We start from the raw sequence: 115,343 nt of genomic DNA on the forward strand, positions 1-115,343 counted from the left end.
TACATTTAATTTTTTAAAAAATTAATTTTTTTTCCACCCCCCTCCCCCCCTTTTGTGTTTTTTGTTGCCCCAAACACCCCCCACAACGGGGGTGCAAACAGGATGTGATGCAGAAGCGGACGCTATGGTAGGACAAGAAATCTATGAGTTCAAGAGTTGGTCGCCCGTGCATAAAGTAGATGACGGTGAAGAAGATGCCGAAAAAAAATATGACCGAACTAAATCACAATTTTGGAATTTTGAACGAGGCTATTCGGGTTATACCCAATTTCTCTGTTATCTACAAAACATAAATACCTTAGACAATCTCAACTATATTTTTGACCAAAAACTCCTTGAACACAACGGCCAAAACCTTACTTTTGTCAAACAGACTTTTCAAAATCTGTTTAGGAATAAGGCAATAGATTTGTATAAGGATGTCAATCAAGGAGGCATAGGCATAATAAGATTTCAACAGTTATTTGGAGTTCCTGATTTACCCTCATTCTTAAACAATAAAGTAAACAATTTAAATGACCCGATTTATAACTTTATCGACTGGAAATAAAATGTTTGTGAAAATAAAAGAATTTACGGAATGTAATTTTCAACTCGTATCGCCCTATGTTTTGCTCAAACAAGATAAGGCTATTCTCTTTGTGGAAAATGATTTTAAAGTTTTTCATACGATACAAGTAGATAAATATCTTTTTTCAGTGGCTAACAAATTTTTCCTTTTAATAAATCACGACTTTGAAGGTAGGATAACACTAATCAACATTCAAACCTTGTTTAAAACTTGCATTGATACGAACAAAAGTGGCAATGTCGTCCTGCATAATCAATTTTTGTTTTGGCAAACTTACAATAAAGACTTTTCAATTTATTTTATTGAGTTTTTTGATATCCTTAGTCAAAAATTTTTGTGGAAAAAGGAGTTGAAGTATGGAAATTTATTTTTTTTCTCAAACAATATTCTGCTACAAATTGGTGGAGCAATATTAAAACTTGATGAATCAACAGGCGCCACGCTTTGGCAAAAAGAATTAGGAGCAGGGACATTTCGGAGAGGATTGAAGGAGTTAGAGATAAAAATAAGCCAGTTGGTAGGAATGTGGGAAAATCAGCTATTGGTTTGGATGAACAACGAGCAACTTATCTGCCTTGATGCCAATACAGGTACTGAACTTTGGCGTGTTACTGATTTTTTTAAGCAATTTTTACCTGGTTGGCAAAGTGTATCACAGTTTAGTTTTGTCTATTGCCATATAGAAAACGGGAAGTTGTATCAGTTAGATGGCGACTCCTACTGGTCGTTAGATTTGGCAACACAACGATTTGAGTTATTGTGGCAAGATACCCAAGAAGAGTACCTAACTATTATCCATAAGACATATACAGAGGATTTTATATATTTCACAGCCTCCCGTACTTATGGACTTGTACCGTATTTGATTGGAGTGTTCAATCGCAAAACGTTGAGCATTGACTGGCTACATGATATGACTCTACCGCAAAACACTGAAAATAAATTTTGTAACAGTCTCAATCAAGCTCCGCAGGTAGATGGCGATAAACTGTATGTCTTAGACAGCGGAGGCACTTTACACATTTTTGAAAAAGAAAGCGACTAGGATACCTTTATGAAAACCCGAATTTTACTTTTAGCAGGGGCTGCCGCCGTCTATGTAGGCTACCGTCTATTCCAAAACTACCTTACCAAAGCAGGTACGCAAAGCCTAATCAAGCAGCTTAAAGATGCCCTCTTCGGCCTATTCCTTCGTCGAGCTTACGAAATTGTGCAGGAGTGATAAAGTAGCTCATTTTCAAGTCATTTACGTCTTCCGTTTTTTCTTTTTTGCCGACGGAAACAAAACGTTATTAAGAATGAGCCGATACCCAGGCGAATGCGGGTGGAGGTTGAGATCGGTCGGCATCCGATGAAAACCGCGTTGTCCTTCGGGGTCATGGCCACCGTAAAAAGTCCACTGTCCACGTCCTAATTCACCATAAATATAACGATCCGACGACTTGCTTTGTCCCATGACCAAAGCACTAGATTTTACCGTTTTTTTGTTGAAAGCCGTGGTTTGTCCAAAAAACTCGCGGATGAGGTTTTCGTGATTTTGAACCAACATGGAAGGAATTACGTCCCATTTGGCCGAAAAGTCAAACAACGAAAAATAGTTAGTGGTCTCATCGCCCCAGCCTTGTCCTGAAGAGGAATTGATGCTCGAAAACGACATGCCACCACCTCGGTAGTCGTCGTCGTTGTTGAGTTCGAGTACAAAGTTTTCAAAGGCGATTGTTTTACTAAAATCAAGCTTGGATTGGGCTTTAGGATCTACGCCGTCACCGTCAAAAATAGAAGGGACAATATCAACACCTTCGGCTGCGAGGGCGACATCCAACGACTCTGCCCCCGAACACATGGCAAACAAATAACCACCACCCGCACAAAAACCTTTGATGCTTCGGGCGACGTCGAGTTTGAGTTGGGATACTTTTTTATAACCGTATTTTTTGGCAATATTTTCTTGGGCTTGCACATCGGCAATTGTCATACGGCGTCGATTTCGGCCAAATTGCCCCGTAAAATCTTCATGGTGAAGGTGCAGCCAGTCGTATTTGGCGAGGTCGCCTTTTAAGATTTCTTCGTCATAGACAATTTCAAATGGTATTTCTGCATACTTCAGCACCAGCAAAACGGCATCGGTGTCTTCAAAGGAAGAAGTACTGACTTTCACTGGACTATAAACAACAATCTTTGCGGCTTTATGAAGTTTCACTACATCCATGTTGACATCAGGATGAGAAATTTGATTAATAATAGCGTTGGCATTGGCCGCCGAAATTACTTCATAAGACACGCCACGCAAGCGGCACTCACGTTCTAAAACATTAGAATATTTCATCATAAAACTACCACCGCGATAATTTAAAAGCCAATCCACTTCGCGGTCGGCTTTCAGTTCCCAATAAGCCACCCCGTACGCTTTGAGGTGATTGGTTTGCTTATCGTCCATGGTGATTAAGATAGAATTCGCCAGGGATGTTGTGCAACTGACAATAAAAAACAACACAATTCTGAAAAGATGCGCTTTGGTAAGAACAGCATTCATAAGTTGAAAAGTCAAAGAGTGGGTGGAATTAGTAAGTAAAACAAAATTAACAGAAAGTTTCAGATTGTCAAGGAGTTGGCCGTATTTGTTGGGGAGCTTTTTTAGCGTTTTTGTCAAAAATGCAAATTGCGCCAATATCTTGCGTAATTTTGTCGCTTACTTTTTACATGTATCTATGAAAGCTTTATTTCGTTTGGTTGGGTTCTTGGCGGTTTTTGCCTTGGTTGTAAGTTGTAACCGTGAAGATTTATCGGGAACTGAAGAACAACAAATTGAAAATTATATCAAAAACAACAACTTGGTCGTCACTGAAAAAACGGCTACGGGGCTTCGCTACATTTTAACCAAGGCCAACGCTACGGGGGCAAGCATTAAATCAGGGCAGTCGGTGACTGTAAAATACACAGGTAAGTTACTGACCGATCGTACATTTGATGCAGGCACGTTTAGCTTTTATTTGGGAGCAGGGCAGGTAATTGAAGGTTTTGATGAAGGTATTGCAAAAATGAAAGTTGGAGAAAAAGCAACGCTTATTTTCCCTTCTTCGTTGGGGTATGGCTCACAAGGAGCAGGAGCGGACATTCCTGGAAACTCCCCACTTTTGTTTGAAATTGAAGTAGTTTCTGCCAAATAAACCTAATTAGTGGAGTCAAATCTCCTTATTTATGAGGATTTGACTCCACTTTTTTTACGCGTACCAGTCCTGTAATGGCCTTGAGTCGAATCAAGAGACTGTCAAGTCGTTCGAGCTGGTCTAGTTTAATTTTGAGAAATCCTTGTGAGCGCACGCCGTCAGCTTCAAATCGGACGCTAACGATGTGACCATAGTCGGAGACAAATCGCGTCACCTCTTCTACAAAACCGACACGGTCAAACCCTAATATTTCAAGCTGAGTAAGGGCAAAGCTGGGTGTAATGGCTGGTTTCATATCATTAAAATTAATTTAGAATAATATCTATTGATTAACTATGCAAATATATGCCCTTATTTTCTTTCAAGCCAAACTTTCAGGGGATTAATTCTGGCAAAAGCCTTAAATTTTACGGATATAAGCGCCTTTTTGAAACGTAAAATACCAAGAATGAAGGCTTGAAGGTGATTTTTGGGCAAGCGATTTGAGGTAATAAGAGGAGATAGAACTGTCGAAAATGAGGGGGAATTGCTCAAAAGATTCGTTTTTCTTAATGCTTTTGATAGCCCCTTTTCGTACGATGATTGGGGAGGTAAAATGAGCGGGCAGTGTAGAAATTGGCCCTTCGGCAATAATTAATTCCTTGCCTTTCCACACAATAAGTTTCCCAAAAGGGAGGGGGCGAACGATTCCTGAATTGGTGGCTTTATCCAACGAAATGTTCGTAATTTCGCGTATCCCGTGGACGTCATAGAAGTTTTTAAGATAAAATGAAAAAGGCTGTTGATTGGACGCAAAAAACGACGAATCAGCCACGAGAATGGCACGTGTGCCTTCGATGAGGCTGACGACCGTTTGTTTGGGTACGTCGTGCACAATAAGGAGTTTTTGGGTGTTGTTTTCGTACAAATGAATGCCTTGTATCACAACAAGAACGGCACTCATTGCCAACGCTATCTTTACCAAAAATACTTCTTTTTGATACCAACAATAAGCAAGTATCCCAATAATAGCATAGATAATCACTACTTCTAATTTGCCAAAAGTAATACCAGTGAGGGTAGCGCTTGGAAGCTGTTCAATCCAAACTACAGATTGGTTGAGCAACCACGTAATTCCTGTCAAAATCCAACCGATGACGGATCCAACAAAGGGCACAGCGGAAAGCGCCAATGCCACTAATGCAACGGGAATCATGGCGGTAGATAGGGCTACAACGAGGGGATTGGCCACCAAAAAATAGGTTGGAAATTGATGAAAATAATAAACTGATAGGGGATAAGTGGCCAACTGAGCAGCAAGGGCTACCGCCGTGATTGCCCAAAGTTTGTCTAAAAACCAATCTTTGGCCGTAATCCATTGATAAATTGTTGGTTGCCAGAAAATAATCCCCGCAAGCGCAGCATAAGATAGTTGAAAACTGACCGAAAAGACCAGAAAAGGGTCGTAGGCCAGTAAAATCAAAGCAGAACCATAAAGGGCATTTTCTCCGTTTGGTTTTTTACCGAGTGGATCGGCCAATAGAAACAAACTGAACATCAACGCAGAACGAACAACAGGCGCTGAGAGTCCAGTAAGAATAGCATAAAACCAAAGTATCCCAAAAGTGAGTGCAAGGTACAGCCAACGTCCCCGTCGGTGGGTTCTGAGTTTTTGGAGTAAAAAGGCAACAATAGCCACAAATACGCCAATATGAAAACCAGATACCGAAAGCACATGAACGGCTCCTGCCGCCGAATAGGCTTGCACAAGTTCGGAGTCCATATCGTCGCGCAGACCCAAAATCATGGCTTTTGCCACGGCATATTCACGCTCAATGGGGACGAGTTTTTTCAAGGCGTTGTCGCTCCATTGACTCAACTTATAAGGTAGACGGATGTACCATTGGGCGTAATTTTTACCAGTTGTAGCAAAATCGGTAGTGCGTAAGTAATGTTGGTGATAGATCTGTTTATAGGCCAAAAATTGCCGAAAATCAAATTGATTTGGGTTTAAGGGAGGAGCTACTTTTTGTGGTTTGCCAAGCACGACTAGCTCAGAACCGTAAGCAGGGCGTGGGGCTGTCTTGTCAATATATGCCTGAACTTTTCCAGTTGCTTCTTGCCATTGCTGGTTTAATTTAATGTGGGTTATCTCCAAAATGGCGCGGTGCGTTTTTCCTCTCGTTTCGGGAAACGTGATTATTTGTCCGCGATAGGCTTGGATACTATCTAATCGAAAATTTACAAGGTGGGTAGGGGCAAGGGATTCGTTTTTGAGGGTGACTGCCAGCCCACCCAAGTAAATGAATACTCCAAAGGTGGTGATGCCAAGTAAGTAGCGGTTGGCTAACCGAGTTAAACCAATAAACCAAAGAACGACCAATAATGTCCCCAAAGCCCATATCATAGGCGTTGGCAGTGGCCACTGTTGTTGAACTAATATACCGATAACAAAGGCAATGGTGATGCGCAAAAGTGGATTCATGGTGCTTGACGTTGGGTTTTAAAACAAAAATGTCAGGTTGGGAGCAACCTGACATTTTTTTATCATCGAATTACAACAAGTCGTTGGGTAACGCTCTCATCTTTCGTTTTGACCCGTATTAAATAGGTTCCTGGTGGTATATCTACAGTAGAAATGGGGACATCCCAGCTCGGATAGTTTTCAAATGCTTTTTGGTGCAAGAGCTGACCACTTAAAGTGAACAACTCAACAGTGAAAGTACTAAATTCTTTTAATGTAACTCTAACATAGGTAACATCGACGTTTTGGGCAGGATTGGGGGCAATCTCAATGGCGAGGTTGTTGCCAAAGGGGAGCTGCGAGCACCAATATTTGACCAAACTGTTTCGTCGGGTTGATTTTTCAATCACGGCCATCATCCGTTCTGTCTGATTTTTGGTGAAAACATTCATGCAAGAATCAGGCGAATAATCCATGTAGTTTTCGGTCATATTTTGGGTACGTACGCCCGAACAAAAAGAAAACACAGGGCCACAATTGGAAGATTGGTTACCGCTTTCACAGCGAGGAGTATCGTCACAATAATCATTACCACAGTTGTCGTCCCCCCACGTATGAATCAATCCTAGCCAGTGACCTACCTCGTGGGTGGTGGTACGTCCCAAATTGTACAGACGACTGGTAACAGTTGCGCCAATGCCAAAAACGCGGTAATCAATAAACACCCCGTCGGTCCGAACTTGTAGTTCTGTACTGTTATCGAGGCCATTTACGCCCGTAACAGACGGAAATTGCGCAATTCCGAGGTAATTATTGGCAAATCGAGTGACCCAAATGTTTAAATAGCGGTCGGTCGGCCACTCTTTTTGTTGGGTGGTGATGTCGGCCAAAAGTTGGTCATCATTAAAAACGTCAAAATTTGTTTTTTGAGCATAATAATGACGCGTTATTCCGTTGGTTGATTTGCCATCGGGGTCGATATTGGCCAAATAAAATTCGATACCAGTATCCGCACCCACGGCATTAGAATTAAATCCCCGAGTGCCAGCTTTGCGTCGGTAATCTTCGTTGAGTATTCTGATTTGTTCTTTGATTTGCTCGTCCGAAATATTGCCATTTCCAGCTCCTCCAATAGCACCTGTAGCCGTTGAGTGAACAACATGCACAACGACTGGAATCCGTATGGATGAACAAATGGCTCCTAAACGGGCTGCACGCTTTGGCAATCGCAAAAAAGTCTGAACAGAATCTTCGAGCATTTGGCGTTTTAGTTTCCAATAAGGATACCGTTTGGCCAGTACTGAATCGTACTGAACTGCCGAGCAACGTTGCGCACTTGCTTCAAAAATACCTAAGCTAAACCACAGGAAGGCACAACAGGCAACCCACCGTACACTTTGAATCATAGTTGTCAATTCAAACTAGAAAACAATTATTTTTCTTTCTTTTCGTACGCATCCAAAATGTCTTTCACCAAACGGTGACGAATGACATCGCGTCCGTCCAGTTCTACAAATGCAATATCTTTAACATGACGGAGGGTTTCAAGGGCATCTCGCAAACCAGATTGCTGATTTTTAGGAAGGTCCACCTGCGTTTTATCCCCCGTAATGATGACTTTAGAGCTGGGACCCATACGCGTCAAAAACATTTTCATTTGCGAAGGAGTCGTATTTTGGGCTTCATCCAAAAGAATGAAGGCATTGTTGAGCGTACGCCCCCGCATGTAGGCTAACGGGGCAATCTCAATGATATTGTTTTCCAAATAGAACTTCAGCTTCTCGCTTTGAATCATGTCTTCCAAGGCATCATAAATAGGCCGCAAATAAGGGTCTATTTTTTCTTTGAGGTCACCTGGGAGAAACCCAAGGTTTTCTCCAGCTTCCACCGCAGGACGGGTAATGATGAGTTTTTTGACTTTTTTTTCTTTCAGCGCCTGAACAGCAAGTGCCACGGCGGTATAGGTTTTTCCTGTACCTGCTGGGCCAACGGCAAACATCAAATCGTGTTGGGCTGCTTTTTCCACCATCAGTTGCTGGTTGGCAGTTTTGGCCCGTACCACAATCCCGCGCGTTCCATACACAATCACATCTTTCTCGTCTTGGAGAACGTGGGGTGGAGCAATGGAGCCACCATTAGCAGTAAGATAATGACGTACGTTTTCGTGGGTAATTTTGCCGTACTTTTGGTAGTGCTGAATCAATGACTCAAGAATGTCACTAATGCGAAGGATTTCTGGGGGAGTACCCATTACCCTAATTTCGTTGCCGCGCGAAATGATTTTACTCATCGGAAAGGCGGCTGCTACTTCTCTAATGTGGTTGTTTTCAACGCCCAAAAAGTCTAAGAGCGACACATTTTCTAAGGAAATTACTTTTTCGACCAAATGCTTTAAAGAGTTTAAGTTTGTGGAAAAATAGCGTTATTCTTTTAAAATTACAAAAAACAAACATTAAAAGCCCGTGGGATGGTTCTCGATGAGGGAAAATAACTGATGGAAATCAATTTTTTGATGGTGGGGTTTTTTACATTTGCATTTTCTTAGGATATTTTTTAATTCAATTGTTTTTCAAATTTGAAACTTATGCTGAAAAAGAAAGTTCTTTTTGTGTTGGCAGCTGGTATTTCTTTTTGGATGGTTTCTTGCAAGCCCAAAGCCAAACCAGAAGAGTATAATGCCAAAGCAGCCGACCCAGAATTATACCACAAATCGGTGGAATTGTTGACTGAGGTAATTATTCATGACATCTTCAAACCACCCGTTGCCAGTCGAATTTATGCGTATTCAAATTTGGCAGGCTACGAGGCAATGGTGCCAGGTTTCCCTGCCTACGAATCGTTGGGTGGTAAACTAAACGGCTTTAAAACGCCCTTACAACCCGAAGTAGGCAAAGAATATTGTTTTCCATTGGCCAGCACCCGTGCTTTTTTGAAAGTAGCGAGAACACTGACTTTCTCGGCTAGTTTTTTTGATGAATACGAAAAAACATTCTATAAAAAATACGAAGAAATGGGCATTCCTTCGGACGTCATTGAGCGTTCGATGGCTTATGGCGATAGTGTGGCCGCGCACGTGATTAAGTACTCAACGGGTGATAAGTACAAACAGACCCGTGGGGTTCGTTTTACGGTGACCAATGAGCCAGGTACTTGGGTGCCAACTCCGCCAGCCTACGCCGATGCGTGTGAACCCGAATGGCACAAAATACGCTCATTGTCATTGGATTCGGCACGCCAATTTATGCCTCCTGCTCCACCAATGTGGACTAAAAATAAGAATTCTAAGTTTTGGGACGAAACGCGTGAGGTGTATGAAGTAGGCAAAAACTTGACGGAAGAACAAAAGCGAACGGCTTGGTTTTGGGACGACAATCCGTTTGTGATGAATGTAGTTGGGCACGTGATGTTTGCCAATAAAAAAATGACGCCTGGGGGGCATTGGTTGGCCATTCATTCGACGGTTAGCCGTAGCCAAAAAGCCCCATTTGATAGAAGTGTTGAAGGATACGCCCTGACGTCTATTGCATTATTAGACGGATTTATCGGTTGTTGGGAAGAAAAATACCGTAGCCGTAAAGTACGCCCAGAAACGGTTATTAATTCAGACATTGATCCAAAATGGCAACCGTTTTTGCAAACCCCGCCTTTCCCAGAATATACCAGTGGGCACAGTACAATTTCGGCCGCTTCTGCTGAAGTATTGACGTTTGTACACGGGGATAATATTGCTTTTACAGATTCAACGGAACACAAACATGGACACGGCGTGATGTCATTTAAGTCGTTTAGAGAAGCAGCACAAAGTGTGAATATCAGTCGCCTTTATGGAGGCATTCACTACCGTTCGGGTTGTGATGAAGGCAATAAAGCAGGAACCAAAATTGGCCAACACGTACTAAGTGTGGCTAAAACAAGAAAATAAGTTGTAAAGGAGGTATGCTTGAAATTACCAATCTACACAAATCTTACGGGGGGCATCTGGTACTTCAGGTGCCCTCTCTCTTTTTAGAAGAGGGAATTCACTGGTTCAAAGGGGCGAATGGTTCGGGGAAAACGACATTTTTTAGAACCTTGGCGGGCATGTTACCTTTTGAGGGTGACATAAAAATGGGCACTTGGGATATTCGTAAAAATCCCATTGACTACCGATTGCACATCAATTATGGCGAAGCAGAACCAGATTATCCCGAGTTTTTGACTGCCAATGATTTGATTCAATTTGTGGCCAAGGCCAAAAAAGCGTCGCAAAAACAAGTGGATGAGTTGATTGAACTGCTTGGTATTGAGCCATTTTTGTACCAACCATCAGGAACTTATTCAAGCGGAATGCTTAAAAAGACATCGTTGGCAGTTGCGTTTTTGGGACAACCCAAAGTGATTATTTTGGATGAACCATTGATTACTATTGATGATGCAACCGTCCAAAAGGTATATGAACTTGTGCAAAAGTATCATGCCCAGGGGGTGACTTTTTTGCTTTCTTCACACCAAGATTTTCGCTTTGAAGCCCTTCCCATCAAGCAATTGTTTGAAGTAAAAGACAAAAAAATCACGGAACTTCCGCCGCCTCGGGGCAAAAACAACAGCCACTGATGTTAGCCGTACTTCACATTCTCCGCAAAACCCTCATTACTGAATATTACCGACTCAATACTGGCTTTCTCTTCTTAGTGGCCATGTTTGCTTTCGGTATATTACGCCCCGAAGATCACATCGCTCTTGCCTCTTACGTGTTTGCATCACCATTTTTGTTGGCACTAATGGGCGCTGTTTTTGCCTTGTATCACTTTAAAACGGTCTTTTTTGTACGACAAAGGCTCTTATGGGACTCTCACAGTTTTCTCTTTAACTTATTGTTGATTGCTAAACCTTACCGTTGGGCGGCGTGGATGTATGTACAGTGGATGCTTTGGCTACCTGTGGCGCTCTACGTGATTTTTGTGGGGTATTATGGCTGGTGGACTGGGCAACGATTGTCGGTTATCGCAACGATGATTTATCTCCTATTGGTGCCTTTAACGGGGGTTGCTGCCTACGAATATCGCCTGCAACGGCCTAACCCTGATACGCGTTTGAGTACAGTTACTACTTACTTAAACCGACGATTTAATAAGCCTCAGTGGTCGTATTTTATCCTGTATTTGTTTTCAGAAAACCCCGTTTTATTGTTTCTAACGAAAGGTTTTTCCTGTTTTGTTGTAGTGGGAATTTGCAAAATTTATCCCACCGACAGCTACGATGAGCGTTTATTTTCGTTGGGTGCGCTGATGATTGGGATGGTTCATTCGGTGCTGATGTTACATCTCTACGAATTTGAGCATTTACAGTTGCCTTTGTTGCGAAATATGCCAATGAAAATGGGACAACGCCTACAGCAATACGGACAGCTTTTTGTTCTGATGATGTTGCCAGAAATTATTTTTCTCGTTCGCTACATGCCAGTTGGGTTGAATTGGGGGTATTTTTTGGAATGGTCGCTGCTAGTGATAGGGATGTTGTTTTTGCTTTTTGGGCGATTTTTGCAAAAGCATTATGTGATGGATACGTTGCTTCGCCAAGGGTTCTACGCCTTTTTTGTGGGCTTTTTCTTGATAATGTTCAAAGTTCCTACCTTGATATTGGCGTTGGGAAGTTGGGGGATTGGGCTCTGGCTATGCCACCAATTTTATTATACCTCCGAATACATCATTCATCAAGAAGGGCTTAAAATCCGACCCGAAGAGTAGAATAGTTTTTTGTATAAATTGGTAGTTTTGTAAAGTATATAAAACCTCGCGCTCACATGAAACGTACGTTTGGAAGTATTTTAACTGGAATTGGCGTTATTTTTATTCTTTTTGCTTGCATCGCCTTTATGTCAGACAAGGCGGTGATAGGTTTCACCCTCACAAAATGGGAAACCATTGTTCCTTTTTTAGTGGGAGTTCTCTTTTTATTGGTTGGGGTAAATTTATTGGGAAAAGTGGCTGATTGATTGCTGCTCAACAATAGGTGAAATTTTCTCGCAGAGAGACACAGATTAAATGCACGCAGATAAACACAGAAGTTTTTCTGCGAAAATCTGCGGGTATTCAATCTGTGTGAAAAAAGTTAATGAGAAAATACTAAATGGTAATTTTCTTCCCGCCATTCGCCACCGATTTATAGACGGCTTCAACGATGCGGATATCCCGTAGCCCTTCTTCGCCTGGCGCTATTAATGGAATACCTTTGATAAGTGCGTCGGTATCGTCGTCCAATTGCTTGGCTTGTTGACTTTGTAAAGGGAAATCAATCGGCCCTTGAGGGCTGCTTCCTTTGTTGCCAGTGTAGCTTGAAAACGGTTCCATTTTAAACCATCCCTTTTCACAATTGGCCTGCAAGTAGTTCATATTGATACCAAAACTGGTATGGCAAGCGGCCAAAGCGCCACTTGGAAACTCCAATTGGAACGTGGCTGTTTCCTCAACTTCTTTGTAAATGTCGGGGCGGGTGGTGTGAAATTGGGCCGAAACCGACGTTGGTTCTTCACCTACTGCCAAGCGTGCACCTTGAATGGCATACACACCCATGTCGCCCATTACCCCACCGCCAAGGGCTTTGTTTTGTTTCCAGTGGGTTGTACGAGCGTCAAAATACCCTGCGCCACAAGTGACCATCCGTACTTTACCAAACGTTTTTTCTTTGGCAAATTTCATGTAGGCTTGGGTATTTGGATCGTGTTGACAGCGGTATCCGATGGCGAGTTTTACTTTGTTATCGGCGCAGGCTTTGATCATCGCTTCACAATCGGCTACACTAGGTGCCATTGGTTTTTCACAAAATACCTGTTTTCCTGCCTTGGCAGCCCGAACGACAAATTCGCGGTGCATACTTGGAGGAAGTACGACATACACTACGTCAATATCAGGATTGTTGGCGATTTGGTCAAAGTTCTGATAATTGTAGATGTTTTTGTCCTTGAGGTTAAACTTCTTTTGCCAGGTTTCTGCTTTTGAAGGAGTTCCTGTGACAATGCCCATCAGCTCACAGTTTTTGGTAAGTTGAAGGGCAGGAGCGAGCAAATCGGTGCTGTAATAACCGAGCCCCACCAAGGCGATTCCTAATTTATCTTTTTTGGGACGAGTAGCCGCCAAAAGTGGGTTAATCGAAATCAAAGAAGAAGCCCCACCGATGGCAGTGCTTTTCAAAAAATCACGACGCGTGAACATGAGATGTGAAGGTTTGGGTTTTGAAGTGATACTGTTTCCTAATATATGACTTTCGGGTGACAATATACTCTAAAGTCGAAGGTAAATATAAATCATATTCCTCCAAACCTTCATTTTATTGGAAGATTACTGCTTGGCAACCAATACAATTTGTGCTTTATCAAATTTGGCAATTTTTCTCCTAAACTCTACCCACGCTGAGTATTCGCTGGGTGGGAATCTTTGTTTAGAAGCACTCATTTTGCGGAGGTAAACGATTTGATTTCCCGTTGCTTTGAACGTAGCTGTATAATTCCCAAACTTTGACGACACTTGTGCTTCCGTGGGTAAAAATTCGATGTTGTAATTTGACGGAATTTCAATCACAATGCTGTCGCTATCGGCGTAGTTCATGGCTGTTTCAAAGTCATAAATTCGCTCGGAAGTGGCAATGAAGGTATTACTACTTTTATTGAGTAAGTTGGGTGTTACAAACATTCTGCTGCCACTTTTTGTACAAAGATTTCGGACAAGAAGTGTCACTTTTTCTTCCACCTTGGGAACGGCAGCCTTCTGTTCTTTAAACTCAAAATGGCTGATTTCTGCACTTGGAAAGGATAAATTCTTTTGCAACCACCTTTTTTGATCCTCAGCTGTTAGCGAATGAACCACATACTGAGGGTATTCTTGCTGCAATCCAGTATAAGTAGTCGTGATATGTACTTCCCCTTCTGCGGTATCTTTCAGCTTGACAAAAGCGTGGCGAATAAGCTGATTTTGCTGTTGGGAGTAAGTCGGAGTTTTAATGAGCACCCCTCCCGATTCCGTGACCAAAAGGGCGTGGCGTGCTTCGGTAAAGCTTCCCAAATATCCAAAAGGGTTTGTTTGACTCGTACATTCAAGCCAAAGGGTGTCTTTTTGGTTGGGAACACACAGAAAAACGTGATTAAATTGGAAAGAGGGAAATTGAGTGAGAATGTCGGCCTCGTCGTCACCTGCTTTTACTAAAACAGGGTATGAAGTCACGCCCACTTCTTTGAGCATGGCTTTCATGTAGGTGGTAAGGGCCTTGCAATCCCCGAAACCTCTGGTGGCAACATCGGCTGCTTTCATCGATTGCCAACCTCCAATCCCCAAACTAATGTTCATGTAACGGGTGTGTGATTGAAGGTATTCGTAAACAGCCTGCACTTTTTGGGAGGTGTTAGTGATACCCTTTGCCTTTTCTTTGACAGCCTGTATTGCTTGAGGTGTGAGCTGATAACGGTCTTTATTGAGCTCGGCATAAAATTTTCCAAGGTCGTTCCAAGAAGTTAATTGGCCTTGGTAATTTTCCACTTCAAAGGCGTTTGGGGCAGTATATACCATGGGTAAATAATTGTCCAAATCAGGCGCAAAAGGCTCTTTTTCGACGGCAGGGATATTGGACACACTCCACGAATAAATATCCTTATCATCCAAATGAGAGATTGCTACTTTGGTAGGCATGTTTTTCTCCAAATACCGAAACGAGAACCCTTTGGGCGTAGCGACGATAAACTCACTTTTTTCGACGGAAGTTCGTTCTAAGTTATTCAGTATGGCAGCCCAAGTGGGGTAAAACATCATGTTTTTATTCGTATATTCATACGAAAAGGCCACCGTGTAAGGGTATGAGGTGTGTTTTAGAAGGGCTACTTTGGCATAACTGTCATCAACGGAATTGTCGCCCGTGTTGGTACTGTAATTTTCAATCTCGCTGCGTTTGAGACGTTTTACTTTTTCCCCTTTTGAATCATATAATTGGGCCTCAATGTCGTTGACCTTGGTAAACTTGTTGAAGGGAACAACAATGGAAGCCTGTAAAGCTCCCTTTTCGTTGAGAACCGTGATAGCACCGCTGACTTTGGTGGTGGCGAAGCCAATGTCTTTGATAATAAACTCCGTCCGATGGAATCGGACAACCGCGTCTGCTTTGTTTTTGAGGGTCTCGGATACACCTGTAACGGCATACTCTTGCCCCCGTAAACTAACCGCAAAGAGAATCATTATTATCGCTAATAGAGAGGAGGTGCGCGTTAAAAACATACGTTAAATAGGGTGAAAATTTCACTGCGGTTAATGAATTGATATTACGATTAATTGCCTTTTTTCAAGACGATTTGCTCGTTGTGTTTGGCAATAAGTTGGTCGAAAAATGCTTTTAACGTCCCATATTCCAATGACATAAAGCTTTTTTTGCGAATGTTCAAACGACTGATAATCGTAATTTTATTACCCGATTGTGAAACCGTATATACAAAACGCCCTCCGCCCTCGGGCAAGGCAACCGCCGCAGGTTTGGGAAGCTCGACGGCCTGAAAACCAGCGGGCAGGGTATAATTGGCTAAAAAAGTTTCTTCGATAGGAGCCTCAAAATCAACAGGATAGATTCGCTCACTTTCTTTGAAGGGGTTTTGGGTGTGGCCTTCAGAAAGCATTGGTTTTAAATAAATCATTGGCCCTGCAACATTGGCAAACTCTGTCATGCTCAGTTCATAATTAGCCTCCATGACCTGTTCAATGGCTTCTGTATTTTTAAACTCAGCTTTTGTGATTGTCCAGGCAGGTTTGCCTTTTTTTATTTCTTCCAAAAATTTGTCCTTCCCAATCTCTTTGAACGCATTTTTAGCACTTGCGCCACTGTATCCACCGTAGGATTTTGAAAATGTCCCAGTTAGCTCTCCTTCTTCACTAATTGTCAAATCGGCTTTCTCAAATTCTCGATCAGTATCATTGGGTACAATCGAGATAAAACGAGCTTGAGTAGGATGTACAAGCCAGCCGTCATCGGTCAGGCAAGAAACAGGAAGAATGTGAGGAGGCAGGTATTCATCTGTGGCATCAAGCAATACATCTTTGCCATTGTGTGACAGGTGAACCACAACATAATTGAATTTTTTCAATAGAGCATACGTAGGGTTGATACGACCATGAGCCCTTGTGCTTAGGATTAGTGGATGCGCGTCGTAACCCAACTCTCTGAGGATACATAAATACAAAAAGTTGATTTCAGAGGAGCTTCCCTCTTTCTTTTCCAGTACCTTTTTGAGATTAGAGGCATATATTCCGTTTTCCTCATTCCACTTAATGTTTTTGACTAAATAATTTTTAGCCGCCTTCCACTGCTCTAAAGTATCCTTATTTTCGGCCTGTATTTGTTTGGCAATGTCTTTGACAATAGAGGTTTTTTTATAGATTTCTCCAAAATTTTCATCGCTCAAAAGGGTTTGGGTTAAGTTGTTGTAATCTAACGAAAAGTTCTTGGTAATGACTTCTGGCCAGTTAATACTTGCGAGCTCGAAATCAATTTTTGATAAATAATCTGATGGGGTTGTGATATGCGATTCATTTCTAAAGGCAGGGGCATTTTTTACGACAAATTGGTATGAAATGGCGTTCATGCTTGAGCCCGCAAACATGGTATTGGTATTTTTAAAATCATTGACGTCGAGAGACAAGTACCCCGACATTATCATTCGATAAAATAAAACGTTGGGAATGGTAATGCGATATTCGCTCCATTTTACGGGGAGGCTACTTTGAAATGTCCAAGTTTTAGGGCTTGTATTAATTGTCATTGGCGTGGAGATTTCATGACTGTATTCGATAACAGAGCCCTCTTTAACTTTAGGTAGGCTAAACTTAAGCTGGTGGTATTCATCGGATAATTTCTCATTAAAAATCATCTCTTTAGCCAGTTTTTCTTTCACTATTTTGCCATCTTCCAGGTTGTGGGTGAAGCCTTTGACTTGGGTGATGTATTCTTCTTGGGCACCTTTACTTCCCTTGTAAAAAGGGATACTGATTGTGGCACGGTCAATCGCAGATTTTTTCAAAATCTTGATTCTTCCGTGGTATTTTAGGGTAATGTAGAACTTTTGACTTCGATAGTCAAACGACGTTTCGCCAAAATCATACAAAACAACTGCCTCCGCTGTTGAATCATTGGGATAAATTTTGGACGATATATCTTCAATGAGAACTTCACCAAAAGTGATTTTAGTGTTTTGTGCCGTTATTTTCAACGAAATGAATAATAAAATTACGGCGGCAATAAATTTTTTCATAAGAATAAATTAAAGCTAATGTTCTTTTTTCAAAACAACTTGTTCGTTTTGCTTTGCGATTACTTGTTCAAAAAATTCTTTGAGTTGACCATATTCATCTGGTAAGAAACTGCATTTTCGTATAGTTAGGCGACTACTAATTGTTATTTTATCACCAGATTTAGCAGAACTAAAGACAAATTTACCTCCTCCTTCTGGCAATGAGACAGAAATAGATTGGGGTAATTCCACTACTCTATACCCCTTTGGCAGTTGATAACTAGCCAATAGGGTATTTTCGATAGGTGCTTCAAATTCAATAGGGTAGGCTCGTTTACTTTCTTTGAAAGGATTGAGAGCGTAGCCTTCCGAAAGCATGGGCTTAAAGTAAATCATGGAGTCTGCTACAGTAGTAAAGTCATTGATTGTTAATTGATATGAAGCTTCTATAGCTCCCTCAACAACGTTTGTATTTTTGTAATCCACTTTTGAAATCACCCAAGCAGGTTTTGATTTTTTTATTTCTTGTAGAAACTTCTCTTCACCTAGTTCTTTAAACTCTTTTTTTGCGTGAGCACCACTATAACCACTGTATGATTTTATAATGTTACCTGTTAATTCACCCTCTTCGACAATGTTGAGGTCAACCTTTAAAAATTCTTTATCCGATTCAATGGGAGTCAGTGGAATAAAGCGGGCGTGAGTTGGGTGTACTAGCCATCCATTAAAACTGAGGCATTGTTTAGGGATTGTACCTACTTTTAAAAATTCGTCTGTTGCGTCAAACAAAACATTCGTACCATAATGATTAACATGAGCAATCACATAATTAAACTTTCTTAACAAAGCATAAACAGGGTTTATATTTCCATTGGATCGCGTACTTAGGATAAGTGGGCGGGCATCGTACCCTAATTCTCTTAAAAGAGCAATCAAAAGGAAGTTTATATCAACCGAGCTACCTTCTTTTTTTTCAAAAGTCTTTTTTAAATCATTGGGAAAAATACCATTTGTCTTATCCCATTTGACATTTTGAGAAATATATGTTTTAGCAGCATTCCACTGCGAGATGGTATCGTTGTAATTGGATTTTATTTTATTGGCTATTTCCTTTAAAAAAGAACCTTTTTGAAGCATTCCTCCAAATCTAGGCTCGTTCAATAAAGTATAATTAAGGCTGGGATAATCTAAACTGTAATTTTTGGTGATGACATTAGGCCAATTGATACTTGCTAATTCAAAATCAACTTTTGAAATATAATCAATAGGTGTTGTGATGTGGGATTCATTTCTAAAAGCAGGGGCATCTTTTATTACGAACCTATATAAAGTACCTCCCATGCTTTCCCCAGCAAATCGGGTACTGGTAGCCGATTCTCGGTCGTTAATGTCTAAAGGTAAATACCCTGAGAAAATCATTCGATAGTATAGCACACTTGGGATACTGATTCGGTACTCGCTCCATTTTACGGGTAAATCACTCTGAAAATACCACGTTTTTGGGTTTTGACTCACAATCATAGGAGTAGATATTTCGTATGCGTATTCTATTACGGCGCCTTCAATAACTTTGGGGTGGCTAAATTTTATTTGATGATAATTATCTGTAACTCTCTCATTAAATATCATCTCTTTGGATAATTTTTCCTTGACTATGTTGCCGTTTTCGAGGGTATAAGTAAAACCTCTTACTTGAGTTATGTACTCATCATTGAGGGCTTTATCTCCTTTGAAGTAGGGGATACTAATCGTTGCTCTATCTAAACCTGATTTTTTCAAAATCTTTATTCTACCATGATATTTGAATGTCAAATAAAAGGTTTGATTCCGAAATGAAAATGAAGTTTCTCCAAAACTATACAAAACTAGTGCTTCGGCCGTTGAGTCCTTGGGATAGGCTTTCATTTCAATATCTTCAAGCGGAACTTCACCAAAAGTAACTTCAGAATTTTGGGCGACTAAACACAATGAATAGAAAAAAAGTAATGCAGACGCAAGTAACTTGTTCATTAGTGAAAAGTGAAAAATGGTGGAAACGGAAGCTATAGTACTAAAACTTAGTTATAAACGAAAATTTAGGGTGAAAATTTTGTTTATACACTGATTATTGGGTCAAATTTGACTGCCCCCAAGCTTCCTAGCAGGAGAAATTTTAAAAATCAACATCCAAACCAAGTAGGCGTTGGAGATCGAGAAGAGATGGGTTTTTCTCAGCTAAGGTATTGAATTTTTCGAGCGGGGTGTAGGGGTTACGCTTTACTTCGTTGGGCGCAATACGGTAAGAAATTTGAATTTGCCGATTTTTAAGATGGCGACGCAAATACCCCAGCAATTCTGGTTTCACATCGTTGAGCAGAACCTCTTGGTGAAGGTTGTCTAAAATTAACTCAATCGTAGTTCCTTCAACTTTAAATTCGCGATTGAGCATAATTTGCTCGCTGACGGCACCCCCATTTTGCTCCCGAAAACGAGAAAAGGCATCCCACGTTTGTTGAAGTTCTTCGGTGGTGAAAGGCTGGTCTTTCCAATTTGTTGGCAAATCTGCCGTAATCGTTGGGTTTTCTTGGGCTTTCGCTACTGGTTTTGTCTCTTCTACTGGCTGGGGTTGCGCAGAAATATTGACTGTCGAACGGAGCTTACCCAAAGCGCCTGGCAAGCCGTTTTGAGAGTAGGAAGGAGGCGTTTCTGCCGCAACAATAGGATTTGGAAGGGAGGCAATGGGTTTAGGAGTAGCAGTCGTTGGAACTGCTACTTGGCTATTTTCGGTCAGACTAGGCTTTTTTTTTTCGTCGCCCGATAGCGTATTCAAATCCAGCACTTCAGGGATTTTTGCCAGTTTCATCAGGCATATTTCCACGTGTAGTCGCTGCTGTTTGGCCGCTTTGTAATTTATATCACACTGACTTCCAATACTTAATGCAGAAAGTAAAAACGACACTGAAGCCCGCGCTGATTGGTCTAGGTATTTGTTTTTGGCCGTTTCGGATACTTCGAGTAACTGAACTGTTGCAGGGTCTTTGGCTACCAGCAAATTACGGAAATGCTCCAGCATCCCTACCACAAACAAATGACCGTCGAAGCCTTTTTTGATGATTTCATTAAAAATCAACAATGTTTGCGAGACCTCACTTGTAAGTAGGGCATCCGTCAATCGGAAATAATAGTCGTAGTCGAGAATGTGGAGATTTTCAAGTACGTCCTTGTAACGTACAGTATCATCTGTCGAAAAAGTGACATTTAAGTCAAACATCGAAAGGGCATCTCTAAGCCCGCCATCTGCTTTTTGGGCAATGAGTTCGAGCGCTTCCCGTTCGGTCGAAATACCTTCTTTTTGGGCAATGTGCTCAAGATGGTCGGCGATGTCACGAGGTTGGATGCGGTTAAAGTCAAAAATCTGACAACGCGACAAAATCGTGGGAAGGATTTTATGCTTTTCGGTTGTTGCCAAAATAAAAATGGCGTAGCTCGGCGGTTCTTCCAACGTTTTTAGAAAAGCATTAAAAGCCGACGACGAAAGCATGTGTACCTCGTCAATGATGTATATTTTGTATTTACCCGTTTGGGGCGGGTAGCGTACTTGGTCAATCAAGTTACGGATATCGTCCACAGAGTTGTTGGAGGCAGCATCCAACTCATGAACGTTAAATGAAGCATTGTTTTGAAAAGCCACACAACTTTCGCACGCTCCGCAAGGCTCAATCTCGTCAGTAAGACTCTGACAGTTAATGGTTTTGGCCAAAATACGGGCGTTGGTTGTTTTACCTACCCCACGTGGCCCACAAAACAAGAAAGCTTGGGCGAGGTGGTTGGTACGAATGGCGTTTTTGAGGGTAGTCGTAATGTGTGACTGCCCAACAACTGAGTCAAAAGTAATGGGGCGATATTTCCGCGCCGAAACTACAAAATTGTCTGCCATGGCCGCAAGTTAGCAAGAGCGACGGTCAAATCAAACAGAAAAATGCCCGCTAATTTCTAAAATAGAGTAAATCAGGAAGTTAACAAACCCACAAAAAACATTGAAATACCATTAAAACCGAGACGGATTGATTTGTCGGTTTGGGCTTCATGCGGCAAATGCGTAATTTTGCAACTTTTTCGCAGTAACCAATTCATTATCGAATGCAAAAGCCCTACTTTAACGGAGTGTTTGGAAGTTTGAGGCGACATTGTGTAAGGTCGGTCGTTTTTATTTTAACCGCCCTGCCCGCATTTTCTCAAGTAACCGTTAGTTTTCCAACGTCTCGCATTGTTTTTCAACGCTCACAAGCCAATAAGGCATCATTTGTCGTCTCAGGGACGTACAAACAGTCCATTCCTGAAAGAGTTGAAGCTGCTTTGACACCCCTCAATGCGGGGCAGGGCACTGCTACTGGTTGGCAGGTGCTTGAAAATGCACCAGTGGGTGGTATTTTTTCAGGAGAAATATCAGCAGAAGGTGGGTGGTATAAGCTAGAAGTAAGATTGGTTAGAAACGGGCAAGTAGCCGAAACGACCGAAGTGGATCGAGTAGGCGTAGGGGAGGTGTTTGTGGTAGCAGGGCAGTCCAATGCCCGTGGGATTCTGGACTTTGGTGCCCCTGCTGCCTTAGACGATCGAGTGAGTTGTTTTAATTATGTAAATGGTAGTTATGAACCGAATGAGCTTCCCCAACCAACTTTCTCGCACTTAAATGCCGATAGTTATATTGCTCCTTATGGACATTCTGCTTGGTCTTGGGGGGTATTGGGCGATTTGTTGGTTAAGAGACTCAATGTACCTATCCTATTTTATAACGCTGCTTTGGAAGGTACTACAAGCCGTGCATGGCGCGAAAGCCTCTACGGGAATGCTAGTAATCCGTACGTGGGTGGTTTCTATGGAAACCAATTGCCTTATTCTCAACTTCGGGTGACGCTGCGTGAATTTGCGAGTTTAACGGGAATTAGGGCTATTTTATGGCACCAAGGGGAGTCTGATACGGGCTTTAACATCCCAGAAGATGAGATAGTGAGCAATTTACAACAACTCATTGGACAAAGTCGCAATGACTTTGGGCATAACCTTAGTTGGGTCGTATCACGGGTTTCTTTTAGCGAAAAAGGGAGCAATGCTTCGGTCATTAATGCGCAAAACCGAGTCATTGGGTCGGTATATAATGTATTTCCAGGGCCAGCCACTGACAATATTCAGATTCCTCGACCTGACGGTGTTCACATGCAAGGTGCTGGATTGAATTTGTTGGGAGAAGCATGGAACAATTCGCTAACCGATTCGTTTTTCCAAAGTTCACAGCCCCGAAATCCTTTTCCAGTACCTACCTTTAAAATAAGCTGTGCAGGAGAAAATCGGATAAAGTTGTCTATTCAAGCCAATAATTATCCTGAAGTAAGTTGGAACCAAGTGGGAGGAGGTTCGCGAGAAATTACGGTTGAGAATGGGACGTATCGGGTAAAGGTGAGAGATTTTAATGGAAATTTTGTGTATTCTCCTACTGTCGAAATTAATCAACAGACGTTTGAGGCGCTACCAAAACCAGCCATCCCCATCATTTCGGCGAGTGGAGGTACTTCTTTTTGTGAAGGAGATCAAATTACACTCTCAGCACCCGAAGCCTCAGCTTATCAGTGGAGCAACGGTGCCAACGGTCGAACCATCGATGTATCGGAGACAAATCAATATACCGTACGAATAAAGGATTCAAACGAGTGTTGGTCTGGGTATTCAACAGCTACTTCCACAGTGAAAAACCCTCGACCATCTGTCCCAACCATTATTGCCAAAGGGCCTTTGGAATTTTGTAATGATAAAAATGTCGTGCTAGAGATTGAAAATGGGGCCACTCTTTCAACAACCAATAGTTTTTTGTGGAATTCAGGACAAAATGGTACCTCCATTACCGTTCGTGAATCAGGCCGTTTTTCTGCAAGAACAGTCAATCAATACAATTGTTTCTCTCAGTTTTCAGTCCCAGTGACAGTAACGGTGCATCCAACGCCCGAAACCCCCGTCATTTCGCCAAGTGGTTTGGTTCGTTTCTGCGAGCGTGAAGCCGTGACTTTGTATTCTAATACGTCATCATCAGTACTTTGGAACAATGGTGAAACTTCTTCCAACTTATTGGTTCGGCAATCGGGTAAATACAGTGTTATTGCAACTAATGAGCAGGGGTGCGTTTCTGCTCCATCGAAAGAGGTAGAGGTAGAAGTGAGCCCCATTCCTACGCAGCCTAGTATTGAAAAAATGGGTAATTATATTCTAAATGTGAAAGGAGATTATTTGTCAGACATTCAGTTTAGGTGGAATTATGGGGCAGAAGAATCCATTACTGCAGAAAAATACCTCAAAGCTCAAAAATCGGGTCCATACACTGTAACCGCTTTTTATTTTTTAGAACCAGGTAGGGCTTGTTCATCCCTGACCTCCGAACCTTTTGAATACGTTTTGGATGTTTCGGGCAATGGAGTGAATGTGTATCCTAACCCAAGTTTGGATGGGGTTTTTCTTGTAGAAAGCTTTGAAGATTTGACCAATGTAAGAATGCAAGTGATGGATTTGAATGGGAAATTGATGTTGGAACAAGAAACCGCCTCGTTGTCAAACTCACAACCCCTTCGGCTAACGCCGCTGCCCTCGGGTACATACTTGTTGAAAGTTCGTAGCTTTGGTAAGCCAATATTTACCAAAAAACTGCTTGTAATACGCTAAAAACAAGAAAACCTTGGCACGAAAATTGACAAAGAATGAATCAATGTTGGAATGTACCAGTAAATGATGTTATTTTGCGGGTCAATTTTTGGAAACCCTTTCTTTTCCTTAGAACATTTAATTAAACAATTAACTTTAAACTTAATAACGCGCAAGCAACTATGGCGTTAATCAACAAAATCAGGGAGCGATCAGGTATTGCGGTAGTGGTTATTGCCGCCAGTTTGATTCTATTTATTGTCGGAGGTGACATTTTAGGTTCGCAGGCATTGTTTGGAAACAATCAGAACGTCGGCGAAATCGCAGGTGAAACCATTAGTTACAAGGATTTCCAACTCAAATTAGACCAAGCCCGTCAGGCGTTTGAAGCTCAAAGTGGTCGTGCAGCGACCGAACCAGAACAACAAAGCCTTCGTGAGCAGGTTTGGAATCAGTACATCATCGACTATGCTTACAAAAAAGAATACGATGCGTTGGGGTTAAAAGTAAGTAGCGACGAGCTAGTTGATATGGTTCAAGGGAACAATGTGAGCCCAGCCGTTCAACAGTCATTTACTAACCCTCAAACGGGCGTTTTTGACAAAACTCAAGTGATAAGCTATCTCAAAAACCTCAAAAACTTGCCAGTAGAGCAACAGCAAGCTTGGGAAAATTTTGAGAAGAGTTTAGCGCAAGATCGTCTTCGTCAGAAATACGAAAACTTACTCCGTGCTGGTAGCTACGTAACGCGTGCAGAAGCGGAGAAAGAATACCAAGCACAAACGGCTAAAGCGTCACTTCGCTATTTGTACGTACCTTACTACTCGGTGGTTGACACAACGATTAAAGTGACTGATTCGCAATTGCAAGATTATTTGGCCAAGCACAAAGACGAATACAAAGGCTTTGACTCTCGCACCATTCAATACGTAACTTTCCCGATTATTGCTACCAAAGAAGATAGCGTGGAAATGTACAATAAAATTAAAGAATTGGCGCGCGGATTGGCAACAGCAACTAGCGATTCTACTTATGCTCGTGTGAATTCGGACGTACCTACAAAACTTTACTGGTCGTATTCAGATATGCCAGATCAGTTGAAGTCGGCGGTGAAGTCATTTATTCCAGGTAGTGTAAATGGCCCTTACCGCGAAGGAAATACGTATTTTATCTATAAGTACGGTGGTACTAAAATTGATACAGCTTACACCGCACGTGCCAGTCACATCTTGATTCGTACGCAAGGAACAAGCGATTCTGCCAAAGCAGAAGCGCGTACCAAAGCCGCTGATTTGTTGAAACAATTGCAAGGTGGTGCTAATTTTGAACAATTAGCCACTGCAAACAGTGCTGACCCAGGTTCGGCACAGCGTGGTGGTGACTTAGGCTTCTTCAGTGAAGGTGCCATGGTGAAGCCATTTAACGACGCTGTATTTGCAATGAGTGGTACAGGTTTGATTGGTCGTTTGATTGAATCAGATTTCGGTTTCCACATTATTAAAGTAACGGAGCCTAAAACGAACGTTCTTTATAAAATTGCAGCAATCGGCAAGACAATGACTCCAAGCCAAGCAACGCGTGATGCGATTTATGCAAAAGCAGATCAATTCTCAATTGAGTCTAAATCAAAGGCCGCATTTGATGAGAACGTGAAAAAAGATAAGGGCTTGCTTGTGCAAACGGCCAACCGTATCCCAGAATCGGCAAGCAACGTGAATACGATTCAAAACGCGCGTGAAATTGTTCGTTGGGCATTTAACGATGATACCAAGACTGACCAAGTTTCTCCAGTATTTGAAACAGATGAGCAATATGTGGTGGCTATTTTGACAGGTAAATCATCAAAAGACAGCCCTTCTATCAATGACTTCCGTGACGAACTTACTTTGAAAGTGCGCAATGAAATCAAAGCAGAGCAAATCACAAAGAAATTGAGCGGTATCCAAGGTGGAACGCTTGAGGCGATTGCCCAAAAATATGGTGCAGGTGCATTGGTAGAAGCAGCAAATGAAATCTCATTGGCAACAGGTTTCCTAACAAGTGCAGGACTTGATCCAATTGCGCTTGGAAAAGGCTTTGGTTTGAAAGTTGGTAAGAAATCAAAAGTATTTACGGGAGAGAACGGTGTGTTTATCATGGAGAAAGTTTCTGATACTCCAGCACCCGCCATTGCCGATTACTCTATGTACAAAGCCAATTTGCAATCAAAGAATCTTCAAGCAAGCTACTTGTTGAATGAAGCAATCCGCGAAAATGCGAAAGTAGTAGATAACCGCGCGAAATTCTTCTAAGAAAGAATCAGCCAAAATCATAAAAAAACCTCGCTTGAGAAAGCGAGGTTTTTTATGTGTCTATTCCTTAACGTTGGTGTTTGTATTATTTAATCAAAAGTTTTAGAAGCCTCCAAAGAGCCTCGGCAGAGGCGCGACATTTGTGTTATTTAATTGAAAGTTTTAGAAGCCGCCTTCAAAGTAGCCTCGGTAGAGGCGCAACATTTGTGTTATTTAATCAAAAGTTTTAGAAGCCTCTAAAGAGCCTCGGTAGAGGCGCAACATTTGTGTTATTTAATCCAAAGTTTTAGAAGCCTCCAAAGAGCCTCGGTAGAGGCGCAACATTTGTGTTATTTAATCAAAAGTTTTAGAAGCCTCCAAAGAGCCTCGGCAGAGGCACAACATTTGTGTTATTTAATCAAAAGTTTTAGAAAAATCCAAAGTAGCCTCGGTAGAGGCGCAACATTTGTGTTATTTAATCAAAAGTTTTAGAAGCCTCCAAAGAGCCTCGGTAGAGGCACAACATTTGTGTTATTTAATCAAAAGTTTTAGAAAAATCCAAAGTAGCCTCGGTAGAGGCGCAACATTTGTGTTATTTAATCAAAAGTTTTAGAAGCCTCCAAAGAGCCTCGGTAGAGGCGCAACATTTGTAGAAAAAAGAAGGCAGACCCGCGAAGGTCTGCCTTATAAGTATTTGTTCTATTGCTAGAACTAAGCCATTTCTAGCTCTTTAGAGTTACGTTTGCGCTCGTTTTCGTCGAGATATACTTTACGAATACGAAGCGTTTGTGGCGTTACTTCTAGGTATTCATCCTTTTGGATATATTCCATTGATTCTTCCAAAGAGAAGTTGATTTTAGGAGCAATACGCACGTTATCGTCCGAACCAGAGGCACGCATGTTGGTCAACTTCTTCGTTTCTTGAAGGTTTACCACGATGTCACCTGGGCGGCTATGTTCACCCACAACCATACCCATATAAAGATCTTCGCTTGGGTCAACGAAAAACTTCCCACGCTCTTGAAGACGGTCAAGGGCATAAGGAGTAGCTGGGCCTGTTCCTTTTGAAATGATAGAGCCGTTGATACGTCCTGGGATTGGGCCTTTGTGAGGCTCATACGACTTGAAACGGTGAGAGATAACAGCTTCCCCTTGTGTGGCTGTCAATACATTGGAACGAAGTCCAATCAAGCCACGTGAAGGAATGTCAAACTCCAAGTGTTGCAAATCGCCGCGTGGTTCCATCACGAGCAAATCACCTTTACGCTGCGTTACTAGCTCAATCACTTTCCCCGCAGTTTCTTCAGGAACGTCAACAACCAACATTTCGATTGGTTCGAGACGTTGTCCGTTGTCGTCTTGCTTGAAAATTACTTGTGGCTGGCCTACTTGCAATTCGTAGCCTTCACGACGCATGGTTTCGATCAATACCGACAAGTGGAGGATACCACGACCAAACACCAAGAATTTATCTTCGCTGTCGAATGGCTCTACGCGCAAAGCTAGGTTTTTCTCCATTTCCTTGAACAAACGGTCGCGTAAGTGGCGTGATGTTACAAATTTACCTTCTTTACCAAAGAACGGAGAGTTGTTGATGGTGAACAACATGTTCATTGTTGGCTCATCAACGGCAATACGTGTAATTGGCTCTGGGTTTTCGTAAAGGGTGATGGTATCACCAATTTCGAAATCTTCAAGACCCGTAACTGCGCAAATATCTCCCGAAGATACTTCTGTCACTTTCTGGCGGCCAAGACCTTCAAAAACCTGGATTTCTTTGATACGGTTACGTTTTACGCTACCATCAGCTTTGCAAAGACCTACCTGAGCACCTTCTTTGAGCGTTCCACGGTGTACACGTCCGATGGCAATACGACCAACGAATGAGTTATAGTCAAGGGAAGTAATTTGCATTTGAGGCTCTCCGTCGTTGAAAGGAGCGGGTGGGATACTTTCTACGATGACATCCAACAAGTGAGAGATGTCTTCAGTAGGTTTTTGCCAATCTGGGCCCATCCAACCTTGTTTCGACGAACCGAAAACCGTTGGGAAGTCAAGTTGATTTTCGTTGGCTTCCAAGTTAAACATCAAATCAAATACCGCTTCGTGAACTTCTTCAGGGCGACAGTTTGGTTTGTCAACTTTATTAATCACCAACACAACTTTTAATCCAAGTTGAAGCGCTTTGCCCAATACGAAACGAGTTTGAGGCATAGGGCCTTCAAAAGCATCCACCAAAAGCACTACACCGTCAGCCATTTTAAGTACGCGTTCTACTTCTCCTCCGAAGTCGGCGTGGCCTGGGGTATCTATGATATTAATTTTAACGTCTTTGTAGCGTACTGATACGTTCTTAGAAACAATCGTAATGCCTCGTTCACGTTCGAGGTCATTGTTGTCCAAAATGAGGTCGTCAAACTGCTGGTTCTCACGAAACAGCTTCGAATAGTGGATGAATTTGTCCACCAAAGTGGTTTTACCGTGGTCAACGTGCGCAATGATGGCGATGTTGCGGATGGATTGCATTTGTATTTTTGTTAGTTGTTTTGCCTTAACAATTAATCGAAAGAAAGTCAGTGATTAACAATTAATTATGGCTTTGAAAAAAGACTCGCAAAGGTAAGTTATTTTATTGACAAACTCAGTTTATTACAATGTTATCTCTCGAAAGAACTGGAATTTGCTAGTTTTTTATTGAAATAATACAAAACATGGGAGTGCTAATAATACAATGTAGGCATTTCAATAGCGAAGGGCTTTTTGTTTGCCAGCGTTTTGTTCTATTTTTGCTCAAAACCAATTAGTTCCATGAAACTTTCCTTTCTTGCCCTTGCGGGGCTTTTGAGTGTGGCCGTACAAGCCCAAAACTTTGTGAAAGACAACTACACAAAACTTGACAAACAGATTACGATGCGGGACGGAGTAAAACTCTATACCGTCATTTATGTACCAAAAGACAGCAGCCAAAAATACCCGATTATTATGGAGCGAACGCCCTACTCAGCGGGCCCTTATGGTGAAACCAATTACCCAGGAAATGGGCCTGGCCCAAGTAAATTGTTGTCAGAAGAAAAATACATCTTTGTGACTCAGGACGTACGGGGGCGCTACATGAGTGAGGGCTCGTTTGAAGAAATGACACCCCATAAATTTGACAAAAAAAGTGCAAAAGATACTGATGAAAGCACTGATACCTACGATACGGTAGAGTGGTTACTGAAAAATATCCCTCGTAACAACGGTCGGGTTGGTATTACAGGGATTTCCTACCCTGGTTTCTATGCTTCGGCCTCGCTGCCTGATGCGCACCCAGCTATTAAGGCCGTTTCGCCTCAAGCGCCTGTTACTGATGAGTTTATAGGTGACGACGCTCGCCACAATGGCGCTTTTTTCTTGCTGGATAACTTCAATTTTTTGAGCTATTTCGATGCTCCTCGCACTAAGCCAGGCCCTTCTTACGCAGGCTTATTTGTAAATCGTTCGAAGGATGCCTATGACTTTTTCTTGAAGCTAGGGCCGCTCAAAAACGCTAATGGGGCAGCCTATTTTAATAATCGGGGTAAAATTTGGAATGAATACCTTCAGCACGAAACGTACGATGACTACTGGAAATCAAGAAACATCCGTTCTGCCTTGAAAAATGTGAAACCTGCTACTTTGGTTGTGGGAGGATGGTTTGATGCCGAAGATTTGTTTGGCGCCTTGCGTACCTACGAAGCCATTGAAAAACAGAGTCCTACGTCAAAAAACCAACTCGTGATGGGGCCTTGGACGCACGGTGCTTGGTCGCGGGCGGATTGGTCGGAGTTTGGGCCGTTGCAGTTTGGTGGTAATACCGCTAAGTATTTTCAGGAAGAGCTTGAAACGAAGTTTTTTAACTATTACCTGAAAGACAAAGGGGAATGGAAAGCGGCGGAGGCGACCATGTTTAATACGGGAACCAACGAATGGAAAACTTTTGAGACGTGGCCACCCAAAGAAAAAACCGCAAAAGAGCTTCATTTTCAAGCGAATGGAAAATTGTCGTGGGAAGAAACAAAAGAAAAAGAGGGCTTTGATGAGTACGTAAGCGACCCTGCCAAACCTGTTCCTTATACGGATGGTGTTTTTGCGCGTCGTAATAATCAGTACATGATTGAAGATCAGCGTTTTGCGGCACGTCGTCCTGATGTGCTGACCTATGAAACTGATGCTTTGACCGAAGATGTGACGTTTTCGGGGCCGATGACAGCACACTTTTTTGCTTCTACGACGGGAACGGACGCTGATTTTATTGTGAAACTAATTGATGTCTTACCCGAAGATGCAGCGAATCCAACGCCTAATCCTAAAAATTTAACGATGGCAGGGTATCAGCGGTTGGTTCGGGCAGAGGTGTTGCGCGGGAAGTTTCGGAATAGCTTTGAAAAACCAGAAGCTTTTGTGCCAAACCAAGTGACGGATGTAAAAGTGCGGATGCCAGATGTGCTTCATACGTTTAAGAAAGGTCACAAGATTATGGTGCAAATCCAAAGTTCGTGGTTTCCGATTGTGGACCGCAACCCACAGAAATTTATGAACATAAGCGAAGCCGATGAAAAAGATTTTCAAAAAGCGACGATTCGGATTTATCACAGCGAAAAGCACGATTCGCATTTGCACGTCAGTACGATTAAGTAAGCGATGTTTGATTCCTGCCAAGCTTATTCGGGAGGAATTGAAAGGCGTGCCTCTGTATTATAAAGGATACAAGAGAGTAATGAATGGGTCTAAAAAATTAGAAGATATCATGGGTAGTAGCGAAATGACGTGTTTAGCCCTGACAAGTTTTTGACACTTGTCAGGGCTATTATAAACCTATTCTTTTGGCGTAGTTACAAAACCAATATTGCGTTTCAAGCCCTCCAATTTTGTCCGTTTGACGGGTGAACGGCGAAATACTTCTTGAAATACTTCCTGGGTAATTTCTTCCCAATCGTTTCGAGTGAATTGCGCCAAATCGGGATGAAGATTGAATTCTGGCGTTTGATGCGGACGTGAAAACCGATTCCAGGGACAAACATCTTGGCAAATGTCGCAGCCAAAAATCCAGTTCTCAAACTTTCCTTTTACCTCGGCTGGAATGGCCTCTTTGAGTTCAATCGTAAAATAACTGATACACTTACTACCATCGACCACGTAAGGCTCCGTGATGGCCTCCGTGGGGCAAGCGTCCACACAGCGTGTGCAGGTTCCGCAATAGTCTTTGATAGGGGCATCGGGCCAAAGTTCGAGGTCAGAGATAATTTCCCCAATGAAGAAAAAACTTCCCATCTGGCGGTTGATAAGATTGGTATGTTTTCCGACCCAGCCGAGTCCGCTTTTGGCCGCCCATACTTTGTCCATCACGGGGGCTGAGTCCACAAAAATTCGCCCATTTACTTCGCCTATTTCGCTTTGAATTTCTTCGACAAGGGCTTTGAGTTTGTCTTTCAACACAAAATGGTAATCGGTACCGTAGGCGTATTTTGAGAGTTTGAGGGTGTTTTCGCCTTCGTCTAACTGTTGTTCGGGGTAATAATTTAACAAGACGGAAATCACTGACTTGGCTCCTTCGACGAGCTTGCGAGGATCGAGGCGTTTGTCAAAGTGGTTCCCCATGTAGTGCATTTGGCCATGATGATTTTTCAACAGCCACTGTTCGAGACGAGGGGCTTCTTCTTCCAAAAAAGTGGCCGTTGATATACCACAAAAATCAAAGCCAAGCTCCTGCGCTTTGGCCTTGATAAATCGGCTTCGTTCTTGCTGAACGAAATCGTTTGACGTCATTTATTTTCGTTTATTTGTAGCGTACTCAATTTTCAAAAACCGTAATATCAATGAAATCGTATTGTTTCTTAGTCGTTTGTTTTTTGTTTGCCCTTCCTTTTGCCAGTATGGCCCAAGACGAAACCGAAAAACACCCCATTGACATCGCGTTGGACAAATGTATGGATAAAAATCCTTCCACTCAGGGCATGGTTGGGTGTTTGGATGAAGCCTACAAAAAATGGGATGCCGAATTGAACAAAAATTACAAAGCCCTCAACTTGAAACTTAACGCCAAACAGAAGGCGGCTTTGCTTACCTCGCAGCGAAAATGGATAGAATACCGCGATTTGGAGTTTAAATTCCAGTCAGAATTATACGCAACCATGGAAGGAACCATGTATCAGCCAATGGCGGTGGATAGCCGTCTCGAAATTGTAAAAAAACGAGCGCTGGATTTGAAAAGCTACTTGAATCTTTTTGAATAACAACGGAGCGGGTGCTGCTAGTTAGAGAAACTGGCTAGTGCTTGATTGGCAAGTTTTTTATCAAAAATCGCCGCGACAGGAATCGTCAAGTTTTTGATTGCGGCAGAAGTGATAAAGCCATTCTTTCCCTTGAAAATAAGTTCGTACCTTTTGCTGTGAAGTACGTACTGTTCAATCACTTGGGCGCTAGGGTCAACAATCCAGTATTCCTTTATTTCGTGGGCTTGATAATCCTCAAATTTGGTCGTACGGTCGGTGTGGGCAGTGGATTTAGACAAAACCTCAACCACCAAATCTGGTGCAGGGAATTGCATTTGGTCGTCGGTGAAGTGTTTAGCTTTGTCTTTTTTCCAAAAACAAACGTCGGGTTCGTAATCATTACGGGAAAGAGAAACAAGTACTTTTTCAATTCCGACCCAACCTAAGTTGTGTTCAACGACAAAAAAATCCATCATTTTATAAATGTTCCCTGTGGCATCATTATGACGGCGTTTGACGGGAGATTGAAAAATGATTTCACCGTTGATAAACTCCATTTTTTTATTTTCTTCAATAACTTCGTAAAAATGCTGGCGCAATTCTTTCTCTTTTTCCAATGCTTCTTGGGCTTTTTGAATAATCAAAAAAGCATGAGGCATAGCTAAAAGGTGCTTTTGTATTTCGTTGACGCTCATTTTAGAATTTAAAGCTATTTTTACAAAAATACGGAAGTCTTTAAACAATTCAAATCAACAAATTTCTGCATGAAACACCTCATTATGACCGTTGTGGCGTTGTTGTTTGTTCAATTGAGCGGTACGGCGCAAAATCAAAGTTACCTGAAAGAAGTTGAGACCAAACAGGTACTTGACGAAGCCCTTCGCAAAAAAGCCGACGAACTTGCCCACAAATACATTCTCACCGATGGCCACGTGGACTTGCCGTATCGTCTCAAAATCAAGAACTTCCGATTGGAGCGTGAATATTTGGGGATTCCTTTGAAAACTACCGAAGGCGATTTTGATTACGAACGAGCTAAAAAAGGAGGGTTGTCGGCTCCGTTTATGTCGATTTATATTCCGTCGTCGTACCAACAAACGGGTGGGGCAAAAGAGTTGGCCGATTCGCTGATTAACATGGTTCGCGGGATAGCGACAGCGCATCCCGACAAATTTGGTATTGTCACAACGCCTAAAGAAGCGGATGCCAATTTCAAAAAAGGAGTTATTTCATTTCCGATGGGGATGGAAAACGGCGCACCGTTGCAAACCATTTCGGATGTGGCATATTTTCGCAAAAAAGGCATTAGCTACGTAACCTTGACCCATGGTAAAGACAACCTCATTTGTGATTCGTCGTACGATACGACGCACACACACAAGGGGTTGAGCGCTTATGGAAGAGAAGTAGTCAAAGAAATGAATCGCGTAGGTATCATGGTAGATATTTCGCACGTTTCGGACGATGCTTTTTACCAAGCCATTGAGCTATCTTCTGTACCAGTGATTGCGTCACACTCTTCTTGTCGGTATTTTACGCCTACTTTCAAGCGGAATATGTCGGACGATATGATAAAGCTTTTGGCCAAAAAAGGAGGCGTGATTCAAATCAATTTTGGCTCCAGCTTTTTGGATGAAAAATACCGCCAACAGATGGAGGTATTGCAAGATAAGTTTGGAAAAGCCTTAAAAGAAAAAGGTATCAAAATGGGAACGCCCGAAGCTGATGAGTTCCAGAAACAATTTCAAAAAGAAAACCCTGTACTTTTTGCGGACGTAGAAACGGTAGCCGACCACATCGACCACGTTGTGAAATTGACAGGAAGTACCAAACACGTAGGCATTGGGTCAGATTTTGACGGAGTTGGAGATAGTTTACCAACGGGGTTGAAGGACGTATCGCAGTACCCTAACTTGATTTATGTGTTGCTTAAAAGAGGTTATACTGAAAGTGATATTGCTAACCTCATGTACAAAAACGTATGGCGGGTGTGGCAAAAAACGGTGGATAATGCCACGGTCAGACGGTAGTCAGACCGCATTTATGAAGGGGGGGACACACTGTCAGACGATAGTCAGACCGCATTTATTTAAGGTGAGACTAAGACACACGGTCTGACTATCGTCTGACCGTGTGTGGGTTAGTAAAAAATGAGCAGCGAAAGCAACGTGAGCCCGCTGAGGAGAAAAAGTAAACCTGCTATTTGTTTTTTGATGGAAGTTGTCATGGCTGTTTTTTTTGTAAAGGTACAGCCACCCAATCGCTGCTTTCAACCCAAATGTGGTGAAGTGAGAAAAATCAACGATAAAGGGGGATTTTTTTATTTTGAAGCGTTTCCATCCTAATTTTGTCCCATGCGAATTTCAAACGATACTGCCGACCGAATCAAACAAACCGCTGACATTGTAGAGGTCATTGGTGATTTTGTGTCACTCAAAAAACGTGGGGCCAATTACATCGCGTGCTGCCCGTTCCACAATGAAAAATCACCTTCGTTCAACGTTAACCCCGTCCGCCAAATCTACAAGTGTTTTGGCTGTGGTGCTGCGGGCGACTCGGTGAAATTTGTGATGGACATTGAGGGAGTAAGCTACGGCGAAGCCCTCCGACATTTGGCACAGAAATACCACATCGAAGTAGAAGAAGAGCAACAAACGCCCGAGGAGGTATTGCGCCAAAATGAGCGTGATAGCTTGTACATTGTGCTAAATTTTGCCCAAAAACACTACCAAAAACTGTTAATTGAGCACGAAGAAGGGCAAGCCATTGGCTTGAGCTACTTCCGAAACCGTGGCTTTAATGACCCCACCATCAAATCGTTTGGATTGGGGTATAGCCTAAACGAATGGGATAACCTAACCAAAGAGGCCGCCAAGCGTGGTTATAATCCTGAGTTGCTTCAAAAAGCGGGTTTGGCATTGCACAAAGAAGGTAATAATGACCGCTACTACGACCGTTTTCGAGGGCGCGTAATCTTTCCGATTCATAATGTTTCGGGGAAAGTGATTGCATTTGGAGCGCGGATTTTGACCAACGACAAAAACCAGCCTAAGTACATTAACTCTCCCGAAACGGATGTTTACCATAAAAGCAAAGTCCTTTACGGGATTCATCAGGCCAAAAATGCCATTCGGCAGGAAGATGTGTGCTATTTGGTAGAGGGCTACACCGATGTCATTTCGCTGCACCAAGCGGGAATTCAGAACGTGGTGGCTTCCTCGGGTACGTCGTTGACCGAAGACCAGATTAAGCTGATTGCCCGCTTTACCCAGAATATCACCATTTTGTACGACGGCGATGCGGCAGGTATCAAAGCGGCTTTGCGGGGGTTGGACATGGTACTGGAGGAAGGTCTTAACGTAAGTTTGGTGACGCTTCCTGATGGTGAAGATCCCGATAGTTACGTTTATAGTGTTGGTGCTGAGGGTTTTAAAGCGCACGTCAAAAAGGCTACCAAAGATTTTATTACCTTCAAAACTGAAATGCTTCTTCGCGATGCGGGCGATAATCCGTTTAAACGTGCAGAAGCAATCAACGAAATTGTAGCGAGTATTACCAAAATTCCAGACCCCATCAAACGGCAGATTTTCTTCCGACGTACGGCCGATTTGATGAAGATGGATGAACAAACGCTGATTTCGGAAGGAAACAAGTATTTGCGAAAACAGCAGGAGGCCAAAGCAAAAACCGCTGAACCACGGCAAGTTCCCAAAAAGCAGCCCCAAAGTCCAGCGTCACCGAAGCCCAATCAAGCTCCGTCGCAAGAGCCTGATTTGTCGTTTTTTTCGGAAACGTTTATTGAGGAAGAATTTGGGATTTTGGTGGAAGATAACTTTCGAGAACTGTCGCCGCCACTTCCCCAAGAATCGCCTAAGCCTGTTACTGAATTACCCAATGATTTATTCAAAACACGGCTGTATTTGCAAGAGCAAGCTTTCGTACGGTTGTTGATTTTGTATGGTCAGGTTGAATTGGAAGCGGGGATTTCCCTCTGTCGGTATTTGTTGCACGAAATTGGAGAAATAACCTTTGAAACTCCGTTGTTTAACCTCATTTTAGAAATTTTTAGACAGCGATTTAACTTCGGAGAAGTACCTTCAACTGACTATTTTTTAGGACATCTTGACCCCGATGTGCAGCGATTGACGATTGATTTGTGTACAAATAGCCACCATTTGAGCGAAAATTGGCAGAAATACGAGATTGTTGTTCCTACCGACGAAGACTTGCTCCATGAAATTGCCTTTAAGAAAATTCTTCGCTTAAAAATGGCGTATTCGGCCGATAAAATGAAGGATTTGATGAACCAATTGGGTAGCCTTTCGGGGGTTACCGACGAAGAATTTGCCCAAATCATGGACATTCAAAAGCAATATAGGTTTTTCAAAAATATCAACGATTCGGCGGCAAAAGAACTCGGAACGGTGGTGCCTGGGTATTGAGGAGAAAAGTTTTCCTTACTTTCCAAACACGCCCAAAAACTTGGTGGGTATTTTGCTTTCGTAGCGGAGGTATTGGTTGGTAACAGGGTGGGTAAGTCCAAGCACCCAAGCGTGCAGCCCAAGTCGATGAAGTGGATTTTGGGAAGAACCGTATTTTTTATCCCCCACCACCGAATGCCCAAGGTCTTGCATGTGAACCCGAATTTGATTTTTGCGACCTGTCTCCAATTCCACCTTTAAAAGCGAAAAATGAGCGTTAGATTGCAGCGTTTCGTAGTGGGTAATCGCTAGTTGACCTCGTTCTGGGTTTTTTGAAGAATAAACAATCGTGGCTTTACTTTCTTGCAGATACGAACGAATCGTGCCCTGTGGAGGATTGGGTTTGCCTTCCACCAAAGCAATGTACGTTCGTTCTTTTGTATCTGGTCCCCATGTTGATTGAAGTTTATTTTTTATGTCTTCACTTTTGGCAAAAACCATTACCCCCGATGTATCGCGGTCGAGGCGATGAACGATGAAGATTTTATTCTTAGGGTCTTGGGTTTTTACGTGCTCGCTCAACATTCGGTAGGCCGTAGGCTCGTCGCCTTTGTCGGTCGCAATGGAGAGCAAACCAGCTTCTTTTTCAACGATAAGCAAATACGCATCTTCAAATAAAATCCGAATGCCCTTCGTAGGGCGTTGTGCAGGTTTTATTGACTTTTTAGGACTGATTTCAACCGTTTGGCCCACTACTAAGTGGTGATTAAACTGCGTAACACTTCGACCGTCCACGTGGATTTGACCATCACGAAGAAAACTTTTGATGTTGGTACGGCTGTGATGGGTTAATTTTGACAGTAAAAATACCATCAGTTCGGTCTCTTCGGTCACTTGTAGCTTCATCGTAGCGTTGGAATAATTGAATGATTTGCCCCAAAGGTACGCAAATAGCTAGAATCAGCGCTTTGATTAATACTGCTCCCCCGCACCGCCACCGCCAAAATCTCCCCCACCCATTTTTACTTCTTGCGCTGCTGTTGATTGGGTTGTTTTGGTTAAATGAGAAAGAACGACTGTTTGGAGGAGGTTGTTTTTGCTATTTTCAGGGGTGATGCTAAAACCAAATTTAGGGGTTTTTAAGTAACGTAAAAGAGCATAAGCAAGGCTTGCCAGAATCAGCCCACCGAGCAAAAGACCCCATTCTAGCGGAAGCAAAGAATGATAGTGACGATAAGTGACGATGGAATAAAGGGCAGAAATAAGGGCTACGACGATGATAGAACGGTCGCGTAATCGAATCCCCAGCGCCAGTTGTAGGAGCGGAACGAGAAAGGTAAGTGCCCAAAAAAGCCACGCAAATTGGATTTCGGGAGCAGGCATTGGTAAGTCGTTTAAGGAAGCGTTGGCGTAGCGGACAACCATATAGTTAACGCTTAAATAGGCACAAAGCAAAGTCACAGGGAGGACCCATTCGAGGGCGGTTTGCCAGTAAAAAGCGGTTCGACGTTTTGAGAAGCGGTGCATTAAAAAAAACAATGCAACCGAAACCCCCGAAAGTATAAACGGTAAAAATGCTTTCCCGAGTGGGTGTTTGACCAACAACGATGAGAAGATAAATAAGAAGTCAAACAATAGACCTAACGCCACCAACGGTTCGCCAAAGCTATAGACAGCCATGAGCAAAAAGGGTAAATAAAGTAAACCAAACTGCCAAGGCTCTTTAAAATTGTTGATTTCGGAAACCTTCATAAAAATAGGCCCTAATGACCCGAGAATGCAGTATAAAAGTGCATTGTCGATACCTGAGAAATAAAGTTTGCGCTGACGAATGATGTGAACTAACCCAAAAAGTGTTCCGCCGCCGTACAATAAAGCCCCGATGGGTAATCCCCAATTGGCGTCTCCCATGAGAAAAAGAGTAAACAACGACCCCCCAAAACCGAACCCAATCAAGCCAAAAATAAACAAAAGCGCTTTGATAAAAATATTGGGAGAATAGGGGAGGTCGGCGTGAAGTTTTTGGGCCGCTTCTGCCTGTGCTGTTGTTAGAGTTCCTTCTTTTTGGAGTTTTTTTGCCAAACCAAGGGCGCAGCGGTTTATTAGCCAAGATTCCTGATATACCTTCATTGTGTCAGTTGGTTAACCATTTTTTATAGTTTAAAATAAACATCACAACGCCACCCGCGCTGGCAAGGAAGTAAAAACCGCCAAAGACCATCCAAAAACCAGCGTCGTCGATTTTGCTGAAGAGCAAATAGGTAAAAGCGATGTAACCATACAAAATGGCCATTAGTAAAAAAATGAACGATTGCTTTTGCCGAGCGTACCACACAAAAAAGGCGCAACAACCCGCTATTAATAAGGCATACAAAAACCAGTAGTCGGAGGTGAAAAGTCCTGCCAAAGCACCAATGAAAAATAAATTGCCCGTGAGGATTAAATAGGTGTTGGTAAAATGAGTTTTGAGGCCGCGATGCGCAAGGCCAAAACTGGCGCCACCTACTACGAGACCAAAACCAACGGCGGTATTGATGATTTGGGTACTTCCAAAGTCATTTCCCGTCAATACTTCCAAGGGTGCGATACTCAACCCTACCCAAGATGCCAAAGCCGTGAGTCCCATCGACAAAACACCTCGGTGGTCGAAACGGTACGCACAAAAGAGAAACACAACCGCTGGTAGAAAAGCCGCTAATCCATAACGCGTGCCAAAAAGCGAATAACGCCACTGGGCGTAGCCTTCAAGCGAAAGAAATAGTAGCGCGCCGAGTAACAACACAAAATCAACAAATTTGCCTTCGGAGTTGACTTCTGAAACTGAAAATGGGGGACTGTGTCGATAGGTATAGAAAAAGCATCCCAATGTTAGCAATGCTAATACCACAATGAGTGCATCGTGCCCAATGGTGTCGATGTGCAAATAGACGAGCATCCCTGCGCCCGAAGTAAACAACACAAGGCCAATGTAAAGCAGGTTTCGGAGGAGGGAGTACAACGAAACGGGGCGCGTGTTTTCTGATTGCTTGATGGCTTCAGCACTGGCAGGTGAAATAATTTCGTGGGTTTGCCACTGAGTTATAATTTCAGATAAAGGGTTCATATCCCAAAGATGAACGTAATTTTTGGAATTATAAAATCGACTTATTTTTCGTAGATTTTAAATTTATATGCGTTGAAAAAAAACAAAATCACGATTTAATTGATTGATTATTAATGACATAAAAGCGATAAACCCCAAGTTGTAAACTATAAACGGAAACCCGAAAAGATATTTTTTTACTTTTTAATGTCCGACTAAACGATTCATGTCCTAATTTTGCACAATTTTTGAGCTGGCGGTACAGCCGAATAACCCCACAAAACAAAAAAATGCCTAAAAATCCCAACATCAACTCAGTCCTCATCATTGGTTCAGGCCCCATTATCATTGGTCAAGCTTGCGAATTTGACTATTCTGGTTCACAAGCGGCGCGTTCTCTTCGTGAAGAAGGAATTGAGGTCATTCTGATTAACTCGAATCCAGCGACAATCATGACAGACCCCATCAACGCTGATCACGTTTATCTGAAGCCACTAGAGAAAAAGTACATTGTTGAAATTTTAGAGAAACATAAAATCGACGCCGTTTTGCCAACTATGGGTGGTCAGACGGCGTTAAATTTAGCCATTGATTGCGACAAAGCGGGTATCTGGAAAAAGTACGGTGTACAAATCATTGGGGTGGACATCAAGGCCATCGAGACGACCGAAGACCGTGAAAAATTCCGCCTCAAAATGATTGAACTTGGCGCTGGCGTTTGTAAAGGTCGCACGGCGAAGTCGTTTTTGGAAGGCAAAGAAATCGCCCAAGAAATTGGCTTTCCACTCGTAATTCGCCCCTCATTTACCCTTGGTGGAACGGGTGGTGGTTTTGTAAACGACGCCAAAGACTTTGACAAAGCACTTCAACACGGCTTGTTGGCGTCGCCAGTACACGAAGTGTTGATTGAGCAAAGCGTAATGGGCTGGAAAGAGTATGAATTGGAGCTTTTGCGCGACGGCCTAGGAAACCTTATCATCGTTTGTTCGATTGAGAACTTCGACCCGATGGGAATCCACACGGGCGATAGCGTAACGGTTGCCCCTGCCATGACGCTACCTGACACCCTCTACCAACGTATGCGTGACTTGGCGATTTTGACCATGAACGGTATCGGTAAGTTTGCAGGAGGCTGTAACATTCAGTTCTCGGTAAACCCAGAAACGGACGAAATCATCGTGATCGAAATCAACCCACGGGTTTCGCGTTCGTCGGCTTTGGCATCGAAAGCTACGGGTTATCCAATTGCGAAGATTTCGGCAAAAATGTCGATTGGTTACAACCTCGACGAGCTTATCAACCCAATCACAGGAAGCACATCGGCATTCTTTGAGCCTACGATTGACTACGTTATCGTAAAAGTGCCACGTTGGAATTTCGACAAATTCCCAGGTTCTGACCGCTCACTGGGCTTGCAAATGAAGTCGGTAGGCGAAGCGATGGGTATCGGACGTAACTTCCAAGAAGCCCTTCAAAAAGCGTGTCAGTCGCTCGAAATTCGTCGTAACGGTTTAGGTGCCGACGGGAAAGAATTGACCGACGTTGAGGCGATTAAAGAAAGCCTTGCGCACCCAAGCTGGAACCGTTTGTTCCACATTTATGATGCGTTTAAGCTTGGCCTTTCGTTCAAAACCATCCAAAATTTGACAAAAATCGACCCTTGGTTTTTGCACCAAATTGAAGAACTCGTTGAGTTAGAAAAAGAAATTCAGAAATACGACCTCGAAGACGTACCAGCGAGTTTGATATTGACGGCCAAACAAAAAGGCTACGCCGATCGCCAAATAGCGCATTTGTTGGGAGTAAAAGAAAGTCGTATTTATAAATTCCGTCAGGAACACAACATCAAGCGCGTGTTCAAGTGCGTTGATACGTGTGCGGCCGAGTTTGAAGCCAAGACACCTTATTACTACTCGACTTTCAGCGTGTCGCAAGATGAGCCTGAAAACGAATCGGTGGTGTCAAATCGCAAGAAAGTGGTGGTGCTAGGTTCAGGCCCTAACCGCATCGGGCAGGGGATTGAGTTTGACTATTCTTGTGTTCACGGGGTATTGGCCGCAAAAGAGGCTGGTTACGAAACAGTGATGATCAACTGTAATCCCGAGACGGTTTCTACCGACCCTGATATTGCGGATAAACTCTATTTTGAACCTGTATTCTGGGAACACGTACACGCCATTATCCAACACGAAAAGCCAGAAGGCGTTATCGTGCAGCTGGGTGGACAAACGGCTTTGAAAATTGCTGAAAAATTGCAGCAATACGGTATCAAAATCATCGGAAGTAGCTTCGATACCCTCGACTTAGCCGAAGACCGTGGTCGTTTCTCGTCGTTGCTACGTGATTTGGGCATTCCATATCCTAAGTTTGATACGGTACGTACTTCAGATGCCGCCGTTGAAATTGGTAAAAACCTCGGCTTCCCATTGTTGGTTCGTCCAAGCTACGTTTTGGGTGGACAAAGCATGAAGATTGTCTTGAACGAACAAGAATTGGAACAACACGTTGTTAAAATCTTGAACGATATTCCAGATAATAATATCTTGCTCGACCACTACCTCGAAAACGCCATCGAAGCCGAATCAGATGCCATCTGCGACGGTGAAGATGCCTACATTATTGGGGTGATGGAACACATCGAACCAGCAGGTATTCACTCAGGTGACTCGCACGCGACCTTGCCTCCGTTCCATTTGACGGAAGATGAAATTCGTCAGATTGAGGAGATTACGCTGAAAGTAGCCAAAGCCATGAAGGTAAAAGGCTTGATTAACATGCAGTTTGCCGTAAAAAATGGCGTGGTGTATGTCATCGAAGCCAACCCACGTGCTTCGCGTACGGTACCGTTTATTTGCAAAGCATACCAAGAGCCTTACGTAAACTACGCAACGAAGTTTATGTTGGGTGACAAAAAAGTGTCTGATATTCAGTTCAATCCTGTGAAAAAGGGATGGGCAATTAAGATTCCTGTGTTCTCGTTCAACAAATTCCCGAACGTAAACAAAGAACTCGGACCAGAAATGAAATCAACGGGAGAGGGTATTTACTTCATTGATAGCCTTGAAGATGATTTCTTCCAAAAAGTATATGGCGAACGTAACCTTTACTTGAGCCGCTAGTTTTAAGTTGATACAATACATAAAAAGCCTCTGCGAAAGTAGGGGCTTTTTTTAAGCTAAAAGACGAATACGTTGGCTGTATGAACACGAAGAAAGTCCCTATTCTAAAAGTTTTTACCTCGACTTCAAAATCAGAGGCAATCAATGACCTAGTGGTTGTTGAAGAACCGCTTGAAATTCGCATTGAATATTGGGATGTGGTTCATGGCTGGGTCGAAAAACCTATTTCAGTAACGATGCGCACGCCTGGGGAAGACGAGGCACTTGCGGGAGGTTTCCTGTTTACGGAGGGGCTTTTGAAAAATGATGACATTGATTCGGTGACGGCGCATTTGGACAACACCGTAACGGTCAAATTAAAGCCACATATTCGTCCTGATTTACAGAAACTTCAGCGCAATTTTTATGCGACTTCGAGCTGCGGTGTTTGTGGGAAATCTTCTTTGGATGCGCTGGGTTATTCGTACGAAAGTACTGCCTTTGGCAATGTCAAAATGAAAGCGAGTGTCGTGGTGTCGCTGCCTGAAAAACTGAGCACTTTCCAACGGATTTTTGACCAAACGGGCGGGATTCACGCGGCGGGTGTGTTTGATGAATTTGGAAATATACAACTGTATGCTGAAGACGTGGGGCGTCACAATGCGGTGGATAAAATCGCAGGGAAAGCACGACTTACGAACGCACAAACGTTTCAAAATCACGCCCTTGTACTAAGTGGGAGGGCTTGTTTTGAATTGCTACACAAAGCGCTGGCGTTGTCTATCCCCATCATTGTTGCGGTGGGAGCTCCTTCTAGCCTCGCCATAGAGACCGCCGAACGATACGGGCAAACACTCATTGGCTTTACCCGCGACGGACGTTTTAATGTGTACTCAGGAGCAGGTCGGATTTTGGTTAGTGAATAGTTTTGCATAAATTTTAGTGTATTAGTAGTTTATTATGCTTTGGCGAAGCATAACCTTTGTAGAGTAATAAATCCGTCCATAAAGTTCTAATCCTTTTGCTTCGGACAGGCGGCCCTGTCCGAAGCAAAAACTAAAAAAAATATCCTTCTGCTACTACAAATGTTGCGCCTCTAACGAGGCTACTTTGAATTACTCTAGAACTTTTGAAACATACTAAAGAGCGCCCCTAAGTTGTTGCCTTGCTTTCGCTTCGAGGCTCAATTGACTTTCCCATTTTACAAAAAAAGGTTGTTCCAATTGGGTTTCGCGATAGTTGTCAGGAATCAAGATGGGGACTCCGTGGATAATGGGATACAGCCGATTGCAAGTTGGGCAAGTCAGTAATCCTTCGTGAATAAGGTCTGGTTCTTTTTCGGTGAAAACTTGCAGATGAAGGTCGCTTTTGTCAAAAGGACAGCACAACTTAGAGAGAAAATGCTTTGTCATGGGTGGGTTGATTTAAAAGTGAATGGTAACTCAAAACAGCCTCGTTAGGATTAGACGCGCCCATAATGGCCGAAACCAAGGCAATTCCGTCGAAAGGCAACGAATGCAAACGTGGTAAGGTCAACTCATTGATTCCCCCCGCTAAAAATACCTTTCCTTGGTAAAATTGGCGGGTATTTTGGATGGTTTCGGAGGTAACTAACTCGCAACTTGTACTTGTTTTGGACGGAAAAACGGAGCAATAAGAAATATAATCAAGCGAATGCCGTTCGGCCCATCGTAATTCTTTAACGTGGTTGGAGCAGGTCATTCCCCACAATAAATCGGGGCGTTGTTTTTTTAAGGCGGGAAGCATTTCATTGGGTTTGTCGAGGTGAATTCCGTCAAAACAAGTCCATTTTAGAAACTCTAATCCTTCATTCACAAACAAAGGTACATGAGCTGCTCGGGTCAATTCATGCACTTGCTTAATCACCGTAAGCGGGTCTAAAACGCCCCGCCAATGGTTCCAAAGTTGAACCGCAAATAGGCCGCCCCGCAGCGCTTGCTCAATTTTTTGGAGTAAAAGCGAGGTTTCGAGGCTCGGGTCAGCAATTAGATAGATGCTCTTTTTCATTTCCAGCCTTTGTTATATGCCCCAAAAAATGCCGCCCAATACGGGTCTGTTTCAAAATAAGGTAGGGGTTTTCTTTGTCCGTCTTCGATAATGGTACGCCCTTCAGAAGGAGTGACGAACTTACCAATCACGGTTGCTGGTAGTCCCTGCTCGACTAACACACTAACTACCGCCGTTGCGTGGGCTGGGTTTACGGACAAAATCATTGAGCCTGCCCCAATGCAATAGCGGGAATCAAGCCCAAACATCTTGCAAACCGCCGTTTCCACATCAGTACGCGGAATTTTTTCATCGTTCACTTCCACTCCAAGCCCACTCGCTACCGACATTTCAAGCACCGCACCTAGCACTCCACCTTCGGTGACGTCGTGCATGGCGTTGACAACCCGTTGTTTTTCATTGAGTTTCCGAACAACTTCAGCTTCTTTCAAAACTGAGGTTTGGTAAAACAAATCGCTGGCTTTCTGGGCTATTTCTGTTCCCAATTGCTGTTTGACCGTTTTGGGAAAAGACAAGGCCAAAATCGCCACCGACGACATGGCGCATTGTTTAGTCATCACAATCAAATCGTCTATTTGCGCGTTGTTGGAGGTCAATATTTTATCTTTAGGAGCAATGGTAATCATGGTTCCACCGCCCGCAATGGTCGAATTTTGTCCTTCAATGCTGCCCGTATGCCCTCCCGTGATGGCCAGATTGATTTGTTGGCAAAAGTGGTCGATGTGTTGCCAATATTCCCGAAACTGGGCGTCGGAGATGCTGGTAGGGAGGTTCAAAACGGTTTGTAAATACTGGGGCGAAAAACTCGTCGTGGCGATGTCATTGGCCATCAAATGCACCGACAGCCAAGCCGATTCTTGTAGTCCTAAGGTCGGGATAAGACTGAGTGGGTCGCTCGTAAGCGCCATTGCTCTTTCGTCTAGCAAATCAATCAAGGCCACGTCCACCCCAAAATTCGGCCCTACGAGCACTTCTTTTCTCCGAAAACCACTGTTGGGTAAAATGACTTGCTTGAAATATTCTTCGTTGATTTTGCCCGCGTTTTCCATCATTACACATCGTTGAATTTGACAAACAAACCAAAAAATTCGCCGTACGGAACGTGCCATTCTTGCACAGGAAACCACTCAGGAAGCCCCGTCGCTTGCCACTCGATGCTGTAGCTTCTTCCCTCAAGCGCCTCGTGGATTTTTTGGGTAAGCAGGGTAGGAGTGTAAAACGTCGCCGTAACGTAAAAGGGATTTTTGCCAAATGCTTCTTGTACTCGTCGGCGGACGACTTTGGGAGAGTTGCGGTTCATCATGCCAAACGCGATTCCGTATTTGGCCACGCGCGCCGCTTCACGGATTACCTGCACGGGGTCGCGGTAGTATTCAAAAGTCGTGATAAAAGCGAGGCAGTCGAAGGTGTGATTTTTGAACGGCATAAAATGGGAGTCGGCCCACACCAAATTTCCTCCAAAAAGATGAACGGCTTGTCCGAGCATAAAGGGAGAAATGTCGCCTCCAGCGGCTTCAATGCCGATTTCTTTCCACCAACGGGTGAAGCGCCCCGTGCCGCAGCCAAATTCGAGCAAAGTTTTGATGCGCGGGTCGGAGGTGACAAAACGCCCCATGATTTTCTTTTGCCAAACTTCGGCACGTTTGTAGCGGCCTTCGTACCAAAGTTCGTAAGTGTCGGTGTGTTCGCGGTTAAAAAACCACTCTTTGCGGCCTTGCCAGTTGCGTAGTGGAGGATTGACAAGGCTTTTTTCGCTCAATTGAAGTTCTTCATTCATACGAGTTGGATTAAAAAAATAAAACCTCATTTCTGCACCGAATGCTCGAAATGAGGTTTCAAAACCAGTATGAATATACCCCCTCTTACGATGGGGCTAGTTCTCCTACGTCTTTTGTCTCCTGCATTCCTCCGCTGGTACTAACCAGTTCAGGTTCTCGGGTATCATCTCAGCTTTTTACAGCACCCCGTGCATGAAATATGAACACAAAAGTAGGGAGGAATTTGAAAGATTCAACAGTTTGTCAAAAATAGTTGAACTACGCGCCCATCTCGTCGGCACTTGGGCCATAGACGCCTGGAATCGGAATATCAAGCAAACGAAGATATACGCCCAACTGCGCACGGTGGTGAATCATTTGACCAATTGAGTGGCGAATAGTGTCGTATTTAGAAAGTTGCATAAAAATTACGTCGCCGTTGCGCATTGTCCACGTACCGTCCAATTCTTCGTCTTTGGTTTGTAACAATTGTGCTTTTGATTTGGCCACATTTTCGTCAAAAAAAGTGAGCAACTCTCCGTTCGTTTCAAAGCTGCGTGGTTCGTAAGGCATGGCGGAAAAGTCTATTTCTTCCGTTGTCAAAACCGACTCTATCCAACCCGCCGTCTCCGCTACGTGAGTAGCCAAGTGCTTCATTGCCATGTTTTTAGTGTGAGGCTTCCAATCGCCTTTTTCGACAGGCACCAGCGCCAACATCTTACGTGTTCCGATGCTTTCGTTTTCCAATTCTGAGGCAAGTACTTCAATAAATGTTTTCATGGTTGTTGTGTTTTTTTGTAAACTTTCTTTTTGTTTTTTGAACAACACAAAGGTCGGGATAGCGTATGACAACCCTATGTCAGTAGCAATTTTTGGGGACACAGTTTAAACTTTCACCCAGTCTTCGCATCTAATCTGCAACACCTTCACCATTAAACAGTCTTTCAACTTCCATGAAAACTTTATCTATCATTCTGGGAATTTTCCTCGTTTTTACCCTTAGTTGCCAGCCCATACAGCCCACTGAGCCTACCCTTCGTCGCACCGAAGGGACGTTGACCGTAGATGGCCGAAACCGTTTTTATTTAATCAACCTTCCTCCTAATTACGACCAATCCAACGACATTCCGTTGGTCATTGCCCTACACGGCGGTGGCGGGAAAGGCACCCAAATGGAAAATGATTATTTATTGACGGAAAAGGCCAACGCCGCTCAATTTGCTATTGTATATCCCGACGGCGTACAGAGCGATGGGATTTTGGGCGCTCGCACGTGGAATGCAGGCACGTGCTGCGACTATGCAGTGGAGAAAAATATTGACGATGTAAAATTCATCCGCGTTTTGATTGATGAATTGATAAAAAAATACCCCAATATCAACCCCAAAAAAGTCTATGCGACGGGTATGTCAAACGGTGCCATGATGTGTTACCGACTTGCGTGTGAGCTTTCTACCAAAATTGCCGCCATTGCTCCCGTAGCTGGTACTTATGCCGTAACAACGGCCTGTCAGCCCAGTCGCCCCGTTCCGATTTTGCACATTCATTCCAAGCTAGATGCCAAAGTCCCCTACGAAGGCGGCACGGGAATTTTTGGGTATTACTTTCCTCCCGTCGCCGACGGCCTTTCGACTTGGGTAAAAAATGACGGTTGCGCTTCCACTAGCAAAACGGTCAGCACTTTTCCCAATTACACCCTTACCAAATGGAGCAATTGTACCAACAGCGCCATCGAGTTTTATTTTACCAACGACGGGGGACATTCCTGGCCTGGGGGTGTCAAAAGTCGCGTCGCCGCCGATGACCCTTCCACCGCCATCAACGCCAACGATGTCATTTGGGCATTCTTTCAACGTTACCAATTGCCGTAGCACTCAAATATACCTTAACCAAATTTTGTGGGCATTTGCCTTTTTGTATTTCTCAAACCATCGACACAGCGGATACAGCGCTCCGACAACCCCTATCCACACCAAATATACGCCCCAAAGTGGCAAGCCATTGGCTGCTTTGGGGCGGCCAAAACTGAACCCAAATTCAAAATCTTTGACCCCAAATCCTTGCGCAAAAAGAATGGCAAACATGGTCAAATGGACGATGTACCAATGCAATAAATAATAAAACATGGGGACTTTGCCGTAGGTAGTAAAAAAACGACTGAGGGCATTTTCTGCACTTTCAAAGCAGTACAAAAGCAAAAACATTGTCCCTAACGTCATCAAATCGTACAACAACGAGGGTGGGTATTTGGTCACATTAATAAAAGACAAGAACGTAAATAAGCTGTCTTTTTGAACCGACCAAGGCTGCGGGTCGAGTAAAATATTGGTAAAACGAAGCACCACAAAAGCGGCTAAAGCTACGCCACCCAGCTTTAAAAAAATCAGTTTTCGTTGTTGGGCAGGCTTTTTAAAATAACTTCCAGCGCCGTATCCCGCCAACATAATGCCCAGCCAAGGAATGAGAGGATACCCCATAATGAGCGTTTTAGAAGCAGGCAAGGGCAAGGCCGTTACCGAAAAAATGGGGGTCAATACCGTCCGTAAGACTGAGCCTTCAGCAAACGGAATCAAGGCAAATGCTCCGTGAAAAGTCATAATAGCAACACCTACCACGCCTAACACCGAAGCAGAAACCCGATGAAGCAGCCCTAAAAGCACGAAACTAAGTCCGATGGCTGCAATGACCTGAAACAGAAATACATTGAAATGAATATCCCACCAAATGCCAAAGGTAATAACGGTAAATTCCAGCAAGACCAGCCACAACCCACGCTTGATTAAAAACAAGTGATTATCTGGTTTTTGGGACGATAAATAGGCTGACGTTCCCGCCAAAAACACAAATATCGGCGCGCAAAAATGCGTAACCCATCGGGTCATAAAAATGGATGCGGTGGTGGTCGTTAAGTTGGTAGGATCAAGGGTCTGGGAGGGAATGTGAATCAAATCTCGAATGTGGTCGAGGGCCATAATGACCATAACAATTCCTCTCACGGTGTCGATAGACGGGATACGTTTCATAAATAGGCCGATAGGGTTGTTTAGAAGAGCTGACTAACAACCTCTAAAAGTCCAAAAGGTATAAAAACTAATGGGCAGACAAGACTGTTACTCGACCTGCCCGAGGTTTTCTGCGTGTCCGAGGTTTCTCAAAACCTAGTGCAGTCGGTTATGATAAACCGACTGCACTAGGTGATTAATTAACCGATGGCAGTACTAAACCGTTTCTAAAGAAAACGCTTCCTTTAAGAACGACGATAGCGTAGTTGTTGGACGACCCAAAATGTTTTCAAGTACGGGTGAAGGTTGGTCAAAATCACCGTTTTTCACCGCTGCCGCAAACAACACCGACATCAAAACAATAACGTCGGGCAAGCCAAATTGCTTCAATGCACCCTCAAAAGCGGCTGGTTCAGGATTAATGTACGGCACATTTTTACCCGATAAAGTAGAAAGCTCCGCCGCGATTTCGGCAAATGAATAGGCTTTCGATCCCGTCAATGGATACGTTTTGTTTTCGTGGCCTTCGGTCGTTAAAATCGTAGCCGTAATTTCCGCTAACTCTTGACGCGCCGCAAACGCCACTTTACCTTCCCCAGCAGGAAAGAAAACGCCTGTTTCCAAGACACCTGCCCCCACAAATTGTGGAATTACCTCGAAATAAAGGCTGTTTTGGAGAAATGTATAAGTCAACCCACTTTCTTTGATGTAATCTTCGGTTTGGAAGTGGTCGCCAAATAGGGGTTTCAAAGGCGATGTGTTAATGTCTTTTAGAGCAATACCCGTGTATAAAATATGCTTCACACCCGCATTTTTAGCGGCATCCACTACGTTTTTGTGTTGCCCCAAACGGTCATGAAAATCGTTGGAAGAAACCAATAGCACCTTTTCGATGCCCTGCAATGCCGATGCCAACGATGCTTTATCAAAATAGCTTCCTACACGGATGTCCACCCCTAGGGCAGCGAGGTGTTCGGCTTTTGCCGCATCCCGTACCAATACCGCTACTTCGCTGGCGGGTATTTTTTTAAGTAAATTCTCAACTACGCTTCCTCCGAGTTGTCCTGTGGCGCCTGTTACTAAAATCATTTTTATAAAAGTTTATGTGAAAATTGTTTTTGATGGTCACAAAAGTAGTTTAACTTTGCTATGGAAAATATAGCGATATACAAAAGTATATCAATATCAAAAAGTATAGCAATATGATTAACAAGATGATACAAGAGTTAAAGTCCATTGAGAACGTAAAAAAATGCCCTGTGTCGTACGTTTTAGCCGTGCAAGACACTTTAAATGCCTTTCACGGAAAGTGGAAGATGCCCATTATTGGGACGCTGTTGTTTGGCAAAAAGCGATTCAAAGAAATTGAGCGAGAAATCCCTAAAATCACTCCGCGGATGCTTTCGCAAGAGTTGAAAGATTTGGAGGCTAATGGTATCATCAGTCGGAAGGTTTATAATACCATTCCAGTGACGGTTGAGTACGAACTTACCGAATCGGGAGAGCAATTGCACAGGGTAATTGACACAATGATTGAGTGGGGATTGCAACACCGCCAAACCAATATTATGGACAATTTACCTGCGTTTAGTGGTGTGCGGAATGCAGGATAAACTTCTGAGAAGTGCTTTTGTATGTCTTTTTGTAGCTAATTTTTCTACATTTGCGGCCTAATCAAAATAAAACCTTCCTATGTCAGAATTTCCTCCTTGTCCCAAATGCGGTAGTGAATACGCTTATCCAAGCGATGGTTTGTTGGTGTGCCCCGAATGTTTTCACGAATGGAATCCCGAAGATGCGGAGGTAGAAGTGGTAGAGGGTGAATTAAAAGTAATTGATGCCAACGGGAACGTCCTTCAAAACGGTGATTCGGTTGTGGTTATCAAGGATTTACCCGTGAAAGGTGCGCCCAAGCCCATCAAAGCAGGCACGAAAGTAAAAAACATCCGCCTCACCGAAGGTGACCATAACATCGACTGCAAAATCGACGGCTTCGGCTCGATGGGACTCAAATCGGAGTTTGTACGCAAAGCGTAAGCTAGGTAATTTGAAAATGTGCTAATGAGGTAATTTGAAAATTCAATTCGATAATTAGCCATTTGCTCATTTTCAAATCTTCAAATTAGTCAATTAACTCCTTTCACTCGACACTCTGCCCTCTGCCCTCGACATTCAAAAAATAGCTATCTTTGGCTATTCACTTATTCTTTAACCTTTCATGAAAGTATTACACCTTACCAAAGTCATTTGTTTTGTGCTTTTGTGCGCACTTTTTGGGGGAACTCCCGCCCAAGCTCAATCTTCGAGCGATTATACCCTGGTAGTCGAAGGCTACGATTGGGGTCCTGCGGTCAGCAAAGTGATTGTTGCGCTGAATGCACCCTCAAACAACGTCGATTTCAAAGATTTTACCGTTGCCGTAACGCGGAGTTCGGACTGCGCCACCATTCCTGATGCCCTCAAAAGTGGCAATCGGACGGTGGTATTTGCCTATATTTCTGACGCCCAAGGTAATCGAATCAAAGAAGGTTCGCAGGCTACGCTCGTTCTGGCGGTAGCGCCTAACATGCCTCTCTCTTCGCCTTTTCAGTACTCGCAGAGTGGCCAATGTCGAGGCAATTCGTGGGTCAACTATCAAGTAAATGTTACCAACACCAAAACCAATCAAGTGTGGAACAAAGAAAAAGCAAGGCTTCGCTTAGGCATCGACGAATTTGACTTGACGGGAAAATATGAATACGAAGCGGGCAAAACCATGTCGTATGCGGCTTTTACGCCCAAAAACAAGTCAGCTAAAAACCCCTTGATAATTTGGTTACACGGTGGTGGTGAGGGTGGCACTGACCCCACAATTCCACTGATTGGCAACAAAGCTTTTAATTATGCCTCCACCGACATTCAAAAGTACTTTGGCGCGGCTTACGTCTTGGTGCCTCAATGCCCTGGCGCATGGATGCACAACAAGGAGGGCGTGATGCAGCCTGGCTCGGGCGAGGACGTATATAACGTAGGGTTGATGGCGCTCATCAAAGCGTACGTAGCCCAACACCCCGACATTGACCCCAAGCGCATTTACGTGGGTGGCTGCTCAAACGGCGGCTACATGGCGCTCAAGTTAATTTTAAAAGAACCTGCCTATTTTGCGGCGGGCTATATCAGTGCCTTGGCTTACCAATCGCAGTACATTACCGACGCCCAAATTAGCAGCATCAAAAATGTGCCGATGTGGTTTATCCATTGCAAAGAAGACGCCACGACTAAGCCTGATTTGACGGTAGTGCCCGTGTACGAGCGTTTGAAAAAGGCAGGAGCTAAAAACGTGTATTTCAGCTATTATGACCACGTAACCGACCTTTCGGGCTTTTTTGGCGGCGACAATTATTACTACAACGGACATTGGTCGTGGATTTACTCGCATGTCAACCACGCCCAACTCGACTACGACGGCTCGCTCGTCCGCCTCAACGGCCGCCCTACCACCATCATGGAATGGATGGCCGCACAGCGGAAGAGGTAGCATGATTCAGGGTGTACCTGCATTTATTCGTACACCCTGATTTGGTAACATTGAAGCTGAGCAAATTTTAACGTATCTTCAGTCTAAAAATCTATCGTTAAGAAAAAATTGTTTCATCCCGCAAATGGCAAAGTTGTTTTCCTTACTTCTATATTTAACGCTCTCAAGTGCGTTATGGGCGCAGCATACATTTCTAATTACCCAAGCTCCCCACAATTATACGGTCAAAGTAAAGATAGAAAAATGCACGGAATCGAATTGCCACGGAAAGGGTACGATCGAGCTAATTTCCAAGGCCAACTCCCAGATAATTACGTCAAAAAATTTGGTTTTCGATATTGAAAATGGTCAAAAACTGACCACTAACACGCTCATAAAATACAGCCAGCAAGAAGCACTAAAGTTTGATGATTTTAACTTTGATAATCAAATTGACCTTGCTATTCGGAATGGTAACAACGGCAGCTATGGAGCACCTACTTACGATATTTATGTGTTTAACAGTACCCAACAGCGCTTTGTAAAAAGTTCAGAATTAACCGATTTAGTATCAGACAATTTGGGGATGTTTATGATAGACCAAGCACGTAAACGATTAATTTGTGAGGATAAATCGGGTTGTTGTTGGCGTTTAAAAACGGAGTACGAAGTTGTTTTTAGAAAGGGGCTCAGGAAAGTACGTGAAATTGAAGAAGCCACTGAGGACGAAACCGTAAAAGTGACAAGCCGTGAACTAAAAAATGGAAAGTGGGTATCTAACGTCAAAAAGTACAAAGTGGCAGATTATTACAAACAGTAACGACCGTTACTTATCTTTGTGCCAAACCAAACCCACTTTAAACATGGAAAATCCGCTTGGCACAAAAGATTATGGGCACTTAACGCTTGAAGAATTGAGGACAGAAGAGAAAAAGCTAAAGTCGCAACGCATACCTACGGCGATTTTTGTTGGCTTTTTGGTCGGTATTGCCATTTACTCCGCTACTCACAAAGGCACATTTCTTCCCGTCATATTGATGGTTGCGGCTTTTATGATTGGTCGCAATGCCAATAATAAACTCAAAAATCTCCAAGCTGAAATTCAACGTAGAAATAACACATTTTAACGTACCCTTACTCGTTCAATCGGGCCTCTTCCAAGTCTAATTCGTGCTCTTTTCGGCGAAGCAATTCATCCGAATAGCTTTTTTCATTCCGTAGTTTATAAAGCTCACGGCGGCGAACATTGACCAATTCCAGCAACATACGGCGGTATTTGGGCAAAAAGTGTGGTACTGCCTTTTCGGTATCTTCCTTTAATAATTTCTGATTGGCAATTTCTGACATTCGTTGGTACCGATCTTTGATGCGGATATAGGCATCAATGGTTTCGAGTTCTGCTATGTAGTTGGTTTGCAAATGATTGAGCGCCGCATCTGCCAAACGAAGCCGAATCTCCACCTCTTGCTCTTTGTCTTCATTTTCTTCTTCGCTAATGTTCAACCAACGAATAATGGGTGATAAACTGAGCCCTTGAAATACCAACGTAAACAAAATCACAACAAAGGTGATAAAAAGTAGTAGGTCGCGGTGGGGAAAGTGCGCACCTCCCTCCAAGGTCAAAGGAATGGCCAAAGCAGATGCCAACGAAACTACACCCCGCATTCCGCTCCAAGCAATCAAGAACTCATTTCTCCAGCTCAATTTACGCTCTCGTTTGTATAAAAAACACGACAAATACATCCCAGAAAACACCCATGCAATCCGAATAAGTACCACCAAGACACTTATTACTAACCCGTAAAAAATAAGTTCGGCTAAGGAGTACAATTGAAGCACCGTAAAAATAGCAGGTAGCTGGAGGCCAATCAGGATAAAGACAAATCCATTGAGGATAAAAATAAAAACATCCCACACCGAATAGGCTTGAATGCGGGTATTGTAGGAAAACATTTCGTGCGAACGATAGCTCAAAAACAACCCGCCACTCACCACCGCCATCACCCCCGAAGTGTGAAAATACTCAGCAACGATGTACATCAAATACGGAGAAATAACGGTCAAAGAAGTATCAATACTGGCCGTGGTGGGTAGGTATTTGTGGATATAAAAAAGCGCAAAACCAAACAAAAGCCCAATAAACACACCAACACCTGCCACCACAAAGAAATTAGTAGCTGCGTTGGAAAACGTAAACTCTCCCGTCAAAGCAGCTGCTAACGCAAATCGAAAAACAATCAATGACGAAGCATCATTGATGAGGCTTTCGCCCTCCAAAATAGTGACGACACGCTTGGGTACTTTCACGGTTTGTAGTACCGACGTCGCCGCCACTGCATCGGGTGGCGAAATGATGCCCCCCAACAAAAAACCGAGCGCCAACGGAAAATCAGGAATGAGTAACTGCATTACGAGTGCAACCGCCGTGGAAGTAAAAAATACCAGCCCAAAAGCCATCATGCTAATCGTTCGTCGTGCCGCCCAAAACTCTCGCCATGACGTATTCCATGCCGCCGCGTAGAGAATAGGAGGTAAAAATATGAGAAAAACGATGTCAGGATTCAGAGTCACTACTGGAATGCCAGGAATAAAACTAATCACCAAGCCCGCAAGTACCAAAAAAATGGGATACGGGACCTTTAGCTTTTCACTGAGCATCGACAGCATCGACACAGCCATCAACAGGGTAACAATAAGCAGTAAATTTTCGTGAATCATGGGAGAATGTACATGTGGATTTGGTAAAGTTAGTAAAATCAATCAAATTTAATTTTGACTAACGTTTCCAAAAATATATGAAAATCTTAAATTTTGGTTCAATCAACATTGACTATGTGTATGGAGTTCCCCATTTTGTAAAACCCGCCGAAACCATTGCCAGTACGTCGTACCAAGTTTTTATGGGTGGCAAAGGCTGTAATCAAAGTGTCGCATTGGCCAAAGCAGGCGTGCAAGTCTATCATGCAGGGGCCATTGGAGAAGATGGTATGTGGATAAAAAATCAGTTGAACGATTGGGGGGTAAACGTTGATTTCTTAACCATTTCTGACGGCCCAACGGGTCATGCTATTATTCAGGTGGAGCCCAATGGCCAAAATGCCATCATCATCCACGGCGGGGCTAATCAGACCATCCATTCTTCCCAAATCCATGACGTGCTTCAGCATTTTGAAAAAGGGGATATTTTATTGGTACAAAATGAAATCAATGCTTTGCCCGAATTACTCCTTGCGGCATCCGAACGCGGCCTGAAAATTTTCTTTAATCCCGCCCCCATGACATCTAGTGTTTTTGAATTGCCTTTGGAAACCATTGACGTTTTTATCATCAATGAAGTGGAAGGTGAAGAACTAACCAACCGAAATACGGCAGCGGGTATTTTGGAAAGAATGGCTGAACAATTTCCCAACGCAGCTACCTTGCTGACGTTGGGCGAAAAAGGCGCATGCTACCAACATGCGTCCGAAATAATATCCATTAATGCTAAAAAAGTAAAAGCCATAGATACGACCGCCGCAGGCGACACCTTTATTGGTTATTTTTTGGCCAACTGGTCATCGGGTGAAACCTTAGATACTTGCCTCCAAAAAGCCACCCAAGCATCCGCTATTTGCGTTACCCGTGCGGGTGGCGCGGTGTCAATCCCATCCAAAGAAGAAGTAATGTAAGTCGTGGAGTCAGATTTTTAAAGTGGAGTCAGATTCTCAAATCTGACTAGGAGGTTTCTCAAAACCTCGATTATTTCAGTTTTGAGAAACCTCATACGTTGGTGATAAGTAACCAACGGCACTAGAATCGTTGAGTATAGGAAATTAGTTTTTCTTCCCAACAAAAGAGATAGCGCCCAAATCAGCATCAACCGCCGAAATAGTAAGCAAGCCACCAGTATAAGTAGCTACTTTTATCGTACCGCTGTAGGCTTCAATTTCGCCCGTAGTGGCTTTTTTGAGGGTTACTTCACCCAAATTAGATACATCGTCGGTGATTTTTCCTGAGGCATCTTTATCCGTAAGGGTAATAATGGCTGATGCTTTGTCGTCAGCTACTTTTGTTGCCACAATCTTTCCCGAAAGTGTCACTCCCGTGGTAGGATTAGTAAACGGCATATCGGCAGTAAACCCACTAACCGTCACTTTGGTGAGGGTATATGTGCCAGCGACTTGGTCGCCCATCGAAGGTTCTGGTTCGTCTTTTTTGCTACATGAGGTAATGACAAAAGCCATTAAAAGTACCAAAAGTGCAGATGTTAAACGAAGCTGTTTCATAAATGAGTAGAGATGTTAGATGATTAGTAATGGTTAAACGGACATAAGTCTGCTCACAAATATAGAAAATCATATACCGTTTATGGCATAGTTTGCCAAAGCATTTATTTAACGGGCATTTTATCGAAGTATTTTCTATTGTTTTTTAACCCGATTTCAGTAGCCTTTTTAAGTAGTTTTTTGTAGTATTGTAAGCCGCATTACATTTCAAAAACTCACAATCGAATGTTTAACCGTCGTCAATTTTTGGGCTCGCTTGGTGCTACTGCAGGTGCGCTCAGTCTTCCTCCTTTTCTTACCTCTGCCGAAGCGAACAATTTTGAGACACTCAATCGCCAAATCGGACATTTGTCGCCTGTAGAAGCTGCTCAGAATGAAGACTTTTGGGCTTGGGTCAAAACGGAATATACCGTTTCGCCTAATTTGCTTAACCTCAACAACGGCGGCGTTTGTCCGCAGCCGCGTTCGGTTCAGGATGCCCACATTCGGTTTTACCAATATTGCAACGAAGCCCCGAGCTACTACATGTGGCGGATTTTGGATCAAGGCCGTGAAGCGCTCCGTAGCAAACTTGCCGATTTGGCGGGTTGCGAAGCCGAAGAAATTGCCATCAACCGTAATGCTACCGAAGGCTTAAACACAGTCATTTTTGGGCTTGATTTAAAACCAGGTGACGAAGTTGTGTTAACCAAACAAGACTATCCCAATATGATTAATGCTTGGAAACAGCGCGAAAAGCGCGACGGCATTAAGTTGGTCTGGATTAACCTTGATTTGCCCCAAGAAAACGACGCCTATTTTGTTGATAAATTTGTGAGTGCTTTTACCTCCAAAACCAAGGTGGTACACATTACGCACATGATCAACTGGGTGGGTCAAATTCAACCCGTTCGTAAAATTGCCGACGAAGCCCACAAACGTGGCATCGAGGTCATTGCCGATGGGGCACATACGTTTGCTTTGCTAGATTTTAAAATTCCTGATTTGGGCTGCGATTATTACGCTACCAGCCTTCACAAATGGCTGTGTGCACCTTTTGGTAGCGGAATGATGTACGTCAAAAAAGATAAAATATCTAAGGTGTGGGCCTTGCTTTCCAACAACGAGCCCGATGGCCCCGATATTCGCAAATTTGAAAGTTTAGGCACGCGCTCATTTGCCTCCGAAATGGCGATTGGTTCGGCCGCCGACTTCCAACTTTCTATCGGTACGGCTCGCAAACAAGCTCGCGCGCATTATTTACAGCGGTATTGGACGGATAAAGCACGACAAATACCTGGCGTAAAAATACATACTTCGCCCAATCCAAAATACGCCTGTGCCATTGCCTTGGTGTCGGTTGATGGGCTTAAAACGTCGGAATTGGACGGGCAACTTTATAATAAATTCAAGATTCATACGACGGGTATTGAGTGGGAAAACATCAAAGGGGTTCGGGTAACACCGCACGTATATCACACCCCCAAAGACCTCGACCGACTTGTTCATGCCCTTGACGATATAGCGACAACGGCTCGGAAAAAAACGGGATAGAAAATTTTGTTCTTAGGCGCTAGACCTTCCAAGTTTCCAAAACTCGGAAGGTCTTTTTTATTATGTGACAAATGTTGCAAACTAGCTTCATTTTTGCTTTCATCTTTGTGCCGTATTAGGATTAAAACACCAAAATTACCTTCAATGATAAAATACACCCTCATTCTCGCAATTTTCCTAACCCTCAGCGCCTGTGGAACGCAATCAAACGAACAAACGTCAACAGCCACTGAAAATGGGGTAATTTCTGCCGCAGAGGCCCAAAAAAGAATCAAAGACAACCCTAAACTGACGATAGTGGATGTCCGAACTCCTGAAGAGTACACCCAAGGACACCTCGAAAATGCGCATAACATTGACTGGAATTCCAATAGTTTTGAAAATAAAATTGATGGTTTTGAGCGCGATAAACCCATTTTGGTGTATTGTTTGAGTGGTGCTCGCAGTGCCGCTGCCGCCGAAAAAATGCGCAGTTTTGGCTTTAAAAATGTTCTTGAAATAGAAAATGGGATGATGGCTTGGCGTGCGGCACAACTACCCGAAACCACAGCCAACGTAAGTGTAGCCAAGCCTGCGGGCATGAACCGCGACCAATTTGATGCGGCACTTAATTCACCTAAGCTAGTTTTGATTGATTTTTACGCCGATTGGTGCGCGCCTTGCAAAAAAATGGCACCTTATTTAGAAGAAATTAAAACCGAAATGGGTGATAAAGTGGAAGTGGTGCGCATCAATGCCGACGATAGTGCTGAATTGGCCTCTCAGCTAAGCATCGAGGGACTTCCTACCGTGCTTGTTTATAAAAACAAAACAATGGTTTGGAAAAATGTGGGTTACATCGGAAAAGAAGAGTTGGTGAAACAGCTTCAACAGTGACATTATTTCTTTTCTTGCCGCCGCGCCTTGGTCTTATCTGCAATCCATTGAAAAACAGTAGCAAAGCTCGCGATAGCAGTTGGCTTTATGAGGGCATTAGGCCAGTCTGTGGTATTGACAATATTCTCAAAAAGCGGTAGAGAAGGTATTTGTGAATCAAAAAAGCTTTCAAAAACGGGATAAAACTCCCCAAAAAGGGTGCTGTATATAAAAACCCCTATTCCAAAACCGAAAAAAATGGATAAATAAAAACGAGTTGGTTTCATAGTGGCTGCATTTTCTTTTGTTTTTGGCTCAAAACTAGCTTCATGTCTTTTTGAAAGAAAATCAAAGTGATAAAACTACACATTGTCGGGATGAAAATGCAAGGATTTGGGAACAAACTACTACCAAATGTCTTAAAAACCCCCTAACTTTCCAGCTTCAATCAATCCTGCCTCCCATTTTGTGGAGAAGCTTTAGCTTAAAGACGAATGAGTCCATCTTTTTCTACCCTCAGAACTGTCAACGTAACGCGGTATGTTACACCATTGCGTGAAGGCGGTTCGCTCCCTGCCCTTGTCGAAGCCGATGACGGTTTTTTGTACGTTATGAAGTTTCGTGGGGCTGGGCAAGGGCCTAAAGCACTCATCGCGGAGCTTATCGCGGGCGAACTTGCGCGTACGCTGGGGTTTAAGATTCCAGAACTCGTCTTTACCGAACTCGACATTGCCTTCAGCCGAGCCGAGCCCGACGAAGAAATTCAGGACTTATTGAAAGCCAGTGTGGGGCTAAATTTGGCCTTGCATTTTTTGTCGGCGGCCATTACGTACGATGCTTTGGTAACCACTATTGAGCCAAAATTAGCCTCGCAAGTAGTTTGGTTTGATTGCCTAATCACCAACGTTGACCGTACGTCGCGAAATACCAATATGTTGATGTGGCACAAAGAACTTTGGCTTATCGACCACGGTGCGGCTTTGTATTTTCATCATTCATGGGACAATTGGGAACAACAAGCAAAGCGGCCTTTTGCCCCCATCAAAGACCATGTTTTGCTGCCGCAAGCGTCCGAATTAAAGACTGTTGATGAGGAGTTTAAGGCTAAACTTACCCCTGAACGTATTCGGGAGATTGTTAGCCTTGTTCCTGATGAATGGCTTGTAGATGCCTCCAATTCGATGACTGCTGAGGAGCGTCGTCAAGTATATATTCAATTTTTAGAAACGCGCCTTGCTGCGTCAGAAATTTTTGTCAACGAAGCCCAAAATGCCAGAAAATTACTTGTTTGAGTATGCCGTCATCCGCTTTGTTCCGAGGGTAGAGCGTGAAGAATTTCTCAACGTTGGGGTGATCTTATACTGCCCTTCGAAAGGGTTTTTACAAACCAAATTTCTCCTCAACGAAGACCGACTCAAAGTATTTGGGTCAACCGTTTGCTGCAATGAATTAACTGAGCGCCTACGTACTTTCGAGCGCATTTGTGCAGGTCGAAAAGACGGTGGACGTATTGGGCAACTTTCTATTGCTGAGCGGTTTCGGTGGCTTACTTCAACCCGAAGCACCATTATCCAATCTTCTCCTGTGCATCCTGGCTTGTGCCAAAATCCAGATGATACGCTTCAGCAGCTTTTTGTCCAGCTTGTTGAATAGTTTTTTTTCACAGAAAGACACAGATTAAACAACTCACATCACAGATGATAGTCTTTCTGCGTTATTTAGCGCCTTTAAATCTGGGAACATCTGCGAGCAAAAAATGAATGCGTTAAAAGATCACCTTTTCAGCGTTCCCCGCTAGCCAGGTATTCCGCACGGCGCAGGGGCCGTTGAAACGGTATTGTACGCCGACGATTTCGGTAGGGGCGTTGGTAATTTTGGCAATGTAAGCCACTTTGTTATTGACAAAAATTTTCATATCCCCTCGTTTACATTCAATTTTGAGCTTGGTCCAGTCGCTGGGCGTGCAGCCAAAACCACTCAAATCGGCCGTCTTGCTCTCCACATAATACCCAAAAGCAGCCAAGGAAATGTCGCCAACGCAGCCTTTGTTCGTAAGGTTGACAATCATAATGTCGTTTTTGGCGTGCAACAACACCGTTACATTTTGGCAGGCATTACTGCTTTCAGAAGGGCTGGTTTTTAGTTCGGTTTCAAAACTGAAATTATCCGTCATTATGCCCTTGAGGTCTTTCTGGTTGAACAGTCGAATCTTGGGAGGGGTTGGGTATAGCGGAACGTTGTACTTGTCTAATACAGGTTTATCTATCTCAACGACGGAGGTTTTTAGGATGTCAGATGGCTTAAAATACAAAGGTTCAATACCCCAATCGGCTTCAACTACGCCAAGCCAGCCGTCGGTTTTGATTTGAATGTCGTGCTCTTTAATGATTTCCTTCCCAATCATCAATTTTGCGCGGAAATACCCAGGGTAATAATAAATGGACGAATGATGTTTGTTGTTTTTATTGACCAACACCTTGCGTCGCACGTCCCACGATTGCGAAATGAATACCGAATCTTGAGGGTTGGCATTGGACGCGTCAAAGTCAAATACCACCGAGTTGGGTAATCCTTCGGTGAGCATTTTTTTTGATGCAAAGCTAAAATCGTTGGGATTGTATTTGGGTTTGCTCGAAAGAAAATAAAAACTAAAAATGCTTAATGAAACAACGACCAGTGCGATTAAAGTCCAGCGTTGACGATTCCAAAAACTCGTTCTGGGGATAGGTAAAGGTGGAAGTGAAACGGGCGGCGTTGTTATAATTGTTGGGGGAGTAGTTTCGGTATTTTCTGAATTTTTGACCAAAAAATCACGCCAATCTTCGTAGTCCAAAAACTGCGCAAGTGCGTTGAGGGTGGTCATGGAAGGCTCACTTTTGTAGCTGACTTTCCCAAATATCCGCTTCAAAGTCGAGACACTCAACGATACACCTGTTTTTTCAACAATCTGCTCACTGAGTTTTTCAAAATCGTAATTATTCCAAACGCTGCTTTCGCCCCATTGCAGGTGCGCTTCCATCTGGGATTTGAGCTTGGAAATCGGTTGATGAATGGCTGTTGTGTTCATAGGGGGCAAAAATAAGGCAAAACGGTATTGAAATGAAGTTGAACCTAACTTGACACAAATTTGAACCTGTTAGAATGGGCTTAATCGCAGACTTTTGGGAAAATTTCCAAAACTAAACAGCTATTTGTCCATGAAAAAATTGCTTTCATTTATGTTGATGGTCGTGTCATTCCAAGGAGTTGCACAAAAAAACAAGAACGTTTCTTCTTCAAAAATAACGGATAATTCAAATCTACTGTCACCTGAGCGCTGGGATTTTCAGGAGGGTAAAGTAACATTTACGGATTATAAGGGTAAAAAAGTTATGAAAATAGGGTCATTGTCGGGGCAGGTGGTGCTGAAAGAGGTTGTGTTCAAAGACGGAACGATTGAGTTTGACGTTGAGCCGCATCCCACTGAGTTTGCGTCTGCGGTCTATTTTCATCGAAAAGATGCCAAAGAACAAGAAATTGTCTATTTGCGTGTACCCCGAATTGGGCGTAAATTGGCCAATCAAGGCATCCAGTACGCCCCCTATTTTGACGGAGTCAATATGTGGGACATTTATCCGCAGTACCAAGCCCCTGCCATGGCCAAAACGGGCGAATGGAATCACATAAAATTGGTGATTTCGGGCAAACAAATGAAGGTGTATGTGAACGACATGACAAGTACGGTACTTGAAGTTCCAAAACTAGAGGGGACAATGGCAGAAGGTAGTATTGCATTTGAAGGAGAAGGGTATATCACAAATTTACAAATCAAGCCCAACGAAACCGAAGGATTGGCCAGTTATGAAGGAACTGATATGACCAAACACGATGGGCAGTACCTACGGAAATGGGCGATTTCTACCCCCGTTTTATTTCCGAAAGGCAACGAAACTTTTGCCGAAAATTTGCCAGATGCGGAGGCGTTTTTGGAAAGCATTGACGCCGAAACCGCAGGGTTACTCAACCTGACGCGACGGTTTGGCGCTACACCACAACGCAAACTGGTTTGGCTCAAAACGACGATTAGGGCTTCAGAACCGACTTTCACTAATTTACAGATAGGCTTCAACGACGAAATCTGGGTCTATCTCAACAATGAAATGGTGTTGGTTGACAAAAACCTGTTTCAACAAGTTGGAATGCGAAAAGATCCTGGGGGACGACTTTCGATTAACAATACCGTTGCAAAGCTAAATCTGAAAAAGGGTGAAAATGAGCTGGTTATTGCAGTGGCTAATGATTTTTATGGTTGGGGGCTCATGGCAAGACTCGAAAATGCGGAAAAAATTGAACAAACAGACGAGGTGTCAAAAATCCTTCATTTGGCTGAAGAAATTAAAAAAATGCCCCTTGAGCCTTACGTAGGGGTGTATGCCCAGCCTGCAAGTGATTACAAATTGACATTTTTTCAAAAAGACAAAAAACTTGTGGCAAAGGTAATTAACTCAGAAACAGAATTTAAGATGAAATACATTGGAAACCATACTTTTAGCATTCCCCAAGCCTTTGCAACAGTGCAATTTAAACCGACTGAAAATAAACTGAGTTTTAAACAGGGTGTGGACGTGAAGGAGTTTGTGAAAGAATAACGTAAGCTGGAGCCTTCCCAAGTTTTGGGTTCATGTGAGGATTAACCCTGGAAAGGCTGTTTGTGTAGTGACAGGTTGAACGCATTAAAATATAAAGACCTATTCATTGCTCCAGAGGAGCTACATCTTAGTAGAAAGAGGAATCGAATCCCCCCAATCACCATCGGGGCGGCCGACGTTCGGCGAAAGATGCCACCCCGATGGGGCTTTTGAATTGCCTTTACCCTTTTTTTCTACTAAGATTCAGCCTCGCTGAGGCTACTTTTTTTAATGCGTTCAATCTGGTGTAGTGATAAGACTTTCCAAGTTTCAGGTTCATGTGAGAATTAAACTTGGAAAGTCTCTTAGCCTGGAAATGCAAACTCTTGATCTGCCAAATCAAGGTTGGTTTCTACTTGGGTGACAGCGATCGAAAGCGTGGTTTTTCCATTGATTTTTTGAGTAATTTCAAACGGGAAAATCATGTCGTTAACTGCTTGAAATTTACTTAAATACGTGTCCATATACCCGCCTTTTCCTGTTCCTTTTTTAATCGCATTTCGTACTAAAACAGGTAAATAGGTTTTGGTATCGAAAAAGTAGAAACTCGACAGTTCTGCTACGGTAGCGTTGGTCATTGGCGGTGGTTTTTTGAGCAAGCGCACACGGTAACAATCTTTGCCCTCAACAAGCATTTTTCCTTCCAAAGTCACGCTATATCCGCGTTCGGCATAATTTACAAATGGGTCAAGCATTTGAATGTCAGCCTTTAAGGTTTCGCTCTCTTCGGTCGATAGCTTTTCTAATTGTAGCGTTTTTGGATTGGTATGCCAGCCCGTTGTTCCGTCAAAGCAGTTTTGATAAATACTTTTTTCTTGAAACAACGCGACCGAACGTTGTAAATTGGGCGCTTTTTGTTGCTGAATATAGGGAATTTCCATCCCTTGCATTTTGAGAAAACCCGTTGTTCGTAGTGTTTTTAAGGAAAGTAACTTCTCTTTACCCCCAATGGCTTTTAGGTAATTTTCAATCACTTCATCGACGGTTTGGGCGCGGGAAATGATTGAAAATGAAAGGGTAAGTAAGAGAAACAAAGTGTTTTTTTTCATTTTATAAAATAGGTTTTACCGAATATCCTTTCTTTTTAAGCAAGTTCAAAACGCCTTTCTCTCCACCAAGGTGTCCTGCACCAACGGCAAAAAACGACGATTTCGACTGCATGGCTTTTTCCATAATTGGAATCCAATTGGCATTCCGATTGGCGAGCAAAATGTCCTCGTATCCGTTAAAATCCCAGTCGCTATCGTCCATCAGCTTGACGAGCGCTTCTAGGTCTTGGGCTTTGTATAATGCCACCATTTTTTCAAACTCTTTGGAAGACTCTTCTTTTTTACGAACCATATCCACAAGCAAGGCAGCTTGTTTTTCGTACGGAATTTGGTCAAATATGCCCATTTGAAATTCAACAGTTTCTAAGCCTAACAACTCTTTTTTTGAATTGGTGGCCATTTGAGTAAACATTAATTCAAAAGATTGAGGCTGGCAGTCGAGGAAAGTCATGTAAATCATGGACATGACCGTAAAAGGCTTCAGGCCGTTGTACATGGCAATACTCATTTTGAGACGTTCTTTAAAATAATTGTCCAAAACAGCATAGTCATCTTCCGACAGATAGTCTTTCAATTTTTTACCGTTGGTCAGCATAGAAGTTTGCATCATCTTGGTCATTAACGTTGGGTCGTCCATATCCAATTCAAGATAAACTTGTTCCGCTTTCCCAAAGGTCGATTTGGTTGAGTCGGTCATCAAGTAATCTTTGGGGCAAATCATGTGAATGGTTCCATATACATAAGATGGTTTAGCGAGCCCATTTCCTGACACTTCCCAGAGCAACGATTTTTCTTGAGAGAAGGCCGAAAAGCCACTAAGGACAAGTAAAAAACCAAAGAAGCGGTTCAAACTGAGCAGTGTTACTCGGAGGGTAGCGGTTTTTGTCATGGCGTTTTGTCTAATTGAGGGAGGTTTAATTCCAATGTTTAACGTAAAAACAGGGCAATAAGGTACTAAAAAACCAAAATAAAAAAAGCCATGCCTTAATCAAAGCATGGCTTTCCGACGTTTTCTTAACCTAAACTAAAATATCGTTGAAAGGGTGGGTTCGTTTCCCGACCCTTGTTTTTGCTAGTTTTGACCCGAGTTGGCGCGGTTGCGGATGTCGTCGGTACTTGTGCTACGTTGGCGAGCTGCTTTCACGTTTTGATTTCCGAAACGATAAGTAAATGATACCCGTACTTGGCGGCTTTCCCAGCGAGAATATATTTTGAAATTCAAATCTTGGTATTTTACCGTGCCTGCAAAGCGGTTCAAGAAGAAAATATCGTTCACGTTGACGCGCAGAGAGGCTTTACGGTTCCACAGCGACTTGGCAAAACCAGCACTGATTTGTCCTTGTGCTTTGGCTTGCAAGAGGTTATACTGCGTTGGGGAGTTCCAAAAACCGCTCAATTCGGCCGTATATCCTTTGGGTAAAGTGAAGTTGTTGGTCATAAACACCGTTGCTCCAAATTGCCCCAAGTCGAGGTCAGCGCCGTAATAGAACGAGCGGTAGCGGTTATAAAACGCGCTGATGTTGTTTTGCATCGTCCACCATTTATTAACCGTCACTGGAATACTGAACGTGAGGTTGTAGCTGTCTTGGTGGTCAAGGTTTTCGGTGGTTACGTAGGTCTTGTTTTCAGACGCAATTTGTTTCGGAATTTGGTCAGCAATCACGTCATTGATGCGACTGTAGCCCAAGGAAGTTGAAAATGCGCCTTTGAAGACGTGGGTAATTTGGAACGAATTCGTAAACTGTGGACGCAAGTTTGGATTTCCTTGTTGGAACGTATAAGGGTCAAGGAAAAACTGGAACGGGTTCAAGTTGCGGTAATTGGGACGGTCGATACGGCGGCTGTAAGAGACATTCAGCACGTTGTTGGTGTCGAGCGAACGAGACACAAACACACTTGGGAACAGGTTGACGTAATTACGATCCACGACGTTGTTGAGCGTCACTGAGTTACCCTGCGAGTGCGTGTGCTCAGCGCGGAAGCCCAACTGTACTTGCGTTTTTTTGTTCAATGAGGTGCTATAATTTAGGTAGGCTGCATTGATATTTTCTTTGTAAATAAACTGGTTAGAGCGAGTTGGGTCAAGTGTCCAAACGTTATCTACTTGGGTTTCAAAACGCATGTCATTGTCGGTATTTACAAAGCTACTTTTGGCACCTGTTTCTATTTTGCCTTTTTTAAGCGGGTGGATATAGTCAATTTTTGCACCCGCGATTTGGATGTTTGAAGGCATGATGTTTCTGAACACATCCTTGCTGGTAATTTCATCACTAGGGGAGAAGTAGGTAGTACGTAAATCATTTCCAGAGTTGCCATTAAAAATCGAGTAATCGGCATCGGCAGTCAGCTCACGTCCTTTCCCTAAATCGTGTTTAAGGTTGACGTTGGCCGTATAATTATCCAAACGGTTGTGGTTGTAAGTATCAGTTTCAAAACGACTTGTTAGCGTTTGGTTCTTATCGCGGAAATCCGTTTTTGAAACACCATTCATTTTAAACTGGTTGAGAAAGCCAGTGGCTAATACACCAATGGTCGTTTTTTGGGTGACAAAAAAGTCAACCCCGCCCCGAAAACTCACGTTTTGAGGATTTCCTACGCGTGGACTGTTTTGGTCCATGTACGTAACTTGGTCTTGAAACGCAATCGTGCGGTCGATGTCTTGGGTATTTTGGAAGCGCCCGTGAAAAACACTCACATTTCCAAACGCATTGTATTTGGCATTGCGGTAGTTGAGCCCCAGCGAGCCGTTTAGTTTCTCATAGCGACCATAACCAGCACCTAAAGTATAGTTTCCGTTGGTACCAAAATTTTTGTTTTTCTTCAGCACAATGTTGATGAGGCCCGTATTTCCAGCGGCATCGTATTTGGCAGGAGGGTTGGAGATAAGTTCAATTTTTTCAACATTATCGCTTGGCATCGACTGCAACATATTCATCAAATCTTGCATCGAAATTTGCTGTAACTTCCCATCAATCATCACCATCACACCTTGGCGGCCTTTGAACTGAAGACGGTCATTTTGTCGGTCGATGGTCACACCTGGGGCTTTTTCAAGCACTTCGAGGGCGGTTCCACCCGCCGAACCAATGTTGTTTTCCACGTTTACAACCATCCGATCGACCTGTTGTTCTACAAATGGTTTTTTGGAAACTACCTTCACCTCTTGAAGGGTTTGGGTGTTTTCAGCAACAATAAGCGATGGGACTTTCAGGCTAAGTTGACCTTCTTTTAGTTCAAAAGGCGCAGAGAATGATTTCTGAAAACCTACCATTGTGGCCGAAATCAAATACCGACCAAGTGAAATGTTTTCAAATTCGTAAGTGCCAGATTCGCTCGAAATAGCCCCTTTGGCGAGGGTAGAGTCTTTGGCATTGAGCAACAAAACCGTGGCAAAAGGAAGTGGTTTTGTGGCTGATTCTTTAACGTCTCCTGTGATTTTTCCTTTCGAGGGCGATTGGGCAATTACACTGGAACAAAGCAAAACGAATGCTGCAATGAAGCTGCTAGAAGTTTTCATGGCTATTGTTTAAAATGGCTGTTGTTAATTACTGCTTCAAAGGTATAGTACTGTGCATTGCAAGCTACCTTTTTTTACATAAGCGGTAATTTTTTTTAGATAAGCGGTTTTGGCTGTAAAAACTGCTTATTTGTGTCAAAAGGCAGCAGTTAGGCAAAATCAATGCTTCTAACTACTGCCTTTTGTTTACTTATTTCATGGATTGCTTTGCTTTCAATGTGCTGTTATGTCTATAAGATGCAATAACGAGCAAGAAGGTTGCATCAACAGCAAAAAAAAGTTTGCTTGCCCCAAACTATAATTTGGGGCAAAAACGGAATTGCGTCTCCGACGCCCTTTTTAAAACGATTCCTTTTGCTTGCCCTAAACTATAATTTGGGGCAAAAACGGATTAGCGTCTCCGACGCCCCTTTTTAAAACGACTCCTCAATGAGTTCTCGATTAATAACTGCGCCAGCCATCGAGCCTTTGGCAACGGCATTGGCCACCGACCGAAAAGGAGACGTGTTATCACCTGCGGCATACACCCCAGGTTGGCTGGTTTGCTGCATTTCGTTGACCTGAATGTAACCTTGTGGCGTTAGTTCATAACCCAGTTGCGCGCTAAAATCGCCTGATTGGACAAAAGGGGGACGAAAATAGGCCGCCGCCACAGAGAGGGTTTTTCCGTTTTGAAATAAAAGGTGTTCGAGCTGCCCCTGAGAGTGGATAAATGCTTCAATGGGTTCTTCCATTACCGAAATTCCCCGCTGAAGCAGCGTTTGAAGTTGTTCTTCCGAAAGGGTAGAGGGGCCGTTGGTACAAAGTGTCAATTGCTGAGTCCAATGGAAAATCATTTTTGCATACTCAAATCCATCGTTTCCGTTGGCAACGACTGCTGTGGGCAATCCTTTCACTTCAAATCCGTGACAATAAGGGCAATGAATGACCGTAATACCCCAGCATTCCGAGAGTCCTTTTATCTGAGAAGTATCGTCTTTAATACCTGCTGCAATGAGGAGCTTTTTCCCTGAAAATTGCGCCCCGTTTTGGAGTGTGACCTCAAACAGGTTAGCCGTTTTTACAGCATTACTCACCGTACCTATTTTAAACTCAATCGTCGGGTAGGCCGCCACTTGTTGACGAGATTTTTCTAAAATAGTTAGAGGTGCTTCTCCGTCTTGGGTCAGAAAGTTATGCGAATGTGGCGTTTGTCGGTTACAAGGTAGCTGATTGTCAATAATTAAGACTTTTCTTGAAGCACGGCCAAGGCTCATAGCCGCTGACAGCCCCGCAAAACTCCCGCCAATAATGATGACTTCGTAGGTTGGAAATGACATATTTTATGTGTGTCAACAAGTAAGAACAGAATGTCGAATTTTAGCTATTCGTTCTCGGGTAGTGAGTAACCCTCGTCACGATTTACATTCGACACTCTGCCCTTTACATTCGACATTTATTAATGTTCTTCACTTGACTCAATCCCTACAATGGCAAGCCTGTAAGGAGTAGCCGAGATTTTGATTTTTTGGGACTTAGACAGATTCGCAATTTCCACTTGTAATAACTCCCCAGTTTTTGGTTGAGTTACGTATAAGTATTTGGAAGTTGCCTCAATCTGTGGCTTTTGCGTTTCAGCTTTGTCAGTGGCGGGTAAAATAGTGCCGCTCTTGATAAGTTGATTCGTTTTGATGTTGTATAATTGAACCTCTCCCGAATGAAGTAGAACAACCAACACATTGCCAGTGTAATCTACTTTACACTGCATGATGTCTTTGTTGGCCACAATGGGAGTGATTTTATTGTTAGCAACGTCAATAATGTAAGCTCCCATAGCGGCAGTGTAGCCTACAAATGTGTTCCCACCCTCTAAAATTGTTCCAAACCAGGCTGTACCGAAGTCAGCAGGGTGAGGGATGAGGCGTTGGGTACCTGTTTGCTCTACTACTAAAACTCCACTAGCTGAACCAAATAGCGCCACTTTACCATCTGAGGCATTACCGTGGATTCCTTTTGTCTGCACTGTAGAAGCAGCGATTTGTTTACCACTGGCGTCCACTATTTTTACGCGTTCGGGGAGTGTCCCAGCAATAGAACCATCCTTTTCGGTAATAGCATACGTACCGTTGTCAAATTTAGTCATGGCGCCGTGGTGTGCTACATTGCCCGCGTTTATGGCTTTCATCTTTGCGCCAGTACTATGAAAATCAGATTCTTGGGCAATATCAAGTGTTCCGTCACCATCATTGAAAATGATAACCTCATTGCCTTTGCTTTTGAAGTGGGTCGGAAGTTTACCTTGACCTGCAATGGCTGCCCATTTAGGAGTTCCTTTAACATCAACGTGGTCGCTATGTTGTTCAAAACCACTATCGAATGCTTGGACGTAATTATCCTCACGGTGTACTAATACCCCAAATCGTCCTGATGCAGTGGTATAAAGGGCAGATTTTGGAAAAAGTGCTTTTTCAAACGTAACACCACCCGTTCGGGGATTGACATACGAAAGGTCGGTTGTCTTTTCGTCACTGACCATGACCCTGATAAATTTGTGTTCAAGGGCGTCGTCGTCTGGATTTACGTCATTGTGTTGGTGGCAAGCGCTAATTGTAGCGGCGATACCTAAAGCAAGAAGCGAGCTGTAATAAAGGTGTTTTTTCATTGGAATAAATATATTTGCAACAATGATGCAAATATAGGTCCTTCGTTTTGATTTTTTGCAACATTGCTGCAAAAAATCAAAACGAAGGACAGCCAATCAATAACAATCTATCAAAATTCGTCCTTGTTGCTTTAGGGCTTCAACAGACGGCAGCTCAAAATTGGAAGAAATGGAATCAAGTTGTTGTAGGACGCCATTCAGCATCGTAAGCGACCCACAAATCATGATTGAACCTTGGTTGTTGAGTAAACGTCCCACTTCCGACTGGTGTTCTACCAATAAGTCTTGGACGTAGCCACCGTTATTTTCTCTCGAAAAAACCAAATGATATTTAGCGGTACCCGCATAATCGGCAAATAATTCAAAATCAGAAGCGTTTCTGCCTCCCCAATAGAGTACACTCTCAGAAGATTGCATTCCTAAAAAGGGGGCAATACCTGTCCCGTTGGCAATCATTAAAACAGGCGTGTTATTTGGACAATAAAAAGAAGGATTTTGTTTGAGGTAGGCATCAAATGTATCACCTGCGGACAAGCTACCCAAGAAGTTGGAACAAAGCCCCGTTCGTTTTATGATGAGTACTAATTCGGAAGGTGCAACGACCGCAATGGAATAAAATCGTTCGATGTTTTCTTGGGGTGGATAAATGCCCAACAAGTCGCCCGATTGAATGGAAAGTTTGGTAGGATACGCCACACGAAGCAGAAAGGTATCTTGCTGCTCTTGCTTTTCGAGGATGATAAATGATGCTAACCCTTTTTTGCGAACAGGTTTAAGTTGCTTGGTGTCAATCGAAAGCTGAAGTTTTCGGGATTTGTTCAAGGCTCGTACCCAATCAACAAACTCAACTACGGATTGGTTGTTGACTGTCATGTAGGTGACAATTTCTTGGGTATTAGGCAGCTCTCTAAGTTGATTTCTAAGTTTTTTCGCAAAGGCACAAAAAGCGGGGTATTCTTTTGAACCAAATCCCAAGACACAAAACTGAACTTGTTCGGCGTCCAAAAGTAGGGTTTCAAGCTGATGGAGGGTACGTTGAGCATTTTCGGGAGCATCGCCGTCGCCGTAGGTAGAGCTTAAAAACAAGAGCGTTTTCTTTCCTTTAATCACGGGAAAATGTTCCATTCCTACAGAACTTACTCGGATGCCTTGTTGGTGAAAAGCTTGTTCCAACGCATCGGCAAAGCGCCACGTATGGCCTGTTTCTGATCCGACTAGAATAAGAACGTCGGCAGTACCATCCAGTGCTGACGAATGCTTTTTCTGTCGCCACTTTTCTGCCACCATTTGGAAACCTGTACCACTTAAAAAAATCATCACAAGTGCCGTAAGAAGCAAAATACCCGTCCAGATTTTTGTCCCTTCGCCCGTGTGGAGCACAAAATTCGTTGCCCGTAGCTGTTCGCTTACGGGAAGTAATTCGACTTTGATCAGTTGGTTTGTTGATTTGGTATAATACAGAATTTTATCAGCGGTTTCAATCACCAACGGCTCGTCGTCCATCATGGGATAAGTCACTTTTTTGACATCTTTCAGTAAAATTTGTGGGAGGCTAATGGGCTGAACCTTGGCTGATACGATGTGCTTTGCGGGGGATGGGGCAAATCGAACAATGGAAAGATAGACGCCCGAAATGGCGATGACTAGAATGGGTACCCAAAATAACCGACTCCAGAGGGCATGGCCGTCGCGTTTGATTTCGAGTACTTTGATGGAGGCAAAAATAGCTCTGATTCCCCCCGCCCTTTTGAGGTGGAGCCCAATTCCGCTGATGGTAAGAAAAACCAACGCCAACGATGCCAGTCCCATCAAAATGCGACCTGGTGTTTTGAGAAAAAGTGAGCGGTGAAAGTCACGACATAAATCAAAAATGGGGGAGAGGGCGCTGGGGCTTGCGACAATTTTGCCCGTCTGGGCGTTCACATAAAGAGTACCCTCTTTTTCCAGACCCACTCCTTCAACTTTGAGGTTGCCGTACGCATCCTGTTCTAAGCTAAAGAGTTCGATAAACTCTTCTTGTATTTTTTGCTGAAACGCTGCGTACGTCAAGTCAGAGGAATAGGTGCCCGAAACAGCATTTTGGCTGTGAAACCAAGGTTCCACAGCCAAAATTGAGCCCGTGATGGAGGCAAGTAAAATAAAAAGTCCAGCGACTACGGTGCTAAAAAAATGTAGTCTTCGCCAAATTTTAGTCATTCAATCAAGGAGTTTTAAGCAATTTTACGTACCGAATATAGCCAGTACCATTGATGGTAGTGCCAATATTGGCTTCCGAAAAATCCATTTCGACGTCTTTTTCTTTGTATTCTTGGTTTTCAACGGCCGTTTCAAAACGTAGTTTGTACCCTTTTCCAAAAGTGGCTTCATCGGCAGTGAGCGAAAACACTTTGCGGTTTCCAGCGGTGATAGAAGCCCCTGAGACGCCGTCCACATTTTCTTTTTTGGTGGTGTAAAATTTAAACCACGAAGGAAGGTCATCGTACCAGCGTTTTTCCTTGCCAAATACTTGCAGGGTTTTTACGTATTTCCCTTTGCTATCAAGCAATGAAACCACTACGTAAGCGCCCTCGCCAGAGTAGTTGGTAAGCTGGACTAGGCATTTGAATGATACTTCGGCAGAACGTTTGTGGAACCCGAAAGAGGCAATAGTGACCATCGCGGCCACTACACCCACCATTATTTTTTTTGACTTGTTCATATTGTGACTCTTTCCTGCCATGCCTTATGCGGTAAACAAGCAGAAAAATTAGTTTTCTTATTTTTTGAGAAAATCAAGATTCAATTTTTGTTTTCCTAACACTTCGTTTTCGGCAATCAAATCAACCACCGACTCGTTGAGTTCAGTTTTTACGCTTGGGTTCGCACCTTTTTCTACCAAAAATTTCAACAAGTCTAAGTTTTTAGACTTCATTCCAGCGTAGTGAAGAACGGTGTAGCCGTCTTTGTCTTTGGCATTCACATCCTCGCCCGACTCAATGAGTTTGGCCAGGAGGTCTTTGTCGTCTTTGTCCAATGCTGTATGCAAAAGTTTGCCCGTTTTTGGCATTGCCAAGCCCGAAGCCTGCAATAAATTCATGATGTCGCTGGTACGCTGAATGCTGCCTTTCCCTTTGCGATAAGAGCTAATCAAAGTGTAGTACAAATCGTTGCCATTTTGGTCCTTAATTTTGGGATTTGCCCCTTTGTCAATCAGCAATTTTACCACATCAGGCGTATTTGTAGCCACGGCTTGGGCAAGCGCGGTTTGGCCTGCTTTGTTGGCGGCGTTTACGTTGTTTTTATCTAACCAAAACGTAACAAACGCGGCATTACCTCGGCTTGCAGCAAGCATCAAAGGCGTATTTCCTTCTTTATCAGCTTCCGAAAGTGAAAGCCCATTTTCTACCAAAAATTGCAGAACGGGCTCTTCCGCGCCTAACCGAGCAACGGTGTGGGCCAACGATTGGCCGTTGGGAGATGCTGCTTTAGGGTTTAAACCAAGGCTTTTGAGGTATTGAAGCAACTCCACGTTGATACGCCCACCACGGCCACGACCCACAAAGGCAAAGGCATTTTCGCCCGCTGTATTAGGGGCATAACTCACTCCCATGGCTACTAAGTCTTTGAGTGTTTTGATGTTACCTCCCTGAACGGCATAATGAAAAAGCCCATTTCCTTTCTTGTCTGTGTCTTTGAGTGTCAGTCCTTTGCTGACAAAATAATTAAGGAAAGACACGTCTTTAAGTCCGCCAATGGCCGTAAGCATTACATTGCGACCTTCTTCGTCTTTGTCGTTTTTGATGTCTCCGCCGTTTTTGAGGCACAAATCATACATTTCGGGGTCAGCTTTGCCACTGAGGGCTGCGTGCATTAAGAGCGATTGACCGTGGCTGTTGATGATGTCCGTTTTTGAACCTTTCGCCAACAAAAGCTTCATCACGGGGACGTTGCCTTTTTGAGTGGTCCACATCAAGTAGTTGTTCGAATGGTGCGTGACAACATTTACATCAATGCCAGGTTGGTCTAAAATAAACTGAATGGTTTCGTAACTACAATCGGCCATGATAGACAAAAGAGGCCCATCCCAGCCACCTGGCCCCATTTCGAGGAGGTTGTTGCCTTCGGCCATTTTTTGTTTTACGACCTCGATGCTGGGTTTTGTCGCCCAAAATTCACGATTGTGAAAGATGTTTTGGGCAAAAAGCGACGTACTTACCAACGCAAGTACAAGAGCGAATGAAAAGGAATACTTCATGGTACACTCGGATTGAAAGTTGAATATATTGGTCTGGTTTATTGCACTAGTTTTTTAAACCCTTCGGTCTGGACTACCTCAAGTTGTCCGTTGGAAAGGGAGGTGATTTGTGCCTCGAAATCTAGCTTTTTCGCGATTTTGAGGCTTTTTTCTTTCCCCAACACCGTAAATGCCGTCGCCCACGCATCGGCTTCGGTGCAAGTAGGTGCGATGACCGAAACTGAAATTACGTTGTGAGTGACGGGTTTGCCCGTGGTTGGGTCAATAATGTGGCTAATTCGTTTTCCGTTTACTTCAATAAAATTGCGGTAATTGCCTGAGGTAGCTAGACTAACATTTTCCAAACCTACGACCAATTGAAGAGGGTTGGTTTCGTTTGATTCGTTGAGGTTGGGTTGTTCTATCCCTACTTTCCACGGTATATTTTCTTTGTTCACTCCCCTTGCCCTCACTTCACCGCCTACTTCAACGAGGTAATGCTCAATGCCTTTATTTTCGAGAAAAGAAGCGATGATGTCAACTGTGTAGCCTTGCGCGATGGCATTAAAATCTAACTGTACTTTAGGGTTGTCTTTTTCCACTTGTTGCTCATTAAAAGAGACTTTATTGAGGTGGATGAGGGGAAGAATGGAGTCGATGGAGGCTTGAGACAGTTCAGCAAGATTTTGTTTGCGGATAAAACCGTAGGCTTTGATCAGTGGCCCCACGGTTGGGTCAAAAGCGCCTTCGGATAGGTCGTAAATCTCAAACGATTTTTGAAGCACGTTGTAAAAATGCTCGTCGATGGCCTGTGTTTTGGGCGAATTATTGAAGCGGGAAAGCAGGGAAGTACTATCCCATAGCGACATACTTTTGTCAATAACGTTAAAAAGACTGTCGGCTTGGGTCTTTGTAAAATCGTCGAATGAGCCTCGAAAAGTAACGGCGTAGGTAGTGCCTTGGGCAGTACCCGTCATTTTCTGATAGTTATCCTCACTCTTACATGAAAATAAGGTCGAAAGTACTATTCCCAATAAAAAAATACGAATTAGCATAGCATTTAAAATCGTCAAAATGAAACAATTACACACTCAGCTAGTACCAGTTGTGTGTGTAATTGTTTCATTTCAAACTTTAAAACTTATAACTCAACGTAGTGGCATATTGACGAGGTGCGATAGGGTTGATGCTGTAACGATCGTGGACGATGTAGTTTTTAGTATCAAAGAGGTTTGAAACTTTCGCCAGTACCGAAATTTTACCAAATGTATAACCCGCCGAAATATCGACTGTTGAGAATCCTGAAAGTGGGATGAGGGCATTGTATGAGCTCAACGCCGCTGTGGTGTTATTCAGGCCATTGTTTAAGCCTACGACGTTGTTACCCCCCGCAAAACGCTCACCCGTGTAAAAAGCCGTGATACCTACTTTTAAGCCTTTCAATTTCGTTTTATCGAACGTGTAGAAAACCGAACCGTTGGCTGTGTTTTTTGGGTTTCTGATGAGACGTTCGCCCTCCACTTGTGATCCCACTGCGCCAGTCGTGTTGGTGTATCTCATGTAGTTGTAACCATAGCCTAGCATGAAGTAGAAGTTTTTAGATAACGCCCCGTTGAAATCTACCTCAAAACCGTCGCTTGTTGTTTCTCCAGAAAGCTCTCTGAGATTGGAATTTGTATTTGGGTTGCCGTTGGCATCGAAAAGCGCCGTTTGGGCAAAGTTGCTATTGATGATTTTATAGACACTGGCGTTGACCGAAAGTTTACCGTCCAAAAATTCGTTTTTAGCCCCAAGTTCATACTGGTCGATAATCGATGGTTTCAAGTTGTTGCCGTAAATGTCAGTCCCTGTATTGGTGCTAAAGTTGTTGCTGTACGAAGCATAAATAGAGGTCGTTTGGAAAGGTTGATAAATCAACGCCAATTTTGGAGAAAAGGCCCCATCAGACTTATCCGCTGCTGTACCACGGCGAGTGGCATTTTTCTCAAGGTTTAAGATGGTAGATTGAAACGCCGTTTGGTACGAATATCTCAAACCAGCCAATACCTTAAACTTAGGGCTGATGGTAATCAGATTTTGTACGTACACGCCATAGCGGTTTTGTGGAGTGGTTGTACGAGCCGTATCGGCAATCGTAGGAACATCTGTACGAGCTACGTATTTAGAAAAATCAAAAATATTGATTTTGTCATACGCGGTACCAACTACCCCTGTAGCCGATGTAAATTTGAAACTATGGCTCACGTTGACGATTCTAACGAAGTCGGCTCCAACCAAGACTTGATGACTGAGTTTGCCTGTTTTAAAGCTACCGTTCAAATTGAGCTGAGCTGTGTAATCTTTCTCCGACGTATTGACAGCACTTAAACTACGGGTGTAATCGCCGTTGGCGAGGATGGCATTGGGTACACCCGCCCCAAAACCTTTTACTTGCGTCCCTTGGAGTGAACCAATCGCCGTAAGCTTCCAGTTAGAATTAAAACGATGGTTGATTGTCAAAAACCCAGCGGTTTGGTCGGTGTTGTTGTACGCCCAAACGGTATTGATGAAGCGGTTTCTTGGCGCATCTGGCAATTCGGTGATAGTGATTCGGCTGTTTGGAGTACCCACACCTGCGTCAGGTACAATATTACTTCTCAAAAAGTCGGCTTGTAACAAAACATCGGTTTTGTCACTGATTTTGTACAGCAACGATGGTGTGATGTACGTACGATTTGTTTTAACAACGTCACGGTAGCTTTGTGCATTTTCGTAGGTGCCTACTACTCGGAAAGCCAGTTTTTTACTAATTGGGCCATAGATGTCAATGGTTGGTTTGTATTGGTTGTAGCTCCCTACTAACATTGACGCTTGGCCACCCCAGTCGAAGCGTGGTTTTTTGGTAACCATATTGATGATAACACCTCCTGATACGTTCCCGTACAACAAGGCAGAGCTCCCTTTCATGACCTCAACCGATTCTAAGGTACTGGCGTCAGGGAAACCCATTGTATTGCTGATTGTTCCGTTTTTAAAAATACTACCGCCTGCCCCTGCGATACCCACACTGTAACCGCGAGATGAAAATGTTTCAGCTACTCCGCCGCGTGTTTCTGTGAGCGAAACGCCACTCACATTCTTAACAACATCCCCCAAACGGACGGCTTGCTGGTCGGCGATGACCGTACCACTTACCACAGCCGTGCTTTGAGGTAAATCAAGCGGGCGAATGTTTGCTTTGCCCAAGGTTGTAGCACGATTAGCCGTGTATGTGCCAGAAACGACGATTTCCTTCAATAACTCAGCGTTCTCAAACAATTCAAGTGAAAGAGAAAGTGTTTTACCGTCTTCAATTTTTATTTTTTGACTCAAAGTCTTGTACCCAACAAAGGAAGCAACGAGGGTATAGGTGTCAGCCTTGAGATTTCCAATAATAAATTCGCCCTTCTCATTCGAGTTGATACCCTTTTGAATTTCTTTCAACTGAACTGTTACGTAAGGTGCGGGTTTACCTTCCTTGTCAGTAATTACTCCTCTCACTTGCCCTGTTTGAGCCAATACGTTGAAGAGCGCGGTGGTACTGAGCAAAATGGTAATAAAAAAAGATTTCATGTGTATATTTTAACTTGTATTTAGACTCGTTATAAATAGTAGCACAAAGTAATCCCCAAAACTTTTTACTTCCAAGGTTTTGGGGTATTTTATTTGGAATAAATACAAATAATTAATTCGCGCATTATCCTCAAAAGGTAAAACAGCGATGAGTAGTAAGCGACTTGAAGCTCTTAGAAATCATTTCCAAAATCCATAATACCGACCCATCCAATACGCAAAAAGGTAGTATGAGCCACTGTCTTCGGTTTTACCGCCGTCGCCCGAGTCAAATTCTTTGGGATTGGTATTCCAGCGAGAAATGCCACTTTCGGGGGTAGGAATCGCCTTGGTAGATTGTGAACGTCGGAAGCGACTCAACATTGGGTCTTTGGGCAAATCCCACCGATGACTGTTTTCCATTCGCCAGTTGACCAAGTCGAGCGGAAATTGTTGGATTTCTTCCAAAGCGATGGCTACATCACAGTCTTTACGGAGCATCACGCTGGCCATAACGTTCCAGATAGGCATGTGGTCAGACTTAACAGCTTTCCAGCTTCGTTCGAGGCTTTTGAGGTAGAGTTCGCGATTGGGGTCTGCTTTTGTGTAGTTGAGCAAACCATAATAAGGGAAAAAGTTGAGGATATCGTCCGAATGGCTGGTTTCAAAAGGGCCATACACTTTAGCATAAAGCGCGTTTTGAGCATAACCATGTTGATTTACCAGATACTGATAGTGTTTTTCATACTTTTCATCACCCGTGAAGTGAGAGGCAGTTTTGAGAAATGACAAAATTTGGAGTGAATTGAGGCCGCGTTCGTACATCCAGTTGGGCGAATGGTTGAGGGAATCGGGATGCCAAATACCCCAGCGGGTGGGTTTGCCGTCAAAGTCAATCAAGTGATAATCATGGTCAACGATGTGGTCCACAATGCGTTTGATTAACTGCTTAACGCGTTCTTTTTGTTCATTGTTGGCTACCAAATCATAAAATATGGGCAATGAAAAAATATGCCCCGTAATTTCGTCCGAACTGGTATCATCCAACCATTGCCATTGACCGTCGGGGGAGGGGTGCCAGAGTTTTGGGTGCGGCGACCGCGACTGCGTGATGGGGTCGGAAGCCAAGGCGTATGAGCGAGCAGGATAACCTGAAATACCTGATACTTTTTCGAGCCGTTCGAGGGCTTCAAACGTCCGAATTGCCCTGCTTTTGGCGGCTGTGTCGCCCGTCGAAGCGTAATGAAAACATTCAGCGACCAAATAACAGGCCGTCCAAAGCCCGTCGTTGTCTTCGTTGTTTAAATAACTGGTTGCTATCTCACCCGCTTCTTTTAACCTAGAGTGATTAACCAAACCGCGCCGATTGTGTCGAAGGTCAATGACTTTTTCGATATAAGCTGCTTTTGCTTCGAGGGTCATGGATTGACGCTGAATCTGCGCAATTCCTTGGGGAGTTGCCACCCAAACCGTCAGCGAGTCAATCACTAAAATGTCATTGACTTGGTTGTCGGGTAGCCAGCGTTTCCCATTAAAATACTGCCAATTTTCCCCTTTTTTGATAACGCCTTTTGGTGTTCCCATCCATAACCCGTTTGTCGCTGGTTTTAAAACAGTTACTGGTCCGTAGGGCAGCCCATCCGTTCCTCGCACGACCCAATGATTGCCATCGCCAGCGATGCAGCCCACCGACCAAGGACTTCCATACACCATGTCTTGACCATTGCGGTAGCTGGTAAGTGAAAAATACGTTTCTTTGTTCCCTACGGCCATGAGGCTTTCGTCAAGATTAATCCATCGGTCGTTGGTGCGGCGCCATAGGCCACGATTGGTCGCTAGGTAAAGTTGCCCTTTGGCATCAACAGCCATTCCATTGACACGACTTTCTTTGGCTGCTGGAAGTTGATGCCATTGGCCGTCCCATTGCCAAAGACCATTGTTAGTCCCAACGAATAGTTTTTTGGGAGTTTCCCAGAAAAGTGCAAGAATTGAGTCTTTTTGAGTAAGCGGAATTTGAGGTATTTGTTTCTCTTTTTTTTCGGAATAAATGCCTTGAGCAGTCGCCATCCACACATTTCCATCGCCATCTAATGAAGCATTGGTCAATTCGATGGGTTGCTTTTGGCCAGTCCACTTTCCAGATTTGAACCTAAAAATACCCGTCGAAGTAACGCAGATTCGTTGGTCTTTCGACTGAAAAAGCTTCAGCGTATTTTTCCCAGCTTCAGCAGGAAGTACAATGTCAGATTTTATGTCTTGGTAATAGGTAGCTGAAGGCTGTGCCGCTAGGTAAAGAGCGGGGATAAAAGTGCAGAGAAATGCAAATAAAACAGGCAGCATTGGGCAAGATTTAAAGGTATTTATAGCTGATTATAATACGAATCTTCAAACACTTTGGGCTACTATGAATGGGGAACAAAGGCGTGCCTAGAGTAAAAAAGGGGATTAACCACATGGCTAATCCCCTTTTTACAAAACTAATAAGGTGTTTCAATTTCAGATATTCCCTGAAAGGATATAGATTTTCAATGGGTGGATAACGAAGATTTTTACTTTTTAAAGAAAAACTTGCTAGGGGCAATTTCTGCTTTGACGGAGTCAATAAGTGTTCCGTTTGATTTATACCGAAATACGTATCCAGCTTGTTTGTAAGAAGGGACTAACCCAGCGTAGAGATCACCCGTTTGTGGGTCAACGGCCAAGCCACCTCCAAAGAGGCGATTTATGAAAGGTGTTTTTGCTTCAATGGCCGTACTTGTCGTACTGAAGCTATAGGTTTCGCCTTTTTGAGCGTAGCCATCGGCAGAATCATAAAACGAGAAAGTATAGTAAATAGTGGCTTTGTCAGCACTCAAAACAAATGAGCTTGGTGATTTAGACGCGTTTGTTGAGGTGATTTTTAGTTTGGATTCTACCGTTTTGGCGCTTGTATTGATTTTTTGAAGTTCGCCACCTGCATATACCCAAAGTTTGTTGCTGGCGTCCAGGCCAATGAGGGTTGGATTTCGGCCTACTTCTATCGTTTGTTTGATGGCATCCGATGCGACATCAATCACTGTAAGGATGGTTTTGCCTGAGCCTGTGTTCCCGACATACACTTCATTTCCTACCAATACCAGTGATTCAGCACCGTTTTGGACGGCGATTTTTTTCACAATCTTGTTCGTTGTCAAATCCAAAACCGCGATGTAGCCTGGGTTTTTGTAAAAATTAGAAAAATCGCCAGTGGCATCCCATGCACTGACGTACGCTTTTGTTTCGGAAACTTTGATAACAGTGCGCGGATTTTCAATTTCGGTCGAAGGAATGGTCGCTACAGTTTTAAAGGTACGAGCGTTTACAATTTCGATTAGGTCTTTTCCTGCCGTCGAATTATCGACCAAAATAATCCCCTTTTCATTTACTTCGGCGTATCCACTCAAGCCTCCCGCGATAGAACGCATGTTTTCTTTTTGAAAAATGTCAGTTACTACTGATTGCCCCGAGCGTTGAAGCAAGCTGAGTGTGCCATTGTTATCTGTGAAGTTTCCACTATTGACAACAATCACCCCTGAGTCGTAGGGTTGTAAAGGTTCGGTTTCGTTTTTTTCACAAGAAGCTAAGATACTTACTGCGAAAATAGCTGCCAAAATAGCATTGATTTTCATAGAAATTATTTATTTAATTGGTTGAAAATGAAAATGACATTGAACGATACCGAGCGCATTGGCATCGCATTTTTCTTGAGATTGGGGTACAGCGTATTGGTAAGATTATTCCCTTGCAGTTGAAAATGAAGCCGATGTTGCTTGATTTTGTACTGGTAAGTTGCCCAAGCGTTCATCAAGTAATAACCTGGGAAAGGCCGCCCCGAGTGGTCAAAAGTGATATAACGTGCGGAATTATAGAGTTGCTGAACAGTAAACGACCAAGCGCCTGAGGTGACGCCCAAAGTACCGCTGAAGCTGTGCCGAGGTACGTAAATCAACTGTTTGCCTAAAATGTCTTGGGTATAAGGGCCGTATGCTTTTTGTTGGGAAGAATGCGTCAAGGCATATTGAAACTGCGCCGTTGCTTCCCAAGCCGATGAAATAACCCGATGGCTCGTTTCTATTTCAATGCCTTTGGCAAGGACTTGTTGTAAATTTTCGACTTTATAATTCTTATCAGGATTCCAATACGTCCAATTGTCAATCAAATTGTGAAAAGCATTGACGCTGTATTGCTGATGGAAGTGTTCGGTGGTACGTCGTTTCCATACTACTCCGACTTCTTTGTTAAATCCAATTTCGGGTTGAAGGGCTGGGTTTCCGAGGTTGACCCAATAACGTTCGTTGAGGGTCGGAACCCGATAGCTGTAGGCGATATTGGTGGTAAGGTTGAGGCGATCGGTGGGGGAGCTAAAAACGCGATAGTCGATGCCAAGGGACGGTGTAAAAGGTGGATTGTAGCCGCTTACCAGCGCCTGACGAAGGTTGAGTGAACTAGAAAACCGCAGACTGTGCTGGTACCTAAGCAATAGATAAAAGTCGGCACGGTTTTCGGTTTTTAGTTCTTTTCCATAACCATCCACTTGGGCTGCGTAGTGAGTAACTTCTGAACCAACTTTGAGGTTTGTCCCTCTTTCACAGCTTTTAATCCACGAAAAATCATGCTCGACCCTAAATAAATATCGGTCAATGTCGGTATGGCTAGGGTTCGTATTGTCTGCTCTGCCGTAGTCCAGCACATCGTTGATATAAGCTGCTCTAAGGAGGGTTTTACCAACGTTGTACGACAACACATACCGTTGTGCTTTGGTTTGGGTAATTTCCCGTAGCGCAAGATTATTGGGTTGGATAGTAAGATTATTGTCTGTTATCCAGGTGTTTAGGCTAAGAAGGTTCCCGTTGGAGTGAAGGGCGTAAATATCCTGAACAAACCCTTTCTGGAGGGTTTGCATGGGTTCAACAGGGTATTGAGCTCCCTTTCTATTTTGAATGGGGTCATTGCCAAAGTCGTTGCGAATGTCTGCTCCGTAGAAGAGTGTTTTTCCAGAAATTTTCCAATTTTTGGTTACAGGATAGTAAAACCGAAGCCCCGCTTGTCCTGCATAGTTTTTAGAACTCTCAGCACTTAGACCTGCGATGGCTTGTAGCCCTGTTTGGTTAAACTTAGGAACTGAGCGAAGTAAAATACTTCCACCAACGGCGTCGGTTCCGACGCAGCTCGCTGCCGAACCATACTGAATTGTCATTTCGTCGAAACCGCTCATGGGAAGCGTTGAGAAGTCCGATTGGCCCAATGAGGGGAAATTGATATTGACGCCGTTCCATAAAACGGCCGTATGGCTAGAGGAGGTGCCTCTAAACGAAATAGTGGCAAGCTGGCCTGCTCCGTAGCTTTTGAAGGCGATGGGTGACTGAAATTGGAGGAAATTGGCGAGGGTGGTAAAGCGATTTTGCGCAAGCTGCGTGGAGTCAATGTCTTTGACTTTTTGTCCAATCATAAACCGCTCAGGTTTTACCGCCGTGACCGTTACCTCACAGAGGGTTTGCTCTTTTTGGGAATAACAGCTGGGACTGAATCCTGCTAAAGCAATACCAAGCACATAGACGAGTACAGTAGAAGTACGTCTTATCATTTTTTAAAAATAAATATGAAAAAAAGCACTCGACTGTTCTCATCCTCCGTAAGAACACTATCAAGGATAATCAATGGCAGGTCTCCTGGCTTGTTTCTTGTTTTCAGACCTTCCCGCCCAAAAGGACAGTGGTAAAGTAGAGTGAAAACAAACGAATGAAACTTACAGTTGCGGGGACAGCATCGGCATTGCACCGAATTCCCTATTAAGCTTGGGTCAAAAAGGATATTTTGACTAGCACCATAAACTGGGGGCAAAAGTAGCAAAAAAAAGGGATTATTAAAATCCCTTTTACATCAACTACTAGGAAGTATCTCGCAGCGAAGGCCTTCTTGGCTTAATGCTTGGATGATTTCATCGGGTTGTAAGTAGTCCGTTTTAATGGTAAGGACATGGTTTTTTTCAACCAAATCAACGCTAAAATGGCAATATTTTCCCCTAAGGCACTCCAAACCACAGGCTGCTTTCAAGAGTCGAAAGGGACAGTCGATGTTGGTGCGGAAGTGCAGCGTTTTCATAGTCGCGTTAATTGTTGGGAAGGGTCGCAATCATTTTCTCAAGCTGGAGTTTGGCGCAGGCAAAGTCCAATAGTTCTCCTAAATTGTAAAGGTCGTTGAGAGAAACCGTTACACAACTTTGCTCACTTAGCTGGAGAAACGGAATAGCGCGCAATTTGTGGTCTAAGCCCATCGTCAGGTGATGTGCATAACAACTGTGGGTATCTTGAACCAATTTATAAAATTCGTTGACACTACGGTTGAAGACCAAAATACCAAAGCCAATGGTGATTTGTTTACAGTGAATGCATTGAAGCACGTAGCCAAGTTTATCGTCTAAGTGAAGGGTTTTAAATTCACACATGCTTGTGGAGGGGTTATATTTTAAAATTAAATTAGACTAATTATAAATAGATTAATAAAAAAAAGCCTCAATTATTGCCTGAAAGGTTCGAATTTGTCAATATTTCATTGGCATCCGATAAAAGAAGCGCTTCAGAAATCATGTGGATAAGCTCATTTATTTCGGCATCTGTAAAAACCAAGTAATAATTACTCATGGGGGTTTGTAGAATAATTTCTTTGCCATGAGAGGTATAAAATGGTTTAATGCCAATTTTGTCACGCAAGATTTCGGCGAAATTGCGTAATTCTTTTTTTGAAAAAATGAAGAGGGAGTTGTTAAAGCTGACGTTGAAACGTTGGCAACAATCGCAAAAACCAACGTAGCCGTTGGTGCGTTCAGATAAGGTTTGCGTTTGATGATTCATGGTTGTTGTTGGTTTAAAGTTGGCTGGTTGTGAGCAACCAGCCAACCAATGGTTTAAATAGCTTCTACTTTTGCTGATTTTATGGCTGTTCTTTCTTTCTTTTTTCTTCGTCCCCACCATACCAGAAAACCTGTTATGGGCAAACTGGTGGCAACGACCGAAAGCAAAAAAGCCAAGACTTTTCCTGCAAAACCCAAAATTCCTCCTGTATGAATATCGTAGGTCATTCGGATGAGTTTATCGGCCACATTGGCGTCTTTTAATCGGCCATAGACATGACTGACAGGAATTTCTTTTAAGGTATATTGGTCAAAATAGCGGTAGTCGATGCTCCAAAATACGCCCTCTTTTTTGTTTACATTGGCCCCAATCGACGCTGAATCGGACTCAACAGCGTGAACTTCAAGCGAAACGGCATCGGGGTGTTCGGCTTTCATTTTTTCCCAAATCAAATCCGTGACGGGTTTCTTGAAGTTGGTTGGAATGGGTTTTTGTGAAACTGGCTCGGTAAATAATAGGTTTTTTTCGCCACCTGTGGCATTGTAAATGAGGTAGGTAAACCATTGGATGCCAAAAAATATCCCTGTAACAGCAATAATGAGCAACAAAGCCGAGCTATAAAAACCTAAAATATTGTGTAAATCGTAGTTTTTACGTTTCCATTGTGTCGCTTCTTTCCAACGAAACCAGAAGCGTTGTTTGGCCGCTGCTTTGTTTTTTGGCCACCAAAGCACAATGCCAGTGATAAGCAAAAACACAAAAATGAGGGTAGCATACGACGTGATGGGTTGGCCGATTTCGGGTGGTAGCCATAGGTAATAATGGCCATCTAACACCCAATGAAAAAAGGTTTCTTCCATGTTTTGAACGTGGAGCACCTCCGCCGTATAAGGATTGTGATACACAATGTAATAGTGTTCATTGGGCGCGAAATCAAAAAAAATGGCCTCTACACTCCGTCCTTTTGCTGGGTAATTGATGGCGTGCAAGTGGGCTTTGGGCAAGGCTTTTCGGGCTACTGCCTCAAAAGCAGAAGGAGGGAGTACAGCCTTATTTTCCACTTTTGAAAAGCGAAAGTCTTGAAGCGCGTCCTGAATTTCTTGCTGAAACGCATACAAGCAGCCCGTTAGACTTACCACAAATACCACCAGCCCCGACAACAGCCCAAGCCAGAGGTGAATGAGCCCGATGATTTTTTTGAAATTCATATGTTAATAGTGCTTAAATTCCTGTATTCCAGATGATAAATTTCTCCAGAACGGCTTTCATTTTTCCTTTTACTTCGCTTACTGGGAGGGCTTTGTTTTTCTCCAAATCGTAAATATAGCTTCCGATTCGTTGGTCATCAACTTTGTCTTTTAGCTTGAAACTCTTGTGTGAATCTTCCACCTCTTGCCAAGCGGCTCTTACTTCTTTCCAAAATGCTTGATTGGCCGTCCACCATTTTTTTGCCGATTCACATTTGGCCATATCGATTCGCACATAGTCATTTAAGCCTTTTTCACTCGCAAGAAGCACGTCAGTTTTTCCTTCTTCACGCTTGATTTTGTCGTTGTCTTGTTCGTGTAAGTACCCTTTGCTGGTGACGTGAATACGGTTTCCACGACTCAATACATTGTAGTCGTTTCGGGTGGTGTATTCGCGTCTTGGTAGGGCCGCATCGGCACGTGATTCCCACACCGACTTACCGTTGATATGCGCCCATTCGCCATAGCCTGAGTAACGTGGTTCGTCTTGGGTACCATACACACTCTGGGTCCAGCCTTGTTGAAAATTCTTGTTTTTGATATTCAAATACCTGAAATCATTGTTGGTGTAATAGGTAAGTAAATGCGGATTTTGGTAAGTCCAATCTTCGCGCCAATGTTTGACAATCATGGTATCTTTAATGACAAGTAAGTGCTCAAGTACAATTTTGTTGGGAGACTCCTCAATGGCGAATATATACTCTCTACCGTAGGCCAATTCGCGGTTATGGTATTTGTAGGCAGTGTCTGGAGCAAATGTTTCGGCATATTTGAAGGTGATGTCAAAGCAGCCGCATTGTCCTTTGATGGCCTCGATGTCTTTTGATTTTTGAGCAAATGTCGTTAAAAGTGCAGTGCTAAAAAGAGCAGTTAATAAGGTAGTTTTCATCGTATTTAGATTGTTAAAATGGACGTTTTGTAAAAAAAGGGAGGGTTTAGGAAATGTAATTAGAACTTATAATTGATACTCAAACGCGCATTGCGAAGTGCTTCTACTTGCGAGTAATAGCTTGAACTCCAAGGGTAATAGGCACCACCTGTAATCAGGTATTTGTTGAAAATGTTGTTTACGTTCAAGGCAATGCCAAACTTGTTCAATTGATAAGAAACAGCACCGTCAAAACGGGTGTAGTTCGGCATTGATGGGTCAACGTCTGGGTTGTAAATTCCGTACCAGTTGGTGCGTCCGCTGGTGTTTTGTACACCCAACGAGATGCCTAAGCCAGCTGCCTTGCCTGATTGCACTCGGTAGCTCAGCCACGCGTTGGCAATGTGCTTATCGGTACCTGGTACTTGTTTATTGACTTGTTTGTTGTCGGTATCTTTGGTGATTTTGGCATCAGTAAGGGCATAATTCATGGTCATGTCTAAGCCCGATACAATTTGCCCACGGAGGTCAAGCTCAATCCCTTGCGTTTGGGTTTGTCCCAATTGAATCGAGAAAAACTGATGATTAGGATCTGCCGTTAACACGTTGTTTTTAGTGATTCGATACACACTTGCTGAAGCATTCCAACGGCCATCCAGCCATTCTTTTTTGATACCGACCTCTTTGTTATTGCCTATGATAGGGTCAAATTTTTTGCCTTCAAACGTACCTCCCGCCTGTGGAATAAACGATTCATCATAGACGGCATACACGCTTGTACTTTTGTTGATAGAATAACTAAGCCCGAAACGTGGCGTAAACTTACCCGATTTTACCGTGCCCGAATAGGGGTCAATGTCGTTAGTTGAGGTGTAGCGGCCTGCCAACGTGACGCGAAGTTTGTCGTTGGCCAAACGGATTTCATCTTGAGCGTAAAGGGCGGTATAGCTATTGTTGTAGTGAACACCACGTTCACGAATGCTCAAACTGCGGTCGTAAACGGCATAGTTTTTAGCTGGAATTTGTCCGTAAACAGGTTGATAAACGTTCAAATCTCCCACAATTCCTCCTTGGCTCCAGTCATGGTAAAAGTCTTTGTTTCCCATGTCAATTCCTGTCAGAATGCGGTGTTTGATTCCGCCCGTTTGTACATCACCGTTGACAAAAAATTGGCCTACTTTGGTTTGTCCCAGAATATCCCAGATGCTTGATGTTCTTTTCAAGGTGTCGCCGCTAAAGCCCGATGCCCATAGGCTTTCACCTACTTGGTCATAATGTAAATAAGCTACCTGGCCCGTAAATTTCCAGTTGGCATTGATGCTGTGCGAAAGGGTGATAAAAATCGACTGGTCTTTGATGTTAGTGGTTCTCATGTTAGGCTCCAACATCGTAAAATCATGCGGCAAGTCGCTTATTCCTTTAGGGGAAAAAGCGTAGGCCGAGCCAATGGGCGACATACCAACGCCTTGGAGGGTGTATTCGGCGGTTAGTGACGTAGTAGGGTTGATTTGAAACTTAATGACGGGAGCGATTGACACACGGTTGTTGAACTCGTAATTGCGGTGCGTGCCTTTCATTTGTCCCATCAAATTGAGGCGGTACAGAACTTTGCCATCTTTACTCAATTTTCCATCAAAATCCATTGAACTACGGTACGTTCCAAAACTCCCGACAGTCATGGTGGCTTCGGCTTTGGTAATGCCCGTTGGCTTTTTGGTGACTACATTGTAAAAGCCACTCGGTTCGCCGCTGGCCAACATAAATCCAGCAGGGCCTTTCACAATCTCAATTCGCTCTACCATACTCATGTCTTCGGTCAGTGGCCCCCAAACCTCGGTGACGTTCATCCCGTTTCTGAAAGCGGCAATGCGCGACCCACGCATCGAAATACGGGCATAGGTTTCCCAGTGTTCAGAGCGGGCGGCACCGCTGACATTACGCGTTACGCCCTCCGACATATCAAAGATTTGTTGGTCTTTCAACGTTTGCGCCGTTACCACCTGAATATTTTGGGGCAGCTCCAACAAAGGCGTTTTGAGACGTAGTGAGATGGAAGGATAATCGGAGACGTATTTGCTCGGATTGGCCGTAACCAAGACTTCTTGAAGCTGTTGGCTATTGGCGGTTAGTTCTAAATTTGCCTCTACTACTTGTCCTGCGGCAATGGTGATTTTTTTGGAAAGGGGTGTTAAGCCTACAAAACTTGCTTGTAGGGTGTAATTGCCTGGTTTGATGTTGGTCAACTCATAATTACCTTCGGCGTCAGCAACCACCCCTTTGTTTGTCCCTTTTAAAATTACGTTCACAAACTCGGCAGCTTTGCCATCGGTAGTCGTAACGCGCCCTTTGATGGTAGCGTTTTGTGACCAAGCAACGGTACTTATTAACAGAAAAATAAGAATAAAACTTGATTTGTGCATAAGAGAAATTTTCATTATTAACTATAGAATGATTGGTGGTTAGATTAAGCTTATTACTAAGGTCAGACGATAGTCAGAGGTCAGACGATAGTCAGAGGTCAGACGATAGTCAGACCTATAAGACGTCTGACTATCGTCTGACTTGGTTGGGATTATTTTTTCTTCACTAATGTGTATTCGATAACGGGTTTGCCACGTTCTCCGCCATCGCTGGCCAAGCCCATACTGATGAAGCGTAATTTGTAATAGTTGCCCGCAGGGTCTTTAACGACGTAAAAACGGTCTTTACGAATACCTGCCGTAGTGCCTGGAGCAGTTGAGCGCCATTTGCTTCCGATGGCGTCACGGGTTTTTAGGAATGTTAAACCCGCAAGGTTACTTTCACCAAATGCTTCGTAGGTTGTTGCAGAGGTAAGCACTTCGGCGGCTTCGGCTCCTGCGGCGTAGTTGAGCGAAATGAAATCTTGAAACCAATAAGGTGAGGCTGGAACGGTACCTGCATTTGATGTACTATATCCCCACTGAATATCCCAACTGGCTTTGCGTGGTTCGGCAGCTACCAATTTGGCCGTTTCCAACGATAAGAAAGAGAAGTTGTAATCGGCGTTTTTAGGAACATCAATCGTCTGAATGGTGGTTTCTCCAATGCGCGCAAATTGCACTTTATAGCCTTCGCCGTTGCGGTTGACTTTGACTTTGTACCACTGATTTTTGGCTTTGCTTCCTTCAAAACTGACCAAATATACTTTGTTTTGAGACTCAGTGGCCGATACTTCGGCAATGGCGGTTTTGGTTAAATCGCCATCCCAATAGTCACAAAGTGCAAGTGAGCCTTCTGCTCCTGGAGCGAAGTTCAAATCAGGTACTGAGGCGGTGTCTGCCAATGTCACTGCGGCAATATCGGTTTTGGGAGTAGCTGCTGCCGACGACTGGTAGCTGTGGTTAAGAATAACACGGAATTGGCCTCCTTGGTAAAAGCCCAAATTCCAGCTTTTACGGGCTGAAAGAGTGGCTGAGTTGGCACTCAAATCCGTATAAACGTTATTGAAGTAGTTTGATTCTGCCGTTTTTCCTGACATCGTAAGTTGGCTACCCGTGGAAGTAATGGCGGCAAAGCTTAATTTTAGCTCCGTATTGAGCCCAAGTAAGATGGGCGTACCTACTGACGTGATTTTGAGGGTCAAACTTTCACCACCGTTTAAAAATACATTGGCTTTCTTTTTTACCTTGATAGTCACCCCCGACTGCCCCGCAGGAATTGCCGTTGTGATGACATTGTTGCTGGCTGCTGGCTCGGTTGTAAACTCCGTATTATAAGTTAAAAGTGTAGGGGTAAGTTGGATATTTATTGGAATAGTGGCATCGGCTGCGCGGCTGAGGGCAATTTGAATACTGGCTTCTTCACCTTCGAGCCCTTGGGTGGTGGTGGCAAATGACGCGAGGTTATCGGGCAATTCGACCTCTTCTTTGCAGGCGGTGAAAGCCCAAAGGCTGGTGGTAACAAATAAGGTGCAAAGTATTTTTTTCATTGGATTGAAAGTTGATTTTATTGATTTTTGACAAAGTTCAGACGACAGTCAGACCGTATGAATTTTTAGGGTTTGACTATTGTCTGACCCAATCTTATTTAGACAATTGAGCGGTTATTCCTACAAAAAAAGACCTACCATAAGCCATCGGAACGGCTCCACCTGTGCTATGTCCTGTACCTGCATTGACGGCGGAGTTGGTTAGACGGGTGACGTTAAAGAGATTTTTGACACCTCCCATGAGCGTGTAATTTTTATAAAAGACTTTGCTCAGCGTGATATCTGCCATGTGAAAAGCCGCCGTTTCGGCAAGGATTGCGATGTCACCCTTTTCGGTACTTATTGCCTGATAAGTAGGTAGTTTTCCTGTATATTTATAATAAAGGCTGAGACTGGTAGCTATTTTTGGAATGGTATAGCGGAGGTTGGTGTTGATTTCGTTTGACCAAACAAAAGCTGGCGAAGAAACCGACTCCGAAATGCGGTTATAACGGCCAATGTGCGAGAAACCGAGGCTACCTTGCAAGTTTTTCCAGAACAGGGTATTGTTGAAAGTGAATCCTGTGGTTTTGAAGGTGTCAATGTTCAAATAGGTCGAAATCGTTGGGTCGTTAGGGTCAGTACCAATCGAAATCAAGTTGTTGAAATGATTGTAAAAACCTCCCAAGGTGCTGTTGAGTCGTAAGGTGGGCTTCTCAATCACTTGGTAAGACAAAAAGGCATTGAAACTATCAGAGTGTTCGGCTTTTAAATTGATATTGCCTCTAATAGAGTGACTTGCATCAAAAAAGGTGAAATACAATTCGCGCAAAGCGGGCGAACGAAACCCTCGAGCGTATGCCAACCGTAGGTCAAGTCCATCGGCCAAAATAAATTTGGTATTGATGGAAGGGATGACAGGAGGGGCGTCATATACGGAGTTTTTGAGGAAGCGAAGCCCAGGACGAATGTTGATTTTTTTGCCAATTTTGAATTCCGTCGAAGCAAAATAGGCAAGTTCATTGATGTGAGGTGTTCCTTGAATCCGCTCGCCTGTGCTGCTATTGAGATTCGCTTCAAATCCGTGCTGAATTGAAATCTGGTTAGACAGGCGATGCTGTGCAGTAAGACGAGCGAACGTTGTTTTAAACGTGGATTTATCTTGTGAGCTACTTAGATTCAGCGTTCGACGTTCGCGAACTAAATCATAATCAGTAGTTTCAGTTTGGCGACTGTAGTCTGTAAACGATACCGCTGCTGTGATACTGGTTTTGTCGCTTAGTTGGTACTCGCCTTGCGCTTGGTGAAACCATCGGTTTGTGACGTAAAACTGGTCGGTGGCCGAAAGATTTTTTGTTTGGGTATTGATGTAAGTATCCCCGAACCTTTTGAGCGTTTCGGAGGTGCCATTGAAACGATACCACGCATTTAATTTTTGAGTTCGGTAGGCTACGCCAGCCGTAGATAGGTATTGTTCTTTGGGTAACCATTCTTTTTTACGACCCGTGTTTGCACCCTGCCACCCTCCAAAAAAGTTGCGTGAAAAATTGCCCGACACCTGCCAGCCTTTCTTTTGCCAAGCCACGCCCACAAATTCATTGTGCGTGCCTTCGCCCGCAAAGGGTTGGTATTCGCGCCCCGTGGTCTCTTCTTGGACGCGGGCGGTAAGGGTCAAATTTGTCTTTTCATCACCCTTTTTGGTGATGATGTTGATGACGCCCGCCAAGGCATCCGAGCCATACGTAACCGACATCGGCCCTTCCACAATTTCGATTCGGTCGATGATATTGATGTCAATTTGTCCCAAACTCTCACGGGTAGAGCCACGGTCAATCATGGGCACGCCATCCAGCAATATTTTTACATTTTGCCCCGACATTCCCATCAGCTGAACGTCGGTCGTTCCCAAGGTAAGGTCGTTAGAAAAACGCATTCCCAGCTCGGTATTTAGTACCGTTTGGATGTTGGTAGCTCCGCGCAGGCGAATTTGTTCGTTGGAGATGGTACGAATTTGATACACCGAATTGCGCACCGACTGTGGGCCAAACTGACCCGTGACCACGACCGCATCCAGTTGATTGGTTGAAGGGGTCAATAAAATATCACCTAAGTAGATAGCTGTATTTTCTACTGAAACTTCTTGTTCAACGGCTGTATATCCTACAAATCGAACACTAATTTTATGTTTTCCGCGAGGCAGGACGAGTTCAAAATGACCATTGGCGTCGGTGGTTGTTCCTCCTGAAGTAGCAGGAATAGCAACAGTAGCACCAGCAATACCACCAGAGGCATCTTTGACCGTACCATACACTTTGTTGCTGGAGGTTTGACCAAGAACGCAAAAACTGATACCCCAAAAAATTACAATCAGTAGGAAATGTTTCATTTTAATTTAAACTAATTATAAATAATGGTGCAAAAAAATTAATTCACATTCTTGGTAATTCGGTTTTTGCAAAGCTCTTCAGTGCAATGGCCGTAAAGCACCAAAGAGTGATATGCGATGTTGGTAGAAAACCAATCGCTGACGGTTTTTTCGATGGTATGAATCCGTGGGTCGCAAAACTCTTTGACAAAACCACAATCCAAACAAAGAATATGGTCGTGCTGACCGCTACCAACGGTTCGTTCGTAGTGAGAGGCAGCTTGTCCGCCAAACTGATGTTTTTTGATGAGCCCAGCTTCTACAAATAATTCCAAAGTATTGTAAACGGTTGCCATGCTCAAATGAAAACCCTTTTGAATGAGGGTTTCGCGTAGCTCACTAGCATCGAAGTGATGGTGATCGTTTTTTGCATAGATTTCCTCTAAAATGGTGTAACGCTCTTGGGTACGGCGATACCCTTTTACTTCTAAAAATTGATTAAGACGGAGCGTAACGGCTTCAATGTGAGGATTCTTATTCATCTTGTGCAAGGCTTGCTTTGAGCTTACTACGACAATAATTTTATTTAGAATAATTCTAATTTTTTGCAAACATACATATTTGTTTAGAATAAATCCAAATTAAAATCGAAGAATTGGATACTGATTTTTGTCAGTATGTTTTAAAATTAACGAAGACCATCCAGAAAGGCTTGGTACTCGTCGGGCGTATCAAGGTCGATGCTGCCAGCTTCAAACTGGAGAATATGCGCTTCGTCTAGGTGTTTCATCAGCACAGGCTTGGCACCTTTGTCGCCTTTAAGGTCTAAAAGCTCCTCAAAAAGTGTACGGTCAAATAACGCAGGTACGCCCAATTCTTCGCCATAACGGCAGGCAATAAGGCGAGGTTTTTTGGTTGTATAAATTTCGACCATTCGTTCTAGCAGCGAAACCGAAAGGTAAGGCTGGTCGCAGACAAGAATGATGACGGCTTCGATTTCTTTGTAAGTCATATAGACGCCCGCAAGTCCCATTTTTACGGAAGACGACATGCCTTCGTGCCACATAGGGTTGTCGATGATGGTGAGGGGTAAGTCAACAATTTCGGGGGCAATTTGCGGTTTATTAGCACCAATGACCATCACCACGGGGTAGCAGTCGGTAGCAAGGGCGATTTCGGCTGTGCGATGGATTAGACTTTTGCCCTCAATTTGGAGCAACTGTTTTGGAGAACCCATCCGTTTTGATTCTCCAGCGGCGAGGATGATAATACCTATTTTATTCAAGGGAAGTGTAAGTTAGTTCAAAAGTTCGTTCCATTCGTAGCCTACTTCAGTCAAAAAAAGCCCGCAAGCAGGTGCCTGAGCGGCGGCATTTTTACGGTTTTTGGAAATAATGATTTGCTCAAATTGTTCAATACTCATTCGGCCACGTCCTACTTCAAGCAGTGTTCCTACAATGGCGCGTACCATGCCACGCAAAAAGCGATTGGCTTTGATGTGAAAAGTGATGCCCAAGTCGGTCGGTTTCCAGTAGGCAAAGGCAATCTTGCAAATGAATGTCTTTACGTCGGTGTGTATTTTGCTAAAGCACTCAAAATCTTCGTATTGCAAAAGAAGTTTTGCTGCTTCGTTCATTTTTTGTACATCCAAAATAGGCCGATACGTATGTGCCAAGTCCACCAAAAATGGATTGCGTTGATAGACAATTCGATACTGATAGCAACGGTGCGTCGCCGCAAACCTCGAATGAACATCGTCTTTGACCAAGATAAGGTTTTTGACCGCAATGGAGTTAGGCAAAACACTGTTGATGCCGTGGATAAGTCGGTCGGGGGCGGGGAGGGGCTCGGGTACGTCAAAGTGGGCAAATTGTTGTTCGGCATGAACGCCCGCATCGGTGCGACTGCTGCCAATAATTTCAAGCGGTTGACGCAAAATAACCCCAAAAGCTCGTTCTAGTTCTTCCTGAATAGTGGGAGCATTGGGTTGCTTTTGCCACCCGTGAAAGTCCGTCCCTCGGTAATTAAGTTCCAAAAAATAACGCATGGTGCAAAGATAAAGCGATTTCGGTTATAGAAAGGAGCTATTGACAAAACGAATGTTTGTTTAAACTTTCGGAAAGTTGGCGTAACTTTGCAAACTTCACAATAAATGAAGCTTGATTAGTGTTTAATTAACGAACCAAAAGAAGTTCAAATGAAGTATAGCTATTTCGTCGTCGCTGCGTTGATTCTTGGTATTACAGCCTGTACTACATCGAAACCCACCCCTCCACCGCCACCACCGTCTGAGCCAACGATTCTGACCATTGGCGGAAAAAAAATTACAACCGATGAGTTTTTTCAGTCATTTACCAAAAACCAGTTTTCGGACGATACCACCAAGCCCACGGGCATTAGCGAATACCTACAGCTTTACACAAACCTTAAATTAAAAGTATTGGGTGCTCAAAGCGCAGGGCTTGATACTTTGGCTAGTTTTCGTGAAGAAATGGCTTCTTATCGCCAGCAACTTGCGCAGCCTTACTTGATGGACAAGGCGTTGGTGGATAATTTGGTGGCGGAGGCGTATGAACGAATGAAGCAAGAAGTTCGTATCTCACACATCATGCTTCCTGTTTCGCCCGATGCTTTGCCTGCGGATACGTTGTCTGTTTATCGTGCCATCAGCGAACTTCGTGGACGCATCATTCAGAAAGAAATTGATTTTGAAAGTGCCGCCAAACAATATTCCAAAGACCCTATTTCAAGTCCAAAGGGGGGAGATTTAGAAAGTTATTTTCCTGTTTTTAAAACAATTTATCCGTTTGAGACAGCCGCTTTTACGCTGCCAGTTGGGCAAGTGTCAAACCCTGTGCGATCGCGGGCAGGTTATCACCTGATTAAAGTACTTGAACGCCGTCCTGCGCGTGGAAAAGTACAGGTGGCGCATATTTTGGTGAGCGTTAGTTCGAGCGCAACAGAAGCTGGAAAAATCGCCGCAAAAGCCAAGGCAGAAAAAGCGGCGGCCTTGCTTCAACAAGAAGCCTGGGAAATTGTGTGTCGTGATTATTCGGACGATGCCACAACAAAAAACGAAGGGGGTGTTCTGCGTGAATTTGGGCCAAGTGAAATGGTGCCTGAGTTTGAGAATACGGCATTTTCTTTGAAAAACGTGGGTGACATTTCTGCGCCATTTCAATCAAATTATGGTTGGCATATTGTCAAATTGCTTTCCAAAAAGCCCATTGAATCATTTGCCGAGGCAGCTCCTCAAATTCGCCAAAAAGTAACCACCGATTCAAGAAGTGAAGTTATCCAACAAGCACTTATCAAAAAGCTAAGAGCTTCTTATAAAATAACGGAAGCTGAACCTATTCGTGAAGCAGCGCTTGCCAAATTTGATTCGTCTATCTTAAACGGTCAGTGGAAGTTTATCGAACCTCTCAGCGCAACGCTTGATAAAAAAGAACTGTTTCGTATTGATAATGAGTCGTTTTTAGTAAACCAGTTTTTGGAATATGTACGTGATTTTCAGCGACCTGCTGCGCCGAATTCGTCGCCATTGGTGGTTGGACAACGTTACTATCGTACGTATTTGGAAAAAAAGCTGATTGAAGTCGAAGAGAAAAATTTGGACAAAAAATACCCTGAATTTAAAGCACTTGTGACGGAAATGAACGATGGTTTGTTGTTTTCTCAAACCATGGAAGCCAATGTTTGGCAGCCGTCATTGTCGGATACCCTCGGGCAGCGGAAACTTTGGGAGCAAAACAAACAGAAATACCAGTATCCCGAGCGCGCACTAGCGACTATTTTGGTGTCGGATAGCGATTCACTCCTGAAACGGGCGCAAGAGTCGCTGAAGTCTGCGCCTTATCAACTTCGTAGAAAGGGAACTGACCTTATTTTTGATTCAAAATCAACGATATTGACCGAAAAACACCGCGAAGCGCTGGTTGATGTGGCGATGACATTGATGAACAACGAAAACTATGTGGTAGAGGTATCGTCGTTTGCTGGCCCAGAGGAAGCCGATTCTGTGTCGGCCGCTCGCTTGAAAAATGCCATCAAGGCTTTGTCAGGTGATGGCGTATCGTTGACGCGAATTATCGAAAAAGATAATGGTAAATATAAGCCTGTAGCTGCCGATACGCGCAACCGCCGCATTAGTTTTCAGTATTTTAGTAGTTCTAAAAAAGACCTCGAAAAAGCGCTAAATGCCCAGAAGACAGGAGTAATTAGCATCACAGATGGTGCTTTTGCGAAAGGTGCAAATGCGTACTTAAATGCGGGTCGTTGGGAAGCTGGAATGCAACAAGTAAACGTAAATGGGAAAAAAGCCGTTATTAACATTGAGAAAATTGAACCCGCTCGTATCAAAACCTTTAACGAAGCGCGGGGTGCAGTGATAAATGATTTCCAAAAACAACTCGAAACAAATTGGCTTAATCAATTGCGTCAAAAATTTGGCGTACAAGTAAACGAAGAAGAATTGCGTAAACTGTCAAAATAAGCAGTCCATTTAGTATTATATGAAAAATACCCTCATTCAACGATTCAGTAGCCTTACCCTCGTATTGGTGTTTATTAGTTGCCTTTCGGGCTGGTCACAAGGGAAAAGTGTCAGTGTCAATAAAGTAATCGGAAAAGTAGATAACTACTACATCCTTCGCTCTGACCTTGAAAACCTTATTTTACAATACCAACAACAAAACCAACCTGCACCCAACCAATGCCAAGCATTGGAAAGTTTGATTATCCGTAAAATGCTCCTCGCCAAAGCTGAAATTGACTCGGTTGAGGTGGAAGATAAGCAAATTGATAACCAAATTTCGGCACGGATGGAATACATGGCCAAACGCTTTGGTTCAGAAAAGAACATTGTGGAGGCTTATGGCAAAAGCATTGAGACACTAAAAGCAGAGCTTCGCAGTGAAATCAAGGAAGAAATGCTTTCGGACAAAATGCAAAGCAAAATTACGGAAGCAATCAAAGTAACACCGAGCGAAATTCGCAAGTTTTTTAATGCGATTCCAAAAGACAGTTTGCCGTTTATTCCTGCGGAGGTAGAAATTGGACAAATTGTGCGTTTTGCAAAAGTGACCAAGGCGCAAAAAGACGAACTTCGTAACAAGTTGTTGGATTTTAAACAACGGGTAGAAAAAGGAGAAGATTTTGCTGGCTTGGCCTCGGCTTATTCAGAAGACATTGGTTCGGCACAACAAGGCGGAGATTTAGGGTTTGCCAAGCGCGGAATGATGGTGCCAGAGTTTGAAGGAGCGGCGTTGAAACTCAAACCGAACGAAATCTCAGAACCGATAGAGTCAGAATTTGGCTTGCACTTGATTCAATTGCTCGAAATCCGTGGGGCTGAATACCACGCGCGTCACATTTTGTTGCGCCCTGATTACAACCGCATGGATTTGAGTGAACCACAGCGTGTTTTAGATAGCTTAAACCGAGTGATTAAAACAGATACAACGGTTAAATTTGAAAGATTGGCCAAAGATTGGTCGGAAGACAAAAACACTGCCGATGCAGGAGGGCTAATCAAAGATGCACAATCGGGCGCGTCGCGCTTGCCATTGGATGCTTCTATGGATTATAACTTGTACATGATGTTGGATACCATGAAAGTTGGCACGATAAGTGCGCCATTGAACTACCGTACGGACGATGGTAAAACGGCCATGCGTATCGTCTATTATAAGAGTAAGTCGGAGCCACACACGGCGAGTTTGAAGTTAGACTTTGAAAAACTTAACAACATTGTTTTGGCAAACAAGAAAACAAAGGCGGTGGATGAGTGGTTTAAAAAAGCAGTAGCTGACGTATTTATCAAAGTTGAACCTGAGTACCAAGGATGTCGAATATTCGGCATCAATCCCGATGATAATTGAAAAAATTAAATCCCCCATCTATTAACTCATAAACCCTTTAGATGAAATGAAGTTTAGTTCTGACGTTGCAGCTGCCGAAGCTTTGAAAGAATCCTATGAAAAACTCCGCACCGAGATTGGAAAAGTGATTGTAGGTCAAGATGAAACAGTACGTTTACTTTTGACAGCCATTTTTTGTCAAGGACATTGTCTGCTTGTGGGGGTACCAGGGTTAGCCAAAACCCTGTTGATTCAGACAATTTCAAACGCACTTGATTTGAGTTTTAACCGTATTCAGTTTACGCCTGACTTGATGCCTTCTGATATTCTTGGATCAGAAACTTTAGACAACGAGCGTAACTTTCGTTTTGTGCGCGGACCCGTTTTTGCCAATATCATTTTGGCCGACGAAATTAACCGTACACCGCCCAAAACACAATCCGCGCTTTTGGAAGCGATGCAAGAGTATGCCGTGACTGTGGCAGGTCAAAAACACGCCTTGAGCCGTCCGTTTTTTGTGTTAGCTACGCAAAACCCCATCGAGCAAGAAGGAACGTATCCACTTCCTGAAGCTCAATTGGACCGTTTTATGTTTATGGTAACTTTGGATTATCCTTCGTTCCAAGAAGAATTAAACATCGTAAAAGCAACCACTGCCGACAGCAGACCCACGGTAAACAAAGTAATCTCGGGGGCTGAAATTGAAGCGTTTCAACACTTAGTTAGACGGGTACCTGTGGCAGATAATGTGGTAGAATATGCCGTAAAATTGGTTCACAAAACTCGCCCCAACGGAGAGTTCGCAAGTGCAGATACCAAAAGCTATTTGGAATGGGGGGCGGGCCCGCGTGCGTCGCAAAACCTCATTTTGGCGGCCAAATGTAATGCCCTTATTAATGGTAAATATTCACCTGATATTGAGGATGTGAAAGCAGTTGCGGCACCTATTTTACGCCACCGTATCGTTCGTAACTTTAGGGCCGAGGCTGAAGGTATCTCATCCAATGAAATTATCAAACGATTGGTCTAAATTTTGTTAATAAATAGTCGTCATTTTGGCCGTCTATTCCCCATTTAGAGGAGAATAGACGGCTTTTTGTTTTCATGCCTTTGTGCGATTCAGAAACTTATCGGGTAGGTTTATGACAAAAACTCAATTAATTAGTACGACAAATGATTTTCGTTCGTACCTTGCAGCCCCAAAATCAACCTCCAATTAACCGTTATGCCTCCAAAAATTCGCAAAGAGGACGCGCTTTACTACCACTCGAAGGGCCGCCCTGGCAAAATTCAAGTTGTGCCAACCAAAGAGACCAACAACCAACTCGACTTGTCTTTGGCATATTCTCCTGGCGTTGCCGAACCCTGTATGGAGATTCACCGCAACGTCGAGGATGTCTATAAGTACACCGCTAAAGGTAACTTGGTAGCTGTTATTAGTAACGGAACCGCCGTGTTAGGCTTGGGTAATATAGGCCCAGAAGCTGGCAAACCCGTGATGGAAGGGAAGGGCCTTCTGTTTAAAATATATGCCGACATCGACGTGTTTGACATCGAACTTAACACCGAAAACGTGGACGAGTTTGTGCGGACTGTCAAAATTATGGAGCCAACCTTCGGTGGGGTAAACCTTGAGGACATTAAGGCACCAGAGTGTTTTGAGATTGAACGTCGTCTCAAAGCCGAACTGAATATTCCTGTCATGCACGACGACCAACACGGTACGGCCATCATCAGTGCGGCTGCCTTGTTGAATGGCCTTGAAATCGTGGGCAAAAAAGTCGAAGATATTCGCATTGTCGTTTCAGGTGCGGGCGCCTCGGCAAGTTCATGTACCAAACTGTATATGGCATTGGGCGTTCGTCGCGAAAATGTCGATATGTTTGATAGCAAAGGGCATATCAATACCGCCCGTACGGACCTTGATGACCTTAAAAAAGAATTTGCTTCAGAGCGCCGTTTTGCTTCTCTTGCCGATGCGATGGTAGGAGCTGATTTGTTTTTAGGTTTGTCAAAAGCCAACGTTGTGTCGCAAGACATGGTACGCTCGATGGCCAAAGATCCAATGGTATTTGCGATGGCCAACCCTGATCCTGAAATTCCGTATCCTGATGCAGTAGAAGCCCGCGAGGACGTGATTATGGCCACAGGTCGCTCAGACTATCCCAACCAAGTAAATAACGTACTCGGATTTCCGTATATTTTTCGTGGAGCATTGGATGTACGCGCCAGTGAAATTAATGAAGAAATGAAGTTGGCCGCAGTGCGTGCATTGGCAGAATTGACCAAAAAGCCCGTACCAGATATTGTCAACTTAGCTTATAATACGACCAACTTGACGTTTGGGCGGGAGTACATTATTCCAAAACCCGTTGACCCGCGCTTACTAACCACCGTAGCGCCTGCCGTTGCCAAGGCTGCAATGGACAGTGGCGTTGCAAAAAGTCCGATTGCTGATTGGGATGCGTACGCTCAGCAGTTGGAAAAACGCCTTGGTCAAGATAATCAGATTTCAAGAGTGATTATCAGTAAAGCTCGTAAAGCGCCAAAACGCGTTGTATTTGCGGATGCTGAAAATGTGCAAGTACTCAAAGCAGCCCAACAAGTACGCGATGAAGGAATTGCGTTCCCTATATTGCTTGGAAAAGAGGAGCGTATTCGTGCCATCATTGAAGTCAATAAGCTTGACATGGCCGATGTACCTGTGATTGACCCATACAGCGCCGAACAAGCGGAGAACATTGACCGCTATGCTGAAGCGTATTTCAAAAAGCGTCAGCGTAAAGGCGTGAACCCGATTGAGGCACGTAAAATGATGTATTATCGAAGCTCTTTTGGAGCGATGATGGTAGAGATGGGTGAGGCCGACGCGTTGATTTCAGGTTTAACAAGTAATTATCCTGATACGATACGCCCAGCACTTCAAATCATTGGAAAAGAGCCAGGAGTGACAAAAGTAGCGGGTATGTATATCTTACTAACTCGCCGTGGCCCTTTGTTTTTGGCTGACACAACCGTCAATTTTAACCCGACAGTAGATGACGTGGTTGAAATAACAGAACTTACAGCAAGAGCGGTCGAACGTTTCAACATCAAACCACGTATCGCTTTATTGACCTACTCAAACTTTGGAAGTGCAAAGGGGGAAGACGCTGAAAAAATGAGCGCTGCCGTAGCAAAACTACACGCCAAACACCCCGATATGGTTGTGGATGGAGAAATGCAAGCGCACTTACCGTTTGATACGGAGTTGTTACGAACCAATCATCCGTTCTCTCAACTAGTCGAAGACGGCGCAAACACGCTTATTTTCCCGAACCTGTCAGCCAGTAACATTGCTTACAACCTTCTCAAAGAAGTAGGTGAGTATGAGGCCATTGGGCCGTTGTTGTTGGGTATGGGTAAACCTGTGTATGTTTTGCAGTTGGGTAGCTCAGTTCGTGAAATTGTCAACATGGTGGCCATCGCCGTTGTAGAAGCACAGATGACACAATAGTTGCTAAGTTTACGGTTGTGGGTTTGCAGTTTCAAACCTCAAACCCGCAACCGTAAACTCCAAACAGGAAACCCCCAACTTTTTCCTGATTTTTATCATAGTTTGATTACGCAGTAGTAGCTAGATTTGGCTTCAACCCAAATGAAATAGTATGGCTGCACTACATGATTTTATTGACACCGAAAAAACGTACCAATTGGTCGTTGAAAGATTTGGTGATTCTTTGCCCCAAGACAAAGAGCAAAAAGCAGGAGGCAAAGTAATAGACATGAACCCTGAGCTTATCGAGCTCATTTTAGATTTGTATAATAACGAAGAAGACTTTCCCTTTGAAAAAATGCAGAAGTTCTCGATTGGAGAAATTCTGACGTACTTACAAGCCACTCACCGTTATTATCTTACCAAAAAACTTCCCGAAATTGAACAATCGTTGGTGCATATTTTTAGCAAATACGGACAAAGCCATCAGCTGCTTGCCAGTTTAGCGTATTTCTTCAATGACTACAAGACCCATTTGATTGAGCACATTCGGATGGAAGAGAAAGAGCTGTTTCCTTATATTCAGAAACTCATTGAGGTTTCAAAACAGCCCGCCGAACTTCGGACTTCAGAGGAAAAATCGAACTTTAGTATCCAACAATTTATTGATTCTCATTCGCCCATCGAAGATGAATTACAGGAGGTAAGTCAGTTGATTCGGCGTTATTCTGGCGACGAATCAGTGCCTTTGCCGTATAAAATTTTCTTGAACCAAGTGGAGCTGTTTGAATTGGAACTTCGTAAACACGCCATCATCGAAGACCATGTGTTGGTGCCAATGGCGCTGGAGCTAGAGCAGCAATTGAATTGAGCCAACTTGGTTATTCAAGTATTTGATTAAAAGTTTTTGAGGAGTCCAAAGCAGCCTCGTTAGAGGCGCAACATTTGTAGTATTTGATTATAAGTTTTTGAGGAATTCAAAGCCGCCTCTGTAGAGGCGCAACATTTGTAGTATTTGATCAAAAGTTTTTGAGGAATCCAAAGCAGCCTCTGTAGAGGCGCAACATTTGTAGTATTTGATCAAAATTTTTTAAGGAATCCAAAGCAGCCTCGTTAGAGGCGCAACATTTGTAGTATTTAATCAAAAGTTTTTGAGGAATTCAAAGCCGCCTCTGTAGAGGCGCAACATTTGTAGTATTTGATTATAAGTTTTTGAGGAATCCAAAGCCGCCTCTGTAGAGGCGCAACATTTGTATGAGCTTCTCCGAAGCAAAAAAAAGGATTCAAACTTTATGAACGGATTTTTCTATTCTACAAAGGTTACGCTTCCGCAGGGGCGGCTCCGTCCGAAGCAGTATAAACTACTAATAAACTGAAATTTACGTACAAGTACTCAGTAATCAACTTCTTTTTCAATTGCAATAAAATGCGTCAAGAAACCGTCAGCGTTGTGGATGGGAAGAATGCGGATTTCACACCAATACGTTTCTCCGTTTTTGCGATAGTTGAGAAGTTTTGTCTCCACTTGTGCGTTGGTCGATAGCTTTTCGCGAACCGTTTGGAGTGATTTTTGGCTTGTTTCTTCCCCTTGTAAAAAAGTAGGTTTTCTTCCAATTACTTCTGCGCACGCATACCCTGTCAACTTCTCGAAATGCTGACTCGCCCAAACAATTTCTTTGGATAAGTTGGTGATTACTAAGGTGTAATTGCGGACAAGCAGCGATTTGGTGTCAAGCGTCCAGTCCCACTGGAATTGTGTAGCTAATTGCTGTACGCATTTGATGTCCTCAGTGGTTTGGATTCGTTTTTGTAAACTTGGGTGTGCAATGTCCCAACAGAAAAGGGGCGCATTGCTTTCGGCAGAATTTTTGGAAGGAGGAGTTGTAAACATAATTTATAGAATTTGCTTTACTACCAAATGTTAACGCTAAATGTTTCAGCTTTCAACAATTTGGTAGTAAATCTTATCGAATCAGTTCATTTCTCCTTTCATTTTTAAGCCGTTTCTAGCACTGACGTACGTACTTGTGCGGCTGCCTGAACCATGTTTTTTAGGGCTAATTCCGTTTCGGGCCAACGTCGTGTTTTTAAACCACAGTCGGGATTGACCCAAAGGTGATGGGCAGGAAGAACGGCCAATGCTTTTTCTAATAACTGCACCATTTCATCGACGCTTGGCACGCGGGGGCTGTGGATGTCATACACGCCTGGGCCAATTTCGTTGGGATAGTTGAAGGTATGAAAGGCGTCCAACAACTCCATTTGTGAGCGAGACGTTTCAATCGTAATAACGTCCGCATCCATTTCTGCAATGGATGCTATGATGTCATTAAACTCCGAATAACACATGTGCGTGTGGATTTGGGTCTGGTCAGCGACTGCGGATGACGCCACCCGAAAGGCTTTCACGGAATTGTCCAGATACGCTTGTCGGTCGCTTTTTCGTAACGGAAGCCCTTCGCGCAGCGCAGCTTCGTCGATTTGGATGATTCGAATACCTTCTTTTTCCAAATCCAATACTTCGTCGCGAATGGCCAAGGCAAGTTGAAACATTGTTTCACTTCGGGCTTGGTCGTCCCGCACAAACGACCATTGTAAAATCGTAATCGGCCCCGTCAACATGCCTTTTACTGGTTTTGAGGTCAGCGATTGGGCGTAGGTAGCCCATCGTACAGTCATGGGTTGTGGGCGTTCGATGTCGCCATAGATAATCGGTGGTTTCACGCAACGCGAACCGTAGCTTTGCACCCAACCATTCTGCGTAAAAGCATACCCTGCCAACAGTTCGCCGAAATACTCCACCATGTCGTTTCGCTCAAATTCGCCGTGTACCAGTACATCTAAACCTATTTCTTCCTGCCATTTTATCACATCCTTCGTGTCGTTTTCGATGATTTCTTCGTAGTGTTGCGGCGAAATCTCGCCGCTTTTATAGCGAGCACGTAGCTGACGAATGGCATCTGTTTGTGGAAACGAACCAATGGTCGTTGTGGGGAATGTGGGCAGCTGTAGCAACGCTTTTTGAAGGTGTTGACGGGTTGAGAAGGGGCTTTTACGGTGCGTATCGGCCTCATTAAGTGCATCAACGCGCTGTTTTACGTGCAGTTTGTGAATCAATTGAGACGTACGCCGACTTTCAATCGCGGCTTTATTTTGCACCCATTTTTCGTCGTCTCCTTGGGTGGCGATAAGGTGTAAGTCGTTGATTTCTTGAAGTTTTTGTTTGGCAAAAGCCATCCATTGCTTTACCTCCGAGGGAAGTCTGTTTTCGTCTTCCTCCAACGCTAAATCACAGGGCGTGTGCAACAAGGAGCAAGAGGGTGCAATCATCACCCTTGCTTCGCCTAACTTATTTATCGCTTTTTGGATGAAAGTGAGAGAACGAGTATAGTCGTTTTTCCAAACGTTGCGGCCGTCAACTATACCAAGTGACAACGACATCGGTTCGCGAATGGCTGTTAATAGGTTATCAAATTGACTGGGGAAACGTACCAAATCGACATGTAGCGTACAAACTGGCAAGAGAGAAGCTACCAGCAGGTTGTCGCGTAAGCCGTCAAAATACGTGGCCAGCATAATTTTAAGTTGGGGGAAACGGGTACGAATCGTTCCGTAGGCCGTTCGGAGGGCGTCCTTTTCGTTGTAGGTTAAATCAAGCGCAAGGCAAGGTTCATCGAATTGAATCCATACAGCTCCTTGCTGAGTCAGCCGCTCAATGATGTCGTAATAGACTGAAAGCAAGCGAGGCAGAAGGTCTAAGCGGTGAAAATCGGCTTCTTTTTCTTTGCCCAAAAGCAAGTAAGAAACAGGGCCTAGAAGCACAGGTTTAGTCAAAATTCCTGCCGATTTGGCTTCGCCAAACTCATTAAAAACTTTGTCCGAAGAAAGGCTAAAAGTCTGATTTTTGGTAAACTCAGGCACTAAGTAATGGTAGTTGGTATCGTACCATTTGGTCATTTCAAGCGCTTTAATGTCAAGCCCATCTTTTTGATAGCCCCGAGCCATGGCAAAATAGACATCGAGGGAATTGTTTTGAGGATTGGCATTTAAGATTTCTTGGTAGCGAGCAGGAATAGCCCCCACTGTTAGGCTGAGGTCGAGCACATGGTCGTACAAAGAAAAATCGTTGGACGGAATGAGGTCAATGCCTGCTTGCTGTTGAAGCTGCCAATTGTGGAGGCGGATTTGGCGGCCTGTTTCTAACAGTTCGCTTTGTGAGATTTTGCCCGCCCAGTAGGCTTCACAGGCTTTTTTTAGCTCGCGGCGACTGCCAATGCGAGGATACCCAAGGTTGTTTTTGAGCATTAGAGTAAAAGGGGTTGAATGAAACAAAAAAGTTGAAAAACTTATTTGCTCTTTCCTTACCCACTGCCTGACGTCGGCTTCGACTCGTGAAAGCCTCCGTCAATTCGTTTTTGGCAAGTGTCTCGACTTATCGCTTTGGGCGATTTACGGTTGCACGTCAGTTCGTGAATTTCACACGATTCCTTTTTAATTCAGCAAAAACAAATTCTACTGAAACCAAAAACGGCAATTGATTGAAAGAACTTCTGCAAAGGTAGAGGGAGAATAAAATGAAAATATATAAAGTTTGTTTTTGTGTAAAAAATAATAAAAAATTATTAAATATAGGCAAATAAATAGATTTTAATACTATTATAATAAAATTTAATAGATAAAATATCTTTATACTGTCTCGTTATTTATTGCTCAAAAATTACGGTACCTCAACAGCCCATTTTGAAGAAATGATGGTATGTAAGAATGAATGATGTACTTTTACAGTTAAAACCATTTCCTTTCATTACTACCTATGTCAACATCCCCCAAACCAGTGCGCGTCCTTGTCGTTGGATGCGGTAACATGGGCGCCTCTCACGCCACAGCCTATCATAATTTTGAAGGTTTCGAAATCTGTGGTATTGTCTCAACAGGAAAAAGTAAAGAAGTATTAAACGAAAAATTAGGGGGCGGCTACGCGTTGTATTCCGATTATGCAGAAGCCCTTCAAGCGACTCAGCCCGACGCGGTTTGTATCTCAACCTACCCCGATACGCACGAAGCGTTTGCCATCATGGCCTTCGAGCACGGCTGTCACGTATTTATCGAAAAACCCGTCGCTGATACCGTTGAAGGAGCGAAGCGCGTGGTAGAAGCGGCCGTGAAAGCTAATAAAAAATTGGTGGTAGGGTATATTTTACGCCATCACCCGTCGTGGGAAAAGTTTGTAGAATTGGCGCAAACACTTGGTAAACCGTTGGTAATGAGAATGAACCTCAACCAGCAAAGCCACGGCTATATGTGGGACGTACACCGCAATTTGATGAAAAGCCTTAGCCCAATCGTGGACTGCGGTGTGCATTACATCGACGTTATGTGCCAAATGACCCGTTCAAAGCCAGTTTGGGTATCGGCCATTGGCGCTCGTTTGACTGAAGATATTCCTGCGGGCAATTACAATTACGGACAACTCCAAATCCGTTTTGAGGATGGTTCAGTAGGTTGGTACGAAGCAGGCTGGGGCCCGATGATGAGCGAAACGGCATTTTTTGTGAAAGACGTCGTAGGCCCTAAAGGTTGCGTGTCGATTGTGGCAAAAGATGCAGGTGGGGCGGGTAAATCGGACAACGTGGACGCACACACAAAAACGGAGTCGTTGCGTTATCACCATGCCGATATTGACGAAAACAACGCATTTACAAAACCTGATGAGTGGATTAACTTGACCGACGAGCCAGACCACCAAGAGTTGTGCAACCGCGAACAAGCCTATTTCTTAAAAGCGATTACCGAAGATGTGGACTTGACTGACCACATGGCCGATGCCGTAAATAGCCTTCAAATTGCTTTTGCGTGCGACGAATCAGTGCGTACGGGCGAAGTTGTTCGTTTGTAATAAGTAATTAAGCCGAATTAGTCGAGACTTTCCAAGTTTATAACTCTTCTGATTATCAATAGTATGAGCCTAAAACTTGGAAAGTCTATTTTTGCATCATCACTTAAGTAATTAAGCCGAATTAGTCGAGACTTTCCAAGTTTATAACTCTTCTGATTATCAATAGTATGAGCCTAAAAATTGGAAAGTCTATTATTGCACAAATACTTAAGTTACTTGAGCAAATGTTGTTTCTTTTTTTCTGTTTCAAAGTCCAACACAAATCCTTGATTAGCAGGTGTTATGTTGGACTTTGTTGCGTTTTTTATCATAGGTTTACCTGCGTCAATAAAACTAAAAAGAGGGTTGGGATTGCTCCCCGTTTGTGTTTGGATGTTCGTATTCTGAACGCTCAGGTTTTCGTTTGTTCGCACTCGGCAATGTCCGCCGTGTTTTGAATGAATCACTGCTTTGGTAAGTTTACCCTGGGCCCACTCCATGTCTATTTCAAACCCTCCGCGTGCTTTGAGTCCTTTTACTTTTCCTGTGTGCCACGCTTGGGGCAAGGCAGGAAGTAAATGAATTTCGCCCGCGTGGCTTTGCACAAGCATTTCGGCAATACCTGCCGTTGCTCCAAAATTTCCATCAATCTGAAACGGCGGATGCGCACAAAAGAGGTTGGGGTAAGTACCTCCACCCTGCATGTGCGTTGTGTAAGTTTTTATCAGTTGAAAGAGGTTAGAAAGGAGTTTTAGGGCGTGGTCACCGTCGTTGAGCCTTGCCCAAACATTCACTTTCCAGCCCATCGACCAGCCTGTTGCCAGGTCACCACGTCGTTCCATGACTCGCTTGACGGCAGCGGCGAGCTCGGGCGTAGTTTGGAGGTTGATTTGATTGCTGGGATGGATGGCATACAAGTGCGAAAAGTGGCGATGTTGGACATCCCCATCTTCAAAATCCTCTTGCCACTCTTGCAATTGCCCATATTTTCCGATTTGGTAAGGCAGTAATTGTGATAAATTTTTCTGCACACTTTGGGTAAAAGCATCATTGATTCCTAAAGTTTGGCAAGCTTCCACGTATCGTGCCATAGATTCGCGCACAATGGCCATGTCCATGGTAGGGCCAGGGCTAAAGGTGGCTTGTTTATTATCTTCATAAATGAAATTTTGCTCGGGCGAGTGTCCCACGGGCGTAACCAAAAAGCCATTTTCGTTTTTTACTAACCAGCCTTGGTAAAACTGAACAGCTCCTTTGAGCAGTGGAAACACTTCATTTTTCAAAAATGCTTTGTCGCCGTTAAATAAGTATTTTTCCCAAAAATGACTCGTGAGCCAGCCAGCCGCCATCGGCCAAAAAGAGCAATTGCAGTTGTCAATCGGTTCGCTGTGTCGCCATATATCCATGTTGTGGTGCGCCACCCAGCCTTCGTTGCCATACATATTTCGGGCGGTTTCTTGGCCATTAATAGCCAGTTCTTTGATGGCTTTAAAAAAAGGTTCTTGACATTCCGACAAGTTGGTCAATTCGGCAGGCCAATAGTTCATTTGGGCATTGATGTTGATGGTATAACCGCCATTCCAGGGCGGCACCATGAGGTCGTTCCAAATACCTTGTAAATTGAGCGGCTGCCCGCCTGGGCGCGAGCCTGCAATCATCAAATAACGGCCGTATTGAAAGTAAAGTGCTGAAAATGAAGGATCTTTGCCATTTGAAAAAAGAGAAACCCGTTGGTCGGTGGTCAATTGAGATTGTTCGGTTTCGGCAGCTAGTTGAATATCTACGCGGTCAAAGAGGGTTTTGTAGTCGGTCAGGTGGGTTTTATATAAATCCTGAAAAGTTTTGTTTTCAACGGCTTTCAAGTATTGATTTACCTTTTTTTTAGGGTCAACGCCCTCGTAAGCAGGGCTTTTATCAAAACCATTGTAACTCGTTGCGGCTGTTAAAATGACAATGACTTCAGTAGCATCGTTGACTTTTATTTTGTCCTTTTCAGCCTTCACAACGCCCCCTTGATTCCGAATTTTTACGCGGGTTTCAAATGACATCCCCAAACCTCCTATTTTGTCGTTGTACAGCATATTCTCAACCTCGGGCTTACGTTGACCATTTTTTTCGTAGAGTTCGGGGTATTTATGCTGGTCACCGAGTTTTTCTACCAACTCAAAACTACGCCTTAGGCCAAATCCTGGCACTCGGGCTTGCATAGACAAGGTATTGCTTTGGGCCAAATAAGTTGCCGTAGGGGTATGTGGGGTTGATAAATGAAAGGTTGCGTTTATTTTTCCACCTCCTTCTGCGGTCATTTTTAGAACAATGATGTGGTCGGGATAGCTCGCAAAATACGTTCTTTTATAAGTAGTATTACCCACTTTGTACTGCGTGGTAGCAGTAGCCGAAGAGATATCCAAACTGCGTTTGTAATCAGTAATGGCCGTATTCTGGTGGTTGACTTCTACCCACAAATCCCCCATCGGTTGGTACAATTGGTGGTTTCTTCCTAACCACTCTTTGGCAATGAGCGCTTGTGCTTCTTGGTACTTTTTGGCTTGCAGCAAATCGCTCACTTGTTTGAAATCTTTCCGAACGTTGATGTTTTTGAAAGTGCCTTTTGGGTCGCCCGTATATAAAGTGCCTTCGTTCAGTTGGAGGTGTTCTTTCAAGGGGTCTCCAAAAACCATCGCTCCCATAAAACCATTGCCCAGGGGCAAGGCTTCTGACCATTCGGAGGCGGGTTTGTCATACCATAATGTATGCGAAGTAGTTTGGGCAATAGCCCCCAACGATAAAAAAAGAAATACACTTATAATGAACTTCATTTGGGTGATTTTAGCTTTTAATTGAATTTCAATAGATACCCCGCCAAATCCGACAAGTCTTTTTCTTTAAGTCCTAACGAAGAAGGGTCGGGCATCAAGCTATTTTTTAGCTGCTGGCGTGAGGCAATTTGTGAAGCTTTAAGGCTATGGGTTTTTCCTGCTACATCTTTCAAAATCACCGTAACACCATCCCCCACCACAAAACCATAGTAGGTGTTTTTGTCTTTCGTTTGGATAATCCACGGTTCGTAGCCAAACGCCATGCTGGCACTGGGATTGATGATGGCATCTAGCAGCCCTTCTTTGTCAAACTTCTTCCCAATCAAGGTCAAATCAGGGCCAATTTCTTTACCATCTTGCTCAAAACGATGACATGACGTGCAATGCGTTTGGAAAATCTGTTTGCCTTTACCAAGGTCGGCGGGGAAACTTGCGGCTAAACTCACCGATAGTCCCTTCCCACTTGGGCGCGGAAAATAATCTCCCGCCATCATCCGAATACTGCGGTCGGGGTTATTAAAAATGGCCTGGGCTACAGAAGAGCGTAACTCTTTCGGAATTTTATTCTCACTGGCGGCGGCGAGCAGCAACTGTCCTCCAAAGACATCTCCAGCAAGCGTTTTGGCGGCTTCTTCGCGTTTTGCGATGGGTGTATTGGCGTCCATCATGATGTCTTTCCAAGCCAGCATTTGTTTTTGAGCGGGGCTGAGTTGCGTAGCGGCCGCTTCCTGCCAATCAAGCAGAGACTGCCAATCGTTGGTTTTACGGAAATTGACCCAATAAAAAGCTTGTTCGGCGACGTCTTTCAAGGTACTTTTTGTTAAATCAAGCATGGCAAGCGCAGCCGATTTGTCTTTGATAAACGCAATGGCCGTAATGGCTCTTTTGCGCTCTTCGGCAGAGAGAGTCGGAGAGAATGCTCGCGTTTTTAAATCAGCCAATGCTGCTTTTGGATGAAGTCGCCAGGCCATCCAAGCCTGTTGGGAAGTCCAATTAACGGCATTTTGGGGCCATTTGGGACGGATATCTTGAAAATAGCTTTCTTCTTTTCCGTCCAAAGCCGTTCCTAAAGCTTCTAAATAATAACGGTCTTTTCCATCAAAAGCAGCTTCGAGCGGCGAAACCAAACTTGCCATAGCAGTGTAAGGGACATCCCGCAACGAAATGGCGATTTCGCGGTTAAGTGGGAGGGAGGTCACTTTGAGCGCCTTTTGACACAAAGCCACTTGTTGCTCTATTTCATTTGGTGAGCTTGAGGGTGAAATATCGTGCTTTAGGGCTCGAAATGCCGCAGTTTGTAGCCGTGTGTTGGTGCTTTGAAATAGCAACCGCTCAACTTCGGCTTTTCCCGTTTCGCCCAATTGTGCCAAGAGCCAAACGGCGCGTGCTTGAACAAAGGGATTTTCATCCGTAAGTAGAGATTTGACTGCTGGAATTACTTTTTCTCCTTGGGCTTGCAAGGCCACAAAACCAAGGTTACGGACATTGATGGCGGGGTTTTTCAGGGCTTCAATTTGCCCCGTGACCGAACCAAGGTTGAGGGTGGGAGTGCTTAATTTTTTGCCTTTGGGCGTGATTCTGTAAATCCGTCCGTAGCCTTTTTTGTCGTGCATTTGGTGGCCGCCCACCACGGGGTCGTACCAATCGGCGACGTAAATAGCGCCATCGGGACCCGTGGCGGCATCGCTGGGGCGGAACCACTTACGTTTATCTTTTCCAGTTTCATGCCAAATGTAGTGTTCTTCGACTTTGGGAAAACTGCTGATAAAATCGACCCGTTGCGAGAAATCAAAACCAGCTCCTTTGGTTTTAGGCCAGTACGCCCATACCACATTTCGTCCTGCTTCACAACTGAGAACGGTACCTCGGTATTTTTCGCCCAAGGCGTCGCCTTCATACACGAGCATTCCTGTGGGAGAGCCTGCGCCCGTGTTGTCGCCTGCGACCAATACGCCTGGGTCTTCTTGGTGCCAGTGGGTTGTGAACATATCTTGGTTAGGTCGGCGGTCGGCTTGCCAAGTACGCGTACCATCGGCACTAAAATAGCCCGCGTTTGACCCCTCCATTACCCAGCTGGTGCGGCAGGTGACCACTTGGTCGTCGTTATCGTTTTGCCAATAATCACCGTAGCTGTCGATGGCGATTTCGTAGCTGTTTCTAAAATTATGCGCCATCACTTTTAAGCCCGTTCCATCAGGATTCATCCGCAGGGACAGGCCACCTACCCAAATACGGCCATCGTCACTTCTTTGATTGCCC

General features: G+C 43.7%; 88 protein-coding genes, 1 pseudogene and 3 riboswitches (1 of these 92 running past the window's edge). Of the genes and pseudogenes, 34 read left to right on the top strand and 55 right to left on the bottom strand.

All coding sequences use genetic code 11. The features are described 5' to 3' along the window. Positions 1-91 precede the first annotated feature (91 nt). From AC23P2_RS06010 to AC23P2_RS06020, 3 genes are read left to right on the top strand one after another with little or no spacing between them, the layout of a single operon-like run. Complete coding sequence (locus AC23P2_RS06010) at positions 92-550, top strand: hypothetical protein (RefSeq protein WP_487772349.1); 459 nt, start codon at positions 92-94, stop codon at positions 548-550. Continuing rightward, positions 516-1,616 (top strand): outer membrane protein assembly factor BamB family protein, encoded by a 1,101-nt coding sequence (locus AC23P2_RS06015; protein ID WP_487772350.1) that lies wholly within the window; start codon positions 516-518, stop codon positions 1,614-1,616. The genes AC23P2_RS06010 and AC23P2_RS06015 overlap by 35 nt, the downstream gene beginning before the upstream one ends. 9 nt (positions 1,617-1,625) lie before the next feature. Further along, the gene (locus AC23P2_RS06020; protein WP_487772351.1) at positions 1,626-1,793 is read left to right on the top strand and encodes a hypothetical protein; all 168 of its coding nucleotides are present in this window, start codon (positions 1,626-1,628) and stop codon (positions 1,791-1,793) included. 24 nt (positions 1,794-1,817) lie between these two features. Here AC23P2_RS06020 and AC23P2_RS06025 read toward each other — a convergent pair whose 3' ends face one another. Continuing rightward, positions 1,818-3,008 carry an asparagine synthetase B gene (locus tag AC23P2_RS06025; RefSeq protein WP_487772689.1) on the bottom strand — a complete coding sequence of 397 codons (1,191 nt, stop codon included), beginning with the start codon at positions 3,006-3,008 and terminating at the stop codon, positions 1,818-1,820. 271 nt (positions 3,009-3,279) lie between these two features. On the opposite strand from AC23P2_RS06025, the gene AC23P2_RS06030 reads away from it, so the two are divergent. Then, positions 3,280-3,738 carry an FKBP-type peptidyl-prolyl cis-trans isomerase gene (locus AC23P2_RS06030; protein ID WP_487772352.1) on the top strand — a complete coding sequence of 153 codons (459 nt, stop codon included), beginning with the start codon at positions 3,280-3,282 and terminating at the stop codon, positions 3,736-3,738. Positions 3,739-3,763: 25 nt separating this feature from the next. Here AC23P2_RS06030 and AC23P2_RS06035 read toward each other — a convergent pair whose 3' ends face one another. The 4 genes from AC23P2_RS06035 to AC23P2_RS06050 form a co-directional block, all read right to left on the bottom strand. Continuing rightward, positions 3,764-4,033, bottom strand: coding sequence for a hypothetical protein (locus AC23P2_RS06035; protein ID WP_487772353.1), 270 nt, complete (start codon positions 4,031-4,033; stop codon positions 3,764-3,766). Between the two features lie 105 nt (positions 4,034-4,138). Then, positions 4,139-6,202, bottom strand: coding sequence for a ComEC/Rec2 family competence protein (locus tag AC23P2_RS06040; RefSeq protein ID WP_487772354.1), 2,064 nt, complete (start codon positions 6,200-6,202; stop codon positions 4,139-4,141). Positions 6,203-6,264: 62 nt separating this feature from the next. Next, on the bottom strand, positions 6,265-7,587 hold the full coding sequence (locus tag AC23P2_RS06045) for a M43 family zinc metalloprotease (protein WP_487772355.1): 1,323 nt from the start codon (positions 7,585-7,587) through the stop codon (positions 6,265-6,267). 26 nt (positions 7,588-7,613) lie between these two features. Continuing rightward, entirely contained in the window at positions 7,614-8,567 is a 954-nt protein-coding gene (locus tag AC23P2_RS06050) for a PhoH family protein (RefSeq protein WP_028526951.1), read from the bottom strand. Between the two features lie 198 nt (positions 8,568-8,765). Here AC23P2_RS06050 and AC23P2_RS06055 point away from each other — a divergent pair, with 198 nt between their 5' ends. Genes AC23P2_RS06055 through AC23P2_RS06070 form a run of 4 tightly spaced genes read left to right on the top strand, consistent with a single transcriptional unit; the run spans position 8,766 to position 12,155 of the window. Next, positions 8,766-10,103 carry a vanadium-dependent haloperoxidase gene (locus tag AC23P2_RS06055; RefSeq protein WP_487772356.1) on the top strand — a complete coding sequence of 446 codons (1,338 nt, stop codon included), beginning with the start codon at positions 8,766-8,768 and terminating at the stop codon, positions 10,101-10,103. Between the two features lie 14 nt (positions 10,104-10,117). Next, on the top strand, positions 10,118-10,774 hold the full coding sequence (locus AC23P2_RS06060) for an ABC transporter ATP-binding protein (protein ID WP_487772357.1): 657 nt from the start codon (positions 10,118-10,120) through the stop codon (positions 10,772-10,774). Beyond that, complete coding sequence (locus tag AC23P2_RS06065; RefSeq protein ID WP_487772358.1) at positions 10,774-11,907, top strand: hypothetical protein; 1,134 nt, start codon at positions 10,774-10,776, stop codon at positions 11,905-11,907. Before AC23P2_RS06060 ends, AC23P2_RS06065 begins: the two co-directional genes overlap by 1 nt. A gap of 56 nt (positions 11,908-11,963) precedes the next feature. Continuing rightward, on the top strand, positions 11,964-12,155 hold the full coding sequence (locus AC23P2_RS06070) for a hypothetical protein (protein WP_028526947.1): 192 nt from the start codon (positions 11,964-11,966) through the stop codon (positions 12,153-12,155). 130 nt (positions 12,156-12,285) lie between these two features. Here the strand turns inward: AC23P2_RS06070 and AC23P2_RS06075 are convergent, their stop codons facing one another. From AC23P2_RS06075 to AC23P2_RS06095, 5 genes are all read right to left on the bottom strand, one after another. Continuing rightward, positions 12,286-13,371, bottom strand: a complete 1,086-nt coding sequence (locus tag AC23P2_RS06075; protein ID WP_472486461.1) for a Gfo/Idh/MocA family protein — start codon at positions 13,369-13,371, stop codon at positions 12,286-12,288. 126 nt (positions 13,372-13,497) lie between these two features. After that, positions 13,498-15,417 carry a DUF3858 domain-containing protein gene (locus tag AC23P2_RS06080; RefSeq protein WP_487772359.1) on the bottom strand — a complete coding sequence of 640 codons (1,920 nt, stop codon included), beginning with the start codon at positions 15,415-15,417 and terminating at the stop codon, positions 13,498-13,500. Positions 15,418-15,467: 50 nt separating this feature from the next. Beyond that, positions 15,468-17,438, bottom strand: a complete 1,971-nt coding sequence (locus AC23P2_RS06085) for a DUF3858 domain-containing protein (protein WP_487772360.1) — start codon at positions 17,436-17,438, stop codon at positions 15,468-15,470. A 15-nt stretch (positions 17,439-17,453) separates the two neighbouring features. Then, positions 17,454-19,427: a DUF3858 domain-containing protein gene (locus AC23P2_RS06090; protein ID WP_487772361.1), complete on the bottom strand. Its 1,974-nt coding sequence runs from the start codon at positions 19,425-19,427 to the stop codon at positions 17,454-17,456. A gap of 142 nt (positions 19,428-19,569) precedes the next feature. Then, positions 19,570-21,333, bottom strand: a complete 1,764-nt coding sequence (locus AC23P2_RS06095; RefSeq protein WP_487772362.1) for a DNA polymerase III subunit gamma/tau — start codon at positions 21,331-21,333, stop codon at positions 19,570-19,572. Between the two features lie 203 nt (positions 21,334-21,536). Here AC23P2_RS06095 and AC23P2_RS06100 point away from each other — a divergent pair, with 203 nt between their 5' ends. Both AC23P2_RS06100 and AC23P2_RS06105 read left to right on the top strand, forming a co-directional pair. Then, on the top strand, positions 21,537-24,101 hold the full coding sequence (locus AC23P2_RS06100; protein ID WP_487772363.1) for a T9SS type A sorting domain-containing protein: 2,565 nt from the start codon (positions 21,537-21,539) through the stop codon (positions 24,099-24,101). Between the two features lie 161 nt (positions 24,102-24,262). Beyond that, complete coding sequence (locus AC23P2_RS06105) at positions 24,263-26,371, top strand: peptidylprolyl isomerase (RefSeq protein WP_487772364.1); 2,109 nt, start codon at positions 24,263-24,265, stop codon at positions 26,369-26,371. Between the two features lie 690 nt (positions 26,372-27,061). Here the strand turns inward: AC23P2_RS06105 and typA are convergent. After that, positions 27,062-28,876, bottom strand: coding sequence for a translational GTPase TypA (gene typA / locus AC23P2_RS06110; protein ID WP_487772365.1), 1,815 nt, complete (start codon positions 28,874-28,876; stop codon positions 27,062-27,064). 282 nt (positions 28,877-29,158) lie between these two features. Here typA and AC23P2_RS06115 point away from each other — a divergent pair, with 282 nt between their 5' ends. Beyond that, on the top strand, positions 29,159-31,009 hold the full coding sequence (locus tag AC23P2_RS06115; protein ID WP_487772366.1) for a CocE/NonD family hydrolase: 1,851 nt from the start codon (positions 29,159-29,161) through the stop codon (positions 31,007-31,009). A 177-nt stretch (positions 31,010-31,186) separates the two neighbouring features. On the opposite strand, the gene queG is transcribed toward AC23P2_RS06115, so the two are convergent. Continuing rightward, positions 31,187-32,137 carry a tRNA epoxyqueuosine(34) reductase QueG gene (gene queG, locus AC23P2_RS06120; RefSeq protein ID WP_487772367.1) on the bottom strand — a complete coding sequence of 317 codons (951 nt, stop codon included), beginning with the start codon at positions 32,135-32,137 and terminating at the stop codon, positions 31,187-31,189. Positions 32,138-32,187: 50 nt separating this feature from the next. Between queG and AC23P2_RS06125 the strand changes: the two genes are divergently transcribed. Next, positions 32,188-32,604, top strand: a complete 417-nt coding sequence (locus AC23P2_RS06125) for a lysozyme inhibitor LprI family protein (RefSeq protein ID WP_472486471.1) — start codon at positions 32,188-32,190, stop codon at positions 32,602-32,604. A 17-nt stretch (positions 32,605-32,621) separates the two neighbouring features. Here AC23P2_RS06125 and AC23P2_RS06130 read toward each other — a convergent pair whose 3' ends face one another. Continuing rightward, entirely contained in the window at positions 32,622-33,242 is a 621-nt protein-coding gene (locus tag AC23P2_RS06130) for a Uma2 family endonuclease (RefSeq protein ID WP_487772368.1), read from the bottom strand. Positions 33,243-33,347: 105 nt separating this feature from the next. On the opposite strand from AC23P2_RS06130, the gene AC23P2_RS06135 reads away from it, so the two are divergent. Beyond that, positions 33,348-34,613 carry a dipeptidase gene (locus tag AC23P2_RS06135; RefSeq protein ID WP_487772369.1) on the top strand — a complete coding sequence of 422 codons (1,266 nt, stop codon included), beginning with the start codon at positions 33,348-33,350 and terminating at the stop codon, positions 34,611-34,613. Between the two features lie 324 nt (positions 34,614-34,937). Then, positions 34,938-37,025: a DNA primase gene (dnaG, locus tag AC23P2_RS06140; RefSeq protein WP_487772370.1), complete on the top strand. Its 2,088-nt coding sequence runs from the start codon at positions 34,938-34,940 to the stop codon at positions 37,023-37,025. Positions 37,026-37,040: 15 nt separating this feature from the next. Here dnaG and AC23P2_RS06145 read toward each other — a convergent pair whose 3' ends face one another. From AC23P2_RS06145 to AC23P2_RS06155, 3 genes are all read right to left on the bottom strand, one after another. After that, positions 37,041-37,910 (bottom strand): RluA family pseudouridine synthase, encoded by an 870-nt coding sequence (locus tag AC23P2_RS06145; protein ID WP_487772371.1) that lies wholly within the window; start codon positions 37,908-37,910, stop codon positions 37,041-37,043. 66 nt (positions 37,911-37,976) lie between these two features. Then, positions 37,977-39,134, bottom strand: a complete 1,158-nt coding sequence (locus AC23P2_RS06150; RefSeq protein WP_487772372.1) for a hypothetical protein — start codon at positions 39,132-39,134, stop codon at positions 37,977-37,979. A 4-nt stretch (positions 39,135-39,138) separates the two neighbouring features. Then, the gene (locus AC23P2_RS06155) at positions 39,139-40,107 is read right to left on the bottom strand and encodes a DUF2157 domain-containing protein (protein WP_487772373.1); all 969 of its coding nucleotides are present in this window, start codon (positions 40,105-40,107) and stop codon (positions 39,139-39,141) included. 269 nt (positions 40,108-40,376) lie between these two features. Here AC23P2_RS06155 and carB point away from each other — a divergent pair, with 269 nt between their 5' ends. Further along, entirely contained in the window at positions 40,377-43,205 is a 2,829-nt protein-coding gene (gene carB, locus AC23P2_RS06160) for a carbamoyl-phosphate synthase large subunit (RefSeq protein WP_487772374.1), read from the top strand. 80 nt (positions 43,206-43,285) lie between these two features. Next, the gene (gene fdhD, locus AC23P2_RS06165; RefSeq protein ID WP_487772375.1) at positions 43,286-44,110 is read left to right on the top strand and encodes a formate dehydrogenase accessory sulfurtransferase FdhD; all 825 of its coding nucleotides are present in this window, start codon (positions 43,286-43,288) and stop codon (positions 44,108-44,110) included. Positions 44,111-44,323: 213 nt separating this feature from the next. On the opposite strand, the gene AC23P2_RS06170 is transcribed toward fdhD, so the two are convergent. From AC23P2_RS06170 to AC23P2_RS06190, 5 genes are all read right to left on the bottom strand, one after another. Further along, positions 44,324-44,596: a Trm112 family protein gene (locus AC23P2_RS06170; protein ID WP_487772376.1), complete on the bottom strand. Its 273-nt coding sequence runs from the start codon at positions 44,594-44,596 to the stop codon at positions 44,324-44,326. Beyond that, positions 44,574-45,212 (bottom strand): thiamine phosphate synthase, encoded by a 639-nt coding sequence (locus AC23P2_RS06175; RefSeq protein WP_487772377.1) that lies wholly within the window; start codon positions 45,210-45,212, stop codon positions 44,574-44,576. The genes AC23P2_RS06170 and AC23P2_RS06175 overlap by 23 nt, the downstream gene beginning before the upstream one ends. Beyond that, on the bottom strand, positions 45,209-46,264 hold the full coding sequence (locus AC23P2_RS06180) for an AIR synthase family protein (RefSeq protein WP_487772378.1): 1,056 nt from the start codon (positions 46,262-46,264) through the stop codon (positions 45,209-45,211). The genes AC23P2_RS06175 and AC23P2_RS06180 overlap by 4 nt, the downstream gene beginning before the upstream one ends. Continuing rightward, the gene (locus AC23P2_RS06185) at positions 46,264-46,989 is read right to left on the bottom strand and encodes a class I SAM-dependent methyltransferase (protein WP_487772379.1); all 726 of its coding nucleotides are present in this window, start codon (positions 46,987-46,989) and stop codon (positions 46,264-46,266) included. Before AC23P2_RS06185 ends, AC23P2_RS06180 begins: the two co-directional genes overlap by 1 nt. A 109-nt stretch (positions 46,990-47,098) precedes the next feature. Further along, a riboswitch (TPP riboswitch) is annotated at positions 47,099-47,189 on the bottom strand. Between the two features lie 59 nt (positions 47,190-47,248). Next, on the bottom strand, positions 47,249-47,749 hold the full coding sequence (locus AC23P2_RS06190) for a DinB family protein (RefSeq protein ID WP_487772380.1): 501 nt from the start codon (positions 47,747-47,749) through the stop codon (positions 47,249-47,251). Positions 47,750-47,922: 173 nt separating this feature from the next. Between AC23P2_RS06190 and AC23P2_RS06195 the strand changes: the two genes are divergently transcribed. Then, positions 47,923-48,840: a CE1 family esterase gene (locus tag AC23P2_RS06195; protein WP_487772381.1), complete on the top strand. Its 918-nt coding sequence runs from the start codon at positions 47,923-47,925 to the stop codon at positions 48,838-48,840. 3 nt (positions 48,841-48,843) lie between these two features. Here the strand turns inward: AC23P2_RS06195 and AC23P2_RS06200 are convergent, their stop codons facing one another. Continuing rightward, complete coding sequence (locus AC23P2_RS06200; RefSeq protein WP_487772382.1) at positions 48,844-49,992, bottom strand: acetyltransferase domain-containing protein; 1,149 nt, start codon at positions 49,990-49,992, stop codon at positions 48,844-48,846. A 195-nt stretch (positions 49,993-50,187) separates the two neighbouring features. Then, positions 50,188-51,060 (bottom strand): SDR family oxidoreductase, encoded by an 873-nt coding sequence (locus AC23P2_RS06205; RefSeq protein ID WP_487772383.1) that lies wholly within the window; start codon positions 51,058-51,060, stop codon positions 50,188-50,190. Between the two features lie 125 nt (positions 51,061-51,185). Between AC23P2_RS06205 and AC23P2_RS06210 the strand changes: the two genes are divergently transcribed. The 5 genes from AC23P2_RS06210 to AC23P2_RS06230 all read left to right on the top strand — a co-directional run bounded on the left by AC23P2_RS06210 (position 51,186) and on the right by AC23P2_RS06230 (position 54,594). Beyond that, entirely contained in the window at positions 51,186-51,584 is a 399-nt protein-coding gene (locus AC23P2_RS06210) for a winged helix-turn-helix transcriptional regulator (protein WP_487772384.1), read from the top strand. Positions 51,585-51,663: 79 nt separating this feature from the next. After that, positions 51,664-52,008 (top strand): zinc ribbon domain-containing protein YjdM, encoded by a 345-nt coding sequence (locus tag AC23P2_RS06215; protein WP_028526920.1) that lies wholly within the window; start codon positions 51,664-51,666, stop codon positions 52,006-52,008. A gap of 181 nt (positions 52,009-52,189) precedes the next feature. Beyond that, on the top strand, positions 52,190-53,488 hold the full coding sequence (locus AC23P2_RS06220; RefSeq protein WP_487772385.1) for a prolyl oligopeptidase family serine peptidase: 1,299 nt from the start codon (positions 52,190-52,192) through the stop codon (positions 53,486-53,488). Positions 53,489-53,813: 325 nt separating this feature from the next. Next, positions 53,814-54,287 carry an XAC2610-related protein gene (locus AC23P2_RS06225; RefSeq protein ID WP_487772386.1) on the top strand — a complete coding sequence of 158 codons (474 nt, stop codon included), beginning with the start codon at positions 53,814-53,816 and terminating at the stop codon, positions 54,285-54,287. 43 nt (positions 54,288-54,330) lie between these two features. Next, a complete protein-coding gene (locus AC23P2_RS06230; protein ID WP_487772387.1) occupies positions 54,331-54,594 on the top strand; it encodes a hypothetical protein in 264 nt (87 codons plus the stop codon). Between the two features lie 7 nt (positions 54,595-54,601). Here the strand turns inward: AC23P2_RS06230 and AC23P2_RS06235 are convergent, their stop codons facing one another. Continuing rightward, a complete protein-coding gene (locus AC23P2_RS06235) occupies positions 54,602-56,185 on the bottom strand; it encodes a Na+/H+ antiporter (protein ID WP_487772388.1) in 1,584 nt (527 codons plus the stop codon). A 77-nt stretch (positions 56,186-56,262) separates the two neighbouring features. Between AC23P2_RS06235 and AC23P2_RS06240 the strand changes: the two are divergent. Continuing rightward, a pseudogene (locus tag AC23P2_RS06240) lies at positions 56,263-57,057 on the top strand (ribokinase); the annotation flags it as partial. A gap of 222 nt (positions 57,058-57,279) precedes the next feature. Here the strand turns inward: AC23P2_RS06240 and AC23P2_RS06245 are convergent. Then, positions 57,280-57,732: a hypothetical protein gene (locus tag AC23P2_RS06245; protein WP_487772389.1), complete on the bottom strand. Its 453-nt coding sequence runs from the start codon at positions 57,730-57,732 to the stop codon at positions 57,280-57,282. Between the two features lie 225 nt (positions 57,733-57,957). Here AC23P2_RS06245 and AC23P2_RS06250 point away from each other — a divergent pair, with 225 nt between their 5' ends. Together AC23P2_RS06250 and AC23P2_RS06255 are read left to right on the top strand one after the other, a co-directional pair. Further along, on the top strand, positions 57,958-59,265 hold the full coding sequence (locus AC23P2_RS06250) for an aminotransferase class V-fold PLP-dependent enzyme (protein ID WP_487772390.1): 1,308 nt from the start codon (positions 57,958-57,960) through the stop codon (positions 59,263-59,265). Positions 59,266-59,409: 144 nt separating this feature from the next. Next, the gene (locus AC23P2_RS06255; RefSeq protein WP_487772391.1) at positions 59,410-60,141 is read left to right on the top strand and encodes a thioredoxin domain-containing protein; all 732 of its coding nucleotides are present in this window, start codon (positions 59,410-59,412) and stop codon (positions 60,139-60,141) included. 2 nt (positions 60,142-60,143) lie between these two features. On the opposite strand, the gene AC23P2_RS06260 is transcribed toward AC23P2_RS06255, so the two are convergent. Then, the gene (locus AC23P2_RS06260; protein WP_028526913.1) at positions 60,144-60,407 is read right to left on the bottom strand and encodes a hypothetical protein; all 264 of its coding nucleotides are present in this window, start codon (positions 60,405-60,407) and stop codon (positions 60,144-60,146) included. A gap of 207 nt (positions 60,408-60,614) precedes the next feature. Here AC23P2_RS06260 and AC23P2_RS06265 point away from each other — a divergent pair, with 207 nt between their 5' ends. Beyond that, positions 60,615-61,412, top strand: a complete 798-nt coding sequence (locus AC23P2_RS06265; RefSeq protein WP_487772392.1) for a HipA family kinase — start codon at positions 60,615-60,617, stop codon at positions 61,410-61,412. Next, entirely contained in the window at positions 61,390-61,773 is a 384-nt protein-coding gene (locus tag AC23P2_RS06270) for a DUF3037 domain-containing protein (protein WP_487772393.1), read from the top strand. Before AC23P2_RS06265 ends, AC23P2_RS06270 begins: the two co-directional genes overlap by 23 nt. A 112-nt stretch (positions 61,774-61,885) precedes the next feature. Here AC23P2_RS06270 and AC23P2_RS06275 read toward each other — a convergent pair whose 3' ends face one another. Next, positions 61,886-63,187, bottom strand: a complete 1,302-nt coding sequence (locus AC23P2_RS06275; protein ID WP_487772394.1) for a hypothetical protein — start codon at positions 63,185-63,187, stop codon at positions 61,886-61,888. Between the two features lie 130 nt (positions 63,188-63,317). Between AC23P2_RS06275 and AC23P2_RS06280 the strand changes: the two genes are divergently transcribed. Beyond that, positions 63,318-64,748, top strand: a complete 1,431-nt coding sequence (locus AC23P2_RS06280; RefSeq protein ID WP_487772395.1) for a 3-keto-alpha-glucoside-1,2-lyase-like domain-containing protein — start codon at positions 63,318-63,320, stop codon at positions 64,746-64,748. A 344-nt stretch (positions 64,749-65,092) separates the two neighbouring features. Here AC23P2_RS06280 and AC23P2_RS06285 read toward each other — a convergent pair whose 3' ends face one another. The 24 genes from AC23P2_RS06285 to truA all read right to left on the bottom strand — a co-directional run bounded on the left by AC23P2_RS06285 (position 65,093) and on the right by truA (position 97,101). Further along, entirely contained in the window at positions 65,093-65,836 is a 744-nt protein-coding gene (locus tag AC23P2_RS06285; protein WP_487772396.1) for a hypothetical protein, read from the bottom strand. A 1-nt stretch (position 65,837) separates the two neighbouring features. After that, positions 65,838-66,725 (bottom strand): TraB/GumN family protein, encoded by an 888-nt coding sequence (locus tag AC23P2_RS06290; protein ID WP_487772397.1) that lies wholly within the window; start codon positions 66,723-66,725, stop codon positions 65,838-65,840. A gap of 183 nt (positions 66,726-66,908) precedes the next feature. Next, entirely contained in the window at positions 66,909-69,353 is a 2,445-nt protein-coding gene (locus AC23P2_RS06295; RefSeq protein ID WP_487772398.1) for an outer membrane beta-barrel protein, read from the bottom strand. Between the two features lie 413 nt (positions 69,354-69,766). After that, positions 69,767-70,672 carry an NAD(P)/FAD-dependent oxidoreductase gene (locus tag AC23P2_RS06300; RefSeq protein ID WP_487772399.1) on the bottom strand — a complete coding sequence of 302 codons (906 nt, stop codon included), beginning with the start codon at positions 70,670-70,672 and terminating at the stop codon, positions 69,767-69,769. A 119-nt stretch (positions 70,673-70,791) separates the two neighbouring features. After that, the gene (locus AC23P2_RS06305; protein WP_487772400.1) at positions 70,792-71,994 is read right to left on the bottom strand and encodes a hypothetical protein; all 1,203 of its coding nucleotides are present in this window, start codon (positions 71,992-71,994) and stop codon (positions 70,792-70,794) included. A 96-nt stretch (positions 71,995-72,090) separates the two neighbouring features. Next, entirely contained in the window at positions 72,091-74,190 is a 2,100-nt protein-coding gene (locus AC23P2_RS06310) for a PepSY domain-containing protein (RefSeq protein ID WP_487772401.1), read from the bottom strand. 4 nt (positions 74,191-74,194) lie between these two features. After that, the gene (locus AC23P2_RS06315) at positions 74,195-74,692 is read right to left on the bottom strand and encodes a DUF2271 domain-containing protein (protein WP_487772402.1); all 498 of its coding nucleotides are present in this window, start codon (positions 74,690-74,692) and stop codon (positions 74,195-74,197) included. 57 nt (positions 74,693-74,749) lie between these two features. After that, positions 74,750-76,228, bottom strand: a complete 1,479-nt coding sequence (locus AC23P2_RS06320; RefSeq protein WP_487772403.1) for an ankyrin repeat domain-containing protein — start codon at positions 76,226-76,228, stop codon at positions 74,750-74,752. A 38-nt stretch (positions 76,229-76,266) separates the two neighbouring features. Continuing rightward, a complete protein-coding gene (locus AC23P2_RS06325) occupies positions 76,267-77,262 on the bottom strand; it encodes an FAD:protein FMN transferase (protein ID WP_487772404.1) in 996 nt (331 codons plus the stop codon). Positions 77,263-77,341: 79 nt separating this feature from the next. After that, positions 77,342-79,798: a TonB-dependent siderophore receptor gene (locus AC23P2_RS06330; RefSeq protein ID WP_487772405.1), complete on the bottom strand. Its 2,457-nt coding sequence runs from the start codon at positions 79,796-79,798 to the stop codon at positions 77,342-77,344. 180 nt (positions 79,799-79,978) lie between these two features. Then, positions 79,979-82,117, bottom strand: a complete 2,139-nt coding sequence (locus AC23P2_RS06335; protein ID WP_487772406.1) for a transcriptional regulator — start codon at positions 82,115-82,117, stop codon at positions 79,979-79,981. 209 nt (positions 82,118-82,326) lie between these two features. Beyond that, positions 82,327-83,424 carry a DUF5074 domain-containing protein gene (locus AC23P2_RS06340; RefSeq protein ID WP_487772407.1) on the bottom strand — a complete coding sequence of 366 codons (1,098 nt, stop codon included), beginning with the start codon at positions 83,422-83,424 and terminating at the stop codon, positions 82,327-82,329. Positions 83,425-83,429: 5 nt separating this feature from the next. Beyond that, positions 83,430-85,379 carry a TonB-dependent receptor plug domain-containing protein gene (locus AC23P2_RS06345; RefSeq protein ID WP_487772408.1) on the bottom strand — a complete coding sequence of 650 codons (1,950 nt, stop codon included), beginning with the start codon at positions 85,377-85,379 and terminating at the stop codon, positions 83,430-83,432. Positions 85,380-85,437: 58 nt separating this feature from the next. Further along, positions 85,438-85,639, bottom strand: a riboswitch (cobalamin riboswitch). A gap of 36 nt (positions 85,640-85,675) precedes the next feature. After that, positions 85,676-85,897 (bottom strand): hypothetical protein, encoded by a 222-nt coding sequence (locus tag AC23P2_RS06350; protein WP_487772409.1) that lies wholly within the window; start codon positions 85,895-85,897, stop codon positions 85,676-85,678. A gap of 7 nt (positions 85,898-85,904) precedes the next feature. Continuing rightward, positions 85,905-86,240, bottom strand: a complete 336-nt coding sequence (locus AC23P2_RS06355) for a hypothetical protein (RefSeq protein WP_487772410.1) — start codon at positions 86,238-86,240, stop codon at positions 85,905-85,907. Positions 86,241-86,307: 67 nt separating this feature from the next. After that, a complete protein-coding gene (locus tag AC23P2_RS06360) occupies positions 86,308-86,646 on the bottom strand; it encodes a DUF6686 family protein (protein ID WP_487772411.1) in 339 nt (112 codons plus the stop codon). A 53-nt stretch (positions 86,647-86,699) separates the two neighbouring features. After that, positions 86,700-87,854 (bottom strand): PepSY-associated TM helix domain-containing protein, encoded by a 1,155-nt coding sequence (locus AC23P2_RS06365; protein ID WP_487772412.1) that lies wholly within the window; start codon positions 87,852-87,854, stop codon positions 86,700-86,702. Between the two features lie 13 nt (positions 87,855-87,867). After that, positions 87,868-88,782: a DUF6607 family protein gene (locus tag AC23P2_RS06370; protein WP_487772413.1), complete on the bottom strand. Its 915-nt coding sequence runs from the start codon at positions 88,780-88,782 to the stop codon at positions 87,868-87,870. A 59-nt stretch (positions 88,783-88,841) separates the two neighbouring features. After that, positions 88,842-91,196: a TonB-dependent siderophore receptor gene (locus tag AC23P2_RS06375; RefSeq protein ID WP_487772414.1), complete on the bottom strand. Its 2,355-nt coding sequence runs from the start codon at positions 91,194-91,196 to the stop codon at positions 88,842-88,844. A gap of 137 nt (positions 91,197-91,333) precedes the next feature. Then, positions 91,334-92,710 (bottom strand): HmuY family protein, encoded by a 1,377-nt coding sequence (locus AC23P2_RS06380; RefSeq protein WP_487772415.1) that lies wholly within the window; start codon positions 92,708-92,710, stop codon positions 91,334-91,336. Between the two features lie 94 nt (positions 92,711-92,804). Further along, entirely contained in the window at positions 92,805-95,075 is a 2,271-nt protein-coding gene (locus AC23P2_RS06385; RefSeq protein ID WP_487772416.1) for a TonB-dependent receptor, read from the bottom strand. Between the two features lie 38 nt (positions 95,076-95,113). Continuing rightward, a complete protein-coding gene (locus tag AC23P2_RS06390; RefSeq protein WP_487772417.1) occupies positions 95,114-95,596 on the bottom strand; it encodes a Fur family transcriptional regulator in 483 nt (160 codons plus the stop codon). A gap of 146 nt (positions 95,597-95,742) precedes the next feature. Further along, positions 95,743-96,339, bottom strand: coding sequence for a nucleotidyltransferase family protein (locus tag AC23P2_RS06395; protein ID WP_487772418.1), 597 nt, complete (start codon positions 96,337-96,339; stop codon positions 95,743-95,745). A gap of 12 nt (positions 96,340-96,351) precedes the next feature. Beyond that, on the bottom strand, positions 96,352-97,101 hold the full coding sequence (gene truA / locus AC23P2_RS06400) for a tRNA pseudouridine(38-40) synthase TruA (RefSeq protein ID WP_487772419.1): 750 nt from the start codon (positions 97,099-97,101) through the stop codon (positions 96,352-96,354). A gap of 150 nt (positions 97,102-97,251) precedes the next feature. Between truA and AC23P2_RS06405 the strand changes: the two genes are divergently transcribed. The 5 genes from AC23P2_RS06405 to AC23P2_RS06425 all read left to right on the top strand — a co-directional run bounded on the left by AC23P2_RS06405 (position 97,252) and on the right by AC23P2_RS06425 (position 105,261). Continuing rightward, a complete protein-coding gene (locus AC23P2_RS06405) occupies positions 97,252-99,549 on the top strand; it encodes a peptidylprolyl isomerase (RefSeq protein WP_487772420.1) in 2,298 nt (765 codons plus the stop codon). Positions 99,550-99,568: 19 nt separating this feature from the next. Next, complete coding sequence (locus AC23P2_RS06410; protein WP_487772421.1) at positions 99,569-100,936, top strand: peptidylprolyl isomerase; 1,368 nt, start codon at positions 99,569-99,571, stop codon at positions 100,934-100,936. 46 nt (positions 100,937-100,982) lie between these two features. Continuing rightward, the gene (locus AC23P2_RS06415) at positions 100,983-101,945 is read left to right on the top strand and encodes an AAA family ATPase (protein ID WP_183973072.1); all 963 of its coding nucleotides are present in this window, start codon (positions 100,983-100,985) and stop codon (positions 101,943-101,945) included. Between the two features lie 195 nt (positions 101,946-102,140). Beyond that, positions 102,141-104,411: an NADP-dependent malic enzyme gene (locus AC23P2_RS06420; RefSeq protein ID WP_487772422.1), complete on the top strand. Its 2,271-nt coding sequence runs from the start codon at positions 102,141-102,143 to the stop codon at positions 104,409-104,411. 151 nt (positions 104,412-104,562) lie between these two features. Next, a complete protein-coding gene (locus tag AC23P2_RS06425) occupies positions 104,563-105,261 on the top strand; it encodes a hemerythrin (RefSeq protein ID WP_487772423.1) in 699 nt (232 codons plus the stop codon). 522 nt (positions 105,262-105,783) lie between these two features. Here AC23P2_RS06425 and AC23P2_RS06430 read toward each other — a convergent pair. Both AC23P2_RS06430 and metE read right to left on the bottom strand, forming a co-directional pair. Continuing rightward, entirely contained in the window at positions 105,784-106,281 is a 498-nt protein-coding gene (locus tag AC23P2_RS06430) for a PAS domain-containing protein (protein ID WP_487772424.1), read from the bottom strand. A 104-nt stretch (positions 106,282-106,385) separates the two neighbouring features. After that, complete coding sequence (metE, locus tag AC23P2_RS06435; protein WP_487772425.1) at positions 106,386-108,695, bottom strand: 5-methyltetrahydropteroyltriglutamate--homocysteine S-methyltransferase; 2,310 nt, start codon at positions 108,693-108,695, stop codon at positions 106,386-106,388. A 95-nt stretch (positions 108,696-108,790) separates the two neighbouring features. Further along, positions 108,791-108,931, bottom strand: a riboswitch (cobalamin riboswitch). A gap of 272 nt (positions 108,932-109,203) precedes the next feature. On the opposite strand from metE, the gene AC23P2_RS06440 reads away from it, so the two are divergent. Next, the gene (locus tag AC23P2_RS06440; RefSeq protein WP_084332361.1) at positions 109,204-110,286 is read left to right on the top strand and encodes a Gfo/Idh/MocA family protein; all 1,083 of its coding nucleotides are present in this window, start codon (positions 109,204-109,206) and stop codon (positions 110,284-110,286) included. A gap of 212 nt (positions 110,287-110,498) precedes the next feature. On the opposite strand, the gene AC23P2_RS06445 is transcribed toward AC23P2_RS06440, so the two are convergent. Further along, positions 110,499-113,084, bottom strand: a complete 2,586-nt coding sequence (locus AC23P2_RS06445; RefSeq protein ID WP_487772426.1) for a glycoside hydrolase family 95 protein — start codon at positions 113,082-113,084, stop codon at positions 110,499-110,501. 17 nt (positions 113,085-113,101) lie between these two features. Continuing rightward, a protein-coding gene (locus AC23P2_RS06450) for a PVC-type heme-binding CxxCH protein (RefSeq protein ID WP_487772427.1) crosses the window boundary here: on the bottom strand, positions 113,102-115,343 show its 3' portion. 668 nt of this gene lie beyond the right edge of the window; the window shows 2,242 of its 2,910 coding nt (coding positions 669-2,910); its start codon lies beyond the right edge, outside the window; its stop codon occupies positions 113,102-113,104.

Source organism: Runella sp. R0.1_18, assembly GCF_057652155.1.

Excerpts from the sequence above, each read along its gene's own strand:
- AC23P2_RS06015 (WP_487772350.1), top strand. The coding sequence starts at position 516 with ATGACCCGATTTATAACTTTATCGACTGGAAATAAAATGTTTGTGAAA.
- AC23P2_RS06020 (WP_487772351.1), top strand. The coding sequence starts at position 1,626 with ATGAAAACCCGAATTTTACTTTTAGCAGGGGCTGCCGCCGTCTATGTA.
- AC23P2_RS06025 (WP_487772689.1), bottom strand. The coding sequence starts at position 3,008 with ATGGACGATAAGCAAACCAATCACCTCAAAGCGTACGGGGTGGCTTAT.
- AC23P2_RS06030 (WP_487772352.1), top strand. The coding sequence starts at position 3,280 with ATGAAAGCTTTATTTCGTTTGGTTGGGTTCTTGGCGGTTTTTGCCTTG.
- AC23P2_RS06035 (WP_487772353.1), bottom strand. The coding sequence starts at position 4,033 with ATGAAACCAGCCATTACACCCAGCTTTGCCCTTACTCAGCTTGAAATA.
- AC23P2_RS06040 (WP_487772354.1), bottom strand. The coding sequence starts at position 6,202 with ATGAATCCACTTTTGCGCATCACCATTGCCTTTGTTATCGGTATATTA.
- AC23P2_RS06045 (WP_487772355.1), bottom strand. The coding sequence starts at position 7,587 with ATGATTCAAAGTGTACGGTGGGTTGCCTGTTGTGCCTTCCTGTGGTTT.
- AC23P2_RS06055 (WP_487772356.1), top strand. The coding sequence starts at position 8,766 with ATGCTGAAAAAGAAAGTTCTTTTTGTGTTGGCAGCTGGTATTTCTTTT.
- AC23P2_RS06060 (WP_487772357.1), top strand. The coding sequence starts at position 10,118 with ATGCTTGAAATTACCAATCTACACAAATCTTACGGGGGGCATCTGGTA.
- AC23P2_RS06065 (WP_487772358.1), top strand. The coding sequence starts at position 10,774 with ATGTTAGCCGTACTTCACATTCTCCGCAAAACCCTCATTACTGAATAT.
- AC23P2_RS06070 (WP_028526947.1), top strand. The coding sequence starts at position 11,964 with ATGAAACGTACGTTTGGAAGTATTTTAACTGGAATTGGCGTTATTTTT.
- AC23P2_RS06075 (WP_472486461.1), bottom strand. The coding sequence starts at position 13,371 with ATGTTCACGCGTCGTGATTTTTTGAAAAGCACTGCCATCGGTGGGGCT.
- AC23P2_RS06080 (WP_487772359.1), bottom strand. The coding sequence starts at position 15,417 with ATGTTTTTAACGCGCACCTCCTCTCTATTAGCGATAATAATGATTCTC.
- AC23P2_RS06085 (WP_487772360.1), bottom strand. The coding sequence starts at position 17,438 with ATGAAAAAATTTATTGCCGCCGTAATTTTATTATTCATTTCGTTGAAA.
- AC23P2_RS06090 (WP_487772361.1), bottom strand. The coding sequence starts at position 19,427 with ATGAACAAGTTACTTGCGTCTGCATTACTTTTTTTCTATTCATTGTGT.
- AC23P2_RS06095 (WP_487772362.1), bottom strand. The coding sequence starts at position 21,333 with ATGGCAGACAATTTTGTAGTTTCGGCGCGGAAATATCGCCCCATTACT.
- AC23P2_RS06100 (WP_487772363.1), top strand. The coding sequence starts at position 21,537 with ATGCAAAAGCCCTACTTTAACGGAGTGTTTGGAAGTTTGAGGCGACAT.
- AC23P2_RS06105 (WP_487772364.1), top strand. The coding sequence starts at position 24,263 with ATGGCGTTAATCAACAAAATCAGGGAGCGATCAGGTATTGCGGTAGTG.
- typA (WP_487772365.1), bottom strand. The coding sequence starts at position 28,876 with ATGCAATCCATCCGCAACATCGCCATCATTGCGCACGTTGACCACGGT.
- AC23P2_RS06115 (WP_487772366.1), top strand. The coding sequence starts at position 29,159 with ATGAAACTTTCCTTTCTTGCCCTTGCGGGGCTTTTGAGTGTGGCCGTA.
- queG (WP_487772367.1), bottom strand. The coding sequence starts at position 32,137 with ATGACGTCAAACGATTTCGTTCAGCAAGAACGAAGCCGATTTATCAAG.
- AC23P2_RS06125 (WP_472486471.1), top strand. The coding sequence starts at position 32,188 with ATGAAATCGTATTGTTTCTTAGTCGTTTGTTTTTTGTTTGCCCTTCCT.
- AC23P2_RS06130 (WP_487772368.1), bottom strand. The coding sequence starts at position 33,242 with ATGCCTCATGCTTTTTTGATTATTCAAAAAGCCCAAGAAGCATTGGAA.
- AC23P2_RS06135 (WP_487772369.1), top strand. The coding sequence starts at position 33,348 with ATGAAACACCTCATTATGACCGTTGTGGCGTTGTTGTTTGTTCAATTG.
- dnaG (WP_487772370.1), top strand. The coding sequence starts at position 34,938 with ATGCGAATTTCAAACGATACTGCCGACCGAATCAAACAAACCGCTGAC.
- AC23P2_RS06145 (WP_487772371.1), bottom strand. The coding sequence starts at position 37,910 with ATGAAGCTACAAGTGACCGAAGAGACCGAACTGATGGTATTTTTACTG.
- AC23P2_RS06150 (WP_487772372.1), bottom strand. The coding sequence starts at position 39,134 with ATGAAGGTATATCAGGAATCTTGGCTAATAAACCGCTGCGCCCTTGGT.
- AC23P2_RS06155 (WP_487772373.1), bottom strand. The coding sequence starts at position 40,107 with ATGAACCCTTTATCTGAAATTATAACTCAGTGGCAAACCCACGAAATT.
- carB (WP_487772374.1), top strand. The coding sequence starts at position 40,377 with ATGCCTAAAAATCCCAACATCAACTCAGTCCTCATCATTGGTTCAGGC.
- fdhD (WP_487772375.1), top strand. The coding sequence starts at position 43,286 with ATGAACACGAAGAAAGTCCCTATTCTAAAAGTTTTTACCTCGACTTCA.
- AC23P2_RS06170 (WP_487772376.1), bottom strand. The coding sequence starts at position 44,596 with ATGACAAAGCATTTTCTCTCTAAGTTGTGCTGTCCTTTTGACAAAAGC.
- AC23P2_RS06175 (WP_487772377.1), bottom strand. The coding sequence starts at position 45,212 with ATGAAAAAGAGCATCTATCTAATTGCTGACCCGAGCCTCGAAACCTCG.
- AC23P2_RS06180 (WP_487772378.1), bottom strand. The coding sequence starts at position 46,264 with ATGATGGAAAACGCGGGCAAAATCAACGAAGAATATTTCAAGCAAGTC.
- AC23P2_RS06185 (WP_487772379.1), bottom strand. The coding sequence starts at position 46,989 with ATGAATGAAGAACTTCAATTGAGCGAAAAAAGCCTTGTCAATCCTCCA.
- AC23P2_RS06190 (WP_487772380.1), bottom strand. The coding sequence starts at position 47,749 with ATGAAAACATTTATTGAAGTACTTGCCTCAGAATTGGAAAACGAAAGC.
- AC23P2_RS06195 (WP_487772381.1), top strand. The coding sequence starts at position 47,923 with ATGAAAACTTTATCTATCATTCTGGGAATTTTCCTCGTTTTTACCCTT.
- AC23P2_RS06200 (WP_487772382.1), bottom strand. The coding sequence starts at position 49,992 with ATGAAACGTATCCCGTCTATCGACACCGTGAGAGGAATTGTTATGGTC.
- AC23P2_RS06205 (WP_487772383.1), bottom strand. The coding sequence starts at position 51,060 with ATGATTTTAGTAACAGGCGCCACAGGACAACTCGGAGGAAGCGTAGTT.
- AC23P2_RS06210 (WP_487772384.1), top strand. The coding sequence starts at position 51,186 with ATGATACAAGAGTTAAAGTCCATTGAGAACGTAAAAAAATGCCCTGTG.
- AC23P2_RS06215 (WP_028526920.1), top strand. The coding sequence starts at position 51,664 with ATGTCAGAATTTCCTCCTTGTCCCAAATGCGGTAGTGAATACGCTTAT.
- AC23P2_RS06220 (WP_487772385.1), top strand. The coding sequence starts at position 52,190 with ATGAAAGTATTACACCTTACCAAAGTCATTTGTTTTGTGCTTTTGTGC.
- AC23P2_RS06230 (WP_487772387.1), top strand. The coding sequence starts at position 54,331 with ATGGAAAATCCGCTTGGCACAAAAGATTATGGGCACTTAACGCTTGAA.
- AC23P2_RS06235 (WP_487772388.1), bottom strand. The coding sequence starts at position 56,185 with ATGATTCACGAAAATTTACTGCTTATTGTTACCCTGTTGATGGCTGTG.
- AC23P2_RS06245 (WP_487772389.1), bottom strand. The coding sequence starts at position 57,732 with ATGAAACAGCTTCGTTTAACATCTGCACTTTTGGTACTTTTAATGGCT.
- AC23P2_RS06250 (WP_487772390.1), top strand. The coding sequence starts at position 57,958 with ATGTTTAACCGTCGTCAATTTTTGGGCTCGCTTGGTGCTACTGCAGGT.
- AC23P2_RS06255 (WP_487772391.1), top strand. The coding sequence starts at position 59,410 with ATGATAAAATACACCCTCATTCTCGCAATTTTCCTAACCCTCAGCGCC.
- AC23P2_RS06260 (WP_028526913.1), bottom strand. The coding sequence starts at position 60,407 with ATGAAACCAACTCGTTTTTATTTATCCATTTTTTTCGGTTTTGGAATA.
- AC23P2_RS06265 (WP_487772392.1), top strand. The coding sequence starts at position 60,615 with ATGAGTCCATCTTTTTCTACCCTCAGAACTGTCAACGTAACGCGGTAT.
- AC23P2_RS06270 (WP_487772393.1), top strand. The coding sequence starts at position 61,390 with ATGCCAGAAAATTACTTGTTTGAGTATGCCGTCATCCGCTTTGTTCCG.
- AC23P2_RS06275 (WP_487772394.1), bottom strand. The coding sequence starts at position 63,187 with ATGAACACAACAGCCATTCATCAACCGATTTCCAAGCTCAAATCCCAG.
- AC23P2_RS06280 (WP_487772395.1), top strand. The coding sequence starts at position 63,318 with ATGAAAAAATTGCTTTCATTTATGTTGATGGTCGTGTCATTCCAAGGA.
- AC23P2_RS06285 (WP_487772396.1), bottom strand. The coding sequence starts at position 65,836 with ATGAAAAAAAACACTTTGTTTCTCTTACTTACCCTTTCATTTTCAATC.
- AC23P2_RS06290 (WP_487772397.1), bottom strand. The coding sequence starts at position 66,725 with ATGACAAAAACCGCTACCCTCCGAGTAACACTGCTCAGTTTGAACCGC.
- AC23P2_RS06295 (WP_487772398.1), bottom strand. The coding sequence starts at position 69,353 with ATGAAAACTTCTAGCAGCTTCATTGCAGCATTCGTTTTGCTTTGTTCC.
- AC23P2_RS06300 (WP_487772399.1), bottom strand. The coding sequence starts at position 70,672 with ATGTCATTTCCAACCTACGAAGTCATCATTATTGGCGGGAGTTTTGCG.
- AC23P2_RS06305 (WP_487772400.1), bottom strand. The coding sequence starts at position 71,994 with ATGAAAAAACACCTTTATTACAGCTCGCTTCTTGCTTTAGGTATCGCC.
- AC23P2_RS06310 (WP_487772401.1), bottom strand. The coding sequence starts at position 74,190 with ATGACTAAAATTTGGCGAAGACTACATTTTTTTAGCACCGTAGTCGCT.
- AC23P2_RS06315 (WP_487772402.1), bottom strand. The coding sequence starts at position 74,692 with ATGAACAAGTCAAAAAAAATAATGGTGGGTGTAGTGGCCGCGATGGTC.
- AC23P2_RS06320 (WP_487772403.1), bottom strand. The coding sequence starts at position 76,228 with ATGAAGTATTCCTTTTCATTCGCTCTTGTACTTGCGTTGGTAAGTACG.
- AC23P2_RS06325 (WP_487772404.1), bottom strand. The coding sequence starts at position 77,262 with ATGCTAATTCGTATTTTTTTATTGGGAATAGTACTTTCGACCTTATTT.
- AC23P2_RS06330 (WP_487772405.1), bottom strand. The coding sequence starts at position 79,798 with ATGAAATCTTTTTTTATTACCATTTTGCTCAGTACCACCGCGCTCTTC.
- AC23P2_RS06335 (WP_487772406.1), bottom strand. The coding sequence starts at position 82,117 with ATGCTGCCTGTTTTATTTGCATTTCTCTGCACTTTTATCCCCGCTCTT.
- AC23P2_RS06340 (WP_487772407.1), bottom strand. The coding sequence starts at position 83,424 with ATGAAAATCAATGCTATTTTGGCAGCTATTTTCGCAGTAAGTATCTTA.
- AC23P2_RS06345 (WP_487772408.1), bottom strand. The coding sequence starts at position 85,379 with ATGATAAGACGTACTTCTACTGTACTCGTCTATGTGCTTGGTATTGCT.
- AC23P2_RS06350 (WP_487772409.1), bottom strand. The coding sequence starts at position 85,897 with ATGAAAACGCTGCACTTCCGCACCAACATCGACTGTCCCTTTCGACTC.
- AC23P2_RS06355 (WP_487772410.1), bottom strand. The coding sequence starts at position 86,240 with ATGTGTGAATTTAAAACCCTTCACTTAGACGATAAACTTGGCTACGTG.
- AC23P2_RS06360 (WP_487772411.1), bottom strand. The coding sequence starts at position 86,646 with ATGAATCATCAAACGCAAACCTTATCTGAACGCACCAACGGCTACGTT.
- AC23P2_RS06365 (WP_487772412.1), bottom strand. The coding sequence starts at position 87,854 with ATGAATTTCAAAAAAATCATCGGGCTCATTCACCTCTGGCTTGGGCTG.
- AC23P2_RS06370 (WP_487772413.1), bottom strand. The coding sequence starts at position 88,782 with ATGAAAACTACCTTATTAACTGCTCTTTTTAGCACTGCACTTTTAACG.
- AC23P2_RS06375 (WP_487772414.1), bottom strand. The coding sequence starts at position 91,196 with ATGAAAATTTCTCTTATGCACAAATCAAGTTTTATTCTTATTTTTCTG.
- AC23P2_RS06380 (WP_487772415.1), bottom strand. The coding sequence starts at position 92,710 with ATGAAAAAAATACTTTGCACCTTATTTGTTACCACCAGCCTTTGGGCT.
- AC23P2_RS06385 (WP_487772416.1), bottom strand. The coding sequence starts at position 95,075 with ATGAAACATTTCCTACTGATTGTAATTTTTTGGGGTATCAGTTTTTGC.
- AC23P2_RS06390 (WP_487772417.1), bottom strand. The coding sequence starts at position 95,596 with ATGAATAAGAATCCTCACATTGAAGCCGTTACGCTCCGTCTTAATCAA.
- truA (WP_487772419.1), bottom strand. The coding sequence starts at position 97,101 with ATGCGTTATTTTTTGGAACTTAATTACCGAGGGACGGACTTTCACGGG.
- AC23P2_RS06405 (WP_487772420.1), top strand. The coding sequence starts at position 97,252 with ATGAAGTATAGCTATTTCGTCGTCGCTGCGTTGATTCTTGGTATTACA.
- AC23P2_RS06410 (WP_487772421.1), top strand. The coding sequence starts at position 99,569 with ATGAAAAATACCCTCATTCAACGATTCAGTAGCCTTACCCTCGTATTG.
- AC23P2_RS06415 (WP_183973072.1), top strand. The coding sequence starts at position 100,983 with ATGAAGTTTAGTTCTGACGTTGCAGCTGCCGAAGCTTTGAAAGAATCC.
- AC23P2_RS06420 (WP_487772422.1), top strand. The coding sequence starts at position 102,141 with ATGCCTCCAAAAATTCGCAAAGAGGACGCGCTTTACTACCACTCGAAG.
- AC23P2_RS06425 (WP_487772423.1), top strand. The coding sequence starts at position 104,563 with ATGGCTGCACTACATGATTTTATTGACACCGAAAAAACGTACCAATTG.
- AC23P2_RS06430 (WP_487772424.1), bottom strand. The coding sequence starts at position 106,281 with ATGTTTACAACTCCTCCTTCCAAAAATTCTGCCGAAAGCAATGCGCCC.
- metE (WP_487772425.1), bottom strand. The coding sequence starts at position 108,695 with ATGCTCAAAAACAACCTTGGGTATCCTCGCATTGGCAGTCGCCGCGAG.
- AC23P2_RS06440 (WP_084332361.1), top strand. The coding sequence starts at position 109,204 with ATGTCAACATCCCCCAAACCAGTGCGCGTCCTTGTCGTTGGATGCGGT.
- AC23P2_RS06445 (WP_487772426.1), bottom strand. The coding sequence starts at position 113,084 with ATGAAGTTCATTATAAGTGTATTTCTTTTTTTATCGTTGGGGGCTATT.